The organism is Streptomyces bugieae (assembly GCF_036352915.1).
GTDB lineage: Bacteria > Actinomycetota > Actinomycetes > Streptomycetales > Streptomycetaceae > Streptomyces > Streptomyces endophytica.
In genome coordinates this window covers 1-113149 of record NZ_JAZBJP010000009.1, presented here as the reverse complement: position 1 = coordinate 113149, position 113149 = coordinate 1, and the positions used below count along the sequence as shown (strand labels likewise).

Below are 113149 nucleotides of genomic sequence, written 5' to 3'. Positions count from 1 at the left end.
GCCAGCGCGGCCGGCCGCAGGTCCGTACGGGCCCGGGCGGCGTCGAGCAGGGCGGGCAGCAGGGCCTCCGGGGCGCGGTAGCCGTACGCGCCGGCGGCGGCCAGCCACTGGGGCAGCAGCTCCGTCAGGTCGGGGGCCGCGCCGCGGCGGCTGCCGCCTCCCGTATCGCCGCGGTCGGCGAGCAGCAGGGCGAGCCTGCGGCGCGCCGGGAGCGGCAGCGGCGGCCGCGGGTCGTCCGGGGCCGGGGCCGGCCGCTCACCGGCCGGGGCGGGGCGCAGTGCGGCCCGGCGCCGCACCGTGCTCACCGCGGCCGCGTCCAGCAGGGCCGCCGCCGCACTCTGCCCGGGCCGTACGGCCACCGGCGGCCGCCGCCGCTCGGTGCCCAGGAGCGCCGCGCTCACCAGGTCGGGCCAGGGGGCCGGGGCGGTCGCCGGGGGTGTCGGGTTCGTCTCAGGGCTGGTGGTGGTCGTCATGCCCGTCCTCCAGGCATCGGTGGTGGAAGGGATCCTCGGGAGCGCGCGCTCCGGCGCGGCCGGGAATCGGGGTCACAGGGACACCGGGGACGGGTCCCAGGCGGTCAGCGGAAGGAAGCCGCGGTGGCCGCACTCGCCGAAGACCGTGATCGGCGCGCCGCCCGAGATGGCGGCCAGCTGCCAGACGCCCGTACCGCCCAGGCAACGCGGGTCCAGCGGCAGCGCCGACTCCCCGTCCGCGTCGGCCAGTTGCCAGCCCCGGCCGTCGCGGCCCGGTATCGGGGTGACATCGGCGAGCACCACCGGCCAGGAGTCCAGCCAGGGGTCGTCGCGCAGCGCATCGCCGTACGCGGCCAGGGCGGCGTCGATACCGCAGCCCGGCGGGACCGGGCCCGGGGTGGCCGGGGCGTACTGCTCGCCCAGGGTGGCGCGCAGCGGACGGGCGCCGGGGTAGTAGGCGAGGTCCGCATCGATGACCAGACCGGTGGGCAGCGCCAGCTCCAGCGGGCGGTTGGCGCCGGCGAAGGACAGGTGCAGCGCCATCCGGCCGGTGCGCTCGCCGCGCAGGAAGATCCGGCGGGTGGTCAGCCTGCCGTCGTCGCCGTCCTGCTGGGCCAGCACCAGCCAGCGGTCCCGCACCGGCGCCGCATCGGGGCCGGTCAGCAGGTCCGCGGCGTCCGTGGTCAGCCCGACCCGGGCGCGGACCGTGGCCGCCAGCGGGGCCGGCAGCCGGTCGATACCGAGGAAGCCCTGATCGAGGAGGTGCAGCAGCGCGCACTCCTCCAGCAGGCGGGCCGGCCAGTCGGCACCGGAGACCACCACCGAGCCCAACTCCCGCACCCGGGAGGCGAGACCGGGCGCCTGGGCGTCGACCATCCGCGCGGCCGTCTCGTCCCACGAGCGTCCCCCGCCGCCGTCGGCCGGCGCGCCGCCACCCTCCCGGCCGGCGGTGGCCAGGCCGGACTGCAGCAGATCCGCCAGCCGCTGCTCCAGCTCCATGGCGCCCGCGCCGATCCGCTGCATCCGGCGCTCCGCCCGGCGCCGGGCGGCCTCCGGATCGGCCGGCGCGCGCGTGGCGGCGGCACCGGACGGCCCGGCCGCCGACCGCTCCGCGCGCTCCCGGCGCGCGGCCAGCCACTCGCCGGCCCACTGCGGCGGCTCGCCGGCCGCCACCGCGCCCTCGTCCCCCGCCCAGAGCAGCAGCAGTCCCAGCGCGTGCTTGCACGGGAACTTGAAGCTCGGGCAACTACACGTGAAAGCAGGTCCCTTGAAGTCCACGACCGCCTGATACGGCTTCTTCCCGCTGCCCTTGCACAGCCCCCACACCGCGCTGCCGTCCGCGCCGGTCTCCGACCACGGGCCGGGCGCCGCGAGCCGGCCGCTCGCCTTGCGTGATGCCTCGTCAGGCGCCAGTGCCAGCACCTGATCCGTCGTCCAGCGTTCCCCCTGCGGATTCATGTCCCCGACGCTACGACGGCCCACTGACAACGCCCTTCCCGAGCGGCGAACTCGCAGGTCAGAGAGGGTTTTCGGGGCGTTGTCAGTGGCGTGGTGCAGGCTGGATCCAGCAAGCGGCCGAAGGGATTTTTCCCGGGCGCCGGCCGCGGATATGTGCGACGAGGGGGACCCATGCCCGAGCTCATCAACGACACGACGGACGGCACGCAGGCGACGGCGGAGGGGGCCGCGGACGGCCAGGCGCTGCGCCCGCACGCCGAGGACAGTTTCGCCGGCGAACTCAAGGCCCTCGCCGCGGCCGACGACCGGCCGCGGCCGGCGCGCTGGCGGCTCTCGCCGTGGGCGGTCGCCACGTACCTGCTCGGCGGCACGCTCGCCGACGGCACGGTCATCACACCCAAATACGTCGGCCCGCGCCGGATCGTCGAGGTCGCCGTGACGACCCTCGCGACCGACCGCGCGCTGCTCCTCCTCGGTGTGCCCGGCACCGCCAAGACCTGGGTGTCGGAGCATCTGGCCGCGGCGGTCAGCGGCGACTCCACCCTGCTGGTGCAGGGCACCGCCGGCACCCCGGAAGAGGCGATCCGCTACGGCTGGAACTACGCCCAGTTGCTCGCCCACGGTCCCAGCCGGGAGGCGCTGGTGCCCAGCCCGGTGATGCGCGCGATGGCGCAGGGCATGACGGCGCGGGTGGAGGAGCTCACCCGGATCCCCGCCGACGTCCAGGACACGCTCATCACGGTCCTGTCGGAGAAGACCCTGCCCATCCCCGAGCTGGGCCAGGAGGTGCAGGCCGTCCGCGGTTTCAACCTGATCGCCACGGCCAACGACCGCGACCGCGGGGTCAACGAACTCTCCAGCGCGCTGCGCCGCCGCTTCAACACCGTCGTCCTGCCGCTGCCCGCGACGCCGGAGGACGAGGTGGACATCGTCTCGCGCCGGGTCGGCCAGATAGGGCGTTCGCTGGAGCTGCCGCCCGCGCCGGAGGGTCTGGAGGAGATCCGCCGGGTCGTCACGGTCTTCCGCGAGCTGCGCGACGGCCTCACCACCGACGGCCGGACCAAGCTCAAGTCCCCGTCCGGCACGCTCTCCACGGCCGAGGCCATCTCGGTGGTGACCAACGGCCTGGCGCTCGCCACCCACTTCGGTGACGGCGTGCTGCGCGCCGGCGACGTGGCCGCGGGCATCCTGGGTGCGGTGGTCCGCGATCCGGCCGCCGACCGGGTCGTCTGGCAGGAGTACCTCGAAACGGTCGTGCGCGAGCGCGACGGCTGGAAGGACTTCTACCGCGCCTGCCGTGAGGTGAGCGCATGAGCACGCACGACACGGGAGCCCCGCCGGGCGGCGGCCCGTTCCTGCTGGGGGTACGGCACCACGGTCCCGGATCGGCGCGCGCGGTGCGGGCCGCCCTGGAGCAGTGCGCGCCGGCCGCGGTGCTGATCGAGGGCCCGCCGGAGGCCGACGGCCTGGTGCCGCTGGCCGCGCAGGACGGCATGCGGCCACCGGTCGCCCTGCTCGCCCATGTGCAGGACGATCCCGGCCGTGCGGCGTTCTGGCCGCTGGCCGAGTTCTCCCCGGAGTGGGTCGCGATGCGCTGGGCGCTGGAGCACGGCGTCCCGGTCCGGTTCATCGACCTGCCCGCGGCGCACACCCTCGCCATGACGGACAAGGCGGGCGGCGAAAGCGAGCAGGACGGCGAAGACGAACGGCACGGGGAACGCGAGCGGGACGGGGAAGGCGAGCGGGGCGGAGATCGCGGCCCAGCAGGGGAGGAGGTCGCCGGACGGGGCCGGGGGCAGGAGCAGACCCAGCCGGGAGAGGCGGACCGCGACGAGGACGGCGTGCGGGTCGATCCGATCCGGGTGCTCGCCGAGGCCGCCGGGTACGACGACCCCGAGCGTTGGTGGGAGGACGTGGTCGAGCATCGCGCCGGGACCGGTGCCGCCCGCCCGGGAGGCCCGGACGCGGACGCGCTGGCGCCGTTCGCGGCGCTGGCCGAGGCGATGGGCGCGCTGCGCGAGACGTACGGCGACGCCGGCCATGACCGCGACCCGGTCCGCGAGGCCCATATGCGGCTCCAACTGCACACCGCCCGACGGGAGTTCGGCGACGCGGTCGCCGTGGTGTGCGGGGCCTGGCACGTCCCGGCGCTGCGCCGCCGCACCACCGTGACCGCCGACCGCCGGCTGCTCAAGGGCCTGCCCAAGGTGAAGACCGCGGTGACCTGGGTGCCCTGGACGCACCGGCGGCTGGCCCGGCGCAGCGGCTACGGCGCCGGCATCGCCTCGCCCGGCTGGTACGGCCACCTCTTCAGCGCCCCCGACCGCCCCGTCGAACGCTGGCTGACCAAGGTCGCCGGGCTGCTCCGAGAGGAGGACTACGCGGTCTCGTCCGCGCACGTCATCGAGGCGGTGCGGCTCGCGGAGGGGCTGGCCACGGTGCGCGGCCGGCCGCTGGCCGGGCTGACCGAACTGGACGACGCGGTCCGGGCCGTGATGGGCGACGGCTCCGATGCGCCCTCCGCGCTGATCCACGACCGGCTGGTGGTCGGCGAGGTGCTGGGCGAGGTCCCGGAGGACGCACCCGCGGTCCCTCTCCAGCGGGACCTGGCCCGCAGCCAGCGGACCCTGCGGCTCAAACCGGAAGCGCTGGAACGGGAGCTGGAGCTGGACCTGCGCAAGGCCACCGACGGCGGCCGCAGCCGGCTGCTGCACCGGCTGGGGCTGCTCGGCATCCCCTGGGGCGAGCCGGTCCGCTCCCGGGGCAGCGCCGGCACCTTCCGGGAGACCTGGCGGCTGCGTTGGGAACCGGAACTGGCCGTACGGGTCGCCGAGGCCGGCATCTGGGGCACGACCGTGCTCACCGCGGCCACTGCCAAGGCCGCCTCCGAGGCGTCCGGGGCGGCCGCGCTCGCCGAGGTGACCGCGCTCGCCGAGCGCTGTCTGCTCGCCGGGCTCCCGGACGCCCTGCCCGTGGTGATGCGGGCGCTGTCGGACCGCGCGGCGCTCGACGCGGACGTGGGCCATCTCGCCCAGGCGCTGCCCGCCCTCGTCCGGTCGGTGCGCTACGGCGACGTGCGCGGCACGGACGCCGGGGCGCTCCGCGAGGTCGCCCTCGGCCTGGCCGAGCGGGTGTTCGTCGGCCTGCCACCGGCCTGCCTCGGCCTGGACGCCGACGGCGCCGCGGAGATGCGCGCCCACCTCGACGCCACGCACCACGCCGTCGCCCTGCTCGCCCAGCCGCACTCCGCGTCCGAGCCGCACTCCGCGTCCGAGCCGCACTCCGCGTCCGAGCCGCCCTCCGCGTCCGAGCCGCCCTCCGCGTCCGAGCCGAGCCCCGCGCCTGGGTCGCGTTCCGCGCCGGAGCGGCCGAGTTCGGAACCCCCGCGTGGGGCGGATGCCGGCCTGCGGGCCCGCTGGGCCAAGGTGTTGCGGGCGCTCAGCGGCCGGGAGGCGGTTCCCGGGTTGCTCCGCGGGCGGGCGGCCCGACTCCTGCTGGACGACGGGCAGTTGGACGCCGACGGAGCCGAGCAGCTGATGGGGCTCGCCCTCTCGCCCGGCACCGCGCCCACCGACGCCGCCGGCTGGATCGAGGGGTTCCTGGGCAGCGGGTCCGGCGGGGACGGCGGCATGCTGCTGGTCCACGACGAACGGCTGCTCGCCCTGATCGACCACTGGCTGACCGGCGTGCCGGACACCGCGTTCACGGACGTCCTCCCGCTGCTGCGCCGGACGTTCACGGAGTACGAGCCCGGCGTGCGGCGCACGCTCGGCGAACTGATCCGCCGCGGCCCCTCGGCGGCCACCTCCGGCCATGCCGGGCCCGCCACCGACGCCGTGACCGCGGCCGCACCCGGCTTCGGCCCCGGCCTGGACCGCGACCGCGCCGCCGCCGTCCTGCCCACCCTCCGCCTGCTGCTCGGCATCGGACAACACGGCTTCGACGAGGAGCGCTCCGGCACGAACAACGCCGTCAACGACCTGACAGGAGCCATGAGTTGACCAGCCGACTTCCCGGCCCCCAGGCCGGAACGACAGCAGCCCCCACCGCGGCGGCCACCCCGGCAGCCCCCGCGGTCTCACCTTCGACCCCCGCCCCCACCCCCACCCCCGAAGCCGAACGCCTCCGCCGCTGGCGGCTGGTGCTCGGGGGCGGCGGGGCGGACGGTACGGGACATGAGCTGCGCGGGCGGGACGCCGCGATGGACGGGGCGCTGGCCTCGCTCTACGGCCGTACGAAGGAACCCGGCGGCCGGGCCGCGGACGGCAGCCGGCGCACGGCCGGCCTCGGCGCCTCGGCGCCCGGGGTGGCGCGCTGGCTCGGCGACATCCGGACGTACTTCCCGTCCTCCGTGGTGCAGGTGATGCAGCGGGACGCCATCGACCGGCTGGGGCTCTCCGCGCTCCTCCTGGAGCCGGAGATGCTGGAGGCGGTCGAGGCGGACGTCCATCTGGTGGGCACCCTGCTCTCCCTCAACAGGGTCATGCCGGAGACGACCAGGGAGACCGCACGGGCCGTGGTCCGCAAGGTCGTCGAGCAGCTGGAGAAGAAGCTCGCGACCCGCACCCGCGCCACGCTCACCGGCGCGCTGGACCGCTCCGCCCGGATCGCCCGCCCGCGCCACCGCGACATCGACTGGGACCGCACGATCCGCGCCAACCTCAAGAACTACCTCCCCGAGTACCGCACGGTCGTCCCCGAGCGGCTGATCGGCTACGGCCGGGCCGCGCAGTCCGTGAAGAAGGACGTGGTGCTCTGCATCGACCAGTCCGGTTCGATGGCCGCCTCGGTCGTCTACGCCTCGGTGTTCGGGGCGGTGCTGGCCTCGATGCGGGCGCTGGACACCCGGCTGGTCGTCTTCGACACCGCGGTGGTCGACCTGACGGACCAGCTGGACGACCCGGTCGACGTCCTCTTCGGCACCCAGCTCGGCGGCGGTACGGACATCAACCGCGCGCTCGCCTACTGCCAGTCCCGCATCACCCGCCCCGCCGAGACCGTCGTCGTGCTCATCAGCGACCTCTACGAGGGCGGCATCCGGGACGAGATGCTGAAGCGGGTCGCCGCGATGAAGGCGTCCGGGGTGCAGTTCGTGACGCTGCTCGCGCTGTCCGACGAGGGCGCGCCGGCCTACGACCGGGAGCACGCCGCGGCCCTCGCGGCCCTGGGTGCCCCGGCGTTCGCCTGTACGCCTGATCGGTTTCCGGACGTGATGGCGGCGGCATTGGAGAAACGCCCGTTGCCCATACCGGACATGACGGAGCATCGGTGACAGGCGCGCCGGAAGGAGTTGCAGGGCACCTGGCCATTCGTGCAAGGATCAGGACATCGCTCGATCGCCCGCGATGTGTGTGACACCGAGGCATTGTGCCCGGGTGTCCCCGTCTGTCGGCACCCGTATGGGAAGGCCCCTCTTTGTCTGCTGCGTTCGCTCTGCCCGGACCCGTGCGCCTGTCGCGCACGGTGGCCGTGCGGCGCGCGCTGCTGACGGGGCTCTTCCTGGTGGGCTTCGCCGTTCTCGGCTTCGCCCTCGGTCCCGGCGCCCGTGCCGACGACCGGGCGGGCTCGCCGGCGCCGTCCGGGGCCACCTCCCCGGCGCAGGCACCGGCCGCCGGTGACCGCACCCCCGCGGACCGCACCACCGCGGACCGGACCGACACGGACCGGAGCGCGGGCGTCATGGACCGGACCGCCGCAGACCGGACCAGCACGGACCGGTCGCCCGCGGACCGGGCCACCCCGTACCGGGCCGCCACCCGGTACGGGTCGGCCGAGCGCGCGCACCACGAATCCTGGGCGCACCGCTCGGCCGGCTCCGGCACCGCCGGCGGGCAGGAGGGCGCCGCGGCCGGCGCCCGGATCACCGCGCACGCGGACACCGCCACCACCGAACTCACCGACGCCGTACGGCCCGCCGCCGAGCAGGCCGGGCCCATCGCCGGCACGGTCACCCGCCCGGTGACCGGCGCCGTGGGGGAGATCGGTGACGCGTTCGGCGGTGCGCTGCCCGTGCAGCTGCCGTCCGTCGAGCGCCCGGGCCGACCCGGCCACGGCGGCGGCTCGCCGCACGACGGTGGCGTGACCGGCGGCGACCGCCCGGCCGGTGCGCCCACCGCCGCTCCGGCCGACGGCCTGGCCGTCGTCCCGCCGGCGCACTGCGTCCAGGGGAAGGCCCGGCAGGCCGCCCCGCAGCTGCCGTCCGCCGTGTCCGGTCAGCGCGACGCGGACCGCCACGGCCTGCCGGAGCGGCAGCTTCCGCAGGGCCCGACGGCGCCCGCGCCGCAGCCGCACTCCGCCGGCGACCAGCACGGTCCCCGTGGCGGGGACCAGCACGCCGCCGCACCGGCGGACGCACCGCGCTTCCGGCTGCTGCCCGGTGGCGTCCGTACGGCCGACGGCGCCCCGACGCGTCGCCGGGCCGAAGAAATCCTCGAATTCCCGGGCTAGGGCAGACCGCTCCGCGTCTCCGACTGGACCTGCCGCGCGGGGGCGGGACAGGTCTGCCCTTCACACCCTCCTGAATTCAAAGGACTTCACCTCCATGCGTACGAACATCCGTCGCGCCGTCGTCGTCGCTGCCGCCACCGGCCTATGGGCCCTGGGCTCGGTCGCCGCCAACGCGGCCGAACTGCCCGTCGGCACCCCGGAGCTGCCCGCCACCGGCGCGGTGACCGGCGCCACCCAGCAGCTGCCCACCGGTGCGCTGACCGGTACGGCGACCAAGGCCGCGGGCACCGCCACCGGCACCGCGCAGAAGACCGTGGGCGACGTGGCGGGCAAGGCCACCGGCGTTCTCGGCGGCGGGGTGTCCACCCAGGGCCTGCCCACCGGCACGCTGCCGCGGCTCGGTGACGTCACCGGTGCCGTGGGCGGCGTCCAGCGGCTGACCGGCGGCGCGGGCCTGCCCGGTACCGGAGCGCTGCCCGGCGCCACCGACGTGAAGCACGCCAAGACGGCCAAGACGGTCACGAAGGCCGTCACCGGTGTGCGGAGCGTGGCCCCGGCGCAGGCCGTCCCGGCCGTGCCCGGTGACCTGACCGACGCCGCCGGCATCCCGGCGCTGCCGGTCCTGCCGGCCCTCCCGGTCCAGGGCGTCTGAGGCCGGCAGGCCGATCTCACCGGTTCCGGCCGCGGCGGCGGCCGGGCACCGGAACCCCCGAACAGCCGGGCGGTCCTCTGTGGGGGAGGGCCGCCCGGCCTCGGTGTGTTCGGGGCCGGGAAGTTTCGGCACAAACGCCGGGACCGGCGGGTGAGCACACCGTGAAATCGAGAAAAAATCGAGAAAAAGGGGAGGAGAGCCGCGAGTGCCACGAAGTCGCGGCCACCCGGACGCCGGTCTCACCTCCCTCCCGCGCGAGTGATCAACTCACGTACCGGCAGGGAGGGTTGAGAGGCCGGGGCAGTTCCGACCCGGTACGGATCAATCCCTCGGCCGACCTGCCGAAAACCGGGCGGAGACCGAGCGTGGCCAAAGGATCTGTGACCGTAATCACCGCTGGAGTGTGATCTGCGATTTAGGGCCTCAGGTCCTGCGGCGATAACCTGCGAGACGGACATGCCGCGTATCCGGACACCGTGTATACGCCTCCCCTGTGACAGCGCCGTCACGTTGCCCTTCGCGGCACGCCCATCGCAGACAACCTTCCGCGATCACTACGGCGATTCTGAGAAGACAAGGGACGGACGCGCGTGGACCTGTTCGAGTACCAGGCGAGGGACCTCTTCGCCAAGCACGGTGTACCGGTGCTGGCCGGTGAAGTCATCGACACGCCTGAGGCGGCCCGCGAGGCGACCGAGCGGCTGGGCGGCAAGTCCGTCGTCAAGGCGCAGGTGAAGGTCGGCGGCCGCGGCAAGGCCGGTGGCGTCAAGCTGGCCGCGACCCCGGACGAGGCCGTCGCCCGCGCGACGGACATCCTCGGCATGGACATCAAGGGCCACACGGTCCACAAGGTGATGATCGCCGAGACCGCGCCGGAGATCGCCGAGGAGTACTACGTCTCGTACCTCCTCGACCGCACCAACCGCACCTTCCTGGCCATGGCCTCGGTGGCGGGCGGCATGGACATCGAGGAGGTCGCCGCGACGACCCCCGAGAAGCTCGCCAAGGTCCCGGTCGACGCCAACGAGGGCGTCTCCATCGAGAAGGCCCGCGAGATCGTCGCCCAGGCGCAGTTCCCGGCCGAGGTCGCCGAGAAGGTCGCCGAGGTCCTCGTCACCCTGTGGAAGACCTTCGTCGCCGAGGACGCGCTCCTCGTCGAGGTCAACCCGCTCGCCAAGGTCGCCAGCGGTGACGTCCTCGCCCTCGACGGCAAGGTGTCGCTGGACGCCAACGCCGAGTTCCGCCAGCCGGAGCACGAGGCGCTGGAGGACAAGGACGCAGCCAACCCGCTCGAGGCTGCGGCCAAGGCCAAGGGTCTGAACTACGTCAAGCTCGACGGCCAGGTCGGCATCATCGGCAACGGCGCGGGTCTCGTCATGAGCACCCTGGACGTCGTCGCCTACGCCGGCGAGAACCACAACAACGTCAAGCCCGCCAACTTCCTCGACATCGGTGGCGGCGCCTCCGCCGAGGTCATGGCGAACGGCCTGGAGATCATCCTCGGCGACCCGGACGTGAAGTCCGTGTTCGTCAACGTCTTCGGCGGCATCACCGCCTGTGACGAGGTCGCCAAGGGCATCGTGCAGGCCCTGGAGCTGCTCAAGTCCAAGGGCGAAGAGGTCTCCAAGCCCCTGGTCGTCCGCCTCGACGGCAACAACGCGGAGCTGGGTCGCCAGATCCTGTCGGAGGCCAACCACCCGCTGGTGCAGCGCGTGGACACCATGGACGGCGCGGCCGACAAGGCCGCCGAGCTGGCCGCTAAGTAAGAGGGACGAGGACACTAACAACCATGGCTATCTTCCTCACCAAGGAAAGCAAGGTCATCGTCCAGGGCATGACCGGTGCCACGGGCATGAAGCACACCAAGCTGATGCTGGGTGACGGCACCAACATCGTCGGCGGTGTCAACCCGCGCAAGGCCGGTACCTCCGTCGACTTCGACGGCACCGAGGTCCCGGTCTTCGGCTCCGTCGCCGAGGCGATGGAGAAGACGGGCGCCAACGTCTCCGTGCTCTTCGTCCCGCCGGCCTTCGCCAAGGCCGCCGTCGTCGAGGCGATCGACGCCGAGATCCCGCTGGCCGTCGTGATCACCGAGGGCATCGCGGTCCACGACTCCGCCGCCTTCTGGGCGTACGCGAAGTCCAAGGGCAACAAGACCCGCATCATCGGCCCGAACTGCCCCGGCCTGATCACCCCCGGCCAGTCCAACGCCGGCATCATCCCGGGCGACATCACCAAGCCCGGCCGCATCGGCCTGGTGTCGAAGTCCGGCACGCTGACCTACCAGATGATGTACGAGCTGCGCGACATCGGCTTCTCGTCGGCCGTCGGCATCGGCGGTGACCCGGTCATCGGCACCACGCACATCGACGCGCTCGCCGCGTTCGAGGCCGACCCGGAGACCGACCTGATCGTGATGATCGGCGAGATCGGCGGCGACGCCGAGGAGCGTGCGGCCGACTTCATCAAGGCCAACGTCACCAAGCCGGTCGTCGGCTACGTCGCGGGCTTCACCGCGCCCGAGGGCAAGACCATGGGCCACGCCGGCGCCATCGTCTCCGGCTCCTCCGGCACCGCCCAGGCGAAGAAGGAGGCCCTGGAGGCCGCCGGCGTCAAGGTCGGCAAGACCCCGTCGGAGACCGCGCGGCTGGCCCGCGAGATCCTCGTCGGCTGACCTCGGCCGAGCCCGGCAGACGCACTGCCGGTCCTCGCGGCGTCGGCACCGCCGGACCCGTCCTGCGGCGCAGTGCTCGCCGTGCAACCGGACGCGGGCCCGTACCCCTGGTGGGTGCGGGCCCGCGCCCGTTCTCCCGGCGGGGGTCAGCGCACCTCGGGCAGCAGGCGGGCCTGGTCCGGCGGGGTGCGGTGCACCGCCCGGGACGTGCCGGACCCGGGCTGACGGGTGGCCGGTGCCTTGGCGACGGGCGGCACCGGAGGCGCGGTGCAGTGGTCCGGCGCGGCGACCGCGACGGACAGGGTGAGCAGCGCGAACAGTCCGGTCGACCCGAACACGGCCCGGGTCGTCCGGCGGGCGCTGCGCTCGCCTCCGGCCCGTACCTGCGCACCGGTCGGCGGCGGCTCCCCGGTGGAGGGCCCGTCGTCCGCCGGGCCGGTCAGGAGCGCGGCCAGCCGGTCCCGCAGGATCTCGCCCTGCCGCGCCGGCGGCTGCCCGGCGAGGCCCAGCCCGGGCAGCCGGGCGGCGAGCAGGTCCCGGGCGTGGGTGAGCCGGCCGGCCGCGGCCCGGGTGCTGGCCTCGACCTCCGCCGCGGTCGCGTACAGACCGAGCCCGAGGCCGTCGTGCAGCAGCAGCACCCGCCGGTACGGGGCGGGCAGCGCGGTGATCGCCTCCCGCAGCGCCCGGTCCGCGTCGTCCGGGCGCTCCACCCGGCCGCCCGTCCGTCCTCCCGGCGCCAGGCGGTGCCACGGCCGCAGCGCGTGGTCGTACACCGCGGCCCGCACCCAGCCCGCCGGATCCGGGGCCACCGCCACCTCCGGCCACCGCTGCCAGGCCAGGTGGAAGCCGTGCTCCACGGCCCGCCGGGCGAGCCGCGGCTGCCCGGTGAGCAGATGTGCCTGCCGGGTCAGCGCGGCGGCGTGCCGGGTGTGCAGCGCGTCGAAGGCGGTGGCGGCGGGGGACCGCCCGGAATCGGGCGGGGAGGCGTACGCGGTCATGCACAGCAGTGTGGAAAGCCGCGAACCCCCATCAGTCGCGACACGTGCGACACGACGATCATTTCGCCGGTACGTGGTGGAATTTCGCTTTCTTGGCAGCATGGCGGCGTGAGCGAGTACCTCGGCAGCGGCCCCGCATGGTCCCCGTCCGGCCGGACCGCGACCCGGCGCTCCTCCGCGCTCGGCGCCGCCTTCCTCGGCGGGGTGACCGCCGCCGGCCTCGGCCTCGGCGCGCTGACGGTCGCGGTGCTGCTGCTGTGGGTCGCCGCCCCCTACCCCGACACCAGCCTGTCCCGGGCGCTGCACCTCGCCGCGGACCTGTGGCTGCTGGCGCACGGCGGGGACCTCGTACGGGACGTGCCGCACTCGGCCGTGCCGGCACCGGCCGCGGTCACCCCGCTGCTGCTCGCCGTCCTGCCGGTGTGGCTGCTGCACCGGGCCGCCCGGCACACCCTGGCCACCGCGGACGACCCCGGCCCGGCGGCCGGCCCGACCGCGCCACGCACCCTGCTCGGCGCGCTGCTCGCCGGATACCTGCTGGTCGCGGGCGCTGCCCTGGGCTACGCCTCGGCCGGCCGGCTGGCCGCCGACCCGCTCAGTGCGCTGCTGTACGTCCCGGGCACCGCCGTCGCCACGATGGCCGTCACCACCTGGCGGGTCCTGGGGCACGGCGGTGCCGCCCTGCTGCCCGCGGGCGTCCGGCGGGCCGTTGCGAAGGTGCCGCGCCGACTGCGCGGCGCCCTCGGCGGCAACCGCCTCGCCGCCGCCCGCCGGGCCGCCGGCGCGGGCCTCGTGGCGCTGCTGGCGGGCGGCGCCCTGCTCACCCTCGTCGGGCTCGCGGTGCACGGCGGCCGGGTGCGCCACGACCTCCTGATGCTCGCACCGGACTGGGCGAGCCGCGCCACGGTGCTGCTGCTGTGCCTGCTGCTGCTCCCGAACGCGGCGGTCTGGGGCGCCGCCTACGGGCTGGGCCCGGGCTTCACGCTGGGCGCGGGCAGCACGATCGGCCCGCTGGGCGCCTCGGCGCACCCCCCGGTGCCGCGGCTGCCGCTGCTCGGCGGGGTGCCGGAGGTGGGCCCGGGGACGCCGTTGACCTGGGCGGTGGCCGTCCTTCCGGTGGCCGCCGGGATCTGGCTCGCCCGTTCGGTGGCCCGTATGGCGACCGACTCCGGCTCCGCGGACGGGGCCTGGCCGACGTCCTGGTCGAAGTCCTGGCCGGGGCCCTGGCCGTGGCGGCGGACGGCCGGTGTCGCGGCGTACGCGGCCCTGCTGTGCGGCGTCGGCGCGGCGGTGCTGGCGGGCCTGGCCGGCGGGGCGCTGGGGCACGGCGCGCTCGCCGCGTTCGGCCCGAGCGGCTGGCGCACCGGCCTCGCGGCGGCCGCCTGGACCGCCCTCACCGGTGTCCCCGGCGCCCTCGTCCTGCGCTTCTGGCAGCTCCGGCGCGCCCGGGGGACGGCACCGGCGGACGCTGCGGAGGCGACGACCGACGGGGCGGCGACAACGGACGGGACGGCAGTAACAGCAGCATCAACAGCAACAGAAGGAGAAACGGCGGCCGACGGCCAGGAGGCGGCCGACGGCCAGGAGGCGGCCGACGGGAAGCCGGCGGCCGACGGCAAGACGGCGGCCGCCGCGGCTCCCAAGGGCTGAGCGACCGGGTCGATCGCCGTGTGCCGCGGTTACTGCTCCACGCTCAGCAGCGGCCGCAGTTCCTTCGGCAGCAGCTTCTCGCAGGACTTGCCGGACGACTGCGTCAGGGCGTCGTTCACGCAGGTGAAGTAGTCGCGGTAGACGATCTGGACGGTGAACGTCGCGGCCACCAGCATCAGCGCGAGCGAGGCGGTGACCAGGCCCCCGACGGCCGCGGTGACCTGCGGCCGGGTGCTGCCCGGCGCGCCGGGGCGCGGGCCCTGGGCGGGCGGCTGGTGCGGGGCCGGGCGGCCCTCCATGGCGGCGGTGGTCGCCGAGGCGGTGGCCTTCGCCGGGTCCGGCTTGGCGCGCAGCGCGCTGATGCCCCAGTAGATCGCCAGCGCGCCGAGCAGCAGGGCGACCTCGGAGAGGCTGAAGAGCACGAAGAAGAACGCCCACATGCCGGCCAGCAGGGCGTACCGGGCCCGGCGCTGGGCCGGGTCGGTGGGGTCCCAGCGGAGGTTGCCGGGGCCGCCGGGGCCGCCGCCGGGCTGGCCGTTGCGGCCCGGGCGGGTGCCGAAGCCACCGCTCTGCCGGCCCGGCTGCCGGGGGCTCCACTGGCTGCCCCAGCTGGGCGCCGGCTCGTCCGGTCCCGGCTGCGGCCGGTCGCCGCCGTCCTGCCCCTGCCCCTCTCCCTCATCCTGTCCCTGTCCCTGGCCGTTGGCGTACGGGGCCGGGTGCCGGGGCCGCCATTCCTGGTCGGGGGCGCCGGCCGGCGGCGGTGCGAAGGGGTTGTCGCGGTCGGGGTCCGGCGAGGACGGACCGGAGGACGACGCCATGCGGCCGCGCGGCAGCACCACCATCCCGGGGGCGGTGGTGGGCCGGGGGTACCTCCCGGCGGTGGCCGGGGGAGGGAGCAGGAGGGCCGCGCGGCGGCGTCGGTCCGTCATCTGGAGTGTGTCTTCCCCTTGTCTCGTCCGTACGCGGGTCTTCGCGACCGGCGGCCGGATACCACGAACTGCGTGCGGTCTCACGCCCGACGCTACCTCCCGTCCCCGCCCCCGTCCCGCGGGGGCCGCTCGGTGTGCCGGTATCGTTGCTGACGGTCGGCGCCTTCGTAGGGTTCCCCGGATCTGCGGTACCCGCGGCCTTGTGCGACCACACAAAGCATGTGAGCTCACCGCACGCGAGATCGAGAAAGAGCCCCGCCGTGGCTTCGTCCCCGCCCCCCGCCCCGTCCGCCCGACCCGCCGGGCCCGCCCGTCCGGCGCGCATCGTCGTGCTCGTCTCCGGTTCCGGCACGAACCTGCAGGCCCTGCTGGACGCCATCGCCGCCCGCGGAGCCGAGGAGTACGGCGCCGAGATCGTGGCGGTGGGCGCGGACCGCGGTGCCATCGCGGGCCTGGAGCGGGCCGAGAAGGCGGGCCTGCCGACCTTCGTCTGCCGGGTCAAGGACCACGGCAGCCGCGCGGAGTGGGATGCCGCGCTGACCGCGGCGACCGCCGCGTACGAGCCGGACCTGGTGGTGTCGGCCGGCTTCATGAAGATCCTGGGCAAGGAGTTCCTGGCCCGTTTCGGCGGCCGGATCGTCAACACCCACCCGGCGCTGCTGCCGAGTTTTCCCGGTGCCCACGGCGTGCGCGACGCGCTCGCGTACGGCGCGAAGGTCACCGGATGCACCGTCCACTTCGTCGACGACGGGGTCGACACCGGCCCGATCATCGCGCAGAGCGTGGTCGAGATCCGGGACGAGGACGATGAAGCCGCGCTGCATGAGCGCATCAAGGAAGTCGAGCGATCGCTGCTCGTCGAGGTCGTGGGGCACCTGGCCCGGCACGGCTACCGCATTGAGGGACGAAAGGTACGTATCTCGTGACCGCCGAAGGTACGAAGCGGCCCATCCGCCGCGCGCTGGTCAGCGTCTACGACAAGTCCGGGCTGGAGGAGCTGGCGCAGGGCCTGCACGCGGCGGGCGTCGAGCTCGTCTCCACCGGTTCGACGGCCGGGAAGATCGCCGCCGCCGGGGTGCCGGTCACCAAGGTCGAGGAGCTGACGGGCTTCCCCGAGTGCCTCGACGGCCGGGTCAAGACCCTGCACCCGAAGGTGCACGCCGGCATCCTGGCCGACCTGCGCCTGGAGGCCCACCGGCAGCAGCTGGCGGAGCTGGGCGTGGAGCCGTTCGACCTGGTCGTCGTGAACCTCTACCCGTTCCGGGAGACCGTCGCCTCCGGCGCCACCCCCGACGAGTGCGTCGAGCAGATCGACATCGGCGGCCCCTCGATGGTCCGGGCCGCCGCCAAGAACCACCCCTCGGTCGCGGTCGTCACCAGCCCGGCCCGGTACGCCGACGTGCTCGCCGCGGTCCGTGACGGCGGCTTCGACCTGACCGCCCGCAAGCGGCTGGCCGCGGAGGCGTTCCAGCACACCGCCGCCTACGACGTGGCGGTCGCCTCCTGGTTCGCCGACGACTACGCGGCCGCCGACGACAGCGGCTTCCCCGACTTCCTCGGTGCGACCTACGCGCGCAAGAACGTGCTGCGCTACGGCGAGAACCCGCACCAGGGCGCCGCGCTGTACGTGACCGGCGAGGGCGGGCTGGCCGAGGCCGAGCAGCTGCACGGCAAGGAGATGTCGTACAACAACTACACGGACACCGACGCCGCGCGCCGGGCCGCGTACGACCACGCCGAGCCCTGCGTGGCCATCATCAAGCACGCCAACCCGTGCGGCATCGCGATCGGCGCGGACGTCGCCGAGGCGCACCGCAGGGCGCACGCCTGCGACCCGGTCTCCGCGTACGGCGGCGTGATCGCCGTCAACCGCCCGGTGACGGTGGCGCTGGCCGAGCAGGTCGCCGAGATCTTCACCGAGGTCATCGTGGCGCCCGGCTACGAGGACGGCGCGGTCGAGATCCTCGCCCGGAAGAAGAACATCCGGGTGCTCCGCGCCGAGGGCGCCCCGGCCGCCCCGGTCGAGGTCAAGCAGATCGACGGCGGTGCGCTGCTGCAGGTCACCGACCGCCTCCAGGCCGACGGCGACGACCCGGCCAACTGGACGCTGGCGGCCGGCGAGGCGCTGGCGCCGGAGCAGCTGGCCGAGCTGGCGTTCGCCTGGAAGGCCTGCCGTGCGGTGAAGTCCAACGCGATCCTGCTCGCCAAGGACGGCGCCTCGGTGGGCGTCGGTATGGGCCAGGTCAACCGCGTCGACTCCTGCAAGCTGGCCGTCGAGCGGGCCGGCGAGGAGCGCGCCCGGGGCTCGTACGCGGCCTCCGACGCCTTCTTCCCGTTCCCCGACGGCCCGGAGATCCTCATCGCGGCCGGCGTCCGGGCGATCGTCCAGCCGGGCGGTTCGATCCGCGACGAGCTGGTCGTCGAGGCCGCCAAGAAGGCCGGCGTGACGATGTACTTCACCGGCGCCCGGCACTTCTTCCACTGAGCGCCGAAACGGCCGGAGGGCCGCACCCCGTCCGGGGTGCGGCCCTCCGCCGTGTGTGCGGCGCGGTCAGTAACGCGGCCGGCTGAACCAGGCGTTGCCCTCGTCCTTCGAGACGAAGACCAGCACCAGGATGCCCAGGACCGTGTGGACCAGGCCGAGCGGGAAGGTGAGCAGGCTCAGGATGATGTTGCCCACGCCGAAGACGATGGAGCCGGTGCGGACGCCGGAACCGCCGTTGGCGAACTGCAGGGCCAGGGTGATCGCCGACACGGTGAAGATCACGATGACCACGATGACCGCGATCAGCAGGCCCTTGCCGATGTTCATCGCCGTGATGTCGTCACTGGTGGTGTACGCCGAGGTGTTGTGCGACGCCTTGCTGACGCCGCCCAGCCCCATGACGGCGAGGACCAGGCCGATGAGGTTCAGTCCGGCCAGCACGAACAGCATCACCCGCGCGGCCTTGACGCCGCCGGGCATCACCGTCGGGTACTGCGGCTGCATGGCGGGCATCGGGCCGCCCGGGTACGGGCCGTACGGCGAGGGCTGCGGCGGCTGTTGGGGGTAGCCGTAGCCGGGCTGCTGGCCCGGAGGCGGGCCGTAGGGGTTCTGGTTGGGGTAGCTCACGGGCGGTGTCCTTCAAGCGACTTGAACGGAGCCCGCGAAGGCCCCGATCGCGCTGTTGCGAGGGGGCCTTCGGGGAGTGGCGCAGGTCCCGGCCGGGGCGGGGCCCCGGCCGGAATGCCGGTGTGTTACTGGGACTTGACGACCACCGTGCCGGCGATCTTGTCGGCGAACGTCTGCGACTTCTCGTCCCACAGCGGCCACAGGTAGCCCAGGCAGCAGAACCCGTCGAGGATGTGGCACAGCTTGCGGACGAAGGCCATGCCGAAGCCGATCGGCTGGCCGGTCGCCTCCTTGACGAGGCGGATGCCCAGGGCCTTCTTGCCCGGGGTCTGGCCGGTGCTGCCTTCCTTGGCGAGCACGAACAGACCGGCGGCCAGGGCGATCAGACCGGCGATCGCGATGAGCACGAACGAGCCGACCGGAGTGGCGCTGTCCGCGGCCTTGTCGTAGGCGTCGCTGATGCACTGGATGTCACCGGGCGGGCAGGACGAGGTGTCCGGCGTGATCGTCGCGGCGCTGGCGGACATGGCCAGGGCGACGAAGTACAGGATCGTCGGGAGCAGACCCACGATCAGGTAGTCGATGAGGTAGGCGCCCACGCGCGCGCCCCAGCTCGCGTAACCCTGCGGCATGCCCGGCATGGCGTAGCCCGCCTGCTGCGGGTAGCCGCCGTAGGGCTGCTGCGGCGGGACCTGACCCTGCTGGGGGTAGCCGTACGGCTGCTGCGGGGCCTGCGGCTGCTGCGGGTAGCCGTAGCCGGGGCCGCCCTGCGGGGGCACCGGGGGCTGCTGCCCGTAGGGCGCCTGCGGGGCCTGCGGCGGCTGGCCGTACGGGTTGTTCGGGTCGCCGAAACTCATGTGGTGTTTTCCTCCGTTGGGTCAGTGGGGGACGACGCAGCGTGACTCGGAGGAAAAACAGGTTTCACTGGCCCGCCCCCGACGATGCCTGCGGCACTGCGGCGTCAATCCTTCTAGGTGGGCCTTGACTCTGTCCAGTCAGATAGCGGAGCCGTTGTCCAAGTGCAATGATCACTTCCGGCCATATCATGTCCGGTTTCTGCAGGGGCGGATGGGGCCCGGCGCGGGCCGCCGAACGACCGGGCGCGCGGGCTCCGCGCGCGCCCTGATTGGAACGTGACCGCCCTCATCCGGGAGGATGGAGACATGACTGCCCAGATTCTGGATGGCAAGGCCACCGCAGCCGCTATCAAGTCCGAGCTCGCCGCCCGCGTCGAGGCCCTGAAGGCCAAGGGCGTCCAGCCCGGCCTGGGCACCCTCCTGGTCGGCGACGACCCCGGCAGCCGCTGGTACGTCAACGGCAAGCACCGCGACTGCGCACAGGTCGGCATCGCCTCGATCCAGCGCGAACTGCCGGAGACCGCCACCCAGGAGGAGATCGAGGCGGTCGTCCGCGAGCTGAACGAGGACCCGGCCTGCACCGGCTACATCGTCCAACTCCCGCTCCCCAAGGGCATCGACGCCAACCGCGTGCTGGAGCTGATGGACCCGGCCAAGGACGCCGACGGTCTGCACCCGATGAGCCTGGGCCGGCTGGTGCTCGGCATCGAGGGCCCGCTGCCGTGCACCCCGTACGGCATCGTCCAGCTGCTGCGCCGCCACGAGGTCGAGATCAAGGGCGCCCACGTCGTCGTGGTCGGCCGGGGCATCACCATCGGCCGCCCGATGCCGCTGGTGCTCACCCGCAAGTCCGAGAACGCGACCGTGACCCAGTGCCACACCGGCACCCGCGACCTGTCCGCGCACCTGCGGCAGGCCGACATCATCGTCGCCGCGGCCGGTGTGCCGCACATCATCAAGCCGGAGGACGTCAAGCCCGGCGCGGCCGTCCTGGACGTCGGCGTGAGCCGGGACGAGCAGGGCAAGATCGTCGGCGATGTGCACCCGGGCGTGGCCGAGGTGGCCGGCTGGGTCGCCCCCAACCCCGGCGGCGTCGGCCCGATGACCCGCGCCCAGCTGCTGGTCAACGTCGTCGAGGCGGCCGAGCGCGCGGCCGGCTGAGCCGCGCGTTGCCCGTACCCTCGAAGAGGTCAGCCCGGCCGCGGACGGCCGGGCGGACCGCCGGACCAGGACACCGAAGGGACTGCCAGCCATGCCAGCCGAAGCGCATTCGGACGGCGCCTCCGAGCCGCAGCGCTCCTCCCGCCGCTTCCCGACGCTGACCCGCGACACGGCCCGGCCGGAGGGCGGCGGACGAGCCGCTTCCGGCGAGCACTCCGCGCCCGCCCGGCAGTGGCCGCTGCTCACGGTCATGGGCGGGGTCGCCGTCGGACTGCTGCTGGTCACGTTCGACGCGTTCCGCATCGGCACGCTGATCGTCGGGCTGTCCCTGCTGGGCGGGGCCGCGCTGCGCTGGGCGCTGCCGTCGGTGGGCATGCTCGCGGTGCGCTCCCGCTTCACGGACCTGGCGACGTACGGCGGGCTCGGCTTCGTGATCGTGGTGCTGTCGATGATGGTGCAGCCCAAGCCGTGGATCCACGTCCCGTTCCTGGACGACATCGTGCACTTCACCGTGCGCTGACGCGGCACCCGCGACGCACGGCACGGCGGCGGCCCGCCCCTTCCCCCGTGGAAGGACGGGCCGCCGCCGTGTGCTCAGGGCCTCAGCACCACTTGTTCGAGTAGAGGTCGTTGAGGTTGTAGCCGATGTACTTCCAGCCGGTGCCGCGGTTCAGCTTGTAGTGGCGGCCGTGGTAGCCGGGCTTCTCGTAGACCGTCACGTTGCAGCGGGTGCCGTTGTTGTACGCCGACCACGGGGTGTCGAAGGCACCGCCGTAGCGCCGCAGGTCACGGTTGTTGCCGGCGACCTTCTTCGGCGTCCCCTTGTAGTTGGGCCTGGGGTAGACGCACAGGTAGCCGCGGGGGCAGTTGCTCGGTGCCCGCAGGACGGTGGCCGAGCCCTGCTTCGCGGGAGCGGGGGCGGCGCTGGCGACGGCCGGTGCCAGCGCGAGCCCTCCGGAGACGGCCGCGGCGGCCGCGGTGAGGGCGAGGCGCTTGCGAGCGTTCATGGTCGGGTTCCTCCCCGTAGGTGGTCAGGAGGCGGCGCGGGGTGGACCGCGCCGCCGTGGTGCGTCACCGACTGTGCGCCCCCGGTTCGCGCGGCTGCCACAGACTCCGGACCGATGGGGATGCCCTGGGACGTCCCAGCCGCTGACCTGCGGGGACGTCGGATCCGCGGACGCCGCGGTGGGACGGCGGGCGAGGGGAAGGAGGCGGTACGCATGTCCGGATACCGTGCGGAAAGAGTAAAAAGGGAAACCGGAGGGCGCGTCCGCGCCATCATCGGCGCCACAGGGGGCTGCTGGCCTCGGGGGACAAGCACACGCGTATGGGGTGGAACATGCCGCGTTGGAAAGGGCTGCCCGAAACGCTTGACCATCGGGTGCGGCAGCTCGTCGTACAGCTGCGGAGGCTCAAGGACCACAGCGGGCTGAGCCTGGCCTCGCTCGCCGCCAAGACCGCCTACAGCAAGTCGTCGTGGGAGCGCTATCTCAACGGCAAGAAGCTGCCGCCGCGGGAGGCGGTGGAGGCGCTGGCGCGGATCTGCGGCGCCGACGCGACCCGGCTGCTGGCGCTGCACGAGGTCGCCGCACAGGCGTGGGGCGCGGAACGGGCGGCGCCGCCCGGGGCCTCGGGCCCCTCGGAGCGGGCCGGGGCCGCCGCCCCCGAGGAGGACGAACCCGACACCCTCACAACCGTAACCGGGGCCGGCCCCGCGCCCGTTGCGGCGCCCGGCCGTCCGTGGCTGCGGCGCGGGCCGCTCGCCCTGCTCGGCGGGCTGGTCGTGCTCGCGGTCGCCGCGGTGGTGCTGGTGGCCGTCCGGCCGTGGCAGGACGACGGTGGCGGCGGCCGCGGGACCGGCCCCGCCTCCGCCGGCCGGGCCACCGCCGCCACCCCGGCGTTCAGCCACCGCGTGGGGGAGACGTTCCGCTGCCATGTCCGGCGCACCGCGGGCGTGTTGACCGCCGACCGCAGCCGCACCACCACGGCGATCCTGGGCAGCGGTGTGACCGGCTGGGAGGTCGTCGAGGCGCAGTGCCTGCTGAACCACCAGGGCTACGACCCGGGCCCGGTGGACGGCATCGTCGGGGAGCACACCATGCGCGCCGTCAAGCGGCTGCAGGCCGCCGCCGGGCTGCCCACGGACGGGATCGTGGGCCCCGACACCTGGAAGGTGCTGCGCCGGTGAGCGGCCCGGACAGCGAACTGTGCGAGGGCGTCGAGAGCTCCCGACTGGCCGCGGGATTGCGGGAGTTGCGCGGGCGTACGGGTCTGAGCCTGGCCGCGCTCGCGGCCCGCACCCCGTACAGCAAGTCCTCCTGGGAGCGCTATCTCAACGGCAAGAAGCTGCCGCCGCGGGACGCCGTGGAGGCGCTCTGCCGGCTGGCGGGCGAACCGGCCGGGCGGCTGCTGGCGCTGTGGGAACTGGCGGACGCGGCCTGGAGCGGCCGGGCCGCGCCCGCCGCGGCCCGGGCGGAGGCCGCGGCCGCGCGGGACGCCGCGGTCGAGCCGGGGCCTGCGGCCGCGCGGGACGCCGTGGGGGATCCGGGTGTCCCGGCCCGCCCCGTGCCGCCGGAACAGCCGCAGCAGCCGCCAACGGTGTCGCCCCGGAGGACGCGCCGGCGGGTGGTGGCCGCGGCGGCCGGGGCCGGTGCCGGCGGGCTGGCGCTGGCCGTGGCGGTGACGTTCCTGGCGGGGGAGCGGGCCGGGGAGGCCCGCGGTGGCCCGGCCGCGAGCGTCGCACCCACGTCCTCGGCGGTGACCGGCTGCCGCGGGCGGTCCTGCGACGGCAAGGACCCGCAGTCGATGTTCTGCGGCGGTGAGGGCATGGTGGACACGGTCGTCGAGGCCGCCACCGCCCGCGGCGCGCACGTCCAGGTGCGGTACGGCACGGCGTGCGCGGCCGCCTGGGGGCGGCTCCGCGGCGGCCGGATCGGGGACCGCATCGAGGTGACCGTGCCGGGGTCCCTGCCGCGGTCGGTGCGGGTCAGGGACCGGTTCGACGCCGAGGGCTACCTGGTCACCCCGATGGTGGCGGCCCGCGGCCCGCGGGGCGTCCGGCTCTGCCTCTACCCGGCGGGCGGCGGCCCCCGCGAGTGCTTCCGGCACTGAGACGTGCTGCGCGAACGGCGGAGCGGGGCGCTCCCGGGAGGCGCTGCCCAGGTCCGAATGCTCCCGTGCGCCCAGCGGGAAGAGGACGTTCCCCTGGCTGGCGGTGTCCCTCCTGGGGGTGAATAGGGCGGGTCCGGGGGAGTCGCGCCGCGTACGGCGCGTGAGTGGGCGAACAGGGGGAGCCATGCCTCGCTGGAAGGCACTGCCGGAGGAACTCGATCCGGCCGTGGGGGAGTTCACGGAACGGCTGCGCGGCCTGGTGGACCGCAGCCGGCTGAGTGTGGCCGCCGTCGCGGACCGCACGGGCTACAGCAAGACGTCGTGGGAGCGCTATCTCGACGGGCGGTTGCTGCCGCCGCGCCGCGCCGTCGTCGCGCTCGCCGAGGCGACCGGCACCGACCCGGGACACCTCGTCATGCGATGGGAACCGGCCGAACGCGCCTGGAGCCGGGCCGAGCTGCGGCACGACGCGCCGAGGGAGGCGATACGGGCGGCCCCGGCGTGGGCCGTGCGGGAGGCCGCGATGGCGCCGGGCGCGGTCCGTACGCAGGTCGCGCAGCTGCCGCCCCGGGGCGAGGAACACGGGGCGGAACGGACCGCGGAGGCCGACGGGCCGGGCCGGGCGGCGGAGGCCGGCCCTGAGCCGTCGGCCGGGCCCGGTGCCGTCGCCGGCCGGCGGGACCGTCGGCTGCGGGCGCTGATGCTGGCGGTCGGCGTGCTCGGCGCCCTGCTGATGGCGCTCGCCGCGGTCCTCCTGCTGGTCCCCGGACGCTGACGCCCGGCCCCGGACGCCGGGGGCGGCCGCGGCGGCCCGGCGCGCCGCCGCTGGCCGGGAATCGACGGCCACGCGGCGTTCGCTGAAAAAAGGGGGGCATGCACCCGGATATCCCGGGCAGGCGCGGGTTATCCCCCCACGGGTGTGGCACAACCTGGCGGCCGCCCGCTTCCCCCCTCCTTGAGCGGGCGGCCGCCGCCACGGTCCGTGCGGGCGGGCCGGCGGAGCCGATGCCGACCGCGGTCCGGGCGGGCCGCCGTCCGGTCTCCCCGGTACACCCGGTGAGGCGTGCCACACCGACCCGTCACCGGCACCGGGCAGGGGTCCGATAGCCTGACGGCCGGGTCTCTCGATACCAAGAGACCTCGATAGCTGGGCAGGGACACCCACCGCCACCCATGGTGGTCCAGGGGCTTGCCCCCGGAAAACACCGCGCAGGAGATCGCCATGACCCGCACTCCCGTCAATGTCACCGTCACCGGCGCCGCCGGCCAGATCGGTTACGCACTCCTCTTCCGCATCGCTTCCGGTCATCTGCTCGGCGCGGACGTGCCGGTCAAGCTGCGCCTCCTGGAGATCCCGCAGGGCCTGAAGGCCGCCGAGGGCACCGCCATGGAGCTGGACGACTGCGCCTTCCCGCTGCTCCAGGGCATCGACATCTCCGACGACCCGAACGTGGCCTTCGACGGCGCGAACGTCGCCCTGCTGGTCGGCGCCCGCCCCCGCACCAAGGGCATGGAGCGCGGTGACCTCCTGGAGGCCAACGGCGGCATCTTCAAGCCGCAGGGCAAGGCCATCAACGACCACGCCGCGGACGACATCAAGGTCCTGGTCGTCGGCAACCCCGCCAACACCAACGCGCTGATCGCCCAGGCCGCCGCGCCGGACGTACCGCGTGAGCGCTTCACCGCGATGACCCGCCTCGACCACAACCGGGCCATCTCGCAGCTGGCGCAGAAGACCGGCACGCCGGTCTCGGAGATCCAGCGCCTGACGATCTGGGGCAACCACTCCGCCACCCAGTACCCGGACATCTTCCACGCCACGGTCGCCGGCAAGAACGCCGCCGAGACCGTCAACGACGAGAAGTGGCTGGCCGACACCTTCATCCCGACCGTCGCCAAGCGCGGCGCCGCGATCATCGAGGCCCGCGGTGCCTCGTCGGCCGCCTCCGCCGCGAACGCCGCCATCGACCACGTCCACACCTGGGTCAACGGCACCGCCGACGGCGACTGGACCTCGATGGGCATCCCGTCGGACGGCTCCTACGGCGTCCCGGAGGGCCTGATCTCCTCCTTCCCGGTCACCACCAAGGACGGCAAGTACGAGATCGTCCAGGGCCTGGACATCAACGAGTTCTCCCGCTCCCGCATCGACGCCTCCGTCAAGGAGCTGGAGGAGGAGCGCGAGGCGGTCCGCGCCCTCGGCCTCATCTGAGCCGGACTCCTTCCCACGCCGAGCCCGCACTGCCTCAACGGCGGTGCGGGCTCGGCGTTTCGGGGCGCCTACGTCCGGTGCGGATGCCGCCGGATCTCGACGTTGCAGTCGGACACCTTCGACCGGTCCCCGACCGCACCCGCCGCCACCCGCTCCCGGGCCAGCGCCTCGCACACGTCGCAGCCGTCGATCGGTGCCGGATCCCGCACCGGCTCGCCCAGCTGAACGGCCTCTCCTGCGCGCCCTTTCACCACACCACCTCCGGCAGGCGGCGCGCGTGCTGCCGCCGCTCGTGCGCGATGAGATACGGACGCACGAGCGCGGAGTCCTCACCCCGCAGCACCTCCGTGTGCCGGACGCGCACCCAACGGGGCGGAGCGACGGGCCGTACCGGCGGCGCCTCCACGGGCCGATGACGCCCGCTGCCGGGCAGTAACAGCCGTAGCAGCGGCTCGAAGAGCCGGATAACGTGGTGCATGTCATCAATCTTTCTCTGGGTTGAAGGCCACGCCCCCGGACGTCTGCCAACGTCGCGGGGGTTCGCCGTTCATTACTCTGGGTGTGTTCATCGTTGCTCAGCGGGGTGGGTGGTTTCAACGCTGAGCGCGTGTCAGTGAGCAACTGTCACAAGGGGGTGCCGTGAGTCGACGCAATGGCGCGGGGGGAGCGGCTGCTACGACGGCTGTCGTGTTCGGCGAGGTGCTGAAGCACCATCGGGAGGCGGCGGGACTTACCCAGGCCGGCTTGGCGCGGAAGATTCCGTGCGACCGCTCGCACGTAGCGCGCGTCGAGGCGGGAACCCGTGTGCCCCAGGAGACCTTCGCCAAGGCATGCGATGAACTGCTGGGTACGGGCGGGGTGTTGATGCGGCTGTGGGGGCGGATCGACTGGTATCCGGAGGTGCAGCATCCGGACTGGTTCGAGCGCAGGGCTGAGATGGATGCGGTGGCGGTGGCCCTGCATGAATATCAAGAGCGGGTCATCCCGGGCCTTTTGCAGACGCCCGATTATGCGGCGGCCCTGTTCTCGCAGGTCATGAGTGGGCCCGAGGTCGAGGAGCGCGTTCGAGCCCGACTGAGTCGACAGCAACGCTTCCTGGCCGACGGCGGCCCACTGTACGTCGCCCTGCTGGATGAGAGCTGTCTGCGCAACATGGTGGGAAGCGCGGCCGTCATGCGGGACCAGTGTGCGCACTTGCTGGAGGCGGGCCGACGCCCCAACATCCGCATCCAGGTGGTCCCTTCGGACCGACCGGATGTCGCGCGCCCCAACGGCTCCATGTCGCTGATCGAACTTCCCGACGGACATCGATGGGTGTACTCGGAGTCGTTGGACCGTGGCCATTTCAACGACGATCCGGCCCTCTTCAGGCGGCACAGCCATGCTTACGATGTGCTGAGGGCGGACGTTCCGTCAGCCCGTGAGTCCGCCGCTCTGACCAGCGACGTGATGAAGGGGTACGAGCAGCATGAACAGTCACGATCTGAGCGCGGCGACCTGGGTCAAAAGCAGCTACAGCGGCAACAACGGCGGCAACTGCATCGAAGTAGCCCCCGGTATCCCCGGCGTCGTCCCCGTCCGGGACAGCAAGAACGCTGACGGCCCCGTGCTGTTCTTCCCGGTGGGTGGCTGGTCGTCCTTTGTGACTGCCGTCAAGAAAATGACCCTGTCGTGACCTTGCGTTAACTCCCTGACACGGAGTGCTTCCCTGGCCTATGCTGCGGCTTCCGCGAGGCTGTTGGGGGAGGCCGATGGACCGGACGAACGTACCCGCGCAGTTCACGAAGCCCGCACCGCTCGCTCCCGTCCCGCCCGGTGCCAGTGAGGCCACCCGGTTGCTGTGCGCCGGGACGTACCTGGACGACGGGTTCCGGGACGCGGTCATCGACGAACTCTACGTCCACGAGGAGCGGTTCGCCGCGCCCTCGTTGGGGATCGACGCGGCGCGGGTGCTCGCCCACGCGCTGCGCGCCCGGCGTCTGGAGCTGGGCTGGGCTGCGGCGATCATCGGCTTATGGATCGTGGCGATCCCGCTGTCCGGCGGGATGGTGACGTTCTACATCCTCCCCGTCATCCTCATCGGGCTGGCCCGCCTGGTCCGCCGGGCGCCCCTGCCGCAGTGGCTGGCCCGCTCGGCGTCCTTCGTGCTCCGCTGGTACGGCCGGCTCGCCCTGATCTTCTTCATGCTGGGGATGCTGGCCGCCGGGTTCGCGGTCAGCCTCTGGACGCCGCTGATCGGCCGGCTGATCCCCAACCTGCTGTCCCTCGTCGTGCCGGTCGGCGGCGGGAGCGACGGCGGCGACTGGGACGGTTCCTCGTACGGTTCCTCCTACGACAGCGGCAGCGACTCCGGCGTTTCGTCAGCCCTCGCGGCCTTCCCGTTCTGGGTCACGCTGCTGCTGCCGGTCGCGCTGGCCGTCCTGGTCGGGCTGCAGCGCGGGCAGTTCGCCCGTGCCCTGGCCCGGGAACTGTCCAAGGAGCGGTTCCCCGACGTGATGGCCGACCCGGCGGAGCGGGCCGAGGGCTTCCGGTTCCGGCGGCTGCGGGACCGGGTGCGGATCGAGCAGCACGGGCCGCTGGTGATGTACCGCGCGGCCAACCCGTTCTGCGGCGCCGGGTACCCGTACAAGACCTGGTCGCTGTCGGTGGAGCTGGTCCCGCATCCGGACCGGGAGACCGAGCCGCTGGACAACGGCGCGATCCTGGCCCGGATCGTGCCGCTGGTGGAGGCGCTGCGGGAGCCGTCGCCGCACGGCTCGCCGCAGGTGGCGGCCGCGGTCCGTGACCGGCTGCGCGCCCTGGAACTCGACGAGTGCGTCTTCCTGCCGGTCGAGGGCCTGCCCGACCGGGCCGCGGCGCCGTACGCGCCGGAGGCGTTCGAGGCGCACCGGGCCGCCTCGGTCGAGGAGGGCGGCGAGACCCGGCGGCACTTCCTGCGGATCCGGGTCGGCGGCTGGAACGAGGGCATCGTCACCACGGTCTTCGTCCGGGTCCACACCCAGGGCGGGATGCTGATGCTGGAGGTCGCGCCGCACGTGCTGTGGCCGCTGCGGCAGCTCTTCCAGGACGCCGACCGGCTCGCCCACCAGTACCGGCACCATCACCACTTCGGCAAGGCGGTCTGGGCGCTGGCCCAGACGCCGCGCTCGGCCGGGAACGCGCTGCTCACCCTGGCGCGCGGGCTGCGCTCCGCGTGGCGGCTGGCCACCGCCGGGCACGGCGCGGCGCTCCCGGAGGGCCCCGGCGTCTCCGTCCGCGAACTGGGGTCGTACGGCGAGGCGTCGCTGTTCCAGGACATGGACGTGGCGCGGTACCTGAAGACCGTGCAGCAGCGGGTGACGGCCGGGGTGACCACCGCGCTGCGCGAGGCCGGTTACCAGACCGACGAGTTCGAGCAGCGCATCGTGCACGTCGCCGAGGGCGGCGTCTACGTGGAGTCCGCCCAGGGGGCCGTCGGCATCGGCGACCACAACACGATCACGCAGAACACCACCGCGGGTGGCACCGCCCCGAAGGGAAGGAAGAAGAGTGGCAACGGCTGACGCGCGCGGCAACGGCATCCACATCGGCAGCGTCCGGGGCGCCTTCGCCATCGGCGACCACAACACCGTGACGCAGAACGAAGGCGGCTCCGCACCGGCCGCCGATCCGGCGCAGGAGGAACTGCTGCGTGCGGTACGGGAGTTGCGGGGCGATCTGGCCCGGGCGGTGCACAGTCCCGAGGTGACCGCCCTGGACGAGGAACTCGCCGGAACGGAAGACGAGATCGCCGACAGCGGGGCGGCCGGGCCCGGGCGGCTGGCGCGGCTGCGTACGGCGCTGACCGACGCCGGCGCGGTGGTCGGGCTGCTGGCGTCCGGTGCCGCGGTGACCCAGGCGGTCGCGGCCCTGGTGGGTGGGTGACGATGCGACGCGGCGGGCCGGCCCGCTGGAACGACGAGACGCAGAGCTGGGAGGACGGCAGGCCGGCGCCCGCCCCGTACAGCGGCCCGATGCCGCCCCGGCCGACCTTCGCCCCGAGCGCGGGCGCACCACCGCAGCCGCCCTCCGGCCCGTTACCGGGCACCGCTCCCGGCGCCACCCCCGACCCCTTCGCCGGCGTCCCCGGTGCCGCACCCGCTCCTGGTCCGGGCCCCGGGCCCCGCCGCCGTACCGCCCTGATCGCCGGGGTGGCCGTGGCGGTCATCGGTGCCGGGGCCGGCGGCGGCTATCTGCTGTGGAGTCGCGACGGCGACGCGCCGCCCGCCGCCCGCACCCGGGCCTCCGCCCCGCACACGCCGACCGCCGCCACCACCCCGTCCGGCGCCGACAGCACGCCGCCCACGGACGCGGCCCCGTCGCCCGCCGTGCCCGCCGGCTACCGCCTCGTCCACGACGCCAAGGGCTTCACCCTCGCGGTGCCGGACGGCTGGGAGCGCAGCGAGCGCAAGACCGGGGTGTTCTACACCGCGCCGGACGACCGCGGGCTGCTGCAGATCTTCGAGATCACCGAACCGGACATCGCGCCGCGGGAGGCGCTGGAACAGGCGTCGAAGGGGCTGGCCGGCAATCCCGGCTTCGAGCAGATCAGCCTCGGCGCGTTCGACGGCCCGGCGCCGGGCTCGGACGCCGCCCAGCTGGTCTACGCCTATGACAGCGAGCGGCTCGGGACGCGCGTGAAGGTCGTCGACTGCGCCTTCACCACCGACGACGGCCGGCAGTTCGCCGTCCTGGTCCTGGGCACCGAGGCCGACTGGCCGCTCCAGCAGGAGACCCAGCGGATCGCCCTCCAGGCGTTCGTCCCGGAAGGCTGACGGCGCGCCCGCCCCGCCTGCTCGCCCGCCCCGCCTACTCGGCGATCTCGGTGCGCTCCCACCACTCGTAGACCGGCAGCGCCCCCTCGGGGGTGTACTGCTGGCGGGTGGTGGGCCGGAAGTGTTCGTAGCCGCCGCGGAAGGGGATCTTCAGCTCGCTGCCGTGCGGATCGGCCGGCACGATCCGCTCGGGAAGTTCCGCGGGACCGCCCTCAAGCACTGCTTTCGCCGCTGTCTGCACCATGTCTGCATTCTCACTCCGCGGGGTGCGTCGCGCGCGCCGCGGATCAGTCGCGGGGGAAATTCTCCGTGGAGATGCTGAAACCGGGGAATGCGTGTGTGAGGTCGAGCGGCTCGCCGTACTTGAGGGTGAGATCGCGCAGGTACTCGCCGTCCTGGGGGTGCGTGAAGACCCGGCAGCGGCCGAGATAGGGATCGGCGATGACATAGACCGGAATACCGGCTTCGGCGTAGATCGCCTTCTTCGGGCCGTAGTCGTTCACGGCGGTCCCCTGGGAGATGACCTCGGCGATGAGCTCGATGTCCTGATAGCGCCAGCGTCCCAGTGCGTTCTTCTTGGCGCCGTCGGCGAATTTGGCGATGTCCGGGCAGAAGCCGTTCTCCTTGCCGGGGAAATCGATCCGGACGTCCGACAGCACCAGGACGTCCACCCCGAAGCGGTCCTCCAGCGCCCGCAAGAGCTGGCGGATGGTCAGCCAATGCGCGTCCCGCTGCGGCGACATGAAGATTGTCCCCCCGATGATCTCGGTCTTGTAGCCCTCGGGGGAGGCTCCCTCCAGCCGCGCGAACAGGCCGTCCAAGCGCTGTTGGTTCTCGGTGGGCTCAGCCATCTCCATCCCGTCGGTCGCGATCGTTTCGGTCCGCTCAAGGCTGATGGTCATCGTGCCGCTCCTCCCCGCTGCCACGTCGTACGGCCAGCCGCACGGTTCAACGATAGGCACCGGAGCCAGTTACTCGCTGTAGCGGCATATGCCGTTCACGCGGTGTGTGTCCCCTGGAACAGGTCCTCCAGTGCCGAGATGTCGACGGTGTCGCCGGGGGCCGGGGTCGTGGTGGGGACGGGGGTGCCGTAGTTGCTCAGGAGGACGGTGCCCTTCTGGTCGTCGGCCTCGGCGGTGAGCTTGAGGGGGTAGTGGGTGCCCTTGATCGCGACGTAGAGGGTCTCGGTGACGCCGTCGGTGTGTTTGACGACGGGGAGGACGGGGGCGCCCTCGTGGGTCGTGGGGTGGCCCTTGGTGAGCTTGGCGGTGGGGGTGGGCTCGCCGGACGGGGGCGGCTCGCCGGGGCCGGCGGCGGACTTCTGGAAGGCGCTGAGGTCGCAGGCCGTGGCGAGGTTCTTCAGGAAGGCGTCGTGGTCGGCGGTGCCGTGCAGGAACGTGTTGCGGTACTTGGCGGCCGCCCGGGCGCCCTCCTCACCGGGCAGCTGGCTCTTCCAGAACGCCGCGTCCGGCTTCATCCACACCTGGTTGCCGCGCTTGATGATCTCCACGCGGCCGAGCGAGCCCTTGCTGATCGCGCCGGCGCAGTTGCCGGCCTTGTCGAGGGTGATGTCGAGCTTGGTGGGGTCGGCGGTGGTCTCGGTACGCAGTCGCAGGGACTTCGCGGTCACGAGCTGGTGCAGGGCGTCGTCGGAGATCTGCTGGGCCGATTTCCCCGCGAGGTCGCCCTCACCGTCGGGATCGCCGGCCGCCGCGGCGCCCGTACAGGCGGCCCCGGCGAGCAGGGCCGCTCCGCAGCCCAGGGCGGTGGCGGTGGCGGCACGCCGTCTGGTGGTCATCTCGATACCTCCGGGCGGTGGGGGCGGAGGGGTGTATGAGGGACGGTCGCACGGACCACCTGCTGCCGGCGGGACGTACGGCGCGATCTTCCCGCTTGGACATACGGCTATTCAGGGTACGTTCTGGGGCATTTCTCTGCACACCGAGTGAGTCGGCTCACTTTCCCTGAATGTTTGGGCATAGGTGAGGCGCTTCCGGGGAGGGGTCCCCGTTGCTGGTGACGCCACTGGTTGCACCAGTGGGAACACAACGAAGACCGGAAGGCAGAAGAAACGTGTCGGCAAGCGAGACCATTCACGTAGACGGGGTGTGGCGGGACGCCGCGTCCGGGGCCACCCGAGAGGTCCTCGACCCCGCCGACGCGACGACCCTCCAGGTGGTGGCCGAGGGCGGTGCCGAGGACGCGGACGCCGCGGTCGCGGCCGCCGCCCGGGCCTTCGACGGCGGCGCGGGCGCCTGGCCCCGTACGCCGGTCGCCGAGCGGTCCGCGCTGCTGCGCCGGGTCGCCGACCTGCTGCAGCGCGACCGCGAGGAGATCGCGCTCATCGAGAGCCGGGACACCGGCAAGACCCTGGAGGAGGGCCGGGTCGACGTCGACGACGTCACCAACGCCTTCCGGTACTTCGCCGACGTGGTGATGAACGAGAGCGGCGGCCGGGTCGTCGACGCCGGTTCCGCCGATGTGCACAGCGTGGTCGTGCACGAGCCGGTCGGCGTCTGCGCGCTGATCACGCCGTGGAACTACCCGCTGCTGCAGGCCAGTTGGAAGATCGCGCCGGCCCTCGCGGCCGGCAACACTTTTGTGATCAAGCCCAGCGAGGTCACCCCGCTGTCGACCGTGCACCTGGTCAAGCTGCTGGTCGAGGCCGGGCTGCCGGCCGGGGTCGCCAACATCGTCACCGGCGCCGGTCTGCCGGTCGGCCAGCGGCTGGCCGAGCACCCGGACGTCGACCTGTTCTCCTTCACCGGTGGCCTGGTCAGCGGCACGAAGGCCGGTGCGGCCGCGGTCTCCGGCGCCAAGAAGATCGCGCTGGAGCTCGGCGGCAAGAACCCGAACGTGGTCTTCGCCGATGCCTGCGCCACCGAGGAGGGCTTCGACACCGCCGTCGACCAGGCGCTCAACGCCGCGTTCATCCACAGCGGGCAGGTCTGCTCCGCCGGCGCCCGGCTGATCATCGAGGAGTCGGTGCGCGACCGCTTCGTGGCCGAACTCGCCCGCCGCGCCAAGAAGATCAAGCTCGGCCGGGGCACCGAGGACGGCGTGGAGTGCGGCCCCCTGGTCTCCCAGCAGCAGCTCGACAAGGTCGAGGCGTACGTCGCCTCCGCGCTGGCCGAGGGTGCCCAGCTGCGGTGCGGCGGGGCCCGGCCCGAGCCGTCCGCCGTCCGCCCGGCCACCGGCTACTTCTACGCGCCGACCGTGCTGGACGGCTGCCACCGCGAGATGAAGGTCGTCCGCGAGGAGACCTTCGGGCCGATCCTGACGGTGGAGACCTTCGGCACCGAGGACGAGGCCGTCGCGCTCGCCAACGACACCGAGTACGGCCTGGCCGGCGCGGTGTTCTCCGCCGACACCGCGCGCGCCCGCCGGGTCGCCGCGCGGCTGCGGCACGGCACGGTCTGGATCAACGACTACCACCCCTACCTCCCGCAGGCGGAGTGGGGCGGCTTCGGAAAGTCCGGCATCGGGCGGGAACTCGGCCCCACGGGTCTGGACGAGTACCGCGAGAGCAAGCACATTTACGAAAACCTCCGGCCCGAGCCGGTGCGGTGGTTCGCGGGCTGACCGGTCCCCCGCCGGACCGCGGCTGACCGCCCGCCTCCCCTCGCCCCCCGCACCACCTGAGAATTTTGCAAGAAGGAGCACCCTCCATGCCCGTGTACGACTACGTCGTGGTCGGCGGTGGTACCGCCGGTTCCGTCATCGCCTCCCGCCTCACCGAGGATCCGGACGTCACCGTCGCCGTCATCGAGGGCGGCCCGTCCGACATCGACCGCGAGGACGTGCTGACGCTGCGCAAGTGGCTCGGCCTCCTCGGCGGCGAGCTGGACTACGAGTACACGACCACCGAGCAGCCGCGCGGCAACTCGCACATCCTGCACAGCCGGGCCAAGGTGCTCGGCGGCTGTTCGTCGCACAACACCCTGATCTCCTTCAAGCCGCTGCCGTCCGACTGGGACGAGTGGGAGGCGGCCGGCGCCACCGGCTGGGGCGCGAAGGAGATGGACCCCTACTTCGGCAAGCTGCGCAACAACATCGTGCGGGTGGCGAAGAAGGACCAGAACCAGATCGCGACGGACTGGATCGAGGCCACCAAGACGGCGCTCGGCGTCCCGGAGGTCGTCGGGTTCAACGACAAGCCCTTCGACGAGGGCGTCGGCTTCTTCGACCTCTCGTACCACCCCGAGAACAACAAGCGGTCGTCCGCCTCGGTCGCCTACCTGCACCCGCACATCGAGGCCGGCGACCGGCCGAACCTCACGCTGATGCTGGAGACCTGGGCGCACAAGCTGGAGCTGGACGGCACCACCGCCAAGGGCGTCCACGTCCGCACGAAGGACGGTGCGGAGGTCTACGTCGAGGCCGCCCGCGAGGTGCTGGTGTGCGCCGGCGCCGTCGACACCCCGCGGCTGCTGATGCACTCCGGCATCGGGCCGAGGAAGGACCTGGAGGCGCTCGGCATCCCCGTCGTGCACGACCTGCCGGGCGTCGGCGAGAACCTGATCGACCACCCCGAGTCGGTGATCGTCTGGGAGACCAACGGGCCGATCCCGGGCAACTCCGCGATGGACTCGGACGCGGGTCTGTTCGTCAAGCGGGACCCGGAGCACAAGGGCCCCGACCTGATGTTCCACTTCTACCAGATCCCGTTCACCGACAACCCCGAGCGGCTGGGCTACGAGCGCCCCGAACACGGCGTCTCGATGACCCCGAACATCCCCAAGTCCCGCTCCCGCGGCCGCCTCTACCTCACCTCCGCGGACCCCGAGGTCAAGCCCGCCCTCGACTTCAAGTACTTCGAGGACGAGGACGACTACGACGGGCAGACCCTCGTCGACGGCATCAAGCTGGCCCGCGAGATCGCCCGGGCCGAGCCGTTCAAGAAGTGGCTCAAGCGCGAGGTCTTCCCCGGTCCCCACGTGACCGACGACGCGGAGATCAGCGAGCTGGTGCGCAAGGCCGCGCACACCGTCTACCACCCCGCCGGCACCTGCAAGATGGGTGCTGCCAACGATGAACTCGCCGTCGTCGACCCGGAGTTGAAGATCCGCGGTCTGCACGGCATCCGGATCGCCGACGCCTCGGTCTTCCCGACGATGCCGGCGGTCAACCCGATGCTGGGCGTGCTCATGGTGGGGGAGAAGTGCGCCGAACTGCTCCAGAAGGCTCCTACCAAGGGAGGTGATGCGTGATGGCTACCACCTCCGCCGGCGCATCCGAGATACCCAACGCCCGCAAAGCCGCCGACGCCGCCGAGGACGGCCGCGAGGTCGTCTTCTCCGTCCGCCACCTGTGGAAGGTCTTCGGCCCCAAGGCCGACAAGATCCCCGACGACACCTCCGTCACCGGGCTGAGCGCCCAGGAACTGCGCGAGCGGACCGGCTGCACCGCCGCCGTCCGTGACGTCTCCTTCGACGTCCACAAGGGCGAGGTCTTCGTCGTCATGGGCCTGTCCGGCTCCGGCAAGTCCACCCTCGTCCGGTGCCTGACCCGGCTGATCGAACCGACCAGCGGCGACCTGGAGATGGACGGCGAGGACGTCCGCGCCATGGACCGCACCGCACTGCGCGAACTGCGCCGCCGCCGCGCCGCCATGGTCTTCCAGCACTTCGGCCTGCTGCCGCACCGCACCGTCGTCGACAACGTCGCCTACGGCCTGGAGATCCAGGGCGTCGGCAAGGCCGAACGGCGCGAGAAGGCCAACGAGATGGTCGACAAGGTGGGCCTGGCCGGACTGGAGAAGCGCCGCCCCGGGCAGCTCTCCGGCGGTCAGCAGCAGCGCGTCGGACTCGCCCGCGCGCTCGCCGTCGACCCCGAGGTCCTGCTGTTCGACGAGCCGTTCAGCGCGCTCGACCCGCTCATCCGCCGCGACATGCAGGAAGAGGTCGTCCGCCTGCACCGCGAGGAGGGCCGCACCATGGTCTTCATCACCCACGACCTCGCCGAGGCGCTGCGGGTCGGCGACCGGATCGCCCTGATGCGCGACGGCGAGATCGTCCAGCTCGGCACCCCCGAGGAGATCGTCGGCTCCCCGGCCGACGACTACGTCCGCGACTTCGTCCGGGACGTCCCCCGCGAGCAGGTGCTGACCGTCCGCCGCGCGATGCGCCCGGCCGAGGACGGCGAGGCCGACCAGGGCCCGGCGCTGGCCGCCGACACCCTGATCTCGGACGCCATCGAGGCGGTGGCCCGCTCCGGCGGCGCCGCCCGGGTCGTCGACGGCGGCCGCTGCCTGGGCGTCGTCGACCACGCCTGCCTGCTCAACGTGGTCGCCCGGATCGACGAGGACCGGCCCGGCGAGGTGGCTGCCTGATGATGTACGCCGCCACCCCCCGCCACGGCGCCGTCCGCGCCGTCGGCTCCAGAGCCCCCGTCGCCTCCCGCCGCTCCCGGCTGCGTGCCGCGCTGCTGCGCCGCTGGCGCGAGGCCCAGCGCGCCGCCGCCCTGGGCGTGCCGACCGGCACCGTGAAGCGGGGGCGCGCATGAGCGAGCGTAGCGAGCGAATCATGCAGAGGTGCGTGCCGTGCGAATGCAGGGCCGAGCGAAGCGAGGTTTCAGCATGAGCACCGCATCCGCACCCCCCGCCACTCAGCGCGGCCTCGGCGCCGACGCCCCCAAGGCCAATCCGGCCCGCGCCCTGCTGGGCCGCCGCGGCGTCGCCAAGCTCCTGCTGCTCGCCGTCGCCGCGGCCGTCCTGGTCCCCGTGGTGCACGCCGCCTGGCCCGGCGCCGCCTGGCCCTCCGCGCTCACCGTCGACCTGTCCGGACCGCTCGGGAAGACCAGCGACTGGATCATCGACAACCGCGACAACCACTGGCTGTTCGTCTACTTCCTCGGCCACCTCTCCAACGCCGTGGTCATCTCCGTCCGCGCGGTCTACCTGCTGCTGCTCGCCCTCGGCTGGGCCGGCGTGACCACCGGCGTCACGCTGATCGCCTGGCGGGTGGCCGGCTGGCGGATCGCCGCCACCGCGCTGGTCTCCCTCCTCGTCAGCGGGGCGCTCGGGATGTGGGTCCCGACCATGCAGACGCTGGCGCTGATGGTCGTGGCGGTCGCCGTCTCGGTCGTCGTCGGCGCACTGCTCGGACTGGCCGCCGGCCTCTCCGAGCGGCTGTTCCGGATCCTCCGCCCGGTCCTCGACACCATGCAGGTGCTGCCGGCCTTCGCCTATCTGCTGCCCGTCGTGCTGATCTTCGGCATCGGCGTGCCGGCCGCGCTGCTGGCCACCGTCATCTACGCGGCCCCGCCGATGGCCCGGCTCACCGCGCTCGGACTGCGCGGCGCCGACCCCGGCGTACTGGAGGCGGTCTCCTCGCTCGGCGCCACCGGACGGCAGCGGCTGCTGACCGCCCGCCTCCCGCTGGCCCGCAAGGAACTGCTGCTCGGCGTCAACCAGACGATCATGATGGCGCTGTCCATGGTCGTGATCGCCTCGATGATCGGCGCGGCCGGCCTCGGTGACCGCGTCTACCAGGCGCTCGCCTCCGTCGACGTCGGCGCCGCGCTCTCCGCCGCCATCCCGATCGTGCTGCTGGCCATCGTCATGGACCGCACCACCGCCGCGGCCGGCGCCCGGATCGGCGCGGCCGGCAACACCGCCACCGCCGGCCCGGCGTGGCTGCGCGGCTGGCAGGTCTGGACCGGCGTGGCCGCCCTCACCGCCCTGCTGGCCCTGGCCGGCCGGCTGACCGGCTCCGCAGTCTGGCCCGGCGCCTGGTTCGTGGACATCGCCCACCCGGTCAACGACTTCAAGGAGTGGATGGTCGACCACCTCTACTCCGGCGTCCCGGTCATCGGCGGCACCGCCGACTGGGCCGCGCACTTCACCAACTGGGTGCTCAACCCGCTGCGCGACGGCCTGACCGCGCTGCCCTGGTACGGCACGCTGCTCATCGTCGCCGCGCTGGCCTGGCTCATCGGCACCTGGCGCACCGCCCTGACCGCCGTCCTCGCGATGGCCGCCATCGGTGTGCTGGGCGTGTGGAAGCCGTCCATGAACACCCTCTCCCAGGTGCTCGCCGCCCTGGTCGTGACGCTGGTGCTGGGCTTCGGCACCGGTGTCCTGGCGGCCGGCAGCAAGCGGTTCGAGGCGATCCTCCGCCCGGTCCTGGATGTCATGCAGACCATGCCGCAGTTCGTGTACCTGATCCCGGTCGTCGCGCTGTTCGCCGTGGGCCGCGCCCCGGCCGCCGCGGCCGCGGTCGTCTACGCGCTGCCCGCGGTCATCCGCATCACCACCCAGGGCCTGCGCCAGGTCGACCCCGCCGCGATGGAGTCGGCCCGCTCGCTGGGCGCCACCCGCTGGCAGATGCTCCGCCAGGTGCAGCTGCCGCTGGCCCGGCCGGCCCTGCTGCTCGCCGTCAACCAGGGCGTGGTCCTGGTCCTCGCCGTCGTCATCATCGGCGGCCTGGTCGGCGGCGGTGCCCTCGGCTACGACGTGGTCACCGGCCTGGCCACCGGAGACCTGGCCCTCGGCCTGGTCGCGGGTGTGGCCATCGTGTGCCTGGGCCTGATGCTCGACCGGGTCACCCAGCCCACGGAACGCCGTACGACGGGGAAGGGAGCCTGATCATGTCCCGTACGCGCAAAGCCTTCCTCGGTACGACCGTGCTCGCCGGCACGGTGGCGCTCTCGCTGTCCCTGTCCGCCTGCGGCAAGGCCGACATGACCAAGCAGACCTCGCCGTTCGCCGCGGCCAAGGGCTCGAAGTCGGTCACGCTGTCCGTGCAGACCTGGGTCGGCGCGCAGTCCAACGTGGCCGTCGCCAAGTACCTGCTGGAACACCAGCTGGGCTACCACGTCGACACCGTCCAGGTGGACGAGATCCCCGCCTGGGACGCCCTCAGCCAGGGCCGGGTCGACGCGATCCTGGAGGACTGGGGCCACCCGGACCAGGAGAAGCGGTACGTCAAGGACAAGAAGACGATCACCGCGGGCGGCGGCAACGGCGTCACCGGCCACATCGGCTGGTGGGTGCCCAAGTATTGGGCCGACAAGCACCCCGAGGTCACCAACTGGAAGAACCTCAACAAGTTCGCCAAGCAGCTGCGCACGTCCGAGAGCGGCAACAAGGGCCAGCTGATGGACGGTTCGCCGTCCTACGTCACCAACGACAAGGCGCTGGTGAAGAACCTCCACCTCAACTACGAGGTGGTGTTCGCCGGCTCCGAGGCGGCCCAGATCACCCAGATCCAGCAGTTCGCCAAGGCGAAGAAGCCCTTCCTCACGTACTGGTACGAGCCGCAGTGGCTCTTCAACCAGGTGCCGATGGTGGAGGTCAAGCTCCCCAAGTACACCGACGCCTGTGCGGAGAAGGGCACCAAGGACCCGCAGTCCATCGACTGCGCGTACCCCACCACCCCGCTCCAGAAGTACTTCAACACCAACTTCGCCAAGAGCGGCGGCAGCGCCGCGGCGTTCCTGAAGAACTTCAAGTGGACCAAGGACGACCAGAACGAGGTCTCCGAATCCATCGCCTCGGGCGGCCTGTCCGCCGATGAGGCGGCCAAGCGGTGGGTGGACAAGCACCCGGACGTCTGGAAGAGCTGGCTGCCGAAGAAGAAGTAGGCGGTCGCCGGCCGGACGTCGGACGAAGGGGGTGCGGGCCCGTGGGCCCGCACCCCCTTCGCGTGCGCCGGGCGAACCCTCGGCTACGGGCCGTCCGGGCGGCACAGCCGCACGGTGCGTTCCGGCTCGGTCCGGTACGAGTGGTCGAGCCGCCACCCCTGCTCGGCGGCCACCCGCAGCACCGCCTGGGCGCCGGCCGCGCGGTAGTGCCGGCTGCTGACGGCGACCCGGCGCAGGATCCGGCCGTCGTCGTCGGCGGTGTAGTGGGCGCGCCGGTCGCGGGCCAGCTCCGTGGCGAACCGCTTGGCCAGGTACCTCCGCAGATGGGCCGCGTACGCCTCCGGGTCGCGGCGCAGCTCCAGCGTGCGCAGCCGCGGCAGGAAGACGAACGTCAGCAGCGGCATCGCGAGCCGGGCGGGCAGCGGTCCCCAGGGTGCGCCGGGCGGCACCGGCGGGCCGTAGGGGTCGGGCACCCCGGTGTGCACCGGGGGCGGCAGCAGCCGGAAGAGGTGCACCTTCTCCGTGCCGGCGCGGTGCCGGGTCCAGTCCACCGACCAGCCGTGGCGCCGGGCCAGTTGCTCGACGCCGCCCGCGCCCAGTCCGCGGTAGTGGCGCAGCGGCAGCTGTGTGGTGGCCCGCCGGACGCCGCTCGGCGGGAGCAGGGCCGGCGCCCAGCCGCTGTTCTCCTCCGCCTTGGCGAACCGTCCCCGCAGCAGTTCCTCGGTGAACGGCGCCCAGTCCTCGGCCCGTCCGCGCCACTCGATGCGCAGCCGCCGCCAGGAGAGCGCGGCCTTCGAGAAGCTGAACACCCCGGGCGGCGGGCCGACGTTGGCGTTGCCGGCGCCGTCGAGCCAGATCGCGAGGACGACCAGCCCGACCGCGACCAGGACCCACAGCGGGAGGTAGACGAACTGCAGCACGAACTGCGCCACCAGCCCGGTCCGGGACCGCCGCGGCGCCGGCCCGGCACCGGGCCCGGGCCGCGGCGGAGGCGGCGGCTCGGTGAACGACGGGGCCGCGGGCCCGGGTCCGGGGCCGGGTGGGGACATGGGTCTCCTCATCGGATGGCGCGTGGCGGGGTGTTGTCCGAAAGGAGCCTAGGACCCGTCGGTCAGGTCCTGGTGAGCCGGGTGGGGGCTCACCCGTTCGGATGGCGGCCGGGGAGTTCCGCCCGGCGCACGGGCCGGGACGCCCGAGGATGCCACCATGCCGCTTCCTCCGAAATGCCCCACGACCGACTGTGACGACTGGTTGTGGAAGGACACCACCCAGACCAGTACCGACTGGGACAACTGGCGCTGGTGGTGCTGCCGTTGCCAGAAACAGTGGTACCCCACGGCGGAACAACTCGGGGAGTTCCGCCATGGGGCATCAGGAGGACCGGGCGGCGCGGGACGGCAGCCGCGCGCCGCCGCGTACCGGGACCCGAGGGTGGCCGCCGCCCGTCCCTGACGCGCGGCGGTCCGCACCGGCTCAGGCGTTGTGCAGGCTCGCCCGCCAGTAGCCCTGCACACCGGCGTCGAGGGCCTGGAGCTTGTCGAGCCCCTTGCCGAAGGAGGCGTAGCGCGGGGTGGCCTTCCAGGTGGCCGAGAGGGTGGCCGCCCCACGGAACAGGCGCGGCGTGCCGCCGCCCTTGATGTCCACCGCCGCGTTGACGTTGGTCACCGTCGCGCCGCCGCCCTTGAGCTGGGTGGCCCGGCCGCCCTTGGCCAGGTACTGCACCCACACCTTCTCGGTGGTGACCGGGATGCCGAAGATCTCCTCCGACATGGCGAAGCCGACCCGGGTGTTCACCGCACCGGCGACCTTCCCCTTGGTCTCGACCCGCACCTCCTTCACGAACGACACGTCCGGGTTGTACGGAGCGGCCCTGCGCAGGCCCCCGGGCCGGGTGGTGCCCTTCAGCGACGCGGTGAGCGCCTGGTAGACCTTGCGGTTCTGCAGGTAGCCGACGAACTTCTGCTGCTTGGCCTTCGGCAGCGCGCGGAACGCCTTGAGGGTCCGCTTCGCCTCGGGGGTGTGCCGGGACGCCAGGTACTGCAGGTAGCCCGTGACCGTCAGCTTGCTCGTGAGCGACTGCTCCGCGGCGCCCACGGGGGCCGGCGCCGCCGGCCGGCCGGCGGCCGAGGCCGCGGGTGCCAGCGCCGTGAGCGCCGCCGCGCCGGCCACGGCGGCCGACCCGATCCGGCGCATGGTGGAACCGCTGCTCATGAAATCTCCTCTTGCTCTGTTCCGGGGTACGGAGGGGAGACCGAGCGTACGAACGGGGCCGCGCGGGCGGTATTGACCCTTTGGCCGGTGCCCCTCGGGACAGGCCGGGGTCGGGGAGATCCACTTCGCAAACTCGTACCGGCGGTTTAGGAACCCTTTAAGATCTGCGGTAAGTGCTCTTTCCGGCCATGTGGCCTCGCTTTGCTGGGCAGTTACCGACCGTGACGCCGCTCATGCCGGGCCGAGGCCGCGTCGGGCGGTCACCGCGCCCGCCTCCCGGAGTCACAGCCGGGGCGGACCGCGGACCGCAGCGCACGATGACCGCACGCCCATGTTCGTCCGCCGGAACCCCGACTCGACCAACCGGGGAGAAAGCGGGTCGACCGTGCCCAGCAGGACTCATAAGCAGAATACGGGGAAGGTAGAACTGCTTTGCCTCAGAGTCATACGTGCAACAAAAGCGACCTATCGGCTGCGCGGATAACCGTGGCGTACCCCACGAGCCCGCGCCCGACACCGGGAGACCCCTCCAGAATCCCTCATCTGACGCCGCGCGAACGCCAAGTGCTCATCCTCATCGGAAAGGCCGCGTCCAACCGGGAGATCGGGCAGCAACTCGGCATCACCGAACGCACCGTCAAGGCTCACCTGGCCAATCTCATGACCAAGATTGAGGTGGCCACCCGTATCGAGGCGGCCATCTTCGCCTACGCCCACCATCACGACATCAGCCCGCCGGACGGCAGTCTCCCGGTGGACCGTTCGTAATCCCGGCAGGCCGCCGGAAACCTCCTCGCCCTGGGGACGGGCGAGGAGGTTCCTTTACCTTCGGTCGAAATCCTCAATTCCCCTCCGCGGGCGTCCCTTTCGGTCAATGACCGGAAGTCCGTTGGCCATCCGTCCGATGCCCGAAGAGGCAATAGCGGAATGCCGGACGGCGGCGGAAGACTCCTTCCGGCGATCACCGACAACCGGTGCGCCGCGAAAGAGAGAAGAGGAGTTCCATGCGCAAGACGATGCGGATGGCCGCCACCGCCCTCGCCGCCGCGGTCACGCTGGGTGTCGCGGCACCCATGGCCAGCGCGGCCCAGCACTCCCGGACGCCGGTCGTCTCCTCGGTCCAGGTGGGCGCGGTCCGCTCGGCCGGTGACGTGAACACCCTCACCGCGGTGACCTACGCGGCCGGCCTCGACAAGGCCCAGGTGCCGGGCATTTCGGGCAAGGACGCCAAGGACCGCGCCAAGGCGATCGTGAAGTTCCTCAAGAAGGTGCTCGGCAAGCACTACAAGGAGGCCAAGGCCGCCGCGAAGAAGGGCGTCGCCGCCTTCCGGAAGTGGGTGAAGACCCTCAAGCCGTCGAGCCCGGTCCGGATCGTCCTGGAGAAGGTCGACAAGTACGTGCTGGAGCTGATCGTCAAGCTCCTGCGGTAACCACCCGCCACAGGCCCACCTCCAGGAGAGGCTCAGGACCACCCCCGAGGTCCTGGGCCTCTCCGTCTTCCGCCCCCCGGCCGCTGCCTGCCTCCTGTGGGGGGAGCGCGGGCGGCACTCGGCCCCGCACCGCTGCCGCCGGTGCGGGGCCGTCCGACGTGCGGCGACCCCTCCTGTTATGTCCCCCGGCCTTCCGGCCCTGGCCGTCCCGCGAGCCCTGAGGGGCGGCATAGTAGGGCGCAGTCCGAGACGGGACATGACACACCACACCATGGCGCCGCGTGCCGCGGCCGCCACGCACCGGGGGGACTTCCGCTTCCATGCCTGCCATCCGCCGTTCCACCGCCGCGGCCGCCGCCGTGGCCGCGCTGCTCGCGGTCACCGCCACCGGCTGCGGCCCCAGCGACGACAAGGCCGCCGCGCCCGGCAGTTCGGCCGCCGCCGACCAGAAGGGCCCGGGCGACGGGGGCCTGAAGCTGCCCAAGGGCATGCCGACCAGCATCGACGGCCTGAAGAAGTGGAAGGACGGCGGCTGGAACGACTGGGGCGACTGGGCCCGCAAGGCCTCGGACTTCGCCAACCCGATCATCAAGGACCACTGGAAGGCGGACCGGCTGGCCAAGGCCAAGGCCGCCCCGGAGATCGGGGTGAACGCCACCGGCGTGGGCAGCGGCTCCGCCTCCGACCCCGAGCCGCGGCCGGTCACCGCCGAGCAGGTCGCCCGCCCGTACCACCAGCACATGGCGCCGGTCGGCAAGATCTTCTTCGACAGCCCCAAGGGCCCGATGGTCTGCTCCGGCACGATCGTCGAGGACCCGGCACACCCGGGCAAGTCCAACCTGGTGTGGACCGCCGGCCACTGCGTGCACTCCGGCAAGCAGGGCGGCTGGATGCGCAACATCGTCTTCGTGCCGTCGTACAACGACAACGGCGTCCCGATGAACCAGGTCGGCGCCACCCCCGCCCAGCAGGTCACCCCCTACGGCCGCTTCTGGGCGGACTGGATCACCACCTCCGGTGAGTGGATCAACATGGGCAGCGAGGAGACCGGCAACGGCGGCTCGGCCTACGACTTCGCGGTGCTGCACGTGAAGCCGGAGAACGGCAGCGGCAAGTCGCTCCAGGAGACCGTCGGCGCCGCCGCACAGGTGTGGTTCAACGCCCCCTCCGCCGACGGCATCAGCTCCCTCGACGCGTTCGGCTACCCGGCCGCGCCCCCGTACGACGGCGCGCGGATGATGAACTGCCCGGCCCGCCCCGGCCGGCTGGTCATGCAGCAGGGCACGCCCGCCATGCACCGCATCGGCTGCACGATGACCGGCGGCACCTCCGGCGGCGGCTGGTTCGTCAACCGCGGCGGCAAGCTGACCCTGGTCTCCAACACCTCCATCAGCTCCAACGCCCACACCTGGCTGGCCGGCCCGCACCTCGGCCCCGAGGCGCAGCGGGTCTTCGACGGCATCAGCCGCAAGTTCGCCGGCCAGTAGCCGGCGCCCCGCTCCCTGCGGAGGAACGTCCTCCTACGGCCCCGGCGGCAGCGCCCGGCACAGCGCCGCCAGGGCCGCCGGGAAGGCACTCTCGGACGGGGTGGCATAGCCGACGACCAGGCCGTGCCGGGGCGGCGTCGGCGCCTCCGGATGGCGGTACTCCGACAGTCCGTCGAGGGCCAGACCCTGCCAGCGGGCGGCCCGCAGCGCGGCCCGCTCGTCCGACTCGCCCGAGTTGTCCGGGAGTTGGAGGACGGCGTGCAGCCCGGCGGCGATGCCGGTGACGCGCAGCCCCGGCGCATGGCCGGCCACCGCGGCGACCAGCTGGTCCCGGCGCCGCCGGTAGCGCTGCCGCATCCGGCGGACGTGCCGGTCGTAGGCGCCGGACGTCAGGAACTCCGCGAGGGTGAGCTGGTCGGTGACCCCGGCCCACGCCTCCCGTTCGCCCTTCGCCGCGAGGACCGCGTCGACCAGCCGGCCGGGCAGCACCATCCAGCCCAGCCGCACCGCGGGCGACAGGCTCTTGCTGACCGATCCGAGGTGGATCACCCGCTCCGGGTCCAGTCCCTGCAGGGCGCCGACCGGCCGGCGGTCGTAGCGGAACTCACCGTCGTAGTCGTCCTCGATGACGTAACCACCGCCGGACCGCGCCCAGTTGATGGCGGCGGCCCGGCGGTCGGGGTGCAGCGGGACGCCGGTGGGGAACTGGTGGGCCGGGGTGAGCAGCACCGCCCGCACCTCGTCCAGATCCGTCAACTGCCCGGTGTCCGCGCCGATTTCGTCGACCGCCAGGGGGCGGGTGACGGTGCCGGCCGCGGCCAGGAGCTGCCGGTGGAAGGGCAGGCCGTACGACTCGACGGCGAGCGGACCGGGCAGGACGGCCGGGAACAGCAGCCGCAGGGCGTGCGCGAAACCGGAGCAGACGACGATCCGGCCGGGGTCGGTGCGGACACCGCGGGTGCGCGCCAGATAGTCGGTCAGCGCGCGGCGCAGTTCCGGGCGGCCGCGCGGATCACCGGGCCCGAACGCGTCGTCGGGGGCGGCGGTCAGCGCCCGGCGGGCGGCGGCGACCCAGGCCGTGCGGGGGAACGCGGCGGCATCCGGCTGCCCCTGGAGGAGGTTGTGCCGGGGGCGGGCCGCCGGGGCGCGGTGGGCCGGGGCCCGGGTGGGCGTCAGCGGCTGCGCCCGGTGTGCCACGCGGGTGCCGGAGCCCTGGCGGGCGGTGAGCCAGCCCTCCGCGACGAGTTCGGCGTAGGCGTCGGCGACGGTGTTGCGGGCGAGGCCGAGGTCGGCGGCGAGCGAGCGGTACGGCGGCAGGCGGGTGCCGGGGGCCAGCCGCCCGGACCGTACGGCCTCGCGGAGCGCGCCGAGCAGGGCGGCGCGGCGGCCGCCCGGACCGGTCAGTTCCAGATGCAGATCGGCGCCCAGGCCCGCGGCGGAATTGACCCATGATTCCGACATGGAAATGCACCCTACAGCCGGTCGCCCGGACTCATAGATTCAAGGCATGACGAACACCGCAGGGCATGAGATGACGAACAACGCACCCACCCACGAAGCCGCCGAGGCCGCCGGAACCACCGAAGTCCGCGTCCCCCGGGTCAATTTCGCCAAGGCCGCCCCCAAGGCCTTCCGGGCGCTGATCGGCTTCGACGCCGCGGCCCGTGAGGGGCTGGACCCGGCCCTGGTCGAACTGGTCCAGATCCGGTCCTCGCAGCTCAACAAGTGCGCCTACTGCCTGCACATGCACACCAGCGACGCCCGCAAGGCGGGGGAGAGCGAGGAGCGGCTGCACATGGTCGCCGTCTGGGAGGAGGCGGCGCACTTCTTCACCGACCGGGAGCGGGCGGCGCTGGCGCTCACCGAGGCCGTCACGCTGGTCGCGCACGGCGGGGTGCCGGACGCGGTGTACGAGCGGGCCGCCCGGCACTTCGCGGAGGACGAACTGGCCCGGCTGCTGGCGCTGATCTTCACCATCAACACCTGGAACCGGATCGCGCTCAGCACCGGCAAGGTCGCCGGGACCGACGAACGCTGACGCGGGGCCGGGCGGGGCGGGCGACCCCTGTACGCCCGGGCGGAGCGGGCGACCCCTGTACGCCCGGGCGGAGCGGGCGACCCCTGTACGCCCGCCCCACCGCGTCCGGTTCGTAGCGGCTAGCCCTCCGCGGGCCGCCCGCCCCGCAGCCGTTCGGCCACCTCCGCCAGCGTCGCCATCGCGGCGTGCTGCAGACCGCCGCCGAAGGTGATCCGGGCCGCGCCCAGCGCGCCCAGCTCCTCCGGGTCGGGCCCGCCGGGCACCGCGAGGGCGTTCACCGGGCGGCCGATGGCGGCGGCCAGCGGGGACAGCAGCGCGGGCGGGGCGAGGATCGGGTAGACGCAGTCGGCACCCGCCGCCGCGTAGAGCAGACCGCGGCGCACCGTCTCCGCCGTCTCCCGCTCGCCCTCGACGCCCCGCAGATACGTGTCGATCCGCGCATTGATCACCAGCGCGTCACCGGCCTCGGCCCGTACCTCCGCCAGCCAGGCGGCCTGCTCCTCGGCGTCGCGCAGGGCGCCGGCGGCGTGGTCGCTGTCCTCCAGATTGCAGCCGGCCGCCCCGGCGTCCAGCAGCCGGCCCACCAGTTCCTTCGCGGACAGCCCGTACCCGGCCTCCACGTCCGCCGTGACGGGGACGTCCACCGCCCGCACGATCCGGGCGATCGCGGCGAACATCTCCGCCGGCGGCGTCCGGCCGTCCTCGTGGCCGAGGGAAGCGGCGATGCCCGCGCTGGGCGTGGCCAGCGCCGGGAAGCCGGCGTCCGCGAAGACCCGGGCGGCGGCCGCGTCCCACGGGCCGGGCAGGACCAGCGGCAGCCGCGGGCCGTGGTGCAGCGCGCGCAGCGTCGCGGCGGCGCTCACAGCTCCAGCCCCGGCGGCTGGCGGACCGTGACGTTGACCCGGTTCCAGTTGTTGATCGCGACGACCACCGCGAGCAGATGGGCCAGTTCGCGCTCGTCGAAGTGGGCCGCGGCCCGCTCGTAGACCTCGTCCGGGACGTGGCCCTCGGTCAGGACGGTGACGGCCTCGGTGAACGCCAGCGCGGCCCGCTCCCGCGCCGAGTAGAGATCACCCGCCTCCTCCCACGCCGGCAGCAGATCGATCCGCTGCCGGCCCACCCCGGCCTGACGCAGGTTCTTCACATGCATGTCGATGCAGAACGCGCACCGGTTGAGCTGCGAGGCGCGCAGCACCACCAGCTCGGCCAGGACCGGGTCGTCCAGGCCCTTCTTGGCGGCCGTGGTCAGTGCCAGCTGCGCCTGGTAGAACGCGGGCTGCCGGCCCCAGAACTTCATACGGGCGGACATCGGTTCAGGCCCTCCCCGGGGTCATGCGGGTGGTCACGCCGAAGCGGTTCCAGGCGTTGATGGTGGTGATCAGGGCGATGAGCTGGGCGAGCTCGGACTCCTCGAAGTGGGCCGCGGCCCGCTCGTACACCTCGTCCGGGACGAAGCCCTCCGTGAGGACGGTGACGGCCTCGGTCAGCTCCAGCGCCGCCCGCTCCTTGCCGGTGTAGTACTCCTCGGCCTCCGCCCAGGCGCCGAGCAGATAGATCCGCTCCTCGGTCTCCCCGGCCTCGCGGGCGTCCCTGATGTGCATGTCGAGGCAGAAGGCGCACTTGTTGAGCTGGGACGCCCGGATCTTGACCAGCTCGACCAGCACCGGGTCCAGGTCCTTCTTCGCCGCCGCGTCCAGCGCGATCATGGCCTTGTAGACCTCGGGCGCGAGCTTGGCCCAGTGCATCCGGGGGCCGGTTGATGTCGTCGTCATGGCTACGACGCTACGGCCGCAATGGCGCAGCGGTATGGTCCACTTCCATGGGGAATTCATGGGCCACTTTCGGCCGTGACCTGCATCTGGACCTCACCGGCCCCGGCGGGCTGCGGGCCGCCCTGATCCGCGCGCTGCGGGACGCCGTACGGACCGGACGGCTGACCCCCGGCACCCGGCTGCCCTCCTCCCGCTCGCTCGCCGTGGACCTCGGCATCGCCCGCAACACCGTCGCCGACGCCTACGCCGAACTCGTCGCGGAGGGCTGGCTGAGCGCCCGCCAGGGCTCCGGCACCCGGGTCGCCGACCGGGTACTGCCGCGCACCGCCCCCGCCGTGCGCCGCCCGCACGGCCCGGCCGCCCGCCCCGGCCGGCCGCGCTTCGACCTCACCCCGGGCACCCCGGACGTCTCCGCCTTCCCCCGCACCGCCTGGCTCGCCGCCGCCCGCCGCGCGCTGACCGCCGCGCCCAGCGAGGCGTTCGGCTACGGCGACCCGGCCGGCCGCCCCGAACTGCGCACCGTCCTCGCCGACTACCTCGCCCGGGCCCGCGGGGTCCGCGCCGACCCCGACCGGATCGTCGTCTGCACCGGCTTCATGCAGGGCCTGGCGTTGCTCGCCCGCACCCTGGGCACCGGCCGGCTGGCCGTCGAGTCGTACGGGCTGGACTTCCACCGCGACGTCATCACCCGCGCGGGACTGCGCACCGTCCCGCTCGTCGTCGACGAACGCGGCGCCCGCACCGAGGACCTGGCCGGGCTCGACGACGTCCGCGCGGCCCTGCTCACCCCCGCCCACCAGTTCCCCACCGGTGTCCCGCTGCACCCCGACCGGCGCGCCGCCGCCGTCAACTGGGCGCGGGCCACCGGTGGTTACGTCCTGGAGGACGACTACGACGGCGAGTTCCGCTACGACCGGCAGCCCGTCGGCGCCCTCCAGGGCCTCGACCCGGACCACGTCGTCTACCTGGGCACCGCCAGCAAGAGCCTGGCCCCCGCCCTGCGGCTGGCCTGGATGGTGCTGCCGGACCACCTCGTCGACCCGCTGCTGGCCGTCAAACGCACCGGCGAATGGCAGTCCGGCCAGCTGGAACAGCTCACCCTCGCCGAGTTCCTCTCCTCCGGCGCCTACGACCGGCATCTGCGCGGGATGCGGCTGCGCTACCGCCGCCGCCGCGACCAGCTCGTCGCGGCTCTCGCCGAACGGGCGCCCCACGTCCACGTCTCCGGCATCGCCGCCGGCCTGCACGCCGTCCTCGAACTCCCGCCCGGCACCGAGCAGTCCATCATCCAGGCCGCCCGCTGGCAGGCCCTCGCCCTCGAAGGCCTCACCCGCTTCCACGACCCCACCGCCCCCGACGCCCCACGCGACGGCCTGGTCGTCGCTTACGGCACGCCACCGGAGCATGCGTTCAACGGCGCCCTGGACGCACTGACCAGGGCTTTGCCGCCGGGGTCGGGAGCGGGCCGCGGTCAGGCCTGAGCTCACTTCACCCCAACTCACTTCCGCCACCGACGACTTCTCTCCCAGGTGACCCGATCCCATGAGCGACGCGTACTCCCCGATACCCGAGCTGAACCTGCTCAAGGCATTCGACGACACGTGCACGGACTTCTACTCGCCAGGCTTCGAACTGCGCGCGTACAACCACGGCGTGGGGTGGACCGAGCCGGACAATCCGGATTTCGAGGACCGGGTGATCCCCTTCGCCCAGGCCACTTCGTCCGGATCCCTCTACGCGCTGTGGCGTTGCGACGACCGCGCCGACCTCGCCACCCTGCCCGTCCTCTTTCTCGGTGACGAGGGGGACCTCTACATCACCGCACACGACCTGCGGGAGCTGTTCTGGGATCTCCTCGACGAAGATTCCGGCGAACCCGCTCCTCCCCGCGAGGAGTACCGCGCCACCCGGCAGGCGTATCACACCTGGCTGGAGCGGAACTTCGGTCCCACACCGCCCGCATACGACCGGAGTCCCATGGAGGAGCACGGCTGGCGGTTCGTCGACTGGCTGCTCAGCGTAGGAGAAAGGGACACCGCCGACATCGTCATCGAGAGCCTGGAGCTTCTCGAAATACCTCGCCCTTGATGGCGCCGGCGCCCGGGTTCCCGAAAGGGGCTGGGGGGCCGGGTCACAGCTCCCGCACGAACGAGACCCGGTCCAGTCCCGGTCCGTCGTAGTCCGTGTGCACCGGTGTGCCGTGTTCGTCGGTGTGGTCGCCCGGCTCCAGGTGGAAGCCCATGCGGGTGTGGTACGCGATGGAGGCGCGGTTGTTGGGGCTGGTGATGCAGCGGATCCGGGTGCGGCCGGCCTCGTGCGCGAGGGTGAAGAAGCGTTCGTACAGGGCCCTGCCCACGCCGCCCCGCTTGCCGTCCGGGCAGACGCCGACGAAGTGGATGTACGCCGTCGCCGGGTCGGTCCGGGAGAGGAAGCCGATCAGGAAGGCGTGCAGGGTGCCGTCGGGGCGCTCGACGAGGAAGCTGGTGTCGGCGAAGTGCTGAAGGAAGAGGCGGGGGACGAGCAACTTCCGTTGCAGTGCGCCGGCTTCGCCGCCCAGGCCGCCCCACCAGTCGGCGAGTGCCGTCTGGAGGCGGGGGTGGTCCGACGGCACGGGGTGGCGCAGCGACAGGTCCCCGGGGAGCGGGGCGGGAGAGGGGTGGCCGGCGTGCGTCATGGGTGCGTCATCCTTCGAGCGGATCGGAGGCGGTGAACTCACCCTAGGCACGCCGCGGTTGTCGCGCCCTACCCGTCGACCGCCGGCACCGCGTCCGGGGTCTGTTCCCGTTCCGCCGGTGCCTCCCCGAAGCGGGTCAGGAGGAGTGCGCCGGTGATGGCCAGGGCGAAACCCAGTACCGCCAGCGGGGCCAGGCCCTCGCGGGTGCGGTCGCCGAGCCAGGCGACGCCGACCAGGGCCGGGCCGATGGTCTCGCCGATCACCATGCCCGCGGTGGCGGTGGTCACCGAGCCGCGCTGGAAGGCGGTGGTCAGCAGCAGGAACGCCGCGCCGCCGCCGATCAGCAGGGCGTACGCGGCGGGGTTGGTGAGCAGGGCGAGCGGCGCGAAGTCGTCCAGCAGGCGGACCGCGACCTCCACCACGCCGAAGCCGAAACCGGCGCCCAGGCCGAGCGCCGCGGCCCGGGACCGTTCCGGCAGCCGCCCCGCCAGCGCGCCGGCCGGCAGCAGCGCCACCGCGAACACCAGCGTCGCGATCCGCAGGCCCGGGGTGCCCCGCAGATGGCCCTCCTCGCCGGAGGCCAGCGCCAGCATCGCCAGCCCGCCGCAGACCACCGCCACCGCGGCCCACTCGCCGGGGCGCAGCCGGGTGTGCAGCACCGGCGCGGCGACCACGGCCGTCACCGCGAGGGTCGCCGCGAGCGCCGCCCCGACCGTGTAGATCGGCAGCGCCCGCAGCGCGACCAGCTCCAGCACGAAGCCCAGCCCGTCCAGGGCCAGACCGGCCAGATACCGCCACTGCCCGAGCACCCGCAGCAGCAGCCGCGGATCGACGCCGGAGTCCGTACCCGGCGCGGTGGAGCGCGCGGCGACGGCCTGGAAGACGGAGGCGGTGCCGAAGCACACCGCGGAGGCGAGGGCACAGACCATCCCAAGGAGCATGAAGCGACTGTAGGGGGCCAAGCCGGGAACCGGACGGGGGCCCTCCCGGACAGCGGGCGGGCCCCTTCTAGGCTGACGGGCGCACACCAAGTTCGTTCCCGTCGACGCGCTCACCCGAGTCCGTCCACGGGAGATCACGGGGGAGACGGAAAATGGCCGAGAAAGCACGCCGCCGACTGCGGTCGAGCACGGTGATCCTGGGCGGTATGGGCGCCCTGGCCGCCGCCCTGACGTCCTGCGGCTCGGACCCGGACAAGCGCTGCGTGGACCGCAACAGCTACGACGTCGTCAAGGGCTACCGCGTCGTCGACGCCAAGAACTGCTCGGCGGGCGGCGGCTCGTCCACCGGCGGCTCGGGGACCGGCGGCGCCGGATCCGGTACGTCGGGCCGCGGCAAGCGCCCGGCCGACGCCCAGTGGTACTACGACCCGGACAGCGGCGGCGGCAAGTACGCCGACAACGGCACCTTCAGCCGGACCACGGCCGTCAACCGCGGCGGCTTCGGCTGCTCCGGCTCGCACGGCGGGCACGGCTCCTTCGGCGGCTGAACGGACACCGTACGGCCATGGAACGCCACACCATCGAGCCCCGCCCCGGCTGGCAGCAGACCGTCGAGGCGCAGGGCCTGATCTACCCGCTCACCCGCTACCCGGACGACTCGCTGCGCCCCTACTGGGACGAGAGCGCGTACTACTCCTTCACCCTCCCGGAGGTCGAGGCGCTGGAGGAGGTCGTCGAGGAGCTGCACGGCATGTGCCTGGCCGCCGCCGAGCACATCGTCGCCCACGACCGCTTCGCCGACCTCGGGATCACCGATCCCCGCCTGGCCGCACTGGTCGCCGAGTCCTGGCGCCGGCGCGCCGAACTCCCCTCCCTCTACGGGCGGTTCGACCTGCACTACGACGGCACCGGCCCGGCCAAGATGCTGGAGTACAACGCCGATACGCCGACCTCACTGGTCGAGGCCGCCAGCCCCCAGTGGTTCTGGATGGAGGAGCGCTTCCCCGGCGCCGACCAGTGGAACTCGCTGCACGAGCGGCTGGTCGCGGCCTGGAAGCGGCAGGCCCCGCTGCTGCCGCCCGGCGCCCCGGTGCACTTCGCGCACTCCGCGGGCGACGAGCTCGGCGAGGACCTGATGACCGTCGCCTACCTGGAGGAGACGGCCCAGCAGGCGGGCCTCGCGACCGTCAGCATCCCCGTGGAGGAGATCGGCTGGGACCGGCTCTCGGGCCGCTTCGTCGACCAGCGGCTGCGCTTCGTGCGGGCCTGCTTCAAGCTCTACCCGTGGGAGTGGCTGGCCACCGACGACTTCGGCCCGCACGTCCTGGACACCCTCGACAACGGCGGCGGCACCGGCTCCACCCTCTGGATCGAACCCGCCTGGAAGATGCTGCTCTCCAACAAGGCGCTGCTGGCGATCCTGTGGGAGCTCTACCCCGGCCACCCGAACCTGCTGCCCGCCTACCTGGACGGGCCGCGCGAGCTGGCGCACACCCGCGGCTACGCGGCCAAGCCGCTGCTGGGCCGGGAGGGCGCCGGCGTCACCCTGCACCGGCCGGGCGACGAGCCGGTGCTCCGGGGGCCCGACGACCCGTGCTGCTACCAGGAGTTGGCGCCGCTGCCGGACTTCGACGGCAACCGGGTGGTGCTGGGTGCCTGGGTCGTCGAGGACGAGGCGGCCGGCCTCGGCATCCGCGAGTCGGCGGGACCGGTCACGGACGAGTACGCCCGTTTCCTCCCGCACGTGATCCGCTGACGCGAGCTGACGCGGGCGGACCGGGCTGACGCGGGCTGACGCGGGCGGCCCCGGGGGACCCGCGGGACCCGGGCGGGACGCGTACGCGGTACGGGGCTGGCGCAGCGGGCGGCCAGGGCCTCGCACCCGCCGCCGGCCGCCCGCTGCACGTCCGTCGCCCCCGCACGTCCCCGGCGCGCCGCCCCCACGCCCGCTTCTCACGCCTCCAGGACGTCCCTCAGCCGTTCCAGCCCCCAGTCCAGGTCCTCCTTGCTGATCATCAGGGGCGGCGCGAGCCGGATCGTCGCGCCGTGGGTGTCCTTGACCAGGACGCCGCGCGTCATCAGCTGCTCGGAGACCGCGCGCCCGGTGCCGCGGGACGGGTTGACGTCCACGCCGGCCCACAGTCCGCGGCCGCGCACCGCGTCCACCGTCCCGCCGCCCACCAGCAGCCCCAGCTCGCTGTGCAGGTGCTCGCCCAACTCCGTTGCCCGCTGCTGGTATTCGCCGGTCCGCAGCATCGCGATGACCTCCAGCGCGACCGCGCAGGCGAGCGGGTTCCCGCCGAACGTCGAGCCGTGCTCCCCCGGCGCGAAGACGCCCAGCACCTCGCGCGAGGACACCACCGCCGACACCGGCACCACCCCGCCGCCCAGCGCCTTGCCGAGCACGTACACGTCCGGCACCACGCCCTCGTGCTCACAGGCGAAGGTCCGGCCCGTGCGGCCCAGCCCGGACTGGATCTCGTCGGCGACGAACAGCACGTTCCGCCGCCGGGTCAGCTCCCGTACGCCCGCCAGATAGCCGGGCGGCGGCACCCGTACGCCCGCCTCGCCCTGGATCGGCTCCAGCAGGACCGCGACGGTCCGGTCGTCGAGCGCCGCCTCCATCGCGGCCAGGTCGCCGTAGGGGACGACCTCGAAACCGGGGGTGTACGGGCCGAAGCCGGCGCGGGCCTCGGGGTCGGTGGAGAACGAGACGATGGTGGTGGTCCGGCCGTGGAAGTTGCCGTCCGCGACGACGATCTTCGCCCGGCCGTCCGGGACGCCCTTGACCTGGTAGCCCCATTTGCGGGCGGTCTTCAGCGCGGTCTCCACGGCCTCGGCGCCGGTGTTCATCGGCAGCACCAGTTCCATCCCGCACAGCTCGGCCAGCTGGGCGCAGAAGTCGGCGAACCGGTCGTGGTGGAAGGCGCGGGAGGTGAGGGTGACCCGTTCCAGCTGGGCCCGGGCGGCGGCCAGCAGCCGCGGGTGGCCGTGCCCGAAGTTCAGCGCGGAGTACCCGGCGAGCATGTCCAGGTAGCGCCGGCCCGTCACATCCGTCATCCAGGCACCCTCGGCGGTCGCCACGACCACGGGGAGCGGGTGGTAGTTGTGCGCGCTGTGGGCTTCGGCGGCGGCGAGGGCGGCTGCGACGCCGGGTTCCGTGGACGTCACCGTGACTCCGTTCCGGTAGACCGTACGGGGCGCATGGAGTGAGGTACCCCATATGCCCCTCTATATTGCTCCTCGGGTCGTTCGTCCGGAAGGCGCCGGGGCGGCCGGGGCGGCCGGACAGTGCCGGCACCGGGCCGTGCGGCGTTCCCGGCACCGGGCCGTGGGGCGTTCCCGGCACCGGGCCGTGGGGCGTTCCCGGCGCCGCGCGGTGGGACGGAACGGGTGTTCCCGGCACCGGGCCGCGCGCGGCCGTCTAGACTCGGCGGTGCGCATCGCGACTGGCGTACGGGGAAACGACCCCGAGGGAGCGCTGCGTGGCCACCGCCACGAGGTGTCGCCCCGCCTGGGCACCCCGGGACCACGACCGGACCACCGATCGACCGCCCCGGAGGACGCCATGTCACTTCCGCAGTCCGCGCACCCGCAGTCCGCATCCCTCTCCCATCCCGCGCTGAGCGCCGCCGACCCCGAACTGGCCGCGCTGGTCGGCGCCGAGGAGCAGCTCCAGGCCGACACGCTGCGGCTGATCCCCAGCGAGAACTACGTCTCCGCCGCCGTCCTGGAAGCCACCGGCACGGTCCTGCAGAACAAGTACAGCGAGGGATACCCGGGCCGTCGCTACTACGAAGGCCAGCAGAACATCGACCGCGTCGAGACCCTGGCCGTCGAGCGCGCCAAGGCCGTCTTCGGCGTCGAACACGCCAATGTCCAGCCGTACTCGGGCTCGCCGGCCAACCTCGCCGCCTACCTCGCGTTCGCCGAACCGGGCGACACCGTGCTCGGCATGGCGCTGCCGATGGGCGGCCACCTCACCCACGGCTGGGGCGTCTCGGCGACCGGTACGTGGTTCCGCGGGGTCCAGTACGGCGTGCGCGCCGACACCGCGCTCATCGACTTCGACGAGGTGCGCGAGCTCGCCCGCAAGGAACGCCCGAAGATCATCTTCTGTGGCGGTACGGCCGTCCCGCGCACCATCGACTTCGCCGCGTTCGGCGAGATCGCCCGCGAGGTCGATGCCGTGCTCGTCGCGGACATCGCGCACATCGCCGGGCTGGTCGCGGGCGGCGCCCACCCGTCGCCCGTCCCGCACGCGGACGTCATCTCCACCACCACGCACAAGACCCTGCGCGGGCCGCGCGGCGCGATGCTGATGTCCCGGGCGAGCCACGCCAAGGCCGTCGACAAGGCGGTCTTCCCCGGTCTGCAGGGCGGCCCGCACAACCACACCACGGCCGCCATCGCGGTCGCCCTGCACGAGGCCGCCGCCCCGTCCTTCCGGGAGTACGCGCACGCCGTCGTCGCCAACGCCAAGGCGCTCGCCGAGGCGCTGCTGGCCCGCGGCTACGACCTGGTCTCCGGCGGCACCGACAACCACCTGGTGCTGATCGACCTCACCTCGAAGGACGTCCCCGGCAAGGTCGCGGCCAAGGCCCTGGACCGGGCGGGCATCGTCGTCAACTACAACACCGTCCCCTTCGACCCCCGTAAGCCCTTCGACCCCTCCGGCATCCGCATCGGCACCCCCGCCCTCACCTCCCGCGGTCTGGGCACGGACCGGATGCCGCAGGTGGCGGAGTGGATCGACCGCGGCGTCCAGGCCGCGGCGAAGGGCGACGAGGACGCCCTCACGGTGATCCGCAACGAGGTCGCCGAGCTGATGGCGGCCTACCCGGCGCCGGGGCTGGCTGTCGGGGAGTAGGGGCCAGGGGGATTCCCCGGCCGGGGAATGCCCGGACGCCGGGGATCTCCGACCGCCGGGGATCTCCGACCGCCGGGGATCTCCGACCGCTGGGGAATACCCGCCCCCACCTGCACGTTGTGGCCCCGCAGGGGGCCTCGCCATCCCCTACGGGATGCGTTCGACCACCCCCTGCGGGCCACCGCCCACGTGCCGCCGCCCCCGACGCCGCGGGGCTCCGCCCCGGCCCCCCGGTGGCCCCGCCCCGCCCTCCCCACCCACCGGACGCCCTACCGCCCCCCGCGACCTGAGACAATCGGTCCCATGGCTCTCGATCGTCCTCGCGTGCTCTCCGGTATCCAGCCCACCGCCGGCTCCTTCCACCTCGGCAACTACCTCGGCGCGGTGCGCCAGTGGGTGGACCTCCAGGAGTCCCACGACGCCTTCTACATGGTCGTCGACCTCCACGCGATCACCGTTCCGCAGGACCCGGCGGAACTGCGCCGCAACACCCGGATCGCGGCCGCCCAGCTGCTCGCGGCCGGCCTCGACCCGGAGCGCTGCACGCTCTTCGTCCAGAGCCATGTGCCCGAGCACGCCCAGCTCGCCTGGGTCATGAACTGCGTCACCGGCTTCGGCGAGGCTTCCCGGATGACCCAGTTCAAGGACAAGTCGGCCAAGCAGGGCGCGGACCGCACCACCGTCGGCCTGTTCACCTACCCCGTGCTGATGGTGGCCGACATCCTCCTCTACCAGGCCGATCAGGTCCCGGTCGGCGAGGACCAGCGCCAGCACCTGGAGCTGACCCGCGACCTCGCGGACCGCTTCAACACGCGCTACGGCGACACCTTCGCCATCCCCAACCCGTACATCCTCAAGGAGACGGCGAAGATCTTCGATCTTCAGGACCCGTCGATCAAGATGAGCAAGTCGGCGTCCTCGCCCAAGGGCATCATCGACCTGCTCGACGACCCCAAGGTCACCGCGAAGAAGGTCAAGAGCGCCGTGACGGACACCGACACGGTGATCCGCTTCGACCGCGAGGCCAAGCCCGGTGTCAGCAACCTCCTCAGCATCCTCTCCACCCTCACCGGCACCTCCGTCCCGGACCTGGAGAAGTCCTACGAGGGCAAGATGTACGGCGCCCTCAAGACGGATCTCGCCGAGGTGATGGTCGATTTCGTCACACCGTTCCGGGACCGTACGCGGGAATTCCTCGACGACCCCGAGACGCTGGACTCCCTGCTGGCCAAGGGCGCGGAGAAGGCCCGCTCGGTCGCCGCGGAGACCCTCGCCACCACCTACGACCGGCTCGGACTCCTGCCGGCCAAGCACTGACGGAACGGTCCGCGCGGCCCGCCCCGGCCGGCCGCGCGGACCCCGCCAGGGCCGCCGCCTCCACTCACGGGGGCACAACGGCCCGGCCGTCCGAGGGCCGGGGACGCTCCCCGTCGGGGGTGCGCACCCGGCACACTAAGAGGGTGCGCGAGCGCGCCGCACACACGTCAGGAGGGAGAAGCCAGTGGGGACCGTAACGCTGGGCGTTTCGATCGCGGTCCCGGAGCCGTACGGCAGCTTCCTCCAGCGGAAGCGCGCGAGCTTCGGGGACCCCGCCGCACACGGCATCCCCACCCACATCACCCTCCTCCCGCCCACGGAGGTCCAGGCCGACGCGCTGCCCGCCATCGAGCGCCATCTGGCCGGCGTCGCGGCCTCCTCCCGCCCCTTCCCGCTCCGGCTGGAGGGCACCGACACCTTCCGCCCGCTCTCCCCGGTCGTCTTCGTGAAGGTCACCGAGGGCGCGGCCGGCTGCACCGCCCTCCAGGCCCGGGTCCGCGTCGCCTCCGGCCCGTGCGCCCGTGACCTGCAGTTCCCGTACCACCCGCATGTGACGGTCGCGCACGGCATCGCCGATGACGCCATGGACCGCGCCCGGGCCGAGCTCGCGGACTTCTCCGCGACCTGGACGATCGCCGGGTTCGCGCTCTACCAGCAGGGCGCGGACGCCGTCTGGCGCCTGGAGCGCGAGTACCCCTTCGGCCCGCAGACCCCCGCCGTCCCCCGCCAGGCCGCCGACCTCTCCCGCCCCCCGGCCCCTTCCTGCTGACCCCGGCGCACGGGCCGCCGCCGGCCGTCCCCTTGGTGTGAGGCGGCCGCCGGCCGGATGTCCGGAGGCCGTTACGGGGTAGTCGGACCCTAGGGTTCCGGATCACCGGGGCGACCGACTGCCGTACGAGGGGAGCGCCGTGGACTGGTTGAGGAAACTGCCGGTGGTCGGGCCGGCCGTCGGCTGGCTGATGACCACTCACCTCTGGCACGCCTACGAACGCATGCTCCGGGTGCACTGGACCCGGCTCGCCGCCGCGATCACCTTCACCAGCTTCGTCGCCCTCTTCCCGCTGCTCACCGTGGCCGCCGCGATCGGCGCCGCCCTGCTCAGCAACCGCGACCTGCACAAGCTGCAGAGCAAGTTCGCCGAGCAGATCCCCGGCATCTCCGGGCAGCTCGATCTCGCCGGGCTCGTCGAGAACGCCACCACGATCGGCCTGGTCGCCGGTGCCGTGCTGCTGCTCACCGGCATCGGCTGGGTCGACTCGCTGCGCGACTGCCTGCGCGCCGTATGGGAGAAGGGCGACGAGGACACCAACTTCTTCCTCGGCAAGCTCCGGGACGGGGCGCTGCTGCTGGGACTCGGCGGGGTCGCCCTGCTCTCGTTCGCCTGCTCGGCCTTCGCGTCCGCGGCGGTCGGCAAGGCGGCGCACGCGCTCGGCCTGGCGGAGGGCGGCATCGGCACCGTCCTGCTGTCCGCCGCCGGCTTCTGCACCGCCGTCCTCGCGGACTTCCTGCTGCTCGTCTACGTCCTGACCAAGCTGCCCGGCGCCCACCCGCCGCGCAGCGCCGTGGTCATCGCCGGCCTCCTCGGCGCGATCGGCTTCGAAGCGCTGAAGCTGCTGCTCAGCGGCTACCTCCAGGGCGTCGCCTCGCGCAACATGTACGGCGCCTTCGGCACCCCGATCGCGCTGCTGCTGTGGATCAACTTCACCGCGAAGCTGCTGGTGTACTGCGCCTCCTGGACGGCCACGGCGGGGGAGGAGACGAACGGGGCGGAGGAGACCGGCGACACGAGGCCCGGGACCGCCGAAGCGGGGGCGGGGGCCGGCTAGCCCCCGCCCCCGCTTCACCCGCCGTCCCTTGCGGCCGCCGCCCGGCTCACTTCGCGGCGCGGCGCCGGCGTACCAGCAGCGCCACCGCGCCGAGCACCACCACCGCACCGCCGGTAATCCCCACCGCGGTCCAGGTGCCGCCCGAGCCGGTGCTGTCCAGCGCCGCCTGGGTGCTGCCGTGCCCGCCCTTGTGGCGCTTGCCCTGGGCGGCCACCGCGCCGGTGCCGTCGTCCTCGCTGCGCGGCCCGACCAGCCGGCCGACCGGCTCGACCTTGTCGGCCGCCGCGAAACCCCAGTCGAGCAGCTTGGCGGCCTCGCGGTAGGCCTCGTTGTGCACCTTCTTCTCCGGGTTCATGACCGTGACCAGCAGCTTGCGGTCACCGCGCTGCGCCAGCCCGGTGAAGGTCGACCCGGCGTTGGTCGTCGAGCCGTTCTTCACGCCCTCGATCCCGGGATACGGCTTCATGTCGTAGTCCCCGCTCAGCAGGCGGTTGGTGTTCTGGATCCCGAACGTCGCCCGCTTGCCGTCCTTGCCCTTGTCCCCGGGGAACTGGGCGCTCGCGGTCGAGCAGTACTCGCGGAAGTCGGGGTTCTGCAGCCCGGCCCGGGCGAACAGGCTCAGGTCGTACGCGCTGGAGACCTGCCCCGGCGCGTCGTAGCCGTCCGGCGTGACGACGTGCGTGTCGTTGGCGTTCAGTTCCTTCGCGCGCTGCTGCATCTGCGTGACGGTGGCCTTCGTCCCGCCGTTCATCGCGGAGAGCGTGTGCACCGCGTCGTTCCCGGAGCGCAGGAACACCCCGAGCCACAGGTCGTGGACCGTGTAGGTCAGGTTCTCCTTTATCCCGACCAGGCTGCTGCCCACGCCCATGCCCGCGAGGTCGGCGGGCTTGACCGTGTGCTTCTGGTTCTTCGGGAACTTCGGCATGACGGTGTCCGCGAACAGCATCTTCAACGTGCTGGCCGGCGCCAGCTGCCAGTGCGGGTTCTTCGCGGCCAGCACCTTGCCGGACGCGGCGTCCGAGATGATCCAGGACCGGGCGGTCAGCGCGTCCGGCCCCGGCAGCTTCGGCGCACCGGGCTTCGGCTGCACGTGTACGCCGGGCGCGCCCATCAGCTCCCCGCCGATCTGCGACATCTTGGCCGGCGGCGCGGGGGCCTTGGGGTCCTTCTGGTCGGCGTACGCGGTGCCGGCCAGCAGCGGGGAGGTCAGCAGCCCGGAGACGGCCAGTGCGGCGGCGGCACGCAGCGACCGGCCGCGACGCACCGCCGCGCGCCCGGCGGCACCGGCGGTACGGGATGCTCCGGCGGCGCCGGCCGGACCGGACGTGCCGGACGCCTCAAGAGCGTCCGGGGCGCCGGGGGACGTGGAGGGGCGGGCAGGGACGGAAGCCGTGAAAGCACTGAAGGTCGTCGGCACGTCGCTGAACGTACCCCTCTTCGCCCCGGTCGCCGACAGCACCCCACGGAAGAGTGCCCCTCCCGACGGCCGGATGGAGCCGCTGCCCATACTGGAACCCATGAAGCTCTCTCGCCCCGTGTCCTGGTTCCTGCTCGCCTTCGGGGTCTGGAGCTGGTTCATCTGGATCACTTTCGTCAAAAACCTCTGCAAGGACGGGAGCGGTCTGGCCTTCAACGACGCCGGCGACCCGACGGCGTACTTCTGGGTCCATCTGCTGCTGGCCGTGACGTCCTTTCTCTTGGGGACGGCAATCGGCGTGATCGGGTTCCGTGGCGTACGGGCCCTGCGCCGCGAGGCGGCGGACGAGTAGCGGACGAGCGACGCCGGCCAACGGGCGGGCGGTGGGCGGTCCGTGGCCCGGGCGGGGGAGCCGACCCGCCCCCCCGGGCCCCCTCACCCTCCGTGAACCGCCGTAATCGTCCCGGATTGTGAGCGATTCGTCGCGAGGAATTTTGCTGCGGGGTTTTCCCAGATCCGCTTCGGCCGGTCACAATCACCGAGCGACTTCCCCCGTCCTTCCGCGGACCCGGCGCTGCCCGGGTGCGGTCACGGCTGCCGTGTGCCGTCCCCGGCCGCGGGTGCCGCCGGTGCGGGGTGGGTGCTATCGGATGCGTGAAGGAGATGATCTCCCGTCGAGGAGGCATGTAGGTGGAAGGAAGGCTGACCATGACGTCAAACGCGCGTGGTGAGGTCGAGGCGTTCATCCTGGGAGACCGGTTCTCCTGCCTGGCGGGCCGTTCGGCCTGGCGCCAGGGCGGCATCACACACCGGCACTATGACGTGCTGGGGAGCGAGGAGGCCGCCCGGCTGATGGCGCTCGATCTCGCGGAATTCGTCGGCTCGGCGGATTGGAGCGCCCGGTCCTTCACCAGTTTCATCGCCACCTTCGAGCAACCCCGCGGCGTGGACGAACTGCGCTTCGAGGAACTCCTCTGGCAGCAGCTCCAGCTCCTCCACGAGCAGGACGCGGAGAACCACCAGTGGGCGACGGGCTACGCCTCGGACCCGCAGGCCAGGGAATTCGCGTACAGCGTGGCCGGGCACCCGTTCTTCGTGATCGGCCTGCACGAGACCCACCGCCGCTGGGGCCGCCGCCCGCCCTTCCCGATGCTCGCCTTCAACTCCCACGAGCAGTTCACCCGCATCAAGGGCGCCGGAATGTGGGACCGCCTGGCGGAGAAGATACGCAAGCAGGACATCAAGCTGCAGGGCGACATCAATCCGAATCTGCAGGAATACGAGGAGCTTTCCGAGGCCCGCCGCTATTCCGGCCGCCCCAAGCCCGCCGAATGGCAGTGCCCGTTCGTCCCCGTCCCCCGCGAAGCGGGCCAGGACCGGGACGGGGAGCGGGAACGGGACCTGGACCGGGCGCTGACCCCGTCGGGGGCCTGAGCGAAGCGCGTGGGGGCGGGCCGCCGGATACCGGGTCGGCCCGCCCCCACCGCTGGGCGCCGCTTTCCCGTCCCCGGTCTCTCCGCCGGGTGCCGCTTCCCCGTCCCCGGCCGCCCGCCCGATAGCGTGCTCGCCCGGAACGTCTGGAGCTGTCGGGGCGTCAGGAGCTGTCGGGTCATCTGGAACTCCTGGGGCGCCGGGAGTTCACGGGGAACCGGGAGTTCCCGTTCCCGGGACACCTGAAGTTCCCGGTACAACTGGAGCTAGGGAGACGCGGTGGTCTTTGCCCTGATCGCGGTGCCGGTCCTCGGCCTGTTCTTCGGCGTGCACCGCTACGTCTGGTGCCGCCTGGTCCGCGACACCACGGCACCCGGCAGCCGCACCCGCCGCGCCGGCACCGTCGCCGCCTTCGCCCTCCCGCTGCTCTCCCTCGGCGCCCTCCTCGCCGGCCGGGCCGGCGTCCCGTTCGTGCTCCAGCAGGTGCTGGCCTGGCCCGGGTACCTCTGGCTGGCCCTGCTGCTGTACCTCGTCCTGGCACTGCTGGCCGGCGAGGTCGTACGAGCGGTGGGCCTGCGCCTCCTCCGGGAGCGGGAGGCACCGGCGACTCCGGCCCCCGCCGCACTCCCGGTCCCGTCCCCCTCCCCATCCCTCGAAGGCCTCGAAGGCCTCGAAGGCCTCGAAGGCCGCGAGGCCCCCGACGGCCCCCGCACGGCCACCCCGTCCCCCGTACCCACGCCCTCCTCCGCCCCCACCCTCCTGCCGCCCCGCACCCCCGCGCTGCCCCCGCTCCCCACCCCGCCCCGGCGGCTCTTCCTCGCCCGGGCGGTGGCCGCCGGGGCGTCGCTGGCCGCCACGGCCGCCGTCGGGTACGGGACCGCGACCACCTTCCGCGGCCCGTCCGTGAAGCGCGTGACCGTGCCGCTGGCCAAACTGCCGCGGGCGGCCCACGGCTTCCGCATCGCCGTGGTCAGCGACATCCACCTGGGCCCGATCCTCGGCCGCGCCCACACCCGGCGCGTCGTCGACACGGTCAACCGGACCTCTCCGGACCTGATCGCCGTCGTCGGCGACCTGGTCGACGGCAGCGTCGCCGACCTCGGCCCGGCCGCGGAGCCCCTGCGCGAGCTGCGCGCCCGCCACGGCGCGTACTTCGTCACCGGCAACCACGAGTACTACTCGGGTGCCGCCCAATGGGTGGACCACGTACGGGAGTTGGGTATCCATCCGCTGGAGAACGCGCGGACCGCGCTGCCCGGCTTCGACCTCGCGGGCGTCAACGACCTCGCCGGTGCGACCGAACACGCCGGTCCCGACTACGACCTGGCGCTGGGCGACCGCGACCCGGCCCGCGCCGTCGTCCTGATGGCGCACCAGCCGGTCACCATCCACGACACCGTCCGGTACGGGGTGGACCTCCAGCTCTCCGGCCACACCCACGGCGGCCAGATGTGGCCCTTCACGTACGTCGCCGAGGCCACGAACCCGACCGTCGCGGGCCTGGAGCGCTACGGCGACACCCAGCTGTACGTGACCCGCGGCGCGGGCGCCTGGGGGCCGCCCGTACGGCTGGGCGCGCCCCCGGACGTCACGGTGGTCGAACTGGCCTCCCTGCGGGCATGAGGCGGGTGTGATCGCCTCCGGTTTTGAACGCCCATAGCTGTGCGCCCTCTTCGGGCGTGAGGGACTGCCCCCCCAGCGTGGAATTGAGGCTTACCTTAGAGAATGGCTGGCGTCGACAGGTTGCGACTGACAAAATGTCAACTTGTGAGGTCTCGAACAGATCACCAGGTACGTTTGGCCGCCGACTTCCGGAGTTTAGGGCTAGCGGACCCGGTACATCCTCGTGTGCTGGAAGCCTATGGGCATCGCCTCGCCATAAAGCTCTGGGCATATTATTCCTTGGGTGCCCTGGCGGTTGGATTAGCGCTCATCGGCATTGGGGTCCTTGAGGTAAGCGTTTCCCCGCCTCCTGGGATGCCTAGTGAGCTGGGGTGGAAAAATCTCATCCCGTTCTACGGTGCTGTGCTGAACGCGGAAGTGATCAGAGTAAAATTCCCGTGGCTCTCCTGGTTGTTCATTGGCATTATTGCGGCGTGGTCCACTTTTTGGCTGATCCAGTTTCTCCCTTTCCGGGCCGCGACACGGCAAGTGTGGTTGTCGCGGATCGCAACGATTCGGCTAGCTCGCCGGTTCGCTCTGATCATGACGGTTGCGCGAGCCATCGGTGCCTGCGCATGGGCACAAGACGCAGTGGGCGAACAGCAAGCTCTTGCTTTCCGGAAGGTGTCGCGGCGTCTGGGGGCTGTGAATCGCGCAGTGCTTTCGGCTCATAAACAGCGTGGATCTGTTCCCTTGTTTTCCCTTCGGCGCAAGGTGCTCAAAGAGCACGAACGGAACGTGGTAGGAGCATTGAGAAAGGCTGAGTTGCTCTTGGACTCGGATCCGCAGAGCGCACTAAGAGAACTTGGTGCACTGCTTCACAAGATTTCCGAACGGTATTGTGATGCCCGTGTCGGAGCGTTGCTTGACGCAGAAGAATTGGACGAGGTGCAGCCCGCCCCAGACCGGGAGGCGCTCAGGCTCATCACGCTTGCCATTCTTCTGGTTGGCGCTTCCATCGTGTTCCCATTGGTCGGAGTTCCCGACAGCGTCGCACCAATAGTGATGGCTGGATTCTCGCTTGTTCTGGCTGCCCTTCTGTGGGGGAGGGGTGCACGACAAGCCCTCGATGTACTGGGACTCTTCCTCGGTCCTTAAACGGTAGGACCGCAGGGTGAATGTGTGGCGTGTTCCCAATGGCCGCCACAGGGTATCGAGCTAAATTCCGCTAGATGGGCGATCCGTTGTGCAGGTAGCGAGGTACACCGCAATTCAAAGCATCAGCGGCTGCCAAGAAGCGGGACCGCAGGCGCTGCGGAAGCATTGAAGTCGCGCGTGCGTGAGATGTGAAAGCAAGTTGAGACAGTTCTTCGTCATGCGGCCGGGCATCGCGTGCATCGTCTGCATCCAGTACGCCGCCGTCGAAGATGAAGGCGAGCTGATCATCCCAAGCCTCATGGGGAGCCACCCAGTCCACCACAAGCAATCCCTGGAGCGTGACGGTCAAGCCCAGCTCCTCTTTGACCTCCCGTACTGCTGCGCAGGTCGGAGGCTCATTCGCTTCCGCCATCCCGCCGGGGAGGTCCCATCCTGGTTTGTACGTTGGCTTGACCAGGAGGAAGTCGCCGACCCCGTTCCTCAGCAGCACATCGGCAGCCACCCGCTTGCGGGCCTGCCGTGCGTTGCCCTCAGCCAAGTACGCGTACCAGGCTTCGGGATCATCGGGTGTGGGTGTCATGAGAGTGTGCCTTCGTTACCGGGCGCCATGATGTCAGCGAGGAGTAGCAGGCGTGTCTTCGCCGCAACGTCGAACCGCTCAAGGAAGTCCCGCACGGGACGATGGTCACTGTGACTGTCCAGCATGCGCCGAAGATCGGTCAACTGATTGATCACCCGCACCGAGCCGAGTGACGGATTCGTCGTCAATAGCATCACGCCGAAGTGCAAAACCGCGTCCAGGTCGCCGCGGTAAGCATGGGTCGCCACCAAGTTGATCTGGCTCATGGCGAGGGAGCGTGCCCGTCCCGACTCCCTAAGCGTTACTGCCCGATCGGCGTACTCCAGGGCCCCGTCGTACCGCTTCATGTCCCGGTATGTAAGGGCGCTCTCACTTGCTAGCGAGGCTTCGTCAAAGGGGCTGATCCAAGGATGAGTCGCTTCCGCAGAGCTAGTGAGCGCATCGTGCGCCCGCTCCAGTTCTCGCAAAGCCACTGTTCCTTGATCGGCGACAGCGAGCGCCCGCGCGTGCATGGAGTACAGCCGAGCTGTCAGTGAGGGGATCTGCGGCCCCTGGCCAGCGAACTGAAGGCCGACCTTCGCCCAGTGCACCGCCTCTCCCACCTCTCCAACTTGCAAGGCGAGATGGCTACTACTGGCCGCGATGTTGGCAGCCAATGGCGCGTCCCCTGAAGTCCGCGCTAAGGGCAAGGCTCGCGCGAAGTGACTTTGAGCCCGGGCGTCACGCCCGGAGTCGTGCGCCATCCATCCCGCCATCTCACTGAGGGCCGCGGCAGCAGCGAAGACTTGCGGTTCGCTCCCCGCGTCTACCAGGCGACTCGCGATGTTTTCCTTCAGGTGACGAATCACCGCAGCGTAAAGGCGACCGCCGCCCGTCTGCTTGTCTGCGTTTCGGAATGCGTCTATGGCTGCAAGGTCGTTGCCATCCGGTTCCAAAATCGGGCCGGCCACCGGTTCGGCCCCCCGAGGTTCCCAAGGACGCTTCGCCAGCCCCAACATGCCCCCAGGAATGCGCAAGGCGTCAGAAATTTGCTCAAACAGGGCTAATTTCTCAACGCGGCTTTTGTTGTTCATGTAGTCGTAGAGTCGCCCCTGCGTGATCCCTACGGCAGCAGCAAGGCGCCGCGTGCTCAGGCCGCGGTGATTCAAGAGCCGGAACACAGTACCCATGTCGCGCTCAGAGCAAGCGTGTTGGAAGCGGACGTCACTGAGTAAGCCGGCCACAGCCGTCTGTAGCTCCTGCTGCTCACGCCCCACTGGTACCACCCCTGCTTCAGCGTAAGTCTCGGCTGGAGGCATTGTCCGCCGACTGACTCCATCTTGGGGTCACCCGCTGGAGTCCCTTTCCCTGCCCGGACCGTCGTTGACTGAGAGTCGCACGCCACGCGAACGATGTGCAGGAGGACCAATGGACTCGCAGGACGGCTATCTGAACCTCAGCGCACGAGGTCGCAGGTTGGCTGCCCGGCTCAACACCCAGATGGCGTCACTCGGCATCCATTTGGAGGCCATGGGTGACGTGCCATCGGGAACGGCCGCGCGTGTACGCCTTGGCACCGTCGACGAGGCGACGGCCAAACGCCTCTTGGCGGTGGCGCAGAACGCACCGCCCGAGCACGACGACCAAGGGCAGCAATGAGCGCGCCGAAGGAGCCCCCCACTCCGCCACCCCGACCGAGGCCGACGATCCGCGTTTTCCGTGCGGACCGGTATGGCCAGGTCTACGTGCGGGAGGAGCCGATCCAACACGCGTCGCTTCGGGCTTCCGCTCAGCGGAGAAGCAATTCGTCCCAAGGAGGTAACGAGATGGCAGAACAGCCCTTCTCATGCGGCGACGTCGTAGTGGACATGAGCAATTGCAAGGTTGGGCAGGTCCGGGCAATGCACGGTGAATGCCTCGTTTTGAGCAGGTCGGTGGGTCCCCCATGGGACGCGATAAAGGGATCCTGCCGGCCCGCATCCGCGGCCGAGGCCGAAAGCCTCACTGGATTCCGAGCACTCAAAAAGTGCTGAGGGGCTGGAAAGTTACTAGCAACGGCACATTTGTCTGACGTCGAGCGCCCCACCCCGAAGCGCGCTCCGTCCCCGGTCCTGGCCAGACAACCCGCCGGGGACGGAGCGCCATCACCGCACCAACCAACGAAGGGAAGTACACGGTGAGCATCACACAAGAGCACACGACGTTGCCGGAGGTGAAGAGTGTCCGCAAGCTCATCACCCCTGAGCAGTTCCTCGACGTCGCCAGCACGGTGCAGCGCAACAACGAGGGCATGGCCGCCAACGTCGCGGAACGGATCACCGAGGAGGCATTGAAGTTCGTCGCAGCCTGCTCATCAGCACCACGTGCCCGCCTCAAGCCGTCGCGGGTCGTCGATGAAGGCTGGCATGCCCTGATCCTGCACACGGCCGTATACGCCGAGCTGTGCCGGTCCCTGCATCACTACGTGCATCACGTACCGGAGCGGCCGGACATCGCCCGGCATGACCCCGATGCGCTGGCACGGACTCAGGCTGCGATCAAGGCAGCCGGCTACGATCCCGACCCGGCCATGTGGAACGGACCGACCGACAACGCGATCCCCGTCGCCGCCTCCTGCGAGCACTCCGAACCGGCGCCGGCCGGCTGCGGCGCCGACTGCTCCAACACCGGCCCGAACTAACGCACCCTCTGTCCGCGGACCCCCAACGGCCATACGGTCGTTGGGGAACCGGGAGGCGATGGCATGACCGAGTGGACCAACCCCACACACGCGCAAGCGGTCTCGGCGTACCAGGAAGTCGTGAAGGCGGGCGGGCACCCTCGGCCCCCGCGTAGCAAGTGGCACAAGCACCCGGCACGACGGTGCTCTGGTGGCGTGGTCGTGGTCGACCGGGCGACCGGAAAGCCGTACACGCTGCCGTGCGCTTGCCCCGGTCGCACGCACGACGATCAAACCTAGCCCTCGCCTGGCGGCCCGAGCGGGCAGTCGCCGGCCCCAGGGGTCTGCCGAGTACTCCGCGAAGCGTCCTGATCCAGTCGAGCCCGTGGGCTGACGGATTGAGTGAAGCGGCCGCTGAGGGTGGGGCCCATAGGTGGCCACTTTGCGGCGAGCCTCAGGCAGGCGGGAGTGCTGCGTACCTGCTTCAGCTGTTAAGTGCGATCTTGCTCGCAGTCGCTAAATAGATAGGGAAACTTCTAACCTTCTTGAAGATCTATTTTCCAAACTTTGAAAACTGCACCTAAAACTTCCACGTAAAGTTGCACCCCGCCTCGCGTGCGGTAGCCTCGGAAGTAGAGAACGCGAGTTAAGCGAGGTGGAAAATTTCCAGCGAAGCCCCGCCCCTCTCCCCAGTGCCGAAGAGCTACAGAACATGAGTGCTACGCTCGCGAGATCACATCGCATCCCGCATTCTTTGAGATGCTGGAAGAAATAGCGAAGGCCCCGGAAAACGAGAGGGTTGCTGTGGCCACCCGTCTCGCTACCGTTGAGGAGCTTTCCAAAAGAGGTATTGCGATTAGCGAGGGTTTTCGACTCACTACTAGGTATTTCGAAAATCCGGAAGCGGCAATACGTGGGGGCGTGGCCGTGAGTATGCCGCAACCACCTGAGGAACGCAGCAGCACATGGACGATATGCGCTTCGTCCGGCGGAGCGACCCCCGGTGGTACTACTTCTTGCCTCACCGTGGGGAGGCTAGTGTGATGCCCTCTCGGGAGGGTATCGCCGGAGAGATCCAAGCGGCGCTGTCCGAAGTCAACGCCTTCGTTTGTTCCTCACAAATGGAGAGCGTAATGAAGGAATTTGCCAGTATTCCACAGAGCGAGCGAGCCAGCGCTTTCGTATTCACAGCTTGCAGCATCAAGCGCGGCGTCGAAGGCATGAGTTTGATAGCGGGGAACGCAAGGCGTGAAGGGTGCCCATGCACGGCGGAGGAAAGCCTCCGCCGTGCGCTTTGTAGAGCAGGGACTTAATCCGTCGGCTAGGTGGCCGCGTTCGCGGTCCATTCCTCATTTGCTACAACAGCAGGGCTCGCGCGCGGATCAAGGTGACCCGCCATAAGCGGCAAGGTCCATGCCGCCGGAGATCTCTCAGAGCACCTTGGAGACCGGAACCGCTGTACGGACAAGCGCCGGCTCACGCAGAGGCGCCGGGTGCGTCGTTGTTTATCTCTGCAACCAGCAGGTGACACATGCCGCACCTGGACGGCGCGCCGCTCCGCTGCCCCATGTGTTGGGGCCAGCTCCTGGGCTTCCCACTCTCCTAGTGCCCGGCTGTACTCTTTGGCCTGGTTCCCGATCGGTAACTACGAGTACTACTCGGGTGCCGCCCAATGGGTGGACCACGTACGGGAGTTGGGTATCCATCCGCTGGAGAACGCGCGGACCGCGCTGCCCGGCTTCGACCTCGCGGGCGTCAACGACCTCGCCGGTGCGACCGAACACGCCGGTCCCGACTACGACCTGGCGCTGGGCGACCGCGACCCGGCCCGCGCCGTCGTCCTGATGGCGCACCAGCCGGTCACCATCCACGACACCGTCCGGTACGGGGTGGACCTCCAGCTCTCCGGCCACACCCACGGCGGCCAGATGTGGCCCTTCACGTACGTCGCCGAGGCCACGAACCCGACCGTCGCGGGCCTGGAGCGCTACGGCGACACCCAGCTGTACGTGACCCGCGGCGCGGGCGCCTGGGGGCCGCCCGTACGGCTGGGCGCGCCCCCGGACGTCACGGTGGTCGAACTGGCCTCCCTGCGGGCATGAGGCGGGTGTGATCGCCTTAGGGTAGGGGGCGAGCAGGTTGCGTCCGCAGGTAACAACCCCTCTACAAAGTGCGGCACCATCCCGCGCTAAATCGGACAGATCATGACTTTCGATCTTGCATCGAAGGCGCCCAACTCCCTAGTATTTATTGACTTTATGTTGCCCTTACCGACGGCTTCACGGGGCGGTGCGTGGGGGAACGGGCAGGGCAGACGGGGAACGGGGAGAAGGAATGAGCGAGCGCTTCAGGGTCGATCTCGACGAACTGGACAGCGTGGTGCGCCAACTCCGCCACCTTCGGGGCGACATGGACGAACCCAGCCAGAAGGTGAAATACAGCACGACCATTCCGAAGTCGGCCTTCGGCGTCAATTTCCTCGAGGCGGGCGACCTCGCGAAGGCCCATGACGACATGCAGTCGTACATGTCGCAGGTCATCGACGCGCTCCAGGACCTCATCCACAAGTTCGGCGAGAAGACGGAAGCCAGCCGCGGTGCGTACGAGGACCAGGAGCACCAGACGAAGACCTCGATGAATGGCTGAGCACCACACGGCGACGCGCGCACGAAGGGCGGAGATGGAGATGAAGGGGGGCCTGCATGGTTGACGCCAAGCAGGAGTACGACAGCGCCAAGGCGATGGAGCAGCAGCGCAAGAACCACGAGCGGGAAGAGCGGCTGAAGTCGTTCAAGGGCCAGCACCTCACCCCTCGGTCTGCGTCCGACTTCCATCACCACGGCCTCAATGCCCTCCGGGCGATGATCGAGCACGCCAGCCCCGAGGCGGTCGAGACCTCCGGCCACCACTGGCGCGCCTCCGCCGACCGCCTGGGCGGTGAGGACGGCCGTGGCGGCATCCGCAAGGCCTTCATGGACGCGGTCGACCACGCCTCCGCGCACTGGGAGGGCTCGGCGGCGCAGGCGTTCCGCAGGGAAGCCGGCAAGGTGCTGGAGAAGATCGACAAGACGTACCAGCACTCGCGCAACGTCGAGTCCACGCTGATCGGTACCCGTTCCTCGGGACCGGAGTCCGGCGTCGCGCACAATCTTCGCGAGGCCAAGAAGGCCATGTCGAAGATCCACGACCCGGGTGTCGTGGACCGGGCGACCGACGAGAGCGGCGACGACAGCCAGTTCAAGCGGGACATGGCGAATCCCAAGATGGACACCCGCATGGCCCTGGAGCTCAACAGGGACAGCCTGTCCCTGACCAAGGAGCGTCAGGTCGAAGCGGTCATCGTGATGGACGAGTTGGCCGCCCACTACGACGGGCAGGGCAAGCGGCTCCGCGAGGGGACGGGGCCGGGTACCGGGGGCGGCGACTGGCCCGTGGACCCGTCGACCACCCCGCCTCCGCCTCCGGTGCGCATGCCCGTGACGGGCGGCACCCATCCCCACCAGTCCACCGCACCGAAGATGCCGAACGGCGCGGGCGGTGGCGCCGTACCGGAAGGGTTCGACGCCCCCAAGCTGCACCGTCCCGACCTGCCCGTGACCACCGGTCTCGACAGCGTGCAGGGCGGCACCATCGCCCCGCCGACGGGCGGCGGCACCTTCAGCGGCGGGACGACCGGCGGCAGCCACGGCGTGACCGGCGGCACGGGGGGCTTCCCCGGCGGCGCGGTCCCGCCCGGTGTCATCGGCATGCCCGGCGGCATGGGCGGATCCCGGGGCGCCGGCGGTGCCGGCGGGATGCGCGGCGGCATGCCGGGCGCCGGAGCAGCCGGCAAGGCAGGCGGCGTCAAGGGCGCGGCCGGGCGCAGCGGTCCGCAGGCGCGTACCCGCGGCGGACTGGTCGGCAAGCCGGGCGGCCCCGCGGGCGGTGCGAAGCAGGGCGGCTCGGGCCTGCACCGCAGCCGCGGCGGCAAGCAGGCGGGCATGATGGGCGCCGCCGGAGCGAAGGGCAAGGGCAAGGAGAAGGAGCGCACCACAGGGCAGCGCCCCGATTACCTCGTCGAGGACGAGGAGACCTGGAACCCGCAACGTAACGTTGCCCCTCGCGTCATCGAGTAGGCCGACGATAACGTCGCATGCGGCCAATGAGGAAAGGCCCCGCACTCCCATGTGTGCGGGGCCTTTCCTCAGGCGGAAAAGGCCGCCGGACAGCACGGCAAGAAGGAGCGAAGGATGAGGGTCACCCGAACACTGCGCGCGACGGTGGGTGCTGCGCTGACCGGAGCACTGCTGCTGTCCGCGGGCGGCACAGCCTCCGCGGACCAGGTGCGGAAGGCCGAGTGGCCGCTGGAGGCGTTCGGGGCCCAGCAGCTCTGGAAGGAGGCCACCGGCAAGGGCGTGACGGTCGCCGTGCTCGACAGCGGTTTCCGTACGACCCACCAGGACCTGACAGGGCAGTTCCTTCCCGGGCCGGACTTCGGAAAGGCGACGGAGGCCGAGGGCGCCAAGTACCTCAAGCCGAACGAGGACATCCGCGACCACGGCACCGCCATGGCCGGGATCATCGCGGGGCACGGCCACGGTCCGGGCGGCACCGAGGGCGTCAAGGGCCTGGCGCCCGACGCCAAGATCCTCCCCGTTCCCGAGTACAAGAACAGCGGGCAGGCCACGCGTTGGGCGGTGGAGCACGGCGCGGACGTGATCAACATGTCCTACGGCGGCGACCTGGAGGGCGACACCTGCGAATCCATCCACTACGCCCTCGACAAGGGTGTGGTGGTCGTGGCTGCCATGGGAAACGACGGCCTGACCCGCAAGACGTATCCGGTGGGCTGCCCCGGCGTCATCGGGGTCGGCTCGGTCGACCAGTACGGCAAGGCGGCCGACGCCAACGACTACAACGCGGACACCGACCTGCTCGCGCCCGGTGAGAAGGTCGCCGTCGCCATGGGCAAGAGCGACCACGACTACGACACCGCAGCGAACGGCAGTTCCGCCGCCACCGCCTACGTGTCCGCCGCAGCGGCCCTGCTCAAGCAGAAGTTCCCCGACCTCACCCCCGGTCAGATCGCCAATCGCCTGGTGAAGACCGCCGGTCTCGCGCAGGCCGAGAAGGACAAGCACCTCAAGCTCCCGGACGCCCACTACGGCTACGGTTTCATCCAGCCGGGCCCGGCCCTGCGCCGTGACATCGCGGCAGGTCCGGCGGCCGGCCCGCTGCCGATGCCGAAGGGCAAGTACTCCGACACGGCCGCCGACAAGGGCTCCGACCCCAACCCCCCCATGGGCGCCAAGGACAAGGCCCTGCTCATCGGTGGCATCGCCCTCGGCGTGCTGGTGGTCGCGGGCATCGTCATCGGCATCGTCGTCGCGACCCGCCGTCGCAACAACAACGGCAACCAGGCCTGGGGCTGAGCCGGGCCGTGCCGGCGGACGGGTTGACGGACGGGCTGACTGACGGGCCGGCGGACGGTGCAATGGACGTGGCGCGGGTGGTGAGGCGCAACTACGCGGCTCTCGTACGGCTGCTCGTGCTGCGTCTCGTTCTCGCCCTCGGGCTGTGCGCGCTGCCCGTAGTGCTGGTCCGTCTCGGTGTCCCCAACGTCTTCGCCGTGTGGCTGTTGACGGTCGCCGGGATGTTCGTGGCCGCCTTCACTTTCTATCGGCTCGGGTATGGAATGCGGGTCGCCCGGTGCGCGCGTGTACTGCGCCACTACCCCCTCGAATTCCATACCCGGGTGTCCAAGAAGGGCGAGAAATGGACCCGGTACGGCAATGTCTTCACCGTGCGGGTCTCCACCCGGGGCCGGCACGGGGCGCCCTTGATGAAGGCCGTCAACGCGGCGGGGAGGCGCTGCTGGCCGCAGGGGCTGGACGGCGGTGTCTGGGTCGCCGGTGATCTGCCGTTCGGTGGCGTCATGGTGGCGCCCGACGGTGATGCGATGCTGTTCCTGAAGCCGGCGGACTGGGACAAGCTGGCGCCGCAACGTGCGCAGGCCGGCGCCGAACGCGTGGAGCGGGCGGAACGGGCCGGGCTCACGCAGAAGACGACCCGGGCGTGGATGATGAGGCCGGGGGCCTGATGGTCACCTGCTCGCGCGGCGGGGAAATTCGGACGACGCGGCCGGGCCGCCGCTGTTAACTTCGGGCGTTATGGACCCCGTAGGTGAAAAAGCGATACGTGCCTCCTTTGTGAATTGCTCGAAGGGGGAGGCGAGCCGGATCAATCTGCCGGTGGGGCTGGCCGGGCTGCCGTGGGAGGACCTGGACTTTCTGGGGTGGCGGGATCCCGGGGCGCCGGACCGGAGTTACCTGGTGGCGCCGCGGGGTGACGGGCTCGTCGGTGTCACTCTCAGGGTGCCGCAGGGGGTGCGGCGGAGTTTCACCAAGACGACGGTCTGCTCGGTCTGCATGACCGGGCATCCGGGGTCGGGGGTCAGTCTCCTGGCCGCGCGGCGGGCCGGGCCGTCCGGGCGGCAGGGAAACACCGTCGGGACGTACCTCTGCGCCGACCTCGCGTGTTCGCTGTACGTACGCGGGCGCAAGCAGTCCCAGCTCGCCGGGCGACACGAGGAGACGCTGCCGCTGGAGGCACGGATCGAGCGCACGGTGCGGAACCTGGACGAGTTTCTCGACAAGGTGCTGGAAGGCTGAGCGCGGGATGAGCGAGGGCGTGTGAGGGGATGGCCCCTCGCGCGCCCTCGCGTCATTTGCCTCATGGGTTCTGGAACAGCACCTCCGGGTTGGCCGCGGACGGGCCGTCCAGCAGCGGGCGCGGGAGGCCGCGCAGGTGCCGGTCGAAGAAGGCGGTGACGTAGTCGCGGGTGATCTCGCCGGAGCGCTTGCCGGGGAGCGGGGCGGTGGGGTCGGTGACACCGAGCTGGGCGCCCAGGACCGGGATGTCGATGAAGCTGAAGTGGCCGGCGTCGCGGACCGTGAGCCAGCGCTTCCAGCCGTCCAGCCGCCGCCAGTCGCGCAGCCAGCTGGTGTCCTCGTCGTGCGGCGAGTGGCCGTTGAGCGCGCCGAGCATCAGGAACGGGCGGCCGTCGAGCCCGCCGCGGGGGACGGGTGCGAAGAATGTGCCGTCCATGTTGACGCCGGCGCGGATACGGGGATCGGCCGCCATGGCGGCCGCGGCGCTGTTGCCGCCGATGGAGTGCCCGGCGACGCCGATCCGCCGGGTGTCGATCATGGCGGAGTGGCGCCAGGCGGGGTGCGTCCCGCGGAGCCCGTGCTTCCCGTGCCGGTCCGTCCTCGTCAGGGCGTCGAGGACGAAGCGGATGTCGGCGGCGCGGCCGGTGGCGACCTTGGCCATCAGCCGCTTCCGTACGTCCTTCGGTGCCTTCTCGACCGTGTCGCAGGCGACGCAGGTGAGGGTGCGGCCGCCGGGGAAGGCCGTGCCGAAGGATTCGTAGGCGTGGTCGAGGAGGGCGACCACGTAGCCGTGCGAGGCGAGTTCCTCGGAGAGCAGGGAGAGCGTGGCGCGGTTGAGGGAGAAGCCGGGGGAGAGCACCACCAGCGGGTGCCTGCCGGGGGCCGGCCGGGCGTCGGTGCGGGCGTGGGTACGGGTGGCGGCGAGCGTCTCGGCCGGCAGCACGTCGGCGCGGTGGATGCCCCGCAGGAAGAGCTGGGCCTCCTCGGTGTTCATGTACGGGGCGCGGTGGTGGCCGGTGCCCGGGCGCGCCGGGTAGTACAGCGAGGCCATCAGCTCCCGTGCGCCCGCGGAGGGCACCCAGGGGTCCCGGCGCTGCGGGTCGGTGAGGTGCAGGGTGTCGCGCCCGATGGCGTAGGGGCCGGTGGGGCGCGGGAGGTGGAGCGTGGTGGCCGCCGGGGGAGCCGGGGCGACGGCCGGCGCCGCCTGGGCCGCGTGGGGGGCGGCGAGGGCGGCGCCGGCGAGCGGCAGCGGCAACGTAGCGGCGAGGGCCAACGCGACCGCGCCGCGGCGGAGTTGATGGCGGAAGTGGTTCACATGCTCCACGTGCTTCACATGCTTCACCTGGGTCATGGGGGTCATGGGGTTCATGGGGGTCGAGCGTAAGGAGGGCGGTGCGCGGACGGTACTGACGAAAGTCAGGGGACGACAGGAACGTTCGTGAGTACCGGACCGCCGCCTCACAGTGCGTGCTTGGCCAGGAAGGTGTGGATCAACTCCTGCCACTCCGCCGGCCGTTCGACGAACGGGAGGTGCCCGGTGGCGATCTCCGCGTACTCGGCGCCGGGGATGTGGTCGGCCAGGTATCGGGAGTGGGACGGGTGCAGCAGGGTGTCCAGGGTGGTGGCGATGACCAGGGTGGGCACGGTGATCGCGGGCAGGTCGGCGGTGGTGTCCAGGACGCGTACCAGCGCGGCCTGTTCGGCCGAGCCGGCGGGCGGCAGGGACGGGTCGGGGTCCAGGACGGCCGCGCGCTCGGCGGGGGAGAGGGCGTTGAACCTCTCGGGGGCCAGGCCGCTGAGGGCCCGCACCTGGGCGAAGCCGACGTGATCCCCGCGCTCCAGGAGGTGCAGCCAGAGGTCGAGCCAGACCGTGGTCCGGGCGTCCGCCTTGGCGAGACCGGCGGTCAGGACCAGCCCGCGGACCCGTTCGGGGTGCCGGGCCGCGGCCCGTACGGCCACGGCGGAGCCCATGGAGTAGCCGATCAGGGTGAAGGTGTCCATACCGGCCGCGGTGGCCTCGGCGACCAGGGCGTCGGCCAGGGCGTCCAGCTCCAACGGGCCGGTGGCGCGCGGGGTGTTGCCCGAGCCGGGGTAGTCGGGGGCCACGACGTGGTGGCCGGTGGCGGTCAGGGCCGGTATGAGGTCGCCGTAGTTGCTTTTGACACTGCCGGTCGCGCCGTGGGCCAGCAGGAGGCCGGGCCCGGCGGGGTCACCGGCGACGGTGGTGGCCAGCTTCGGAAGGGTGGTCGAGGATGCGGGAATCTGCGTCATGCGGAAGAGGTTGCAGTGTGACACCGGTGTCAGGGTCAAGTCGGCGGCCAGAACGGAAGGTGGTGGCCGATCTCCGGGCCGCTGGGCCGGTACGCGGATGCGGTACGAGGATTCGGTACGAAGAGGGGTCGGTCGGATGCGGATCGGTGAGTTGTCGCGGCGTACGGGGGCCAGCGTGCGGGTGCTGCGCTACTACGAGCAGCAGGGGTTGCTGAGCGCCGAGCGGGATGCGAACGGCTATCGGCGCTATCGCGGTGAGGAGGCGGTGGAGAGCGTCCGGCGGATCCGGGAGATGCTCGCCGCGGGTCTGAACACCGACGAGATCCGCGGCCTGCTGCCCTGCGCCCAGGGCGGCCCCGGGCTGGTGCCGTGCACCCACTCCAGTGGGGTGGTGGCGCGGCGGATGGCCCAACTCGACGCGGAAATTGAGGAGTTGGCGCGGCGCAGGGCCGCTCTGGAGGCGTACGCGCGGACCATGCGGCAGCGGCAGGCCGAGGACGAGGCGCTGGCGGCCCTGGCCCTGCGCTCGGCCTGAGCGCCCCGCCCGGGACGGCGGCCGGCGCCCCGGGCGGGCCCGCCCCACACGGCAAGGACGCCCGCCCACCCGCCAAGGACGCGCCCGCCCCAAGAAGGCCGTAAAGCTTCTTGCGCTTTCCGCTTGCCATGACCCGCCCGCCCGGCCGATCCTCTTGTGCACGCCGTTCGGGGGAGCGGTGGGGAAGCAGGGGGCTGCCGTGTTACGAGTGCACTTCACCGGGCAGGATCTGGCGCGTACCAGAGTGGCGGAGGGTGCCGACCCGCTCTGGGAGACCGCGCTGAGCCTGCAGATCCTGCGGGAGGACCGCGGCGAGCCGGCGCTGGCCGCCTGGCGCCAGCATGCGGTGCGGCACGGCCCCGGGCCGGTGCGGACCCTGTTCCCGCTGGTGCCGCTGCGCGGCTACTTCCCGGACTTCCTCACGCCCTACGCGGCGCTGGAGGGCGTCGAACCGGGGCTGGAGGCGGTGATGCGCACCCCGCGCACGCGGCTGCGCGCCGAGGTGGCGCTGCTGGCGGGGCACCGGGCGCTGCCGGGCGAGGCGCGCGGCATCGGGGAGGGCGAACCGGCCGCGCTGCGCCAACTGGCGCGCAACCTGCGCACGTACCACCACCTGGCGGTCGCGCCGGCCTGGCCGCGGATCGCCGGGCGGGTGGGCGCGGACCGGGCGTTGCGGGTGCACGCCCTGGCGCAGTCCGGCGCGGAGGCGATGCTGCGGACGTTCGGGCCGGTGATGCGCTGGCGGCCGCCGGTGCTGGAGGTGGCGTACCCGGTGGAGCGGGAGCTGTTCCTCCAGGGGCGGGGGCTGGTGTTCGTGCCCTCGTACTTCTGCCGGGGCGTGCCCATCGCGCTGGTGGACGACGCGCTGCCGCCGGTGCTGGTCTACCCGGCGGCGGAACGGGAGCCGGCCGGACCCGCCGGAGGGCCCCGCGCCGCGGCCGGGCACGCCGAAGGGCCCCGCTCCCGTGCGTACGGGGGCGGGGCCCTCGGGGACGTTCCGGTCCCGGCCGGCGTCCGGGCCACGGCCCGGGCCGCCGTCCGGCGCTGAACGGCGGTACTAGAAGCGCCGCGTGATCAGCGCCCGCTTGACCTCCTGGATGGCCTTGGTGACCTCGATGCCACGCGGGCACGCCTCGGAGCAGTTGAAGGTCGTCCGGCAGCGCCAGACGCCGTCCTTGTCGTTGAGGATCTCCAGGCGCTGCTCGCCGCCCTCGTCGCGCGAGTCGAAGATGAAGCGGTGCGCGTTGACGATCGCCGCCGGGCCGAAGTACTGGCCGTCGTTCCAGAACACCGGGCACGAGGACGTGCAGGCGGCGCACAGGATGCACTTGGTGGTGTCGTCGAAGCGCTCGCGGTCCTCGGCGGACTGCCGGCGCTCACGGGTCGGCTCGTTGCCGGTCGTGATGAGGAAGGGCATCACGTCCCGGTACGCCTGGAAGAAGGGCTCCATGTCGACGACAAGGTCCTTCAGCACCGTCAGGCCCTTGATGGCCTCGACCGTGATCGGCTTCTCCGGGTTGATGTCCTTGATCAGCGTCTTGCAGGCGAGACGGTTGCGGCCGTTGATCCGCATGGCGTCCGAACCGCAGATGCCGTGGGCGCAGGAACGGCGGAAGGTCAGCGACCCGTCCAGCTCCCACTTGATCTTGTGGAGGGCGTCCAGGACGCGCTCCTTGGGGTCGATCTCCAGCTGGAAGTCCTGCCAGCTGGCCTCCTCGGAGACCTCCGGGTTGAACCGGCGGATCCGGAAGGTGACCGTGATGTACGGGGAGTCGGCGAAGCCGGGCTCGGGCTGGCCGGCCTCGGCCGCCTTGTCCAGGGTCGGGGTAGCCATCAGTACTTACGCTCCATCGGCTGGTAGCGGGTCTGCACGACCGGCTTGTAGTCGAGACGGATCGACTCGGCGCCGTCGTCGCCCACCTCGCGGTACGCCATGGTGTGCCGCATGAAGTTGACGTCGTCGCGGTTGGGGTAGTCCTCGCGGTAGTGACCGCCGCGGGACTCCTTGCGGGCCAGTGCGGACACGGCCATGACCTCGGCCAGGTCGAGCAGGTTGCCCAGCTCGATGGCCTCCAGCAGGTCGGTGTTGAACCGCTTGCCCTTGTCCTGGATGGACACGTTCAGGTACCGCTCGCGCAGCTCGCCGATCTTCTCGACCGCGGTCTTGATCGTCTGCTCGGTGCGGAACACCATCACGTTGGCGTCCATGGTCTCCTGCAGCTCCTTGCGGATCTCGGTGACCCGCTCGCTGCCGGTGGCGGTGCGCAGCCGCTCGACCTGCTCCTGGACCAGCTTCGCCGGGTCCTCGGGGAGCTCGACGAAGTCGGCGGTGGCCGAGTACTCCGCCGCCGCGATGCCGGCCCGGCGGCCGAAGACGTTGATGTCCAGCAGCGAGTTGGTGCCGAGGCGGTTGGCGCCGTGCACGGAGACGCAGGCGACCTCGCCGGCCGCGTACAGGCCCGGGACGACCGTGGTGTTGTCCGCCAGGACCTCACCCTCGACGTTGGTCGGGATGCCGCCCATGGCGTAGTGCGCGGTCGGCTGGATCGGGATCGGGTCCGTGTAGGGCTCGATGCCGAGGTACGTGCGCGCGAACTCGGTGATGTCCGGGAGCTTGGCGTCCAGCTGCTCCGGCGGAAGGTGCGTCAGGTCGAGGTAGACGTGGTCGCCCTCGGGACCGCAGCCGCGGCCCTCGCGGATCTCGGTGTAGATGGAGCGCGAGACGACGTCACGGGACGCGAGGTCCTTCATGACCGGCGCGTACTTCTCCATGAAGCGCTCGCCGTCCTTGTTGCGGAGGATGCCGCCCTCACCGCGGGCGCCCTCCGTCAGCAGGATGCCCATCCGCCAGATGCCGGTCGGGTGGAACTGGAAGAACTCCATGTCCTCCAGCGGCAGCCCGCGGCGGTAGACGGCGGCCTGGCCGTCACCGGTCAGGGTGTGCGCGTTGGAGGTCACCTTGAAGAACTTGCCGCAGCCGCCGGAGGCGTAGATGACGGCCTTCGCCTGGAAGACGTGGATCTCGCCGGTGGCGAGCTCGTACGCCACCACACCGGCCGACTTCTTGACGCCGTCGACCTCGGTGATCAGCTGGTCGAGGACGTAGAACTCGTTGAAGAACTCCACGCCCTCCTTGACGCAGTTCTGGTACAGCGTCTGGAGGATCATGTGGCCGGTGCGGTCCGCGGCGTAGCAGGACCGGCGGACCGGGGCCTCACCGTGGTTGCGGGAGTGACCGCCGAAGCGGCGCTGGTCGATCGTGCCGTCCGGCGTGCGGTTGAACGGCAGGCCCATCTTCTCCAGGTCGAGGACCGAGTCGATGGCCTCCTTCGCCAGGATCTCGGCGGCGTCCTGGTCGACCAGGTAGTCACCGCCCTTGACCGTGTCGAAGGTGTGCCACTCCCAGTTGTCCTCCTCGACGTTCGCGAGGGCGGCGGCCATACCGCCCTGGGCGGCGCCGGTGTGGGAGCGGGTCGGGTAGAGCTTCGTCAGGACCGCGGTGCGGCTGCGCTTGGTCGCCTCGATGGCGGCACGCATGCCCGCGCCGCCGGCGCCGACGATGACGGTGTCGTACTTGTGGATCTTCATGGTTCCAGTCAGCCCCGGCTTCAGGAGATGTTCGGGTCGAAGGTGAAGATCACCAGCGTGCCCAGCAGGACGGTGAACACCGTCGCGGTGTACAGCAGCATCTTCAGCCAGAAGCGGGTGTTGTCCCGCTGCGCGTAGTCGTTGATGACGGTGCGCAGGCCGTTGGCGCCGTGCAGCATGGCCAGCCACAGCATCAGCAGGTCCCAGACCTGCCAGAACGGCGAGGCCCAGCGGCCGGCGACGAAGGCGAAGCCGATCTTGGAGACACCGCCGTCGAGCACGAGCTGGATCAGCAGGTGGCCCAGGACCAGGACGACCAGCACGATGCCGGACAGCCGCATGAACAGCCAGGCCTGCATCTCGAAGTTGCCCCGGGAGGCGCGGCCGGTCTTCTTGGTGCGCTTGCGCGGCGGCTCGATGACCGGGGCCGGGTTGTCCACGTCGTAGAGGCGGACGTCGCTCGCGGTGGCGTCTGCGGAAGTGGTTTCAGCGGACATCTCGCGTCAGCTCCCGAACAGCGTGCGCAGCGTGTGCTGCAGCACGGGGTAGAAGGCACCGGCCATCAGCACGACCCAGACACCCACGACGGTCCACAGCATCTGCTTCTGGTACCTCGGGCCCTTCGACCAGAAGTCGACCAGGACGACCCGCAGGCCGTTGAGCGCGTGGAAGAGGATGGCGGCCACCAGGCCGTACTCCATCACATTGACGATCGGCGTCTTGTAGGTCGCAACGACGTTGTCGTACGCGTCGGGGGAGACGCGGACGAGAGCGGTGTCGAGGACGTGTACGAACAGGAAGAAGAAGATGAGGACGCCGGTGACTCGGTGAGCCACCCAGGACCACATGCCTTCCCGGCCGCGGTACAGCGTTCCAGCCGGCACGGAAAAACCCTCCGGGAGCGGGGATTGGGGCGCCAGCCGGCTTCTCTGTCGGTCGGGCCCGGCCGGGTACGGTCCACCGGCCGCTCGTCATCGTATCGACGAGCTGTCGGTTCCTCGCGCGGGGGTCCTTAGGTGTGATCAAACAGGCACCAACGGGCTATCACACAAGGACGAACCGGCCCTTTACGGGTCGTACGGCGTGATTGCTGCGCGCTCGGGCCCGTGTCGGTGGCGGGCGCCGGTCTCAGGCCGCGAGGCGGCGCAGCCGGCCGCGGGCCACCCGCCGGAGCTGCTCCGCGGTGGCCGCCCGCTCCTCGTCCGGGCCGTTGCCCAGCCGTATGCGGATGCCGAACAGGATCTGGTCGAGCGCCTCCTCCTCCCGGCAGCCGTCCAGGCAGATCACGAAAGCGTGACGGAAGCGCTGCTCGTATGCGGCGTATGCGGCATTCAGGGCGGTACGGGCGGCCGGTGTGCCGAGTCCGTGGGCGCCGGTCGGCGGCCGCGGCGGGGACTCGGCGGCGAGTGCCTCGTCCAGGCCGGCCGCCGGGAGGCCGGCGAACGCCCGGTCGGCGGCGGCGAGCAGCGCCTCCGGATCCCGGTACGGGCGCCGGTCGGCGAGCTGACCGGCCCACTCGCGGCTGCCGCAGCAGCGCAGCAGCGCGGCCAGGGCGCCGTCCCGGTCCAGGGCGTTGAGGCGGCGCAGCCCCGTGCCGTCGGGGCGGGGCCGGGGCACGGCGGCGGAGGGGACCTGCGAAGGTATGCCGCACCGTGCGGGCTGGGGGCGCAGCGTCGGCCGGGCGGCCGGGGTGTCACCGGACAGCGTGGGCTCCTCGGACGGATGCGATCGGGTCTTTTCGACAGGTGCGGGGCGGGCGACTGACGGAAGCTGAGGGAAGCGGACCGACGCCGGGACGCGGAACGAAGCGGCGACGGGTGTGGCGGTGGTGCGTGGAACACGACACCCCGGCGGTATCCGGTGGTTCCAGGAGAGCCCTGGGAAAGGGGTGACGAACGAGGACGCCACGCTAACGACGCCTGTCGACAGCTGTCCGACGGATGCGCGAATTTCACCCGGAGGGGAGAGCCTCGGCGCATCCGGTGGACGACCGGCCCCGCACACCTGGCAATGCCTTCGCACCGAAAAGTGAGGATTGCACGATGTCGAACCCGATGCGGCCGTCGCGCGCCGCGCTGCCGGCCGCGGCGCTCACCGGCGCGCTGCTGCTCACCGGCTGCTCCCACTCCGCCGACACCGAGTCCCCCGGCAGCACCAGCGCCAAGGTGAACCCCTCGGCCGCAGCGACCCCCAGCTGGGCGCCGGTGACGGGAACGCCGCAGGTCATCCCGGCCGTACGCGATTTCCGCCGGGCCGAGGGGCGCGGCTGGCGCCCCTCCAAGGGAGCCCGGGTGGTGGTCCCGGCCGGCAAGGGGAGCAACGTCGCCGACGAGGCCGCCCTGATGGCCCGTGACCTGGGCGGCCTGACCGTCGTCTACGGCGACGAGCCGGTACGCCCCGGAGACATCGAGGTGAAGCTCTCCGGGAAGAATGGCGGAAAACAGGGCAACAACCTGCCCGTCCAGGGCGCCGCCGACGAGGCCTACACCCTCACCGCCGAAGGGACCCGGCTCACTCTCACGGCCCCCACCGACGCCGGAATTTTCTACGGCACCCGCACGATCAAGCAGGCCGTCCGCGCCGCCGGCGGGCTCCCCGAGGGCACCATCAACGACCGCCCGGGCCGGCCGCAGCGCGGAATGTCGCTGGACAACGCCCGCAAGCCGTTCACCGAGGGCTGGATCAACGCCCGGCTGCGGGAGATCGCCGACCTCAAGCTCAACCAGTTCCAGCTGCACTTCTCCGACGACCAGGGCTTCCGCATCCAGAGCGACACCCACCCCGAGGTGGTCTCCGCCGACCACCTCACCAAGGCCCAGGTCCGCCGGATCATCGCGCTCGCCCGCAGCCTGCACATCTCCGTCGTCCCGGAACTGGACTCGCCCGGCCACCTCGGCGCCGTGCTGGACCACTTTCCCGACCTCCAGCTGCGCAACGCCTCGGGCCGGGTGATCCGGGGCGCGATCGACATCTCCAACCCCAAGGCCGGTCCGCTGATCGACTCGCTGCTGCGCGAGATGAGCCAGCTGTTCACCAACCCCAAGGGCGCGCCCGCCTACTGGCACCTGGGCGGTGACGAGTACCAGGCGCTGATGTCGTCCTCGCCGTCCACCTCGTACCCGCAGCTGGCCCGGGCCGCGCGGCAGAAGTACGGGAACAACGGCACCATCGAGGACCTGACCACCGGCTGGCTCAACGACCGGCAGAAGACCGTCGAGGGCCAGGGCAAGAACCGGATCGAGGCCTGGAACGACGGCTTCTTCACCGGCGGGGTGGTCTCCGCCGACAAGAACCGGACGGTCGCCTACTGGACCGGCAAGGAGATCGGCAAGCGGCCCCCCGAGGCGTTCCTGAAGGAGGGTCGCAACGTGCTGAACTTCAACGACGAGTACCTCTACTACGTCCTCGGCCAGCCCAACCAGTTCACCTATCCCACCGGCGAGCGCATCTATCGGGACTGGACGCCGACGGTCATCCGCGGCACCCGGGCGGTGAACGTCCCCGCCTCCATGACCGGGCCGGACCGGATCCCCGGCGCGCGCTTCGCGATCTGGTGCGACCGGTCCCAGGCGCAGACCGCACCGCAGGTGGCCGCCGGGATCCGGATGCCGCTGGCGGCACTGGCGCAGAAGACCTGGGACCCGCGGACGCCGGCGCTGTCCTGGACGGCCTTCACGGCCCTGGCCAAGAAGGCGGGGTTGTCCGGTTGATGAGGAACGCGCCCGCCGAGCGGGCCGCCACCCGGTAAGAAACGGGTGAGAGATACGAGGGCGGGCCGGGGCCGCCACCCCCCGATACGGGGTGAGGCTCTCTCGCGACGGGGGTGGTGAATGCGGCATCAGGTTCCGTGACGGCCTGAGCCCACGAGGACGGCCGGGGCCGCCACCCCCCACAGGAGAGGCCCCGGCCGTCGTTCGTGGAGGGCCGTGTCGGCCCTCTATCCGGTACAGCGCCGGACGGCCCGAAAGCGTCACACGGGGTGCGGGCGGTGGTACGGCCAGTGGTCTGGACGCGGGCCCGGCCAGGCCCGTAACGTGCGCATCCGCGCCGGTGGGCGCACGGTCTCCCGTTTTCCGGTCCCGTGCGGCCCGCATTCCGGCCCGGGTGCGGAGCGGATGTGCGCACGGGTTACGGTCAGCAGGAACGGCGGGGTTACCGGGGGTTTTCCCCCAAGTGCCCCGATCGACGGCGAAGCGAAGCACTGAAGCAGCAAGGACCGGGCGGCGGACATTCCACGTGCGACAGGATGGACCCGTGCGAGGGGACGACATTCAGCCGGACGACCGCCGGCTGACGGTGGCCGTACAGGCGGCGCAGGACGGCGACGAGGCAGCGTTCCGTACCGTCTACCGCGCCGTACACCCCCGACTTCTGGGGTATGTACGGACGTTGGTGAGCGAAGCGGACGTTGAGGACGTCACCTCCGAGGCATGGCTGCAGATAACCCGCGACCTCGCCCGCTTCAGCGGCGACGCCGACCGCTTCCGCGGCTGGGCCGCCCGGATTGCCCGCAACCGCGCCCTGGACCACATCCGGATGCGCGGCCGGCGCCCGGCGATCGGCGGCGACGAGAGCGAACTGGCCGACACCCCGGCGACGTCCGACACCGCCGGTGAGGCCCTGGAGGCCCTCGGTACCGGCCGCACCATGCAGCTGATATCCCGGCTGCCGCAGGACCAGGCCGAGGCCGTGGTGCTCCGGGTGGTGGTCGGGCTCGACGCCAAGAGCGCGGCCGAGGTGCTCGGCAAACGGCCCGGTGCGGTACGCACCGCCGCACACCGCGGACTCCGGAAGCTCGCCGAACTGATCGGCGACCCGCAGGGCGCCGGGGACCACCTCCCCGAACAGCAGCGCCCCGGGGGCGTGGCGGATTCCCGCCTACGGGGTGTGACGGAATCGGCCGCACGAACGCAGAAGGACATGTGATGGCCGACGATCGGTACGACTGGCTCGACAAGGACACCGCGGAGCGAATGCTGCGTGGTGAACGGGTCAGTTCCCCGTACGGCGCCGGCGCACAGGAACTCGAACAGCTGCTGGCGGCCGCCGCCGCGGTCGGCGCGCGGGCCCCCGAGGCCGCGCCGCTGCCCGGCGAAGAGGCCGCCGTCGCCGCGTTCCGCCGGGCCGTTCCGCACGGCTCCGGCGCCCGTTCGGCGGGCCGCGGCTCCGACGCCGCCGTGCCGACGGTCCACACCACCGCCGTCACCGAACGCACCCGGTTCGCCCGCCCCTTCCGGCGCGGCTTCGCCGTCGCGCTCGCGGCCTGCGCCATCGGCGGGGTCGCCGTCGCGGCCGGGGCGGGAGTCCTGCCCGGCCCTTTCCGCGGTGGCGGTGGTCCCGAACCGGGATCCAGCGCCTCGTCCGCCGAGACGCCCGGACCGGTGGCCACCACTGAGCCCGGCGAGGCCCAGACCGACGGCACCACGGGCAGCACGCCCGACGCCACGCACGGCGGGACGTCCACCGCGCCCTCCGACACCGCGACGCCCGGGGCCAGCCCCGGCGCGACCGGCGTGCCGGGCAGCGGTACGCCCGGCCGGCACGGCGACCAGGGCGGCAAGAAGGGCGACCCCGGCCGGGGTGCCAAGAAGAAACTTTTGCTCACGCTCTGTCAGGAGTACGAGTCCGGCAACCGGGACCGCATGGACCGCGAGACGCGGCAGCGCCTCGAACGCCGGGCCGGCGGCGCGGAGAAGGTGCACGCCTTCTGCCGCGCGTATCTGGCGCGCTATCAGTCCGGCGGCGGCTCGGGTGACAACGATGGCTTCGGCAGCAGCCTCACCGGCGGCACCGCACCCACCGGCGGCACCGGCGAGAGCGGTGGCTCCGCCGGCTCCGGCGACGAGGAGGGCGACCAGCCCACCCAGTCCCCCGGCGCCTCCACCCCCGCCCCCACGCCGTCCGTGACCGGCACGGATCCCGCCGGGGCGACCCCGAGCGCCACCGCCTCCGGCGGGGTGTGACGTTTTTCGAGCCGGTGACGCAGTACTGAGTGAAGCCGACTGGTCATCGGCTGCGCGAGGAGCCGGGGTTCCCCCCGTACCCACGGCTCAGCGCATTTGGCGCGGGCGGGGCACGTTCCCCCGGCCCTGCCCGCGCCCTTCTCCTTCTCCTCGGTGATCCACCCCTAGTGGTAGACGACCACCTTGGTCCCCTTGTGCACCGCGGCGAACAGCGCCGCGACCTTGTCCTTGTCCCGGACGTTGACGCAGCCGTGCGAGGCGCCGCGGTAGCCGCGGGCCGCGAAGTCGGCGGAATAGTGGACCGCCTGGCCCCCGCTGAAGAACATCGCGTACGGCATGGCCGTGTGATACAGCGTCGAGACGTGGCGCCGGCTCTTGAAGGCGATGGCGAAGGTGCCTTCCCGGGTCGGGGTGTACTGCGAGCCGAACCGCACGTCCATCGCGGACACCACCCGCCCGTCGACCACCCAGGCCAGGGTGTTGCTCCGCTTGCTGATGCAGATCACCCGGCCCCGCATGCAGCGCGCATCCGGGACGCCGACCGGCCTGGTCGTCGGCGGATAGAGCTCCGTGCGCGACGGCTCGCGGGTCCGGGCCCGCAGCGCACGCCAGGCCGCGGGCTGCACCGTGCCCGTACGCGGCAGCCGCTGCTGCTTCTGGAACGTGGCGACCGCGGCGGCGGTGACCGAGGCGTAGTAGCCCGTCGGGGCGCGGTCGAACAGACCCAGCTGGGTCAATCGCGCCTGGAGTTCACGGACCTGCGCACCGCGTGCGCCCACCGCCATCACCGCGCGCGGGGCCCGCGGCGCCGGATGCCCCGTGCGGTGCGGGCGGGCCGGGGCGGTGTGCCGGGCGGGCGCGGGATGCGCGGTCAGCGGTGGGGGAGCGGGCGTGGTCGGGGCGTAGCGGACGCCCTTGCTGTCCGGCGCGCCGGTCCTCGTCACCGTCACCGGCCGGCAGCCCACCGCGAGCGCGGCCACCACCAGCACCGCGGCCGCCACCGGCGCCGTACGTCTTCCGCTGCTCCGCCTCATGCGCTACCCCCGGATCTGGGCGGCCCGACCGGCCAGTGGAGATGCTTCCCAGCGGTGCGGCGTGGCGAACCTGCGGGCATGCTGTGAGCAAGGCGTAAAACCGTGACGACGGTGCACCGACCGTCGGAAAAGGACCACCGGATCGGGTCACCCAGGCGGAGGCGTACTTCCATGGCGCAGGAACCGGGCAGTGTGCGGCACAACGAGAGCGGGCTGCCCGTCGAGCCGGTGTACGGGCCGGAGGCGCTGGCCGGCTGGGACCCGGAACGCCGCCTCGGCGCGCCCGGCAGCTACCCCTACACCCGCGGCATCCACCCGACGATGTACGCCGGACGGCCCTGGACGATGCGCCAGTACGCCGGCTTCGGCACCGCCCGGGAGTCCAACGCCCGCTACCGCCGGCTGATCGCCCACGGCACCACCGGCCTGTCGGTCGCCTTCGACCTGCCGACCCAGATGGGCCACGACTCCGACACCCCGATCGCCTCCGGCGAGGTCGGCAAGGTCGGGGTGGCCATCGACTCCGTCGAGGACATGCGGGTGCTGTTCGGCGGCATCCCGCTGGACAAGGTGTCCACGTCCATGACGATCAACGCCCCCGCGGCGCTGCTGCTGCTCCTCTATCAACTGGTCGGCGAGGAAGAAGGGGTGCCGCCCGGCCACCTCACCGGCACGGTCCAGAACGACATCCTGAAGGAGTACATCGCCCGCGGCACCTACATCTTCCCGCCGGCGCCCTCGCTGCGGCTGGTCTCGGACGTCTTCCAGTACTGCCGGACCGAGATCCCCCGCTGGAACACCATCTCGATCTCCGGCTACCACATGGCCGAGGCCGGTGCCTCCCCCGCGCAGGAGATCGCCTTCACCCTCGCCAACGGCATCGAGTACGTCCGGACCGCCCTCGCCGCCGGCATGGACGTCGACGACTTCGCCCCCCGGCTGTCCTTCTTCTTCGTCTCCCGCACCACCCTCCTCGAAGAGGTCGCCAAATTCCGTGCCGCACGGCGCATCTGGGCCCGCGTCATGCGCGAGGAATTCGGCGCCCGGAATCCCAAATCCCTCATGCTGCGCTTCCACACCCAGACGGCCGGCGTGCAACTCACCGCCCAGCAGCCGGAGGTGAACCTCGCCCGGGTCACCGTCCAGGCCCTGGCTGCGGTGCTCGGCGGCACCCAGTCGCTGCACACCAACTCCTTCGACGAGGCGATCGCCCTGCCGACCGACAAGGCGGCCCGGCTCGCCCTCCGCACCCAGCAGGTGCTGGCCCACGAGACCGATGTGACCGCCACCGTCGACCCGTTCGCCGGCTCCTACGCGGTCGAGTCGATGACCGACGACGTGGAGGAGGCCGCCCTCGCTCTGATGCGGCGGGTCGAGGAGATGGGCGGTGCGGTCGCCGCCATCGAACACGGCTTCCAGAAGGAAGAGATCGAGCGCAACGCGTACCGCATCGCCCAGGAGACGGACTCCGGCGAGCGGATCGTCGTCGGCGTCAACCGCTTCCTCCTCGACGAGGAGGAACCGTACGAGCCGCTGCGCGTCGACCCCGCGATCGAGACCCAGCAGGTCGAACGCCTCGCCCTGCTGCGGTCCCGCCGCGACGCCCGCGCCGTGACCGCCGCGCTCGACGCCCTCCGCAAGACCGCGGAGTCCCCGGACAACGTCCTCCCCTCGATGCGGGACGCGCTCCGCGCGCGGGCGACGGTGGGCGAGGTGTGCGATGCGCTTCGGGGTGTCTGGGGCACGTATGTCCCTCCGGACGGGGTGTGACCCACATACCTGTCTGTCCCGCCGTGGTGGTTTCTCGCCGTTGCGCCTGCGGCGGGCTGGGTGGTTTGTGGGTGCGGTGACGGGCCGGTGGGGGTGGTCCGTCGCCGGCAAGGGCGCGGGGAACAATGGGCGCATGTCCAGTCCGCGTCGTGCGTGCCCCGTGTGTACTCGAGAGATCGCCGTTGTCGGCGGCCGCTTCGCGCGGCATGACCCGCCGGGGCGGCGGACGGGGCTGGAGCTGATCTCCTGTCCGGGGTCGCGGCGGATCGCCCCGTTGATGGCGCCTGCCGAGCGGCTCTTCGACCCCGAGGAGCCACCCTTCCCCGGCCAGCAGCCGCTGTTCTGACGTGCGCCCCCACCGGTCTTTTCCTCACCCCCAACGGGAGGGGCCGGACCGGAGGACGAAGTCTGGAGGGCCGGCACCGCACCCGACAACCATCCAGCCCGCCGCAGGCGCCACGGCGAACAACATCCGCGGCGGGACGGCTAGGTACGTGGGGGCCCAACTACGGCGCCAGGACGTCCAGTTCGGCCATCGCCCCGGTCGTGATCTCGCGGGTCAGCCGCTCCGCGGCGCCCGCGTCGCCGGTGCGGACCGCCTCCGCGACCTGGACGTGGAGGGTGACCGCGGCCGGGTCGGGGTCGGTGAACATGACGTGGTGGTGGGTGCGGCCGGTCAGGACGGCCGCGACGACGTCCGCGAGGCGGGCGAACATCTCGTTGCCGGAGGCGGTGAGGATCACGCGGTGGAAGGCCACGTCGTGGACCAGGTACGCGTCGAGTTGCTGGCCGCGCGAGGTGGCGACCATGCCCATTGCGTGCTCGGTGAGTTCGGCGCACTGCGCGGGGGTGGCGTGCTCGGCGGCGAGCCCCGCGGCGATCGGCTCGACGGCCGAGCGCAGAACGGTCAGTGAGCGCAGCTGGCGGGGGCGGTCCCGGCCGGTCAGGCGCCAGCCGATGACCCGCGGGTCGTAGACGTTCCACTCCTCGGTGGGGCGGACGGTCACCCCCACCCGGCGCCGAGAGGCGACCAGCTGCATGGATTCCAGGACCCGGACCGCCTCGCGGATGACCGTGCGCGAGACGTCGAAGCGCTGCGCCAGTTCGTCGGTGCGCAGGACCGTGCCCGGAGGGTGGTCGCCCGCGGTGATCTCGGGCCCGAGGGCCTCCAGCACGCGGCCGTGCAGGCCCTTCCCCTCGTTCTCCATGGAGTAAGGGTACGTTCCCGCACCCCGGCCAATTAAGTATGACGTTTGCATCACAGACTCTTGAATACGTCGTACCTAATGGGTTTCAGTGGGGGACGCACGGGGTCAAGGAAGACAGCGAGGTAACCCGGGATGAGCACTCCCGACGCCGCCCCTGACGTCATCGTCGTGATGGGCGTGGCCGGCACCGGCAAGACCACCATCGGCCCGCTGGTGGCCGCCGAACTGGGCGTCCCGTACGCCGAGGGCGACGACTTCCATCCCCCGGCCAACATCGCCAAGATGACGGCCGGCGTCCCGCTTGACGACGCCGACCGCGGCCCCTGGCTGGATGCGATCGGTGCCTGGGCGCACGACCGGGCCGGGCACGGCGGGGTGGTCAGCAGCTCCGCGCTGAAGCGGGCCTACCGCGACCGGCTGCGGGCCGCCGCCCCCGGCCTCGTCTTCCTGCATCTGACCGGTGACCGCGCGCTGATCGAGGCGCGGATGGCCGAGCGCAAGGGCCACTTCATGCCGACCGCGCTGCTCGACTCGCAGTTCGCCACGCTCGAACCCCTCGGGCCGGACGAGGCGGGCGTGGCGGTCGACGTCTCCGGAACCCCGCAGCAGATCGCCGGGCGGGCGGTGGCCGCACTGCGCGCGCTGGCCGCATCCGCCGGGTAACCCCCTCCCCCCTCCCGTCCAACCAAGGGAAGCGCCGTGACCCATCTCAGCGTCGAGATGCTCGCAGCGGACGCGACCGTGCCGATCACCTCGGCCGGTCACGCGCAGCTGGGCATCGCCGTCCTGGCCGGCATCGCCGTCATCGTCCTGCTCATCACCAAGTTCAAGCTGCACGCCTTCCTGTCGCTGATCATCGGTTCGCTGGTGCTCGGCGCGGTGGCCGGGGCGCCGCTCGACAAGGTCATCGCCAGCTTCTCGACGGGGCTGGGGACGACCGTCGCGGGGACCGGGGTGCTGATCGCGCTGGGTGCGATCCTCGGCCGGCTGCTCGCGGACTCCGGTGGCGCGGACCAGATCGTCGACACGATCCTGGCGCGGTCGAGCCGGCGGGCGATGCCCTGGGCGATGGTGCTGATCGCCGGGATCGTCGGGCTGCCCATCTTCTTCGAGGTCGGCATCGTGCTGCTGATCCCGGTGGTCCTGCTGGTCGCCAAGCGGGGCAACTTCTCGCTGATGCGGATCGGGATCCCGGCGCTGGCCGGACTGTCCGTCATGCACGGGCTGATCCCGCCGCACCCCGGCCCGCTGGTGGCGATCGACGCGGTCGGCGCGAACCTCGGCATCACCCTGGCGCTCGGCGTGGTCGTCGCCGTGCCGACCGCGATCATCGCGGGCCCGCTGTTCTCCCGTTACGCGGCCCGCTGGGTGGACATCCGCCCGCCGGAGAAGATGATGCCCCAGCGGGCCTCGGATGACCTGGAGAAGCGGCCCGGGTTCGCGATCACCGTGGCCACCGTGCTGCTGCCGGTCGTGATGATGCTGGCCAAGGCGCTGGTGGACGTCGTCGTCGACGATCCCCAGGCCGGTGTGCAGCGGGTCTTCGACGTGGTCGGGTCGCCGCTGATCGCGCTGCTGACCGCGGTGATCGTCGCGATGTTCACGCTCGGCCGGGCGGCCGGTTTCGGCCGCGGGCAGACCGCGGCCACGGTGGAGCGGTCGCTCGGCCCGATCGCCGGCGTGGTGCTGATCGTCGGCGCGGGCGGCGGCTTCAAGCAGACGCTGGTGGACTGCGGCGTGGGCCAGATGATCATGGACGTCTCCAAGGGCTGGCACCTGTCGGCGCTGCTGCTGGCCTGGCTGATCGCGGTTGCCATCCGGCTCGCGACCGGCTCGGCGACGGTGGCCACCATCTCGGCCGCCGGTCTGGTGGCCCCGCTCGCCGCGGACATGAGCACCACTCATGTGGCGCTGCTGGTGCTGGCGATCGGCTCCGGCTCGCTGTTCTTCAGCCATGTCAACGACGCCGGCTTCTGGCTGGTCAAGGAGTACTTCGGGATGAGCGTCGGCCAGACGCTGAAGACCTGGTCGGTGATGGAGACGCTGATCTCGGTGGTCGGCATCGGGTGCGTGCTGCTGCTCTCCCTGGTCGTGTAGCCCCTGTTCGTGGACCTTTCGGGCGGACCCCCGCCGCCCCGGGCGCCTCAACCCCCCTCAAGGCGCCCGTTCCCGGCGCGAGGCCGTACGAGCGGAATTCCCGCCCGTACGGCCTCGCGCGCTTCTTGAGCCCGGGTCAGGCGGCCGGCTGCGGGGCGGGCGCGCCCGTGTACGCGGCCAGGGTGTCGGCCACCGCGGTGGTGGCGCCGGCGGCCGGGGCGGCGAGGGCGAGGTAGCCGTCCGGGCGGACGAGGAGGACGCCGGGGCCGTCCCCGTAGGCGGCGCGGAGGTGGCCGTCGGTGTCGATCAGGTCGGGGTCCGGGCCGCCGGCCCGGATGATCCGCAGCAGGGCCGGGTCGGCGGGCAGCGCGGCGGCGTCGAGGTCGGTGTCGCCGAGGGCGAGCAGGGTGAAGTGCGGGCCCCGGTAGACGTCGAAGAGTCGGACGGCCTTGCCGTCGGGGGTGTGGCAGGGGGCGTCGGGCGCCCGGTCGCCGGCCCGCAGCGCGCCCTCGGGCAGGCCGGTCCGCAGCTCCCGGGTCAGCGGGCTCTCCGGGTAGCCGATGTCGAGTTGGTGCAGGTCGCGGCCGCGGCGCAGCGTGCGCGAGCGGTGCAGCCGGGTGCTGGTGTCGAGGATGCGCTCGGCTATCGGGCGGCGCTCGGCCTCGTAGCTGTCGAGCAGGGTATCGGGTGCGCCGTGCCGCAGCACCAGGCCGAGCTTCCAGCCGAGGTTGTAGCCGTCCTGGACGCTGGTGTTGAGGCCCTGGCCGCCGGCCGGGGAGTGGATGTGCGCGGCGTCGCCGGCGAGGAAGACCCGGCCGGTGCGGAAGGTGTCGGCCAGGCCCACCTTGGGCCGGAAGACGGAGGTCCAGACGACGTCGGTGACCTGCTCGGCGGTGAGGTGGGTGTGTGCCGCGATCGCCGCGCGGACCGCCTCGGGTGAGGGGTCCGGGGCCTCGCTGAAGGCCGCGATCATGCTCTGGAAGAGGTCGGTGCCGGCCAGCGGCAGCAGGGCGATGAAACCGCCCTGCGGCAGTTCCCAGCGGTGCCAGTGGTCGCGGTCGAGACCGCTGATCCGGACGTCCGCGAGCAGCGCGGCACCGGGCTCCAGCTCCAGCCGTCCCGGCCCGCTCATCCCGGTGCCGAGCGCCCGCCGGACCGTGCTGCGCCCGCCGTCGGCGGCGACCAGATAGGCGGCGCGCACGGTGTGCGGCGTGCCGTCGGCGGTGCACAGACGGGCCGTCACACCGTCCGCGTCCTGGGTGAAATCGGTGAGTTCGGTGGCGAGGAGGACGCTGCCGCCGAGCTCGGTCAGCCGTTCGTGGAGCACCTCCACGTTGCGGAACTGCGGCACCATCATCGCGTTCGAGTGCGGTGCGGCGGGCGTCGGATCGACCCGCTCGATCATCACCTCGGTGCCGGTGATCCGGCCGTCCTCCCAGCGGGCCGTGACCGGGTAGTCGCCGCCGACCGCGCGGATCGCGTCCAGCACCCCGAGGTCCTCGTAGACCTCCTGGGTGCGCGGCTGCAGGCCGGTGCCGCGGGCGCCGGGGGAGAGGCGGTCCTGGCGCTCGACGATCAGGGCGCGCACACCGCGACGGGCGAGGTCGATGCCGAGCGCGAGGCCGGTCGGGCCCGCGCCGGCGATCAGTACGTCCACGGCCGTGGGAAGGGTGTCCGGCTGACCGCTCATGCCCTTAACGCTGTTAAGTTCCATGGTTCCGAGGATGGCCTTAACGGTGTTAAGTTGTCAACATGGTTTCGCGCATCGACCGGAAACAAGTGGTCATCACCGCCCTGCGGTTGCTGAACGAGGTCGGCCTGGACGGCCTGAGCCTGCGCCGGATCGCCACGGAGCTGGACGTCAAGGCCCCGGCGCTCTACTGGCACTTCAAGAACAAGCAGGAACTGCTCGACGAGATGGCCACCGAGATCTTCCGGCGGATGGCCGCTCCGCTCACCGGCCAGGGGCCGGACGGGTCGGTCTTCGAAGGGACCTGGCAGGAGCTGCTGCTCACCGCCTGCCGTGGCCTGCGCCAGGCACTGCTCGGCTACCGCGACGGGGGGAAGGTCTTCAGCGGGACGCGGATGACGGACACCAGCTACGCCGGGCCGCTCGACGGCTTCCTGCGCCGGCTCACCACGGCCGGCTTCACGACGGGCGAGGCGGCGCACGCATGGTGGACCGCGTACAACTTCACCATCGGGCTGGTGATAGAGGAGCAGTCGGTGTACCCGGAGCCCGGCCGGCCGGAGAACCGTGACCCGGCCTACGACCTGGACCAGCGCGAGGCGCACCTGGGGGAGCGCTATCCGCTCGCGGCACAGGCCGGCCGGGAGATGTTCGGCGACCTCGACCGCAGCTTCGAGGCCGGCCTGCGGATCATCCTCGCGGGCATCGAGGCGACGGCCGGCCCGGAGGCCCGGGCCGGCCGCTGATCAGCGCCGTGGATCCAGCGCCCGCTTCAGACGGGGCGTCAGCGGACGCTCCACGCAGCGGTACAGCACCCATGCCAGCAGCAGCATCAGCACGGTCGTCAGGACCAGCGTGACGGCGGACGGCAGACCGAGGCCGCGGTGCAGGGCACGCACCACGACCCAGCCCAGGTGCTCGTGGACCAGGTAGAAGGGGTAGGTGAGCGCGCCGGCGACGGTCAGCCAGCGCCAGTCCGCCCACCGCAGGGCGCCCAGGGCGACGGCTCCGACCAGGACGAAGCCGAGGGTGACGACGGCGATGATGCCGGCCGTCGAACGGTAGGAGAAGGCGTGCACCGACGGGGCGTGCCAGAGCCCGGCGACCGCGAAGTGCTGCCCGATGAGCCAGCTGACCAGGACGATCGCCCAGGCGACCGGGTCGCGGGGGCCGTAGCGGTGCAGCAGGTACAGCCCGATGCCGCCGATGAAGAACGGCGCGTACTCGGGCATCAGGACGACGTCCAGCAGCGGCTGGTGCGCGGCCTGGGCCAGCGCGGCGGCCAGCGTCCAGCCGGCGCAGAACAGGACCACCCGGCCGCGGGTGGCGCCCGGCAGGACCACGCAGAGCGCGAAGAGCGCGTAGAAACGCATCTCCGCCCAGAGGGTCCAGCACACGCCGAGGACGCGGTGCACGCCGAGCGGCTGCTGGAGCATGGTGAGGTTCGTCAGGACCTCGCTGGGCGCGAGCGCCTTGTAGGCGACGAAGGGGAGCGCGAACACCGCGGTGACCAGCAGGATCGCGGCCCAGTAGGCGGGATAGAGGCGGGAGATGCGGGAGGCGACGAAGGCCCGCAGGGTCCGGCCCCAGCCGGACAGGCAGATCACGAACCCGCTGATCACGAAGAAGATCTGGACGCCCAGGCAGCCGTAGGCGAACAGCGGCGCCAGGGTGGGGAATTGATGGGCCGGGGTGCCGCCCCAGGCCCCGGCTATCTCGCCGCCGCGCCCACCGTAGTGGTACGCGGCGACCATCAGGGCGGCCAGCAGCCGCAGCCCGTCGAGGGCGCGCAGCCGGGACGGTGCTCCGTCGCGGCTGCGCCGAGGTATCAGGCGCTGCGGGGCGGGGGTGACGAGGCCCGGCGCGACGGGTGGCGCGCCGGTCGCCAGCGGCGGGGTCGTCGTCATCCGAAGACGGCCCGCTTCTTCAGCCGCCGCTGCACCGCCCGGGCCCGGCGCGCGACCCGGCGGACCGTGGCGTTGCGCGGGATGAACGACAGCTGCGAGGGGATCGCGCCGGGCAGCGCCAGCGCGGTCAGCCGGCGGCGCTTGAAGTAGCGCCAGGTCCGCGCGTCGAGGTGGGCGGCGAGATAGCGCTCGGCGTCCGGCCGCAGACCGGGGTAGATCTGGTGCTGCATGGCATAGCCGACCGCGGCGACCAGCCCTTCGACGGACGCCGCGGTGGCGATCGTGCCCGGCCGTTCGCCGGTGTCCTCCAGGTCCGGGACCAGGGCGTCCACCAGCGTCACCGGGATGCGGTTGCTGTTCTGATAGGGCGTCAGCCGCTCCAGCAGCAGATCGGTCCCGGTACGGGCGACCGGCAGGCCGTAGAAGGTGGCCGCGGTCAGCAGCGCGGTGGAGAAGCAGCCGACGACCAGGGCGGGCCGCATCCGCTGGTAGAGGACCTCGGCCAGCACCGGGCTGTCCAGCACCGTCAGGGCCACGTCCAGCTTCTCCGCCTCCCGCTCCAGCAGCCGCGACCAGCGGGCCGGTGCGGACGGGTGCGGTTTGAAGACGATCTCGCGGTGCCCGCGCCCGGCGGCGCCGCGCACCATCCGCACGTGCAGCTCCTCCTCCTCTTCCGGGGTGAGGATGCCCAGCGCGGAGAGGTACTGCCCGAGGAGCAGCGCCCCGCCCTCCGGGACGTCCAACGGGCCGCTGGCGTCGGCGAGTTCGGACAGCACCTTGGTGAAGGCGTCGGTCGGGACCGTCTCCGCGGGCACGTCGAACTCGGTCAGCAGCAGCGGCGACAGGCCCGGCACCAGGTCCAGGTGCAGCAGCCGGCCGATCCGGGTGCCGACCAGCGGGTCGAGCTTGTTGCGGGTCGGGCCGTAGCTCATCAGCCCGTCCGCGTAGACCTCGACCGGTGCGTCCGGGAAGAGCTGGGCGATCGCCAGCGCCGGGTTGACCTGGATGGACTCCACGATCAGCTCGACCTGGTCGTCACCCAGGCCCCACAGCAGCCGCAGGTACCGCTCCCACAGCGGGACGTCGTCCGCGCGGGGGGACCAGCCGCCCGGGTGGAAGGGGCTGATCGTCTCGTTCCACGACAGCACCCGGTCGAAGCGGCCGCGCAGCCGCTCGAAGCCGGGCATGGTGTCCAGGGACGCGGTGGTCTCCGGGGTCGTGGCGTTGTTGCTGAGCAGCAGCAGCCGGCGGCCGGCCGGCGCGAACCGGTCGGCGTCCAGTGCCGCGGCGAGCGTCGCCGCGCCGTACAGCGTGGACGCCACGAAGATCTGGGTGCGGGCTCGGGTGGGCATCAGGCGGCCACCTCCGCGGGGACCGGGCGACGGCGCAGCCGGCGCAGTCGGGACGCACGCTGCACATCCATCGAATCCAGGGCTTCCTTCAGTACGTCCTGCGGCATGCGCTTCATGGCCGCGGCACTCATCGAACGCAATTTACGGGCCACCTGCGGTTCGAACCGTTCGATCGAACCGAGATGGTGGGAAATGATCGCGCAATAGGTCCGGACCGCTTTCGGAAGCAATCGGTCCGCATCGCGATCCTGTGCGGTTTCCTCGATCACCTGGTCGAATGCCCGGATGAAATCCAATTGCCGCACGTCGCCGATCTGGGTCAGCGACGAGGCCACCCCGCGCCGGTAGAAAACACCGAGCAGACCGACCACCGCCATGGACTTCGCCTCGCGGTGCAGCCGCCAGATCCACGGCCGGTCCTCGGCGGTGCGCAGACCGTCCTTGAAATGCAGCACCCCGTCGTCCAGCAGCCGGCGGTGGTACATCCCGGCCCAGGCGTACGCGTAGTCGACCGAGGTGGAGCGGTCCGCGGGCAGGATCACCTCGCGCGGATCCATCACCACGCCGCGTCGGCCGTGCGGGACGCGGTGCACGGTGCGCGCCCTGGCGGTGCACTGGACGTGGTCGGTGCGCACGAAGTCGCACCCCAACCCCTCGATGGCGCCGAGGAGTTCGGCGAAGTAGCCGGGCGCCAGCCAGTCGTCGCCGTCGAGGAAGGTGAGGTACTCCCCGCGTGCCTGGTCCAGGCCCGTATTGCGGGCGGTGGCCAGGCCGCCGTTCCGCTCGTGCCGCAGCAGTCTGGCGCCCGGCAGCTCGCGCTCGGCGCGCGCGAGGATCTCCGGGGTCTCGTCGCGCGAGCAGTCGTCGACGAGCAGGAATTCAAAGTCGTCGCGGGCATTGGCCGCGAGACTTTTCAGGGTGTCGGGCGCGTATGTCTGCACGTTGTAGAACGGCACGATGACGGAGAGCTTAACCACCCGGGTGACGTTAGGTGCCGGTCCGGCATTCGTCTTTACGCGATGTGGACACCGGGGTGAACGAAGAATGGCGGGATGGTTAACCGGGCCGGTTATCGGGCCGGTTCGCCATTCGTCGACCCGCTGTTAACCCTTTGTTGCGACCCAGTTGGCCCGACAAACGGAATGCCTTCCTAGCGTCTTCGACGTGCCATCACGTACCGCTTCCTCGCCGCGAGTCGCCGTGCTCGCCGACTCGGATACCCGATGGAAATGGGGCGCTTTGACAGCGTACCGAATCCAATCGGACATCCGGCTCGACGGGTATCTGCTCCGCGGCCGCGCCACTCCCACGGTCCGCCAGCTCGACGAGGTCGGGGCCCGGGCGGACGCGCTGCGCGAGATCCGGGGCGTCGACTTCGTGCGCACCATCGACCGCACCCGCTACGACGTGGTCGTGCTGGCCTGCGTCGGCGGCGCGGTCCAGGCGATGCTGCACGGCCTCGCCCGCACCTGGAACGGCAGCGCCCGTCGCCCCGTGGTCGTCACCGGCTACGTCGGAGTGGTCTACGAGAAGCTCGCCGACGGGCTGCTGCTGCGGCACGGCGCGGACGTCGTCCTCGCCAACTCCCGGCACGACGCCGACCGGTTCCGCGCCGTCTACCGCGGGGTCGGCGCCGACGACGGCAGCGTCGTCGAGTGCGCCCTGCCGTTCCTCGGCGGCGACCGCTACCCGGCCGAACGCGACCCCTACACCGTGGTGTTCGCCGCCCAGCCCTCCGTCCCGGAGAACCGCGCCGACCGGACGTACCTGCTGCGCCGGGCCGTGGAGCACGCCCGCAAGCACCCCGGCCGCGAGGTGCTGATCAAGCTCCGCAGCAAGCCCGGCGAACACACCACGCACATCGAGGAACTGCCCTACCAGAAGCTCGCCGCCAAGATCCCCGGCGGACTGCCCGCCAACTGCCGCCTGGTGTACGGCAACATGGGCGAGGTCCTGGACCGCACCGACCTGCTGGTGACGGTCAGCTCCACCGCCGCCCTGGAATCCCTGCACCGCGGCATCCCCACCGCCGTCCTCACCGACCTCGGCATCCGCGAGGTCCTCGGCAACCACCACTTCCTCGGCTCCGGCTGCCTGGCCTCCTGGGACGAACTGGACGCCGGCCACCGCCCGGAGCCCGACCCGGACTGGCTGGCCCGCCAGGGAGTCGCCGCCGAGGGCGCATACGAGAGTGCCTTCGACGCCGCCCGCGCCCGGGTCACCGAGCTCCGCGAGGCCGCGAGCCTGCCGCCGCTGCGCCCGTACTACACACCGCGCACCGCCCCCGGCTACCTGCCCGGCATCCTCGCCCGGCACGGCCTGGACCCGCAGGGCGCCCCGCTCCCCGGCCACACCGACGCCCCCGAGGAGACCGGCGGACTGCGCCGGATCGCCCGCGAGACGGTCCGCGAGGCCGCCCGCGGCGCCTACCGCCACGGCGTCCAGCGCGTCGCCCCCGCCATCCGCCGCTGGGGGCAGCTGTGACTGACTTCGCTGCCCCCGGCCCGACCAAGGAGCCCGCAATGCCACCCACCGTGGTTGCCGTCATCCCCGCCCGCGGCGGATCCAAGGGCGTGCCCGCCAAGAACCTCGCCGCCGTCGGGGGCGTGCCCCTGGTGGCCCGCGCGGTCCGCGAATGCCGCGCCGCCCGCCTGGTCACCGACGTCGTGGTCTCCACCGACGACGCCGGGATCGCGGCCGCCGCGCGCAGCGCCGGAGCCGTCGTCGTCCGGCGCCCCGGCGACATCGCGGGCGACACCGCCACCAGCGAGGCCGCCGTCCTGCACGCCATGGACGCGTACGAGGCCGAGCAGGGCACCACCGTCGACGCGGTGCTGCTGGTCCAGTGCACCAGCCCGTTCCTGGTCCGCGAGGACGTCGACGGGGTGGCCGCCGCGGTCGTCGAGGACGGCGCCGACAGCGCGCTGACCGTGGCACCCTTCCACGGCTTCGTCTGGCGCGACGCCGAGCCCGCGGTGGGCGGCGCGACCGCCACCGACGGCGGCCACGGCGTCAACCACGACAAGTCCTTCCGGCCGCGCCGCCAGGACCGCCCCCAGGACCTGCTGGAGACCGGCGCCGCCTACGCCATGGACGCGGCCGGCTTCCGCGCCAGCGGCCACCGCTTCTTCGGCCGCACCGAACTCGTCCGCACCGACCCGGCCCGGGTGCTGGAGGTCGACGACCCGCACGACCTCGCCCGCGCCCGCGCGCTGGCCCCGCTGCTGGACGCTCCGCGGCCCGGCGCCCTGCCGACCCGCGACGACATCGACGCCGTCGTCCTCGACTTCGACGGCACCCAGACCGACGACCGGGTGCTGATCGACGCCGACGGACGGGAGATCGTCGCGGTCCACCGCGGCGACGGCCTCGGCATCGCCGCCCTGCGCCGGGCCGAGCTGAAGCTGCTGATCCTCTCCACCGAGACCAACCCGGTCGTCGCCGCCCGGGCCCGCAAGCTGCGGGTGCCCGTCCTGCACGGCATCGACCGCAAGGACCTCGCCCTCAAGCAGTGGTGCGAGGAGGCCGGAGTCGCGCCCGAGCGCGTGCTCTACGTCGGCAACGACGTCAACGACCTCCCGTGCTTCGACCTCGTCGGCTGGCCGGTGGCGGTCGCCGGGGCGCACGACGTGGTGCGCGGCGCGGCCCGCGCCGTCACCGCCACGCCCGGAGGCAGCGGCGCGATCCGCGAGATCGCCGGCTGGCTGCTGGGCCCTTCCCTGTAACTCCCACCCGCCCGTCCCCGCGTAGCCCACCCCACCCCCTGAACCCCACCCCGCACACCCCTTATCCACACGAAGGAATCTCCCCATGAGCACCAACTCCCGCCTCCGCAAGCTCGGTGCCCGCGAGGCCGGCCCCGGCCGCCCCGTCTACGTCACCGGTGAGATCGGCATCAACCACAACGGCGACCTGGAGAACGCCTTCGCGCTGATCGACGCCGCCGCCGACGCCGGCTGTGACGCGGTGAAGTTCCAGAAGCGGACCCCGGAGGTCTGCACCCCGCGTGACCAGTGGGACATCGAGCGCGACACCCCCTGGGGCCGGATGACCTACATCGACTACCGCCACCGTGTGGAGTTCGACGAGGACGGCTACCGCGCCATCGACGAGTACTGCAAGAAGCGCGGCATCGCCTGGTTCGCCTCCCCGTGGGACGTGGAGTCCGTCGCCTTCCTGGAGAAGTTCGACGTGCCCTGCTACAAGGTCGCCTCCGCCTCCCTCACCGACGACGAGCTGCTGCGCGCCATGCGCGCCACCGGCCGCACCGTCATCCTCTCCACCGGCATGTCCACCCCCAAGCAGATCCGGCACGCCGTCGAGGTCCTGGGCAGCGACAACATCCTGCTCTGCCACGCCACCAGCACCTACCCGGCCAAGGCCGAGGAGCTCAACCTGCGGATGATCAACACCCTGCAGGAGGAGTACCCCAACGTCCCGATCGGCTACAGCGGCCACGAGACCGGTCTGCAGACCACCCTCGCCGCGGTCGCCCTCGGCGCCACCTTCATCGAGCGGCACATCACCCTCGACCGCGCCATGTGGGGCTCCGACCAGGCCGCCTCGGTCGAGCCCGGCGGCCTGTCCCGCCTCGTGCGCGACATCCGCACGATCGAGGAGTCCCTCGGTGACGGCGTCAAGAAGGTCTACGAGTCCGAGCTCGGCCCGATGAAGAAGCTGCGCCGGGTCGCCGGCGTGGTCGCCGAGACGGAGGCCGCCGAGGCCCAGCCCGCGGCAGTCTGACACCGGCCCACCAGCCGACGGGAGACAAGGTGAGCTCACCTGAAGGGACCCGCGCCGCGCCCTCCACGCCCGGCGCCGCGGTCCCGCCCCAGGAGACGGCGGGTACTCCCGCCCGTCGTCTCCTGGGGGTGCCGCGGCAGCGCCACCGCACCCGCACCGCACCCGGTGCCACCGCCCGCGCCGCCGCCCCCGGCACCGGCACCCTCGCCTTCGTCGAGAGCCCGGTGCAGCTGCTCAACGTCCTGGAATGGGCACACGCGGCATCCCTGGAGGCCACCGGACCGGAGACCGCCGGACCGGAGACCGCCGGACCGGACGCCGCCGCGCCGGAAGGCACCGCACCGGACGGCGGGGGTCCCGAGCGGCCGGCCACCGAGGTCACCATCGTCGTGCTCTCCCCGCACGACCCGATGACCCGCGGCCAGCTGCGCCGGATGGCCGAACTCGCCCGCGACGAAGGGCACACCGTGCGCTGGGAGGAGGCCCGCGGCGGCCCCACCGCGCCGCTGCGCACCATCGGCGGCCTCACCCCGCTGCTGCGCCGGGCCCGCCGGATCGTCATCGGCGACCCGTTCTCCCGCTACGTCCAGCTGCTGCTCGCCCTCACCGGCGCCCCCGACCTGGTCGTGGTCGACGACGGCACCGCCACCATGGAGTTCATCTCCCAACTCGCCCGCGGCGAACGGCTGGTGCGCTGGCACCGCAGCGGCGGCGGACGCGGCGCCCGGGACCTGGTCTTCGCCCCGTTCTCGGCCACCGCGCGCCGCCGGCTCACCCCGCGGCCCGAGGGCGGCCGGCGCACCGTCGGGGTGTTCAGCTCGATGCCCGTCGAGGCACCGCCCGGTGTGCGCCTCGCCAGGAACGACTTCGCCTGGACCCGGGCGCGGTTCGGCCCGCCCCGCGTGATGGGCGCCGCCGACATCGTCGGCACCTCGCTCGTGGAGACCGGGGTCGTCGACGCCGACCGCTATCTGGCGGCGGTCGGCACCCTGGCCCGTACGCACGGCGCCACCCGCTACTTCGCCCACCGCCGCGAGGGCACCGACAAGCTGCACCGCCTCGCCGGCGCGACCGGACTGGAGATCGTCCGCCCCGACCTGCCGCTCGAACTGATCGCCCGCCGCGGCCCGGTCGGCCGGCTGATCGTCAGCTTCCCGTCGACGGTCGTGCACACCCTGCCGCTCGCCCTGGCCGGTACGGAGGTCCGGGTCGCGGTCTGCGACATCGACCCGGAGTGGCTGACGGCCAACGCTTCACCGCGCGCACAGGGTTTCCTCGACGGGGTCACCGGGACCGCCCGCGACGTGCAGCGACTTCCGTTCGGGCAGCGGATGGCCACCGGTTGAGCGGAGCGCGGGCATGGCGAGGGCCGTGGCGGGAAGCCGTACTTCATACCCCTCCCATAAACCGTCCATGCGCCGAGCGGCCTAGATTTTCTTCCCCTAAGGGGCTGAACTTTTGTTGATCGAGGGACAGTTGCCCCATCGGTGGCCCTAATCTTCAACAGGTGAACCAACTGATGTCCCGCGATTCCGACGACGCCGACGCCCCCGCCGACACCGCCGCCGGGGCCCCGCTCCCCGGCACGCTGCCCGAGGCGCTCGGTGCCGAACTCATCGACTTCCGCCGCGACTTGCACCGCCACCCCGAGCTCGGAAACCAGGAGTTCCGTACCACCGCGGCGATCAAGGAGCGGCTGGAGCAGGCCGGACTGCGCCCCCGGGTGCTCGCCACCGGCACCGGCCTGATGTGCGACATCGGCACGGACACCGCGTACGGCGACGGAACCGCCCCGCTGCTCGCCCTCCGCGCGGACATCGACGCCCTCCCCATCCCGGACACCAAGACCGTGGACTACGCCTCCGCGGTCCCCGGCCGGGCGCACGCCTGCGGCCACGACGTGCACACCACCGTCGTGCTCGGCGCCGGGCTGGTGCTGGCCGCGCTGGCCCGCAACGGCGCGCTGCCCCGCCCGGTGCGGCTGATCTTCCAGCCCGCCGAGGAGGTGCTGCCGGGCGGCGCCGCGGACGCCATCGAGTCCGGGGTGCTGGACGGCGTCGGCCGGATCCTCGCCGTGCACTGCGACCCGCGCGTGGACGCCGGCAAGATCGGGCTGCGGACCGGCGCGATCACCTCGGCCTGCGACCGGCTGGAGGTCGAGCTGGACGGCCCCGGCGGGCACACCGCCCGCCCGCACCTGACCACCGACATGGTCACCGCCGCCGCCCGGGTCGCCCTCGACGTGCCGGCGCTGATCGCCCGCCGGGTCGATGCCCGGGCCGGGCTCGCCGTCACCTGGGGCCGGCTGTCGTCCGGGCACATCTGCAACGTGATCCCGCAGCGCGCCGAGCTGTCCGGCACGGTCCGGTGTCTTGATCTCGACGCCTGGCGCAAGGCCCCGGACATGGTGCACGCCGCCATCGACGAGGTCGCGACGCTGCACGGCGCCAAGTCGCAGATCAACTACGTGCGCGGGGTGCCGCCGGTGGTCAACGAGGCCGGCAGTGTGACGCTGCTCAAGGACGCGATGACCGCCCGGCGCGGCACCCACAGCGTGGAGGACACCGAGCAGTCCCTGGGCGGCGAGGACTTCTCCTGGTACCTGGAGGAGGTCCCCGGCGCCATGGCCCGCCTCGGCGTCCGCCGCCCCGGCGACCTCGGCCGGTACGACCTGCACCGCGGCGACTTCGACGTCGACGAGCAGGCGATCAAGGCCGGGGTTGAACTCTTCACCGCGGCGGCGCTGCTCTCCGCAGAACTTCTCCCCTAGGGGAACGCGGAGCCGGAGCTCGCGGGCAGCTCGCCCCCTGCGCGAGCGTCCGCGAGCTTCCAGGGCGCCGCGATTTCCGGCCACGCACCCGGCTGCCGGATCACCGCCGGAGCCGCCGGGGGCCGTCTCCCCGGCCGCCCGGCCGCCTCGGTGCGATCTTGAACGTCGCAACGGAGGCCGGGGCGCCCGCCGCATCGCGATCAAGGCCCTGAGAGACAAATCGATAACGTCCACACAGTGGAGGGTTTTCCGCCAGGTCTACGCGCGTTAATCTCCGACAAGCCAGCGCCGAAGGAGGCGCTACGAGTCGAAGGGGCCCTCGTGCACCGGGTATCCAAGATCGTTGCCGCGGGCATTGCCACCGCGGCCCTCACACTCTCCCTGAGCGCCTGTGGCGAGTCGTCCACCGAGTCCGGCGGCAAGGACAAGGGCGTCGGGCTCGCCTTCGACGTCGGCGGCCGGGACGACCACTCGTTCAACGAGGCGGCGGCTCGTGGCGTGGACAAGGCCGAGAAGGACTTCGGAGTGAAGTCCAAGATGATGACCGCCAAGAACGGCGAGACCGAGGCGGACCGCGAGCAGCGGCTGTCCTCGCTGGCCGAGGCGGGGTACAACCCCGTCATCGGCGTCGGCTTCAACTACGGCAAGTCCGTCAACAAGGTCGCCAAGCAGTTCCCGAAGACCACCTTCGGCGTCGTCGACTCCGCCTCCCAGGCCAAGAACGTCTACGGCATGGTCTTCGCCGAGAACGAGGCTTCCTACCTCGCCGGTGTCGCCGCCACGCTGAAGAGCAAGACCCACAAGGTCGGCTTCATCGGCGGTGTGAACAACGCGCTGATCCAGAAGTTCCAGGCCGGCTTCGAGCAGGGCGTCAAGGACACCGACCCCAAGACGAAGGTCACCTCCGAGTACCTCTACGCCAACGACGACAAGGGCTTCAACGACCCGGCCGCCGCGAAGGGCAAGGCCAAGGGCATGCTCGACGCCGGTATCGACGTGATCTACACCGCGGCCGGTCAGTCCGGCAACGGCTCGATCGAGACGGTGGCCGGCAAGAAGGGCACCTGGGCGATCGGCGTCGACTCCGACCAGTACCTCCAGCCGGGTCTGGCCCAGTACAAGAACTCGATCCTCACGTCGGTCATGAAGAACGTCGACGTGGCGGTGTACGACCTGGTCAAGAGCGTGCACGACAAGAAGCCGCTGACCGGCAACAAGAGCTACACGCTCAAGGACGACGGCGTGCGGCTGTCCACGTCGGGTGGCTTCATCAAGGACATCCAGGCCAAGATCGACGCGGCCAAGAAGAAGATCGCGTCGGGCCAGGTGAAGGTCAGCGAAACCCCCGCCAAGCAGTAGGGTCTCCCCAGCCCGGCGCGACGGCCACCCGCCGCCGCGCCGGGCCCTTCGCCGGATCGACCCGGCAGGTTTTCGGCTTTTTTCGGCGTCAACACTACGCGCGTAGCGCGGAGTTGGCGCGATATCTTCACCTCCCCGCTCCTTCGTACCACTCCCTGTCCCCCGAGGAGAGTGCGCCATCAAAGCGTCCAGCAGCCCCCAGGCAGACAGCGCCCCCGCCGCGGCACCAGCGGTGGAACTCCGCGGGATCACCAAGCGGTTCCCGGGAGTCGTCGCCAACCATGACATCGACATCACCATCCACCGCGGCACCGTGCACGCGCTGGTCGGCGAGAACGGCGCGGGCAAGTCCACGCTGATGAAGATCCTCTACGGCATGCAGAAGCCGGACGAGGGCACCATCCGCATCGACGGCGACCAGGTCAGCTTCCACAGCCCGGCCGACGCCATCGCCCGCGGCATCGGCATGGTGCACCAGCACTTCATGCTCGCCGACAATCTCACCGTCCTGGAGAACGTCGTTCTCGGCGGTGAGAAACTGCACGGCATCGGCGCCAAGGCCCGCGCCGAGATCCTCAAGATCTCCGACCGCTACGGCCTCGGCGTCCGCCCCGACGTCCTCGTCGAGGACCTCGGTGTCGCCGACCGCCAACGCGTGGAGATCCTCAAGGTCCTCTACCGCGGCGCCCGCACGCTCATCCTCGACGAGCCGACCGCGGTGCTGGTCCCGCAGGAGGTCGACGCGCTCTTCGACAACCTGCGCGAACTCAAGGCCGAGGGCCTGACCGTCATCTTCATCTCGCACAAGCTGGGCGAGGTGCTCTCGGTCGCCGACGACATCACCGTCATCCGGCGCGGCACCACCGTGGCCTCCGTCGTCCCCGGCGAGACCACGCCCAAGCAGCTCGCCGAGCTGATGGTCGGCAGCGAACTGCCCTCGCCGCAGACCCGCGAGTCCACCGTCACGGACGTGAAGATGCTGCAGGTCGAAGGGCTGCGGCTGACCACCGCCGACGCGGAAGGGGTGGAGCGCACCGTCCTGGAGGACGTATCGCTGACCATCCACAAGGGCGAGGTCCTGGGCATCGCGGGGGTGGAGGGCAACGGCCAGGCCGAACTGGTCGAGGCGATCATGGGGATGCGCGACCCCGACGGCGGCACCATCACGCTGGACGGCATCGACATCAGCCACCTGCCCACCCGCACGCGGCGGGAGGACGGGATCGGCTACATCCCCGAGGACCGCCACCGGCACGGCCTGCTGCTGGAGGCCCCCCTGTGGGAGAACCGCATCCTGGGCCACGTCACCCAGAAGCCCAATGCCAAGGGCCGGCTGCTCGACCTGAAGGCCGCCCGCGCGGACACCGAGCGGATCGTCGCCGAGTACGACGTCCGCACCCCCGGCATCGAGGTCACCGCGGCCTCGCTCTCCGGCGGCAACCAGCAGAAGCTGATCTTCGGCCGTGAGATGAGCCACCACCCCAAACTGCTGATCGCCGCGCACCCCACCCGGGGCGTGGACGTCGGCGCCCAGGCACAGATCTGGGACCAGATCCGTACCGCCCGCCACGAAGGTCTCGCCGTCCTGCTGATCTCCGCCGACCTGGACGAGCTGATCGGCCTGTCCGACGGCCTGCGGGTGATGTACCGCGGCCGGCTCGTCGCGGACGCGGACCCCGCCACCATCACCCCCGAGGAGCTGGGTTCGGCCATGACCGGCGCCGCCAGCGGCCATCTCACGCATTCCGACCACGACTCCGCCGCGGAGCAGGAGCCGCGCTCGTCCCAGGAGGGGGAGTCCGAGTGAAGAAGATCGACAAGAACAAGCTGATCCTGGGCATCGCGGCGCCCGTCCTGGCGATCGTCGCGGCACTGGCCATCACCTCGGTGATCATCCTGGCCACCGGCAAGGACCCGATCCACGCCTACCTGGTGATGGCCGACTTCGGTTCCAAGAGCGACAGCCAGGTCTGGATCATCAACAAGGCGGTCCCCTACTACCTGTCCGCGCTGGCCGTCGCCATCGGCTTCCGGATGAACCTCTTCAACATCGGCGTCGACGGCCAGTACCGCATCGCGGCGTTCTTCGCCGCGGTGGTCGGTGGTGCGCTGACCCTCCCCGGCTTCCTCCAGATCCCGATCATCATCATCGTCGCGATGCTGGTCGGCTCGGTCTGGGCAGGCATCGCGGGTCTGCTGAAGACCACCCGCGGCGTCAGCGAGGTGATCACCACGATCATGCTGAACGCCATCGCGGCCGCGGTCATCGGCTACTTCCTCCAGGACGGCCGGCTCGCGGTCAAGGACGGCAACCTCTTCCACACGCCGAACCTCCCGGCCTCCAGCCACTTCTTCACCATCCCCACCCAGCCCGCTCCGCTCGACGGCTTCCTCGTGATCGCCGTGGTCGTCGGCTTCGTGTACTGGTTCGTGCTCAACCGCACCCGCTTCGGCTTCGACCTCCGCACGGTCGGCCAGTCCGAGTCCGCGGCCGAGGCGGGCGGCGTCAGCGTCCAGCGGATGATCGTCACCTCCATGCTGCTGTCCGGCGCCGCGGCGGGCCTGATCGGCATGCCGACGCTGCTCGGGTCGTCGTACAACTACGGCACCGACTTCCCCATCGGCATCGGCTTCACCGGCATCGCCATCGCGCTGCTGGGCCGCAACCACCCGCTCGGGATGGCCGCCGCCGCGCTGCTGTGGGGCTTCCTCGAGCGCACCGGCACCCAGCTCGAATTCGAGGACTACCAGCAGGAGATCGTCGGCGTGATGCAGGGCGTCATCGTGCTGTGCGTCGTCGTCGCCTACGAACTCGTCCGGCGCTACGGCCTCAGACTCCAGCAGCGGCAGGTCGGCGCGGAGCTCGCCGCCCAGGCCCGTAAGACCGAGAAGGCGGAGGTGTCCTCGTGAGCACGAACCTCACGGCTCCGGTCGACCAGAGCCCCCACCACCACAAGCCCAAGGCCTCCCGGGCCAAGCTCAGCTACCCGAAGGTCCTGCTGATCATCTCGGGCAGCCTGATCCTGTTGTCCCTGCTGCGGGTGATCACCGGCGCCAACAACCTGACCGAATCCGGTCAGTACACCGCCGCGCTCAACGCCGCCGTGCCGATCGGCCTGGCCGGCCTCGGCGGTCTGTGGTCCGAGCGCTCCGGCGTCATCAACATCGGCCTCGAAGGCATGATGATGCTGGGCGCCTTCTCCGCGGGCGCGGTCGGCTGGCAGCACGGCCCCTGGGCCGCGGCGGCGGCCGGTGTCGTCGGCGGCGCGCTCGGCGGACTGCTGCACGCCGTCGTCACCGTCACCTTCGGCGTCGACCACATCATCTCCGGCGTCGCCATCAACATCATGGCGCTCGGCCTGACCCAGTTCCTCGCCAAGCTGTGGTTCGGCGCGGACGGCAGCGCGGCGGCGGCCGCCGGCGGCAACGACAAGCAGTCGCCACCGATGCCCGACATGCCGACGTTCACCGTCCCCGGTCTGTCCGACTGGCTCTCCTCCATCGAGCAGCACCACTGGTTCCTGGTCTCCGATGTGGCCGGCATCCTCGGCTCCCTGGTCACCAACGTCTCCTGGCTGACCCTGCTGACCGTCGTCGTCTTCGTGCTCAGCTTCTTCGTCCTGTGGCGTTCCGCCTTCGGCCTGCGGCTGCGCTCCTGCGGCGAGGGCCCGATCGCGGCCGAGTCGCTGGGCGTCAACGTCTACCGCTACAAGTACGCGGCGGTGGTCGTCTCCGGCGCGCTGGCCGGCCTCGGCGGCGCGTTCCTCGCGATCTACGTGCACATCTACCAGGACGGCCAGACCGGCGGCCGCGGCTACATCGGCCTCGCCACCATGATCTTCGGCAACTGGCGGCCGGGCGGCGTCGCCATGGGCGCCGGCCTGTTCGGCTTCATGGACGCGCTCCAGCTGCGCGGCGGCGGACCCACCGTCCACGCGCTGCTGCTCCTGCTCGCCGTGCTGCTGGTCGGCCTGGCGGTGTGGAAGCTGCGCGCCGGGCAGCGCCCCCAGGCCGTGATCAGCCTGGTCGTCGCCGTGCTGCTCGCCGTCTGGTACGCCACCACCGACACGGTCCCGCTGGAGATCGTCGGTGTCGCCCCGTACATCGCCACGCTGCTGGTGCTCTCGCTGGCTTCGCAACGACTGCGGCCACCGAAGGCCATCGGCAAGATCTACCGGAGAGGCCAAGGCAAGTGAGCACCACTCCCGACTGGGAGTCGCTGCGGGCGCAGGCCCGGGACGCGATGTCCCGGGCCTACGCCCCGTACTCCGGCTACCCCGTCGGGGCCGCCGCTCTCGTGGACGACGGCCGCACGGTCACCGGCTGCAATGTCGAGAACGCCTCCTACGGTCTCGGCCTGTGCGCCGAATGCGGCCTGATCTCCGCCCTGTTCGCCGGCGGCGGCGGCCGCCTGACCGCCTTTACGTGTGTGGACGGCGCGGGCGAGCTCCTCGTCCCGTGCGGCCGCTGCCGCCAACTGCTGTGGGAACACGGCGGCCCGGAACTGCTGGTGGACACCCCGGCCGGCATCCGCCCGCTGTCGGAGCTGCTGCCGGACGCGTTCGGGGCGGGGCATTTGGCGGGGTGAGGGGCTGGGCGGGGGCTGACGCGCTGAGGCATCCGACGCGCTGAGGGGCGGCAGCCCTTGTCGTACGGCCCTAGGGGTGCCATCGCCCCCTTAGGGCATGGCGCCCCCGCCACCCACCCC

At 71.9% G+C, this 113149-nt stretch carries 107 protein-coding genes, 1 pseudogene and 1 riboswitch (1 of these 109 cut by a window edge); of the genes and pseudogenes, 71 read left to right on the top strand and 37 right to left on the bottom strand.

Annotation, left to right across the window (positions count from 1 at the left end; genetic code table 11):
- Positions 1–473, bottom strand: partial view of a DUF5691 domain-containing protein gene (locus V2J85_RS17965; RefSeq protein WP_330822168.1) — the 5' end (the start) only. It extends 1315 nt beyond the left edge of the window; the window shows 473 of its 1788 coding nt (coding positions 1–473); the start codon lies at positions 471–473; the stop codon falls past the left edge of the window.
- Positions 474–545: 72 nt separating this feature from the next.
- Complete coding sequence (locus tag V2J85_RS17960; protein WP_330822167.1) at positions 546–1931, bottom strand: SWIM zinc finger family protein; 1386 nt, start codon at positions 1929–1931, stop codon at positions 546–548.
- Between the two features lie 171 nt (positions 1932–2102).
- Between V2J85_RS17960 and V2J85_RS17955 the strand changes: the two genes are divergently transcribed.
- The 7 genes from V2J85_RS17955 to sucD all read left to right on the top strand — a co-directional run bounded on the left by V2J85_RS17955 (position 2103) and on the right by sucD (position 11704).
- A complete protein-coding gene (locus V2J85_RS17955) occupies positions 2103–3245 on the top strand; it encodes an ATP-binding protein (RefSeq protein ID WP_261956114.1) in 1143 nt (380 codons plus the stop codon).
- Entirely contained in the window at positions 3242–5932 is a 2691-nt protein-coding gene (locus V2J85_RS17950; RefSeq protein WP_330822166.1) for a DUF5682 family protein, read from the top strand. Before V2J85_RS17955 ends, V2J85_RS17950 begins: the two co-directional genes overlap by 4 nt.
- A 137-nt stretch (positions 5933–6069) precedes the next feature.
- Entirely contained in the window at positions 6070–7203 is a 1134-nt protein-coding gene (locus V2J85_RS17945) for a VWA domain-containing protein (RefSeq protein ID WP_261957476.1), read from the top strand.
- A gap of 173 nt (positions 7204–7376) precedes the next feature.
- Positions 7377–8378 carry a hypothetical protein gene (locus V2J85_RS17940; RefSeq protein ID WP_261956112.1) on the top strand — a complete coding sequence of 334 codons (1002 nt, stop codon included), beginning with the start codon at positions 7377–7379 and terminating at the stop codon, positions 8376–8378.
- A 94-nt stretch (positions 8379–8472) separates the two neighbouring features.
- Positions 8473–9030, top strand: a complete 558-nt coding sequence (locus V2J85_RS17935) for a hypothetical protein (RefSeq protein WP_261956111.1) — start codon at positions 8473–8475, stop codon at positions 9028–9030.
- Positions 9031–9620: 590 nt separating this feature from the next.
- Entirely contained in the window at positions 9621–10796 is a 1176-nt protein-coding gene (gene sucC, locus V2J85_RS17930; RefSeq protein WP_261956110.1) for an ADP-forming succinate--CoA ligase subunit beta, read from the top strand.
- A gap of 23 nt (positions 10797–10819) precedes the next feature.
- On the top strand, positions 10820–11704 hold the full coding sequence (gene sucD / locus V2J85_RS17925; protein ID WP_261956109.1) for a succinate--CoA ligase subunit alpha: 885 nt from the start codon (positions 10820–10822) through the stop codon (positions 11702–11704).
- A gap of 146 nt (positions 11705–11850) precedes the next feature.
- Here sucD and V2J85_RS17920 read toward each other — a convergent pair whose 3' ends face one another.
- A complete protein-coding gene (locus tag V2J85_RS17920; protein ID WP_330822165.1) occupies positions 11851–12702 on the bottom strand; it encodes a SigE family RNA polymerase sigma factor in 852 nt (283 codons plus the stop codon).
- A 108-nt stretch (positions 12703–12810) separates the two neighbouring features.
- On the opposite strand from V2J85_RS17920, the gene V2J85_RS17915 reads away from it, so the two are divergent.
- Positions 12811–14352: a cell division protein PerM gene (locus tag V2J85_RS17915; RefSeq protein WP_330822164.1), complete on the top strand. Its 1542-nt coding sequence runs from the start codon at positions 12811–12813 to the stop codon at positions 14350–14352.
- Positions 14353–14381: 29 nt separating this feature from the next.
- On the opposite strand, the gene V2J85_RS17910 is transcribed toward V2J85_RS17915, so the two are convergent.
- Entirely contained in the window at positions 14382–15281 is a 900-nt protein-coding gene (locus tag V2J85_RS17910) for a hypothetical protein (protein WP_330822162.1), read from the bottom strand.
- 260 nt (positions 15282–15541) lie between these two features.
- Between V2J85_RS17910 and purN the strand changes: the two genes are divergently transcribed.
- Both purN and purH read left to right on the top strand, forming a co-directional pair.
- Positions 15542–16207 (top strand): phosphoribosylglycinamide formyltransferase, encoded by a 666-nt coding sequence (purN, locus tag V2J85_RS17905; protein WP_261956105.1) that lies wholly within the window; start codon positions 15542–15544, stop codon positions 16205–16207.
- Positions 16204–17766 (top strand): bifunctional phosphoribosylaminoimidazolecarboxamide formyltransferase/IMP cyclohydrolase, encoded by a 1563-nt coding sequence (gene purH / locus V2J85_RS17900; RefSeq protein WP_261956104.1) that lies wholly within the window; start codon positions 16204–16206, stop codon positions 17764–17766. The genes purN and purH overlap by 4 nt, the downstream gene beginning before the upstream one ends.
- Before the next feature lie 66 nt (positions 17767–17832).
- On the opposite strand, the gene V2J85_RS17895 is transcribed toward purH, so the two are convergent.
- Together V2J85_RS17895 and V2J85_RS17890 are read right to left on the bottom strand one after the other, a co-directional pair.
- Positions 17833–18393 carry a hypothetical protein gene (locus V2J85_RS17895; protein ID WP_261956103.1) on the bottom strand — a complete coding sequence of 187 codons (561 nt, stop codon included), beginning with the start codon at positions 18391–18393 and terminating at the stop codon, positions 17833–17835.
- A gap of 125 nt (positions 18394–18518) precedes the next feature.
- Positions 18519–19250, bottom strand: a complete 732-nt coding sequence (locus V2J85_RS17890; protein WP_261956102.1) for an RDD family protein — start codon at positions 19248–19250, stop codon at positions 18519–18521.
- Positions 19251–19556: 306 nt separating this feature from the next.
- On the opposite strand from V2J85_RS17890, the gene V2J85_RS17885 reads away from it, so the two are divergent.
- Both V2J85_RS17885 and V2J85_RS17880 read left to right on the top strand, forming a co-directional pair.
- On the top strand, positions 19557–20411 hold the full coding sequence (locus tag V2J85_RS17885; protein WP_261956101.1) for a bifunctional methylenetetrahydrofolate dehydrogenase/methenyltetrahydrofolate cyclohydrolase: 855 nt from the start codon (positions 19557–19559) through the stop codon (positions 20409–20411).
- Positions 20412–20502: 91 nt separating this feature from the next.
- Positions 20503–20931 (top strand): DUF3017 domain-containing protein, encoded by a 429-nt coding sequence (locus tag V2J85_RS17880; protein WP_261956100.1) that lies wholly within the window; start codon positions 20503–20505, stop codon positions 20929–20931.
- An 82-nt stretch (positions 20932–21013) separates the two neighbouring features.
- On the opposite strand, the gene V2J85_RS17875 is transcribed toward V2J85_RS17880, so the two are convergent.
- Positions 21014–21418 carry a peptidase inhibitor family I36 protein gene (locus V2J85_RS17875; protein WP_261956099.1) on the bottom strand — a complete coding sequence of 135 codons (405 nt, stop codon included), beginning with the start codon at positions 21416–21418 and terminating at the stop codon, positions 21014–21016.
- Positions 21419–21750: 332 nt separating this feature from the next.
- Between V2J85_RS17875 and V2J85_RS17870 the strand changes: the two genes are divergently transcribed.
- From V2J85_RS17870 to V2J85_RS17855, 4 genes are all read left to right on the top strand, one after another.
- Positions 21751–22599: a peptidoglycan-binding protein gene (locus V2J85_RS17870; protein WP_261956098.1), complete on the top strand. Its 849-nt coding sequence runs from the start codon at positions 21751–21753 to the stop codon at positions 22597–22599.
- A complete protein-coding gene (locus tag V2J85_RS17865) occupies positions 22596–23522 on the top strand; it encodes a helix-turn-helix domain-containing protein (protein ID WP_330822161.1) in 927 nt (308 codons plus the stop codon). The genes V2J85_RS17870 and V2J85_RS17865 overlap by 4 nt, the downstream gene beginning before the upstream one ends.
- Positions 23523–23706: 184 nt before the next feature.
- Positions 23707–24297 carry a helix-turn-helix domain-containing protein gene (locus V2J85_RS17860; protein WP_330822160.1) on the top strand — a complete coding sequence of 197 codons (591 nt, stop codon included), beginning with the start codon at positions 23707–23709 and terminating at the stop codon, positions 24295–24297.
- 447 nt (positions 24298–24744) lie between these two features.
- Entirely contained in the window at positions 24745–25734 is a 990-nt protein-coding gene (locus V2J85_RS17855) for a malate dehydrogenase (protein WP_261956095.1), read from the top strand.
- A gap of 68 nt (positions 25735–25802) precedes the next feature.
- Here V2J85_RS17855 and V2J85_RS17850 read toward each other — a convergent pair whose 3' ends face one another.
- Complete coding sequence (locus V2J85_RS17850) at positions 25803–25985, bottom strand: hypothetical protein (protein WP_261956094.1); 183 nt, start codon at positions 25983–25985, stop codon at positions 25803–25805.
- Positions 25982–26212 carry a hypothetical protein gene (locus tag V2J85_RS17845; RefSeq protein ID WP_330822159.1) on the bottom strand — a complete coding sequence of 77 codons (231 nt, stop codon included), beginning with the start codon at positions 26210–26212 and terminating at the stop codon, positions 25982–25984. Before V2J85_RS17845 ends, V2J85_RS17850 begins: the two co-directional genes overlap by 4 nt.
- 209 nt (positions 26213–26421) lie before the next feature.
- Here V2J85_RS17845 and V2J85_RS17840 point away from each other — a divergent pair, with 209 nt between their 5' ends.
- From V2J85_RS17840 to V2J85_RS17820, 5 genes are all read left to right on the top strand, one after another.
- Positions 26422–27333: a helix-turn-helix domain-containing protein gene (locus V2J85_RS17840; RefSeq protein WP_330822158.1), complete on the top strand. Its 912-nt coding sequence runs from the start codon at positions 26422–26424 to the stop codon at positions 27331–27333.
- The gene (locus tag V2J85_RS17835) at positions 27275–27409 is read left to right on the top strand and encodes a DUF397 domain-containing protein (RefSeq protein WP_330822216.1); all 135 of its coding nucleotides are present in this window, start codon (positions 27275–27277) and stop codon (positions 27407–27409) included. The genes V2J85_RS17840 and V2J85_RS17835 overlap by 59 nt, the downstream gene beginning before the upstream one ends.
- A 76-nt stretch (positions 27410–27485) precedes the next feature.
- Positions 27486–29276, top strand: coding sequence for a hypothetical protein (locus V2J85_RS17830; RefSeq protein WP_261956091.1), 1791 nt, complete (start codon positions 27486–27488; stop codon positions 29274–29276).
- Positions 29263–29637: a hypothetical protein gene (locus tag V2J85_RS17825; RefSeq protein ID WP_261956090.1), complete on the top strand. Its 375-nt coding sequence runs from the start codon at positions 29263–29265 to the stop codon at positions 29635–29637. Before V2J85_RS17830 ends, V2J85_RS17825 begins: the two co-directional genes overlap by 14 nt.
- A gap of 2 nt (positions 29638–29639) precedes the next feature.
- A complete protein-coding gene (locus V2J85_RS17820; RefSeq protein ID WP_330822215.1) occupies positions 29640–30527 on the top strand; it encodes a hypothetical protein in 888 nt (295 codons plus the stop codon).
- A gap of 34 nt (positions 30528–30561) precedes the next feature.
- On the opposite strand, the gene V2J85_RS17815 is transcribed toward V2J85_RS17820, so the two are convergent.
- From V2J85_RS17815 to V2J85_RS17805, 3 genes are all read right to left on the bottom strand, one after another.
- A complete protein-coding gene (locus V2J85_RS17815) occupies positions 30562–30771 on the bottom strand; it encodes a DUF5988 family protein (protein ID WP_261956089.1) in 210 nt (69 codons plus the stop codon).
- A gap of 43 nt (positions 30772–30814) precedes the next feature.
- Positions 30815–31429: a Uma2 family endonuclease gene (locus V2J85_RS17810; RefSeq protein WP_330822155.1), complete on the bottom strand. Its 615-nt coding sequence runs from the start codon at positions 31427–31429 to the stop codon at positions 30815–30817.
- Positions 31430–31524: 95 nt separating this feature from the next.
- Complete coding sequence (locus tag V2J85_RS17805; RefSeq protein ID WP_261956087.1) at positions 31525–32325, bottom strand: hypothetical protein; 801 nt, start codon at positions 32323–32325, stop codon at positions 31525–31527.
- 275 nt (positions 32326–32600) lie between these two features.
- On the opposite strand from V2J85_RS17805, the gene V2J85_RS17800 reads away from it, so the two are divergent.
- The 6 genes from V2J85_RS17800 to V2J85_RS17775 all read left to right on the top strand — a co-directional run bounded on the left by V2J85_RS17800 (position 32601) and on the right by V2J85_RS17775 (position 40112).
- A complete protein-coding gene (locus V2J85_RS17800; RefSeq protein WP_330822154.1) occupies positions 32601–34109 on the top strand; it encodes an aldehyde dehydrogenase family protein in 1509 nt (502 codons plus the stop codon).
- 86 nt (positions 34110–34195) lie between these two features.
- Positions 34196–35737, top strand: coding sequence for a GMC family oxidoreductase (locus tag V2J85_RS17795; protein ID WP_330822153.1), 1542 nt, complete (start codon positions 34196–34198; stop codon positions 35735–35737).
- On the top strand, positions 35737–36858 hold the full coding sequence (locus V2J85_RS17790) for a quaternary amine ABC transporter ATP-binding protein (RefSeq protein ID WP_261956084.1): 1122 nt from the start codon (positions 35737–35739) through the stop codon (positions 36856–36858). The genes V2J85_RS17795 and V2J85_RS17790 overlap by 1 nt, the downstream gene beginning before the upstream one ends.
- Entirely contained in the window at positions 36858–37031 is a 174-nt protein-coding gene (locus V2J85_RS17785; protein WP_261956083.1) for a hypothetical protein, read from the top strand. The genes V2J85_RS17790 and V2J85_RS17785 overlap by 1 nt, the downstream gene beginning before the upstream one ends.
- A gap of 73 nt (positions 37032–37104) precedes the next feature.
- A complete protein-coding gene (locus V2J85_RS17780) occupies positions 37105–39114 on the top strand; it encodes an ABC transporter permease (protein WP_261956082.1) in 2010 nt (669 codons plus the stop codon).
- A 2-nt stretch (positions 39115–39116) separates the two neighbouring features.
- A complete protein-coding gene (locus tag V2J85_RS17775; RefSeq protein ID WP_330822151.1) occupies positions 39117–40112 on the top strand; it encodes an ABC transporter substrate-binding protein in 996 nt (331 codons plus the stop codon).
- Positions 40113–40195: 83 nt separating this feature from the next.
- Here the strand turns inward: V2J85_RS17775 and V2J85_RS17770 are convergent, their stop codons facing one another.
- Positions 40196–41161 (bottom strand): hypothetical protein, encoded by a 966-nt coding sequence (locus tag V2J85_RS17770; RefSeq protein ID WP_330822150.1) that lies wholly within the window; start codon positions 41159–41161, stop codon positions 40196–40198.
- 424 nt (positions 41162–41585) lie between these two features.
- Positions 41586–42323: a hypothetical protein gene (locus tag V2J85_RS17765; protein ID WP_261956079.1), complete on the bottom strand. Its 738-nt coding sequence runs from the start codon at positions 42321–42323 to the stop codon at positions 41586–41588.
- 486 nt (positions 42324–42809) lie between these two features.
- Between V2J85_RS17765 and V2J85_RS17760 the strand changes: the two genes are divergently transcribed.
- From V2J85_RS17760 to V2J85_RS17750, 3 genes are all read left to right on the top strand, one after another.
- Positions 42810–43091 (top strand): response regulator transcription factor, encoded by a 282-nt coding sequence (locus V2J85_RS17760; protein ID WP_261956078.1) that lies wholly within the window; start codon positions 42810–42812, stop codon positions 43089–43091.
- Between the two features lie 236 nt (positions 43092–43327).
- Positions 43328–43753: a hypothetical protein gene (locus V2J85_RS17755; protein WP_261956077.1), complete on the top strand. Its 426-nt coding sequence runs from the start codon at positions 43328–43330 to the stop codon at positions 43751–43753.
- Positions 43754–44073: 320 nt separating this feature from the next.
- On the top strand, positions 44074–45240 hold the full coding sequence (locus V2J85_RS17750) for a trypsin-like serine peptidase (RefSeq protein WP_261956076.1): 1167 nt from the start codon (positions 44074–44076) through the stop codon (positions 45238–45240).
- 33 nt (positions 45241–45273) lie between these two features.
- Here the strand turns inward: V2J85_RS17750 and pdxR (V2J85_RS17745) are convergent, their stop codons facing one another.
- Positions 45274–46701 (bottom strand): MocR-like pyridoxine biosynthesis transcription factor PdxR, encoded by a 1428-nt coding sequence (pdxR, locus tag V2J85_RS17745; RefSeq protein ID WP_330822149.1) that lies wholly within the window; start codon positions 46699–46701, stop codon positions 45274–45276.
- A 70-nt stretch (positions 46702–46771) separates the two neighbouring features.
- Here pdxR (V2J85_RS17745) and V2J85_RS17740 point away from each other — a divergent pair, with 70 nt between their 5' ends.
- On the top strand, positions 46772–47278 hold the full coding sequence (locus V2J85_RS17740; RefSeq protein WP_419836802.1) for a carboxymuconolactone decarboxylase family protein: 507 nt from the start codon (positions 46772–46774) through the stop codon (positions 47276–47278).
- 119 nt (positions 47279–47397) lie between these two features.
- Here V2J85_RS17740 and V2J85_RS17735 read toward each other — a convergent pair whose 3' ends face one another.
- Genes V2J85_RS17735 through V2J85_RS17725 form a run of 3 tightly spaced genes read right to left on the bottom strand, consistent with a single transcriptional unit; the run spans position 47398 to position 49050 of the window.
- A complete protein-coding gene (locus V2J85_RS17735; RefSeq protein WP_261956073.1) occupies positions 47398–48141 on the bottom strand; it encodes an isocitrate lyase/PEP mutase family protein in 744 nt (247 codons plus the stop codon).
- Positions 48138–48587: a carboxymuconolactone decarboxylase family protein gene (locus tag V2J85_RS17730; RefSeq protein WP_261956072.1), complete on the bottom strand. Its 450-nt coding sequence runs from the start codon at positions 48585–48587 to the stop codon at positions 48138–48140. The genes V2J85_RS17735 and V2J85_RS17730 overlap by 4 nt, the downstream gene beginning before the upstream one ends.
- 4 nt (positions 48588–48591) lie before the next feature.
- A complete protein-coding gene (locus V2J85_RS17725; protein ID WP_261956071.1) occupies positions 48592–49050 on the bottom strand; it encodes a carboxymuconolactone decarboxylase family protein in 459 nt (152 codons plus the stop codon).
- Between the two features lie 47 nt (positions 49051–49097).
- Here V2J85_RS17725 and pdxR (V2J85_RS17720) point away from each other — a divergent pair, with 47 nt between their 5' ends.
- Together pdxR (V2J85_RS17720) and V2J85_RS17715 are read left to right on the top strand one after the other, a co-directional pair.
- Positions 49098–50531: a MocR-like pyridoxine biosynthesis transcription factor PdxR gene (pdxR, locus tag V2J85_RS17720; RefSeq protein ID WP_330822146.1), complete on the top strand. Its 1434-nt coding sequence runs from the start codon at positions 49098–49100 to the stop codon at positions 50529–50531.
- A gap of 61 nt (positions 50532–50592) precedes the next feature.
- On the top strand, positions 50593–51138 hold the full coding sequence (locus tag V2J85_RS17715; RefSeq protein WP_330822145.1) for a hypothetical protein: 546 nt from the start codon (positions 50593–50595) through the stop codon (positions 51136–51138).
- 43 nt (positions 51139–51181) lie between these two features.
- Here the strand turns inward: V2J85_RS17715 and V2J85_RS17710 are convergent, their stop codons facing one another.
- Positions 51182–51724, bottom strand: coding sequence for a GNAT family N-acetyltransferase (locus V2J85_RS17710; RefSeq protein WP_330822144.1), 543 nt, complete (start codon positions 51722–51724; stop codon positions 51182–51184).
- 68 nt (positions 51725–51792) lie between these two features.
- Entirely contained in the window at positions 51793–52665 is an 873-nt protein-coding gene (locus V2J85_RS17705) for a hypothetical protein (protein ID WP_261956067.1), read from the bottom strand.
- A 152-nt stretch (positions 52666–52817) separates the two neighbouring features.
- On the opposite strand from V2J85_RS17705, the gene V2J85_RS17700 reads away from it, so the two are divergent.
- Together V2J85_RS17700 and V2J85_RS17695 are read left to right on the top strand one after the other, a co-directional pair.
- Positions 52818–53213: a hypothetical protein gene (locus V2J85_RS17700; RefSeq protein ID WP_261956066.1), complete on the top strand. Its 396-nt coding sequence runs from the start codon at positions 52818–52820 to the stop codon at positions 53211–53213.
- 17 nt (positions 53214–53230) lie between these two features.
- Positions 53231–54421: a glutathionylspermidine synthase family protein gene (locus V2J85_RS17695; RefSeq protein ID WP_330822143.1), complete on the top strand. Its 1191-nt coding sequence runs from the start codon at positions 53231–53233 to the stop codon at positions 54419–54421.
- Between the two features lie 197 nt (positions 54422–54618).
- Here V2J85_RS17695 and rocD read toward each other — a convergent pair whose 3' ends face one another.
- Complete coding sequence (gene rocD, locus V2J85_RS17690) at positions 54619–55836, bottom strand: ornithine--oxo-acid transaminase (RefSeq protein ID WP_330822141.1); 1218 nt, start codon at positions 55834–55836, stop codon at positions 54619–54621.
- A 264-nt stretch (positions 55837–56100) separates the two neighbouring features.
- A riboswitch (ZMP/ZTP riboswitch) is annotated at positions 56101–56192 on the top strand.
- Positions 56193–56233: 41 nt separating this feature from the next.
- Between rocD and V2J85_RS17685 the strand changes: the two genes are divergently transcribed.
- From V2J85_RS17685 to V2J85_RS17670, 4 genes are all read left to right on the top strand, one after another.
- Positions 56234–57535, top strand: a complete 1302-nt coding sequence (locus V2J85_RS17685) for a serine hydroxymethyltransferase (RefSeq protein ID WP_261956063.1) — start codon at positions 56234–56236, stop codon at positions 57533–57535.
- A 303-nt stretch (positions 57536–57838) separates the two neighbouring features.
- A complete protein-coding gene (gene trpS / locus V2J85_RS17680) occupies positions 57839–58852 on the top strand; it encodes a tryptophan--tRNA ligase (protein ID WP_261956062.1) in 1014 nt (337 codons plus the stop codon).
- 184 nt (positions 58853–59036) lie between these two features.
- Entirely contained in the window at positions 59037–59621 is a 585-nt protein-coding gene (locus tag V2J85_RS17675; RefSeq protein ID WP_330822139.1) for a 2'-5' RNA ligase family protein, read from the top strand.
- 139 nt (positions 59622–59760) lie between these two features.
- Positions 59761–60678 carry a YihY/virulence factor BrkB family protein gene (locus tag V2J85_RS17670; protein ID WP_330822138.1) on the top strand — a complete coding sequence of 306 codons (918 nt, stop codon included), beginning with the start codon at positions 59761–59763 and terminating at the stop codon, positions 60676–60678.
- 46 nt (positions 60679–60724) lie between these two features.
- Here V2J85_RS17670 and V2J85_RS17665 read toward each other — a convergent pair whose 3' ends face one another.
- Positions 60725–62185, bottom strand: coding sequence for a D-alanyl-D-alanine carboxypeptidase family protein (locus V2J85_RS17665; RefSeq protein WP_330822213.1), 1461 nt, complete (start codon positions 62183–62185; stop codon positions 60725–60727).
- Positions 62186–62195: 10 nt separating this feature from the next.
- On the opposite strand from V2J85_RS17665, the gene V2J85_RS17660 reads away from it, so the two are divergent.
- The 4 genes from V2J85_RS17660 to V2J85_RS17645 all read left to right on the top strand — a co-directional run bounded on the left by V2J85_RS17660 (position 62196) and on the right by V2J85_RS17645 (position 66286).
- Positions 62196–62447 (top strand): SCO4848 family membrane protein, encoded by a 252-nt coding sequence (locus V2J85_RS17660; protein ID WP_330822137.1) that lies wholly within the window; start codon positions 62196–62198, stop codon positions 62445–62447.
- A 356-nt stretch (positions 62448–62803) separates the two neighbouring features.
- Positions 62804–63529: a guanitoxin biosynthesis heme-dependent pre-guanitoxin N-hydroxylase GntA gene (gene gntA / locus V2J85_RS17655; RefSeq protein WP_261956058.1), complete on the top strand. Its 726-nt coding sequence runs from the start codon at positions 62804–62806 to the stop codon at positions 63527–63529.
- A 276-nt stretch (positions 63530–63805) separates the two neighbouring features.
- A complete protein-coding gene (locus V2J85_RS17650; protein ID WP_261956057.1) occupies positions 63806–65149 on the top strand; it encodes a metallophosphoesterase in 1344 nt (447 codons plus the stop codon).
- Between the two features lie 225 nt (positions 65150–65374).
- Positions 65375–66286 carry a hypothetical protein gene (locus V2J85_RS17645; RefSeq protein WP_330822135.1) on the top strand — a complete coding sequence of 304 codons (912 nt, stop codon included), beginning with the start codon at positions 65375–65377 and terminating at the stop codon, positions 66284–66286.
- Positions 66287–66356: 70 nt separating this feature from the next.
- On the opposite strand, the gene V2J85_RS17640 is transcribed toward V2J85_RS17645, so the two are convergent.
- Both V2J85_RS17640 and V2J85_RS17635 read right to left on the bottom strand, forming a co-directional pair.
- On the bottom strand, positions 66357–66866 hold the full coding sequence (locus tag V2J85_RS17640; protein WP_330822133.1) for an NUDIX hydrolase: 510 nt from the start codon (positions 66864–66866) through the stop codon (positions 66357–66359).
- Complete coding sequence (locus V2J85_RS17635; protein ID WP_330822132.1) at positions 66863–68035, bottom strand: helix-turn-helix transcriptional regulator; 1173 nt, start codon at positions 68033–68035, stop codon at positions 66863–66865. The genes V2J85_RS17640 and V2J85_RS17635 overlap by 4 nt, the downstream gene beginning before the upstream one ends.
- 238 nt (positions 68036–68273) lie before the next feature.
- Here V2J85_RS17635 and V2J85_RS17630 point away from each other — a divergent pair, with 238 nt between their 5' ends.
- From V2J85_RS17630 to V2J85_RS17595, 8 genes and pseudogenes are all read left to right on the top strand, one after another.
- A complete protein-coding gene (locus V2J85_RS17630; protein WP_330822131.1) occupies positions 68274–68504 on the top strand; it encodes a hypothetical protein in 231 nt (76 codons plus the stop codon).
- A gap of 553 nt (positions 68505–69057) precedes the next feature.
- Positions 69058–69525, top strand: coding sequence for a glycine-rich domain-containing protein (locus V2J85_RS17625; protein ID WP_330822211.1), 468 nt, complete (start codon positions 69058–69060; stop codon positions 69523–69525).
- A gap of 1604 nt (positions 69526–71129) precedes the next feature.
- A pseudogene (locus V2J85_RS17620) lies at positions 71130–71606 on the top strand (metallophosphoesterase); the annotation flags it as partial.
- Between the two features lie 232 nt (positions 71607–71838).
- Entirely contained in the window at positions 71839–72150 is a 312-nt protein-coding gene (locus V2J85_RS17615; protein ID WP_030417123.1) for a hypothetical protein, read from the top strand.
- Positions 72151–72206: 56 nt separating this feature from the next.
- Entirely contained in the window at positions 72207–73619 is a 1413-nt protein-coding gene (locus V2J85_RS17610; RefSeq protein WP_330822129.1) for a hypothetical protein, read from the top strand.
- A gap of 114 nt (positions 73620–73733) precedes the next feature.
- Positions 73734–74915 (top strand): S8 family serine peptidase, encoded by a 1182-nt coding sequence (locus V2J85_RS17605; RefSeq protein WP_330822127.1) that lies wholly within the window; start codon positions 73734–73736, stop codon positions 74913–74915.
- Positions 74916–74992: 77 nt separating this feature from the next.
- Positions 74993–75583, top strand: coding sequence for a hypothetical protein (locus V2J85_RS17600; protein ID WP_330822125.1), 591 nt, complete (start codon positions 74993–74995; stop codon positions 75581–75583).
- Positions 75584–75653: 70 nt separating this feature from the next.
- Positions 75654–76154 carry an FBP domain-containing protein gene (locus V2J85_RS17595; protein ID WP_261956053.1) on the top strand — a complete coding sequence of 167 codons (501 nt, stop codon included), beginning with the start codon at positions 75654–75656 and terminating at the stop codon, positions 76152–76154.
- A gap of 61 nt (positions 76155–76215) precedes the next feature.
- Here V2J85_RS17595 and V2J85_RS17590 read toward each other — a convergent pair whose 3' ends face one another.
- Positions 76216–77514 carry an alpha/beta hydrolase family protein gene (locus V2J85_RS17590; protein WP_330822210.1) on the bottom strand — a complete coding sequence of 433 codons (1299 nt, stop codon included), beginning with the start codon at positions 77512–77514 and terminating at the stop codon, positions 76216–76218.
- Positions 77515–77612: 98 nt separating this feature from the next.
- On the bottom strand, positions 77613–78425 hold the full coding sequence (locus tag V2J85_RS17585) for an alpha/beta fold hydrolase (protein WP_261956052.1): 813 nt from the start codon (positions 78423–78425) through the stop codon (positions 77613–77615).
- Positions 78426–78561: 136 nt separating this feature from the next.
- Here V2J85_RS17585 and V2J85_RS17580 point away from each other — a divergent pair, with 136 nt between their 5' ends.
- Both V2J85_RS17580 and V2J85_RS17575 read left to right on the top strand, forming a co-directional pair.
- Positions 78562–78960 carry a MerR family transcriptional regulator gene (locus V2J85_RS17580; RefSeq protein ID WP_261956051.1) on the top strand — a complete coding sequence of 133 codons (399 nt, stop codon included), beginning with the start codon at positions 78562–78564 and terminating at the stop codon, positions 78958–78960.
- A 199-nt stretch (positions 78961–79159) separates the two neighbouring features.
- Positions 79160–80008 (top strand): hypothetical protein, encoded by an 849-nt coding sequence (locus V2J85_RS17575; RefSeq protein WP_261956050.1) that lies wholly within the window; start codon positions 79160–79162, stop codon positions 80006–80008.
- 9 nt (positions 80009–80017) lie between these two features.
- On the opposite strand, the gene V2J85_RS17570 is transcribed toward V2J85_RS17575, so the two are convergent.
- The 5 genes from V2J85_RS17570 to V2J85_RS17550 form a co-directional block, all read right to left on the bottom strand.
- Positions 80018–80794, bottom strand: coding sequence for a succinate dehydrogenase iron-sulfur subunit (locus V2J85_RS17570; RefSeq protein ID WP_261956049.1), 777 nt, complete (start codon positions 80792–80794; stop codon positions 80018–80020).
- Complete coding sequence (gene sdhA / locus V2J85_RS17565) at positions 80794–82548, bottom strand: succinate dehydrogenase flavoprotein subunit (protein ID WP_030416513.1); 1755 nt, start codon at positions 82546–82548, stop codon at positions 80794–80796. The genes V2J85_RS17570 and sdhA overlap by 1 nt, the downstream gene beginning before the upstream one ends.
- Positions 82549–82568: 20 nt before the next feature.
- The gene (locus tag V2J85_RS17560; protein ID WP_261956048.1) at positions 82569–83045 is read right to left on the bottom strand and encodes a succinate dehydrogenase hydrophobic membrane anchor subunit; all 477 of its coding nucleotides are present in this window, start codon (positions 83043–83045) and stop codon (positions 82569–82571) included.
- A gap of 6 nt (positions 83046–83051) precedes the next feature.
- Positions 83052–83432, bottom strand: coding sequence for a succinate dehydrogenase, cytochrome b556 subunit (sdhC, locus tag V2J85_RS17555; RefSeq protein WP_261956047.1), 381 nt, complete (start codon positions 83430–83432; stop codon positions 83052–83054).
- A gap of 244 nt (positions 83433–83676) precedes the next feature.
- Complete coding sequence (locus V2J85_RS17550; RefSeq protein ID WP_330822121.1) at positions 83677–84165, bottom strand: 2-oxo-4-hydroxy-4-carboxy-5-ureidoimidazoline decarboxylase; 489 nt, start codon at positions 84163–84165, stop codon at positions 83677–83679.
- Positions 84166–84590: 425 nt separating this feature from the next.
- On the opposite strand from V2J85_RS17550, the gene V2J85_RS17545 reads away from it, so the two are divergent.
- The 3 genes from V2J85_RS17545 to V2J85_RS17535 all read left to right on the top strand — a co-directional run bounded on the left by V2J85_RS17545 (position 84591) and on the right by V2J85_RS17535 (position 88511).
- Positions 84591–86258, top strand: a complete 1668-nt coding sequence (locus tag V2J85_RS17545) for a beta-N-acetylhexosaminidase (RefSeq protein ID WP_261956045.1) — start codon at positions 84591–84593, stop codon at positions 86256–86258.
- Positions 86259–86802: 544 nt separating this feature from the next.
- On the top strand, positions 86803–87474 hold the full coding sequence (locus V2J85_RS17540) for an RNA polymerase sigma factor (RefSeq protein ID WP_261956044.1): 672 nt from the start codon (positions 86803–86805) through the stop codon (positions 87472–87474).
- Positions 87474–88511 carry a hypothetical protein gene (locus tag V2J85_RS17535; RefSeq protein ID WP_330822119.1) on the top strand — a complete coding sequence of 346 codons (1038 nt, stop codon included), beginning with the start codon at positions 87474–87476 and terminating at the stop codon, positions 88509–88511. The genes V2J85_RS17540 and V2J85_RS17535 overlap by 1 nt, the downstream gene beginning before the upstream one ends.
- Positions 88512–88675: 164 nt before the next feature.
- Here the strand turns inward: V2J85_RS17535 and V2J85_RS17530 are convergent, their stop codons facing one another.
- Positions 88676–89545, bottom strand: a complete 870-nt coding sequence (locus V2J85_RS17530) for a L,D-transpeptidase family protein (protein WP_261956042.1) — start codon at positions 89543–89545, stop codon at positions 88676–88678.
- A gap of 171 nt (positions 89546–89716) precedes the next feature.
- Between V2J85_RS17530 and V2J85_RS17525 the strand changes: the two genes are divergently transcribed.
- A complete protein-coding gene (locus V2J85_RS17525) occupies positions 89717–91315 on the top strand; it encodes an acyl-CoA mutase large subunit family protein (protein ID WP_330822117.1) in 1599 nt (532 codons plus the stop codon).
- 133 nt (positions 91316–91448) lie between these two features.
- Positions 91449–91661 (top strand): hypothetical protein, encoded by a 213-nt coding sequence (locus tag V2J85_RS17520; RefSeq protein ID WP_030416522.1) that lies wholly within the window; start codon positions 91449–91451, stop codon positions 91659–91661.
- Between the two features lie 160 nt (positions 91662–91821).
- On the opposite strand, the gene V2J85_RS17515 is transcribed toward V2J85_RS17520, so the two are convergent.
- The gene (locus tag V2J85_RS17515; protein WP_330822116.1) at positions 91822–92523 is read right to left on the bottom strand and encodes a FadR/GntR family transcriptional regulator; all 702 of its coding nucleotides are present in this window, start codon (positions 92521–92523) and stop codon (positions 91822–91824) included.
- Between the two features lie 132 nt (positions 92524–92655).
- Here V2J85_RS17515 and V2J85_RS17510 point away from each other — a divergent pair, with 132 nt between their 5' ends.
- Together V2J85_RS17510 and V2J85_RS17505 are read left to right on the top strand one after the other, a co-directional pair.
- On the top strand, positions 92656–93186 hold the full coding sequence (locus V2J85_RS17510; RefSeq protein ID WP_261956039.1) for a gluconokinase: 531 nt from the start codon (positions 92656–92658) through the stop codon (positions 93184–93186).
- A gap of 36 nt (positions 93187–93222) precedes the next feature.
- The gene (locus tag V2J85_RS17505; RefSeq protein ID WP_261956038.1) at positions 93223–94620 is read left to right on the top strand and encodes a GntT/GntP/DsdX family permease; all 1398 of its coding nucleotides are present in this window, start codon (positions 93223–93225) and stop codon (positions 94618–94620) included.
- A gap of 136 nt (positions 94621–94756) precedes the next feature.
- Here the strand turns inward: V2J85_RS17505 and V2J85_RS17500 are convergent, their stop codons facing one another.
- A complete protein-coding gene (locus V2J85_RS17500) occupies positions 94757–96310 on the bottom strand; it encodes an FAD-dependent monooxygenase (RefSeq protein WP_330822115.1) in 1554 nt (517 codons plus the stop codon).
- A gap of 62 nt (positions 96311–96372) precedes the next feature.
- Here V2J85_RS17500 and V2J85_RS17495 point away from each other — a divergent pair, with 62 nt between their 5' ends.
- Complete coding sequence (locus V2J85_RS17495) at positions 96373–97056, top strand: TetR/AcrR family transcriptional regulator C-terminal domain-containing protein (RefSeq protein ID WP_261956036.1); 684 nt, start codon at positions 96373–96375, stop codon at positions 97054–97056.
- Here the strand turns inward: V2J85_RS17495 and V2J85_RS17490 are convergent, their stop codons facing one another.
- Genes V2J85_RS17490 through V2J85_RS17480 form a run of 3 tightly spaced genes read right to left on the bottom strand, consistent with a single transcriptional unit; the run spans position 97057 to position 100546 of the window.
- Positions 97057–98217 (bottom strand): acyltransferase family protein, encoded by a 1161-nt coding sequence (locus V2J85_RS17490; protein WP_261956035.1) that lies wholly within the window; start codon positions 98215–98217, stop codon positions 97057–97059.
- Positions 98214–99569: an alpha-2,8-polysialyltransferase family protein gene (locus tag V2J85_RS17485; RefSeq protein ID WP_330822114.1), complete on the bottom strand. Its 1356-nt coding sequence runs from the start codon at positions 99567–99569 to the stop codon at positions 98214–98216. The genes V2J85_RS17490 and V2J85_RS17485 overlap by 4 nt, the downstream gene beginning before the upstream one ends.
- Positions 99569–100546 (bottom strand): glycosyltransferase family 2 protein, encoded by a 978-nt coding sequence (locus tag V2J85_RS17480; protein ID WP_261956033.1) that lies wholly within the window; start codon positions 100544–100546, stop codon positions 99569–99571. The genes V2J85_RS17485 and V2J85_RS17480 overlap by 1 nt, the downstream gene beginning before the upstream one ends.
- A gap of 223 nt (positions 100547–100769) precedes the next feature.
- Between V2J85_RS17480 and V2J85_RS17475 the strand changes: the two genes are divergently transcribed.
- From V2J85_RS17475 to V2J85_RS17430, 10 genes are all read left to right on the top strand, one after another.
- The gene (locus V2J85_RS17475) at positions 100770–102053 is read left to right on the top strand and encodes a DUF6716 putative glycosyltransferase (RefSeq protein ID WP_330822209.1); all 1284 of its coding nucleotides are present in this window, start codon (positions 100770–100772) and stop codon (positions 102051–102053) included.
- 38 nt (positions 102054–102091) lie between these two features.
- Positions 102092–103294 (top strand): acylneuraminate cytidylyltransferase, encoded by a 1203-nt coding sequence (locus V2J85_RS17470; RefSeq protein ID WP_261956032.1) that lies wholly within the window; start codon positions 102092–102094, stop codon positions 103292–103294.
- An 85-nt stretch (positions 103295–103379) separates the two neighbouring features.
- On the top strand, positions 103380–104312 hold the full coding sequence (locus V2J85_RS17465; protein ID WP_261956031.1) for an N-acetylneuraminate synthase family protein: 933 nt from the start codon (positions 103380–103382) through the stop codon (positions 104310–104312).
- 29 nt (positions 104313–104341) lie between these two features.
- On the top strand, positions 104342–105658 hold the full coding sequence (locus V2J85_RS17460) for a hypothetical protein (RefSeq protein WP_419836796.1): 1317 nt from the start codon (positions 104342–104344) through the stop codon (positions 105656–105658).
- Positions 105659–105831: 173 nt separating this feature from the next.
- Entirely contained in the window at positions 105832–107082 is a 1251-nt protein-coding gene (locus tag V2J85_RS17455; RefSeq protein ID WP_261956030.1) for an amidohydrolase, read from the top strand.
- Between the two features lie 321 nt (positions 107083–107403).
- On the top strand, positions 107404–108441 hold the full coding sequence (locus V2J85_RS17450) for a BMP family lipoprotein (RefSeq protein ID WP_261956029.1): 1038 nt from the start codon (positions 107404–107406) through the stop codon (positions 108439–108441).
- A gap of 178 nt (positions 108442–108619) precedes the next feature.
- Positions 108620–110248: an ABC transporter ATP-binding protein gene (locus V2J85_RS17445; RefSeq protein WP_330822207.1), complete on the top strand. Its 1629-nt coding sequence runs from the start codon at positions 108620–108622 to the stop codon at positions 110246–110248.
- Complete coding sequence (locus V2J85_RS17440; RefSeq protein WP_261956028.1) at positions 110245–111351, top strand: ABC transporter permease; 1107 nt, start codon at positions 110245–110247, stop codon at positions 111349–111351. Before V2J85_RS17445 ends, V2J85_RS17440 begins: the two co-directional genes overlap by 4 nt.
- Positions 111348–112637: an ABC transporter permease gene (locus V2J85_RS17435; protein WP_261956027.1), complete on the top strand. Its 1290-nt coding sequence runs from the start codon at positions 111348–111350 to the stop codon at positions 112635–112637. Before V2J85_RS17440 ends, V2J85_RS17435 begins: the two co-directional genes overlap by 4 nt.
- Positions 112634–113029, top strand: a complete 396-nt coding sequence (locus tag V2J85_RS17430; RefSeq protein ID WP_261956026.1) for a cytidine deaminase — start codon at positions 112634–112636, stop codon at positions 113027–113029. The genes V2J85_RS17435 and V2J85_RS17430 overlap by 4 nt, the downstream gene beginning before the upstream one ends.
- The last annotated feature ends 120 nt before the right edge of the window (positions 113030–113149 follow it).

What these genes read in the sequence shown, in the direction of transcription:
- V2J85_RS17960 (WP_330822167.1), bottom strand. Translation starts at nt 1,931, where the DNA reads ATGAATCCGCAGGGGGAACGCTGGACGACGGATCAGGTGCTGGCACTG.
- V2J85_RS17955 (WP_261956114.1), top strand. Translation starts at nt 2,103, where the DNA reads ATGCCCGAGCTCATCAACGACACGACGGACGGCACGCAGGCGACGGCG.
- V2J85_RS17950 (WP_330822166.1), top strand. Translation starts at nt 3,242, where the DNA reads ATGAGCACGCACGACACGGGAGCCCCGCCGGGCGGCGGCCCGTTCCTG.
- V2J85_RS17935 (WP_261956111.1), top strand. Translation starts at nt 8,473, where the DNA reads ATGCGTACGAACATCCGTCGCGCCGTCGTCGTCGCTGCCGCCACCGGC.
- sucD (WP_261956109.1), top strand. Translation starts at nt 10,820, where the DNA reads ATGGCTATCTTCCTCACCAAGGAAAGCAAGGTCATCGTCCAGGGCATG.
- V2J85_RS17920 (WP_330822165.1), bottom strand. Translation starts at nt 12,702, where the DNA reads ATGACCGCGTACGCCTCCCCGCCCGATTCCGGGCGGTCCCCCGCCGCC.
- V2J85_RS17910 (WP_330822162.1), bottom strand. Translation starts at nt 15,281, where the DNA reads ATGACGGACCGACGCCGCCGCGCGGCCCTCCTGCTCCCTCCCCCGGCC.
- V2J85_RS17890 (WP_261956102.1), bottom strand. Translation starts at nt 19,250, where the DNA reads ATGAGTTTCGGCGACCCGAACAACCCGTACGGCCAGCCGCCGCAGGCC.
- V2J85_RS17885 (WP_261956101.1), top strand. Translation starts at nt 19,557, where the DNA reads ATGACTGCCCAGATTCTGGATGGCAAGGCCACCGCAGCCGCTATCAAG.
- V2J85_RS17880 (WP_261956100.1), top strand. Translation starts at nt 20,503, where the DNA reads ATGCCAGCCGAAGCGCATTCGGACGGCGCCTCCGAGCCGCAGCGCTCC.
- V2J85_RS17875 (WP_261956099.1), bottom strand. Translation starts at nt 21,418, where the DNA reads ATGAACGCTCGCAAGCGCCTCGCCCTCACCGCGGCCGCCGCGGCCGTC.
- V2J85_RS17870 (WP_261956098.1), top strand. Translation starts at nt 21,751, where the DNA reads ATGCCGCGTTGGAAAGGGCTGCCCGAAACGCTTGACCATCGGGTGCGG.
- V2J85_RS17860 (WP_330822160.1), top strand. Translation starts at nt 23,707, where the DNA reads ATGCCTCGCTGGAAGGCACTGCCGGAGGAACTCGATCCGGCCGTGGGG.
- V2J85_RS17855 (WP_261956095.1), top strand. Translation starts at nt 24,745, where the DNA reads ATGACCCGCACTCCCGTCAATGTCACCGTCACCGGCGCCGCCGGCCAG.
- V2J85_RS17845 (WP_330822159.1), bottom strand. Translation starts at nt 26,212, where the DNA reads ATGCACCACGTTATCCGGCTCTTCGAGCCGCTGCTACGGCTGTTACTG.
- V2J85_RS17830 (WP_261956091.1), top strand. Translation starts at nt 27,486, where the DNA reads ATGGACCGGACGAACGTACCCGCGCAGTTCACGAAGCCCGCACCGCTC.
- V2J85_RS17820 (WP_330822215.1), top strand. Translation starts at nt 29,640, where the DNA reads ATGCGACGCGGCGGGCCGGCCCGCTGGAACGACGAGACGCAGAGCTGG.
- V2J85_RS17815 (WP_261956089.1), bottom strand. Translation starts at nt 30,771, where the DNA reads ATGGTGCAGACAGCGGCGAAAGCAGTGCTTGAGGGCGGTCCCGCGGAA.
- V2J85_RS17810 (WP_330822155.1), bottom strand. Translation starts at nt 31,429, where the DNA reads ATGACCATCAGCCTTGAGCGGACCGAAACGATCGCGACCGACGGGATG.
- V2J85_RS17805 (WP_261956087.1), bottom strand. Translation starts at nt 32,325, where the DNA reads ATGACCACCAGACGGCGTGCCGCCACCGCCACCGCCCTGGGCTGCGGA.
- V2J85_RS17795 (WP_330822153.1), top strand. Translation starts at nt 34,196, where the DNA reads ATGCCCGTGTACGACTACGTCGTGGTCGGCGGTGGTACCGCCGGTTCC.
- V2J85_RS17790 (WP_261956084.1), top strand. Translation starts at nt 35,737, where the DNA reads ATGGCTACCACCTCCGCCGGCGCATCCGAGATACCCAACGCCCGCAAA.
- V2J85_RS17785 (WP_261956083.1), top strand. Translation starts at nt 36,858, where the DNA reads ATGATGTACGCCGCCACCCCCCGCCACGGCGCCGTCCGCGCCGTCGGC.
- V2J85_RS17780 (WP_261956082.1), top strand. Translation starts at nt 37,105, where the DNA reads ATGAGCACCGCATCCGCACCCCCCGCCACTCAGCGCGGCCTCGGCGCC.
- V2J85_RS17775 (WP_330822151.1), top strand. Translation starts at nt 39,117, where the DNA reads ATGTCCCGTACGCGCAAAGCCTTCCTCGGTACGACCGTGCTCGCCGGC.
- V2J85_RS17770 (WP_330822150.1), bottom strand. Translation starts at nt 41,161, where the DNA reads ATGTCCCCACCCGGCCCCGGACCCGGGCCCGCGGCCCCGTCGTTCACC.
- V2J85_RS17765 (WP_261956079.1), bottom strand. Translation starts at nt 42,323, where the DNA reads ATGAGCAGCGGTTCCACCATGCGCCGGATCGGGTCGGCCGCCGTGGCC.
- V2J85_RS17755 (WP_261956077.1), top strand. Translation starts at nt 43,328, where the DNA reads ATGCGCAAGACGATGCGGATGGCCGCCACCGCCCTCGCCGCCGCGGTC.
- V2J85_RS17750 (WP_261956076.1), top strand. Translation starts at nt 44,074, where the DNA reads ATGCCTGCCATCCGCCGTTCCACCGCCGCGGCCGCCGCCGTGGCCGCG.
- pdxR (WP_330822149.1), bottom strand. Translation starts at nt 46,701, where the DNA reads ATGTCGGAATCATGGGTCAATTCCGCCGCGGGCCTGGGCGCCGATCTG.
- V2J85_RS17740 (WP_419836802.1), top strand. Translation starts at nt 46,772, where the DNA reads ATGACGAACAACGCACCCACCCACGAAGCCGCCGAGGCCGCCGGAACC.
- V2J85_RS17730 (WP_261956072.1), bottom strand. Translation starts at nt 48,587, where the DNA reads ATGTCCGCCCGTATGAAGTTCTGGGGCCGGCAGCCCGCGTTCTACCAG.
- V2J85_RS17725 (WP_261956071.1), bottom strand. Translation starts at nt 49,050, where the DNA reads ATGACGACGACATCAACCGGCCCCCGGATGCACTGGGCCAAGCTCGCG.
- pdxR (WP_330822146.1), top strand. Translation starts at nt 49,098, where the DNA reads ATGGGGAATTCATGGGCCACTTTCGGCCGTGACCTGCATCTGGACCTC.
- V2J85_RS17715 (WP_330822145.1), top strand. Translation starts at nt 50,593, where the DNA reads ATGAGCGACGCGTACTCCCCGATACCCGAGCTGAACCTGCTCAAGGCA.
- V2J85_RS17710 (WP_330822144.1), bottom strand. Translation starts at nt 51,724, where the DNA reads ATGACGCACGCCGGCCACCCCTCTCCCGCCCCGCTCCCCGGGGACCTG.
- V2J85_RS17705 (WP_261956067.1), bottom strand. Translation starts at nt 52,665, where the DNA reads ATGCTCCTTGGGATGGTCTGTGCCCTCGCCTCCGCGGTGTGCTTCGGC.
- V2J85_RS17700 (WP_261956066.1), top strand. Translation starts at nt 52,818, where the DNA reads ATGGCCGAGAAAGCACGCCGCCGACTGCGGTCGAGCACGGTGATCCTG.
- V2J85_RS17695 (WP_330822143.1), top strand. Translation starts at nt 53,231, where the DNA reads ATGGAACGCCACACCATCGAGCCCCGCCCCGGCTGGCAGCAGACCGTC.
- V2J85_RS17685 (WP_261956063.1), top strand. Translation starts at nt 56,234, where the DNA reads ATGTCACTTCCGCAGTCCGCGCACCCGCAGTCCGCATCCCTCTCCCAT.
- trpS (WP_261956062.1), top strand. Translation starts at nt 57,839, where the DNA reads ATGGCTCTCGATCGTCCTCGCGTGCTCTCCGGTATCCAGCCCACCGCC.
- V2J85_RS17665 (WP_330822213.1), bottom strand. Translation starts at nt 62,185, where the DNA reads ATGGGCAGCGGCTCCATCCGGCCGTCGGGAGGGGCACTCTTCCGTGGG.
- V2J85_RS17660 (WP_330822137.1), top strand. Translation starts at nt 62,196, where the DNA reads ATGAAGCTCTCTCGCCCCGTGTCCTGGTTCCTGCTCGCCTTCGGGGTC.
- gntA (WP_261956058.1), top strand. Translation starts at nt 62,804, where the DNA reads ATGACGTCAAACGCGCGTGGTGAGGTCGAGGCGTTCATCCTGGGAGAC.
- V2J85_RS17640 (WP_330822133.1), bottom strand. Translation starts at nt 66,866, where the DNA reads ATGACACCCACACCCGATGATCCCGAAGCCTGGTACGCGTACTTGGCT.
- V2J85_RS17635 (WP_330822132.1), bottom strand. Translation starts at nt 68,035, where the DNA reads ATGGGTACTGTGTTCCGGCTCTTGAATCACCGCGGCCTGAGCACGCGG.
- V2J85_RS17630 (WP_330822131.1), top strand. Translation starts at nt 68,274, where the DNA reads ATGGACTCGCAGGACGGCTATCTGAACCTCAGCGCACGAGGTCGCAGG.
- V2J85_RS17615 (WP_030417123.1), top strand. Translation starts at nt 71,839, where the DNA reads ATGAGCGAGCGCTTCAGGGTCGATCTCGACGAACTGGACAGCGTGGTG.
- V2J85_RS17610 (WP_330822129.1), top strand. Translation starts at nt 72,207, where the DNA reads ATGGTTGACGCCAAGCAGGAGTACGACAGCGCCAAGGCGATGGAGCAG.
- V2J85_RS17605 (WP_330822127.1), top strand. Translation starts at nt 73,734, where the DNA reads ATGAGGGTCACCCGAACACTGCGCGCGACGGTGGGTGCTGCGCTGACC.
- V2J85_RS17595 (WP_261956053.1), top strand. Translation starts at nt 75,654, where the DNA reads ATGGACCCCGTAGGTGAAAAAGCGATACGTGCCTCCTTTGTGAATTGC.
- V2J85_RS17590 (WP_330822210.1), bottom strand. Translation starts at nt 77,514, where the DNA reads ATGACCCCCATGACCCAGGTGAAGCATGTGAAGCACGTGGAGCATGTG.
- V2J85_RS17585 (WP_261956052.1), bottom strand. Translation starts at nt 78,425, where the DNA reads ATGACGCAGATTCCCGCATCCTCGACCACCCTTCCGAAGCTGGCCACC.
- V2J85_RS17580 (WP_261956051.1), top strand. Translation starts at nt 78,562, where the DNA reads ATGCGGATCGGTGAGTTGTCGCGGCGTACGGGGGCCAGCGTGCGGGTG.
- V2J85_RS17570 (WP_261956049.1), bottom strand. Translation starts at nt 80,794, where the DNA reads ATGGCTACCCCGACCCTGGACAAGGCGGCCGAGGCCGGCCAGCCCGAG.
- sdhA (WP_030416513.1), bottom strand. Translation starts at nt 82,548, where the DNA reads ATGAAGATCCACAAGTACGACACCGTCATCGTCGGCGCCGGCGGCGCG.
- V2J85_RS17560 (WP_261956048.1), bottom strand. Translation starts at nt 83,045, where the DNA reads ATGTCCGCTGAAACCACTTCCGCAGACGCCACCGCGAGCGACGTCCGC.
- V2J85_RS17545 (WP_261956045.1), top strand. Translation starts at nt 84,591, where the DNA reads ATGTCGAACCCGATGCGGCCGTCGCGCGCCGCGCTGCCGGCCGCGGCG.
- V2J85_RS17535 (WP_330822119.1), top strand. Translation starts at nt 87,474, where the DNA reads ATGGCCGACGATCGGTACGACTGGCTCGACAAGGACACCGCGGAGCGA.
- V2J85_RS17530 (WP_261956042.1), bottom strand. Translation starts at nt 89,545, where the DNA reads ATGAGGCGGAGCAGCGGAAGACGTACGGCGCCGGTGGCGGCCGCGGTG.
- V2J85_RS17525 (WP_330822117.1), top strand. Translation starts at nt 89,717, where the DNA reads ATGGCGCAGGAACCGGGCAGTGTGCGGCACAACGAGAGCGGGCTGCCC.
- V2J85_RS17520 (WP_030416522.1), top strand. Translation starts at nt 91,449, where the DNA reads ATGTCCAGTCCGCGTCGTGCGTGCCCCGTGTGTACTCGAGAGATCGCC.
- V2J85_RS17515 (WP_330822116.1), bottom strand. Translation starts at nt 92,523, where the DNA reads ATGGAGAACGAGGGGAAGGGCCTGCACGGCCGCGTGCTGGAGGCCCTC.
- V2J85_RS17510 (WP_261956039.1), top strand. Translation starts at nt 92,656, where the DNA reads ATGAGCACTCCCGACGCCGCCCCTGACGTCATCGTCGTGATGGGCGTG.
- V2J85_RS17500 (WP_330822115.1), bottom strand. Translation starts at nt 96,310, where the DNA reads ATGAGCGGTCAGCCGGACACCCTTCCCACGGCCGTGGACGTACTGATC.
- V2J85_RS17495 (WP_261956036.1), top strand. Translation starts at nt 96,373, where the DNA reads ATGGTTTCGCGCATCGACCGGAAACAAGTGGTCATCACCGCCCTGCGG.
- V2J85_RS17490 (WP_261956035.1), bottom strand. Translation starts at nt 98,217, where the DNA reads ATGACGACGACCCCGCCGCTGGCGACCGGCGCGCCACCCGTCGCGCCG.
- V2J85_RS17485 (WP_330822114.1), bottom strand. Translation starts at nt 99,569, where the DNA reads ATGCCCACCCGAGCCCGCACCCAGATCTTCGTGGCGTCCACGCTGTAC.
- V2J85_RS17470 (WP_261956032.1), top strand. Translation starts at nt 102,092, where the DNA reads ATGCCACCCACCGTGGTTGCCGTCATCCCCGCCCGCGGCGGATCCAAG.
- V2J85_RS17465 (WP_261956031.1), top strand. Translation starts at nt 103,380, where the DNA reads ATGAGCACCAACTCCCGCCTCCGCAAGCTCGGTGCCCGCGAGGCCGGC.
- V2J85_RS17455 (WP_261956030.1), top strand. Translation starts at nt 105,832, where the DNA reads ATGTCCCGCGATTCCGACGACGCCGACGCCCCCGCCGACACCGCCGCC.